This window comes from Lysobacter sp. N42 (genome assembly GCF_004344885.1).
Map to the genome: position 1 here is coordinate 1 of NZ_SKFB01000012.1, position 85,942 is coordinate 85,942.

Below are 85,942 nucleotides of genomic sequence, written 5' to 3' on the forward strand. Positions count from 1 at the left end.
GCTTGTCTGTGCGGAAACGTCAGATGCGGATGCCATCGCTTGCAGAGCCGAGGGAGTTATTGGAGGGCTCTCGCGGGCTACGAGGTCGCCCTGACGGCACCGGTCACGCGGCAGAGCTGGCGCCTGTCCGGCGGTCCGCAGGGTGCGCGCCTGGAGGGGCTCGAAGGCGGCCCCCGCTCCGGCCCCGACGCCGCTGCGCTGCTGCAGCAGGCCACCCGCTGGGACATCCCGGTCGCCTCGCTGGGCGACTGGCTGCGGGGGCTGCCGGCGCCCGGCCAGCCCGCGCAGGCCGGCTTCGCGCCGGATGGCCGCCTGGCGCGCCTGGCGCAGGGCGGCTGGACCATCGACTACGCCTGGCCGGCCGACCCCGCCGCGACACTGCCCAGCCGCATCGACGCGCGGCGCGACGCCGCCCGCGTGCGCCTGGTCGTCGACCGCTGGACCGACGGCGCGGAATGACCGGCGGCTGGTCCCGCTGGCCCGCGCCGGCCAAGCTCAACCTCTTCCTGCGCATCACCGGCCGCCGGCCCGACGGCTATCACGAGCTGCAGACCGTCTTCCGCCTGCTGGAGTGGGGGGATCGCATCCACCTGCGCCTGCGCGATGACGGCGCCATCCGCCGCGAAGGCGCGCGCGTGGCGGGCGTCGACGACGAGTCCGACCTGACCGTCCGTGCGGCCAGGTTGCTGCAAACAGACGCCAACGTCTCGAAAGGTATCGACATCCGCATCGAAAAGCGGATTCCGACCGGCGGCGGCTTCGGCGGTGGTTCGTCCGACGCGGCCACGGTGCTGGTCGCCCTCAATCGCCTCTGGGGCCTGAACCGGCCGCTGGCCGGGCTGGCCCGCCTCGGCCTGCGGCTGGGCGCCGACGTGCCGGTCTTCGTGCTCGGCCGCAACGCCTGGGCGGAGGGGGTGGGCGAGCGGCTGGAGCCGGTCGACCTGCCGCCGGCCTGGTACGTCGTCGCCGAGCCCGGCGTGCACAGCGCCACCGGCCCGCTCTTTGCTTCCCCTGATTTGACGCGCGATTCACCGCCCCTGAAAATGGCGGACTTCGTTTCAGGCGCACGGCTCGGTAACGCATTCGAGCCCGTCCTGCGCGCGCGCGAGCCGGCGGTCGACGCCTGCCTCGCCGCGCTGTCGCAGGTGGGCCAGGCGCGTCTCACCGGGACGGGCAGTGGCTGCTTCGTCGAATTCGCCACGCGCGAGTCCGCCGAAGCCGCGCTGCCGGGGCTGCCGGGCGATCTGCGGGTCCGCCTCGTGCGGGGTGCGCAGGTTTCCCCGCTGCACCGCGCGCTCGCAGAGCTGTAGGGGCGTCGCCAAGTGGTTAAGGCACCGGGTTTTGATCCCGGCATTCGTAGGTTCGAATCCTTCCGCCCCTGCCAATGACATTGGGGATTCGGGATTCGGGATTCGGGATTCGCAAGAGCCCGCCCGGTTCCGGTTCCTCGGTTTTTTCGAATCCCGAATCCCGAATCCCCGATCCCGACATGCACAAAGACCGCAACCTCCTCGTCTTCAGCGGAAACGCCAACCGCCCGCTCGCCGAGGCCGTCTGCAAGGAACTCGGCGTGCGCCCCGGCAAGGCGCTGGTCGGCAAGTTCTCCGACGGCGAAGTGCAGGTCGAGATCGAGGAGAACGTGCGGCGGCAGGAGGTCTTCGTCATCCAGCCGACGAACGCCCCCACCGCCGAGAATTTCATGGAGCTGCTGGTGCTGATCGACGCGCTCAAGCGCGCCTCCGTCAGCAGCGTCACCGCCGTGGTGCCGTACTTCGGCTATGCCCGCCAGGATCGCCGCCCGCGCAGCTCGCGCGTGCCGATCACCGCGAAGGTGGCGGCCAAGATGTTCAGCGCGGTCGGCACCGACCGCGTGCTCACGGTCGACCTGCACGCCGACCAGATCCAGGGCTTCTTCGACATCCCGGTCGACAACGTCTACGCCTCGCCGCTGCTGCTGGCCGACATCTGGCGCGCGCACGGCACCGACAACATGGTGGTGGTCAGCCCCGACGTGGGCGGCGTGGTGCGCGCCCGCGCGATCGCCAAGCGCCTGGACGACGCGGACCTCGCGATCATCGACAAGCGCCGCCCGAAGGCGAATGTCGCGACCGTGATGAACATCATCGGCGACGTCGAGGGCAAGACCTGCGTGCTGGTGGACGACATCGTCGACACCGCCGGCACGCTCGGCGCCGCCGCCGGCGCGCTCAAGCAGCGGGGCGCGACCAAGGTCGTCGCCTACTGCACGCACCCCGTGCTGTCGGGCGCGGCGATCGACAACGTCACCAATTCGGCGCTCGACGAGCTCGTCGTCACCGACACCATCCGGCTTTCCGACGCCGCGCGCGCCTGCACCAAGATCCGCCAGCTTTCCGTCGCGGAGCTGCTGGCCGAGACGATCCGCCGCGTGTCCTTCGGCGAGTCGGTGAGTTCGCTTTACGTCGACTGACGTCGACGGGGATTCGGGATTGGAGGTTCGGTGCGGCTGTCGCCGTCGCGAATCCCGAATTCCGAATCCCGAATCCCGTTCCAAACGGCTCACCTGGTCGCGGGTGAGTCATTCCATCGCCGCGAGGCGGTTTCCTCTGCTGTAAGAAGTGAGCAATCCAATGTCCGAACACACCATCCAGGCCACGGCCCGGACCGACGCGGGGAAGGGTGCGAGCCGCCGCCTGCGTCGCTCGGCGGTCGTCCCGGCCATCGTCTACGGCGGCAACGCCGAGCCGAAGTCCATCCAGCTCGACCACGAGAAGACCTGGCTCGCCAGCCAGAACGAGTGGTTCTACGCCTCGATCCTGAACCTGGACATTGACGGCCAGGTCGAGAGCGTGCTGCTGCGTGACATGCAGCGCCACCCGTACAAGCAGCAGATCATGCACCTGGACTTCCAGCGCGTGGACGCCAACCAGACGCTGCGCGCCCGCGTGCCGCTGCACTTCCTGAACCAGGAGAAGTCGCCGGCCGGCAAGTCCGCCGAGGTCGTGGTCACCCACGAGCTCAACGAGGTGGAAGTGAGCTGCCTGCCGAAGAACCTGCCGGAGTTCCTCGAGATCGACCTCGCCGACCTCAAGCAGGGCGACATCGTGCACCTCTCGGACATCAAGCTGCCGGAGGGCGTCGAGATCCCCGAGCTCAAGCTTGGCAAGGAGCACGACGTGGCCATCGTCATCGCCAAGGCCGCCCGCACGTCCGACGAGGACGAGACGCCGGCCGCGGAAGGCGACAAGAAGTAATCGCATCGACGCGACGGGCCGGCCGCTGTGGCCGGCCCGTTCGCGTTTGCGGACCACGCGATGGCAGGCCTGAAACTCATTGTCGGACTGGGCAACCCCGGGCCCGAGCACGCGCGCCAGCGGCACAATGCCGGCTTCTGGTTCGCGGACGCGCTCGCCCGCAGGTACGGCGGCAGCTTCCGCGTCGAGCCCAAGCTCTTCGGCGAGGCCTGCAAGGTCGACATCGCGGGGCAGGGCGTCTGGCTGCTCAAGCCGGCCACGTTCATGAACCTCTCCGGCAAGTCGGTCACCGCCGCGCTGCGGTTCTGGAAGATCGAGCCCGAGGAGGCGCTGCTGGCGCACGACGAGCTCGACCTGCCGCCCGGCACCGCGCGACTGAAGTTCGACGGCGGCCATGGCGGCCAGAACGGCCTGCGCGACACCATCCGGCTGCTGGGGCACGCGAAGTTCCACCGCCTGCGCGTGGGCATCGGCCATCCGGGGCACAGGGACAAGGTCGTCGGCTGGGTGCTGGGCAAGCCTTCGCCAGCGGACGAAGCACTGATCCTGCGCGCCATCGACGACGCCGTCGACGTCATGCCACTGGCCGTGGCCGGCGACGTCAACGAGGCGATGAAGCGGCTGAATACGGCTCGGGATTCGTGATTGGGGATTCGGGATTCGAAAAAGCGTCAGTCCGGCTTTTTCCGAATCCCGAATCCCGAATCCCTAATCCCGGATTTCACCATGGGCATCAAATGCGGCATCGTCGGCCTGCCCAACGTCGGCAAGTCGACCCTCTTCAACGCGCTGACCAAGGCGGGCATCGCCGCGGCCAACTTCCCCTTCTGCACGATCGAGCCGAACGTGGGCGTCGTGCCGGTGCCCGACCCGCGCCTGGGCCAGCTGGCCGAGATCGTCAAGCCGCAGAAGGTGATCCCGACGGCGGTCGAGTTCGTCGACATCGCCGGCCTGGTCGCCGGCGCGGCCTCGGGCGAGGGCCTGGGCAACAAGTTCCTCGCGCACATCCGCGAAGTGGACGCGATCACCCACGTGGTGCGCTGCTTCGACCACCCGGACGTGATCCACGTCGCCGGCCGGGTCGACCCGATCGCCGACATCGAGACCATCGACACCGAGCTCGCGCTGGCCGACCTCGAATCCGTAGACAAGGCCATCCAGCGCGCCGAGCGCTCGGCCAAGTCGGGCGACAAGGACGCCAAGGCCCGCCTGGAGGTGCTCGGCCGCATCCGCAAGGCCCTGGACGACGGCAAGCCGGCCCGTACGGTCGAGCTGTCGGACGACGACCGTGCCCAGGTCCGCGACCTGTTCCTGCTGACCCTCAAGCCGGTCATGTACGTGGCCAACGTGCTGGAGGACGGCTTCGAGAACAATCCGCACCTGGACGCGGTGCGCGCCCGTGCCGCGGCCGAGGGCGCCGAGGTGGTGCCGGTATCGGCTGCCATCGAGGAGGAGCTCAGCCAGCTCGACGACGCCGACCGCGACGCCTTCCTCGCCGACCTGGGCCTGGACGAGCCGGGCCTGAACCGCGTGATCCGCGCCGCCTACAAGCTGCTGGGCCTGCAGACCTACTTCACTGCTGGCGTGAAGGAAGTCCGGGCCTGGACGGTCAAGGCCGGCTCCACGGCCCCGCAGGCCGCAGGCGTGATCCATACCGATTTCGAGAAGGGGTTCATCCGCGCCGAGACGATTTCCTTCGACGACTTCATCAAGTACCGCGGCGAAGCCGGTGCCCGCGACGCCGGCCGCCTGCGCCTGGAAGGCAAGGAGTACCGGGTGGCCGAGGGCGACGTGCTGCATTTCCGCTTCAACGTCTGACCGGCGGTCCGGTTCCGCTCCGGCCGGGTGAACGATGCGTTGACTTGGCCTGAGCGCTCCGCCAGAATTGCGGGCTCTCCGGAGGGATACCCAAGCGGCCAACGGGGGCAGACTGTAAATCTGCTGGCTCACGCCTTCGGTGGTTCGAATCCACCTCCCTCCACCAGTTTCAGGATGTAGAGCAGTAAACCGGCGGAAGTGTGGCCGGGCACGGATCGGAGGTGGATGAGATCCACCGCTGGTTCGGCGATGAGGCGAAGCCTCATCGTGCGCGCCGACAGGCGCGGCCCGCAGGGCCAAGGCGCGTAGCGCCGCAGCCATCCACCTCCCTCCACCAGTTTCAGGATGTAGAGCAGTACACCGGCGGAAGTGTGGCCGGGCACGGATCGGAGGTGGATGAGATCCACCGCTGGTTCGGCGATGAGGCGAAGCCTCATCGTGCGCGCCGACAGGCGCGGCCCGAAGGGCCAGGGCGCGTAGCGCCGCAGCCATCCACCTCCCTCCACCGCCCGATCCGGCTTGCCGGATCGGCAGCAAGAGTTCCAACCGCAGGCCTTACCAACCGGCGGTGCAGTAACCCAAGCAGGTCGTCCGGCGCGGGAGTAGTTCAATGGTAGAACCTCAGCCTTCCAAGCTGATGGTGCGGGTTCGATTCCCGTCTCCCGCTCCATTGACGCCGCGACAGACACCTGCCCGGAAAGAAGTTCCGCTCACGTAGCTCAGTCGGTAGAGCACCTCCTTGGTAAGGAGGAGGTCGCTGGTTCGATTCCAGTCGTGAGCACCACCCCTGCGGGTTCCTCCGCAAAGCCCGGCCATCCCTGGCCGGACTCTTCAAGAAAAGCAGTACTCCCCACACAACGTCAGCGAGACACACGCCATGGCCAAGGGTAAGTTCGAGCGCACCAAGCCCCACGTGAACGTGGGCACGATCGGTCACGTTGACCATGGCAAGACGACGCTGACGGCGGCGCTGACGAAGATTGGCGCCGAGCGTTTCGGTGGCGAGTTCAAGGCGTACGACCAGATCGATGCGGCGCCGGAAGAGAAGGCGCGCGGCATCACGATCTCGACGGCGCACGTGGAGTACGAGAGCCCGACGCGCCACTACGCGCACGTGGACTGCCCGGGCCACGCCGACTACGTGAAGAACATGATCACGGGTGCGGCGCAGATGGACGGTGCGATCCTGGTGTGCTCGGCCGCCGACGGCCCGATGCCGCAGACGCGCGAGCACATCCTGCTGTCGCGCCAGGTGGGCGTGCCGTACATCGTGGTGTTCCTGAACAAGGCCGACATGGTGGACGACCCGGAGCTGCTCGAGCTGGTCGAGATGGAAGTGCGCGAGCTGCTCTCCAAGTACGACTTCCCGGGCGACGACACCCCGATCATCGCCGGTTCGGCGCGTCTTGCGCTGGAGGGCGACCAGTCGCCGATCGGCGTGCCGGCGGTGCTGAAGCTGGTGGAGGCGCTGGACACCTTCATTCCGGAGCCGCAGCGTGCGATCGACAAGCCGTTCCTGATGCCGGTCGAGGACGTGTTCTCGATCTCCGGCCGCGGCACGGTGGTCACCGGCCGTATCGAGCGCGGCGTGATCAAGGTGGGCGACGAAATCGAGATCGTGGGCATCCGCCCCACGCAGAAGACGGTCGTCACGGGCGTGGAGATGTTCCGCAAGCTGCTGGACCAGGGCCAGGCGGGCGACAACGCGGGCCTGCTGCTGCGCGGCACCAAGCGTGACGAGGTCGAGCGCGGCCAGGTGCTGGCCAAGCCGGGCACGATCACCCCGCACACCGAGTTCGAGGCCGAGGTGTACGTGCTGTCGAAGGAAGAGGGCGGCCGTCACACCCCGTTCTTCAAGGGCTACCGTCCGCAGTTCTACTTCCGCACGACCGACATCACCGGTTCGATCACCCTGCCTGAGGGCGTGGAGATGGTCATGCCGGGCGACAACATCAAGATGACGGTGCAGCTGATCAACCCGGTGGCGATGGACGAGGGCCTGCGCTTCGCGATCCGCGAAGGCGGCCGCACCGTCGGCGCCGGCGTGGTGGCGAAGATCATCAAGTGACGATCTGACAAAGCCGTGCGCGCCAGCGGCGCGCACGGGTCAGATCGTCATCCCCGCGAAAGCGGGGATCCAGGGGCCTTGATCCTGCTGTCGCTTCACCGATCAGGTCCCGCACCAACCCGAAGCCGGCGCCAGCCGGCTTCAGGGCGCTAGGGAAACCGGCAGGGCGGCGCAGGCCGCCGTTGCCTTTTCGGGAAGCGCCCACAGAGACATACGCCAGTAGCTCAATTGGCAGAGCAGCGGTCTCCAAAACCGCAGGTTGGGGGTTCGAGTCCCTCCTGGCGTGCCACTTCGACGGTCAGCGGGAACCGGCCGTCCACCGAAACACATCGAAGTCCGTGCGGGATGCGGGGCTTTTGCGAGGGACTCGCGACACGTGAGCACCAAGGTCGAACAAGCACGCGGCCCGTCCGGCGCCGGGGAAGTCGTCAAGTACGTCGTGGCGCTGCTGCTGGTGGCGGCGGGCGTGTTCGGCTTCTACTGGTTCGAGGACTGGGCGACCGCGCTGCGGGCCCTGCTGGTGGTCGCGGGCGTCGTCGCCGGCGCCGCCGTCTTCGCGACTTCCGCGAAGGGTGCGCAGACCCGGGAGTTCCTGTCCGAGTCGCGCTTCGAGCTGCGCAAGGTGGTCTGGCCGACGCGGCAGGAAGCCTTGCGCACGACATGGGTGGTGATGGTGGCGGTTGTCGTCATCAGCCTGCTGCTGGCCGGATTCGATGCGGTCATCCAGTGGGTGATCAAGCTGCTGCTGGGACGTTGATATGACCGAAGTGAACAAGCGCTGGTTCGTCGTGCACGCCTACTCGGGCTTCGAGAAGTCCGTGGCCCAGGCGCTGCGCGACCGCATCGCGCGCGAGGGCATGGAAGAGAAGTTCGGCGACGTGCTGGTGCCGACCGAGGAAGTCGTGGAGATGCGCTCCGGCCAGAAGCGCCGTTCCGAGCGCAAGTTCTTCCCGGGCTACGTGCTCGTGCAGATCGCCGTCAACGACGACAACGGCATCCCGCGCATCGACAGCGAGTGCTGGCATCTCATCAAGGAGACGCCGAAGGTGATGGGCTTCATCGGCGGCACCGCCGATCGCCCGCTGCCCATCTCCGACCGCGAGGCCGACCAGATCCTGCAGCGCGTCCAGGAAGGCGTCGAGAAGCCGCGTCCGAAGGTGCTGTTCGAGCCGGGCGAGATGGTCCGCGTGGTGGACGGCCCCTTCAACGACTTCAATGGCGTCGTGGAAGAGATCAACTACGAGAAGAGCCGCCTGCGCGTGGCGGTGCTGATTTTCGGTCGTTCCACGCCGGTCGAGCTCGAGTTCGGCCAGGTCGAAAAAGCCAAATAAGCATTACCCGAACCTTCGGTTCGGATAATTGCCGCTGTTCATCCGGCCGTTCGGCCGGATAACACCGGCGGGGCGAAAGCGGCGTAGCCGCCTTCGCGATTTCAACCAAGAGGAGGAGTCACCGGCGCAAGCCGCTGACGTTCGAACTCCAGGAGAAAGATCGTGGCAAAGAAGGTTGTCGGTTACATCAAGCTGCAGGTGAAGGCCGGTCAGGCCAACCCCTCGCCGCCGGTCGGTCCTGCGCTGGGTCAGCGCGGCCTGAACATCATGGAGTTCTGCAAGGCGTTCAACGCCGCGACCTCCAAGCTCGAGCCGGGTCTGCCGACCCCGGTCATCATCACGGCCTACTCGGACCGTACGTTCACCTTCGTCACCAAGTCGACCCCGGCTTCGGTGCTGCTGAAGAAGGCTGCGGGCATCCAGTCGGGCTCCAAGCGTCCGAACACCGAGAAGGTGGGCAAGGTCACCCGCGCCCAGCTCGAGGAGATCGCCAAGCAGAAGGAAGCCGACCTCACGGCGGCGGATCTCGAAGCGGCAGTGAAGACCATCGCGGGCTCGGCCCGTTCGATGGGTCTCGTGGTGGAGGGCTAAGAACATGGCAATGAACAAGCGCCAGAAGGCGATCAAGGCCGCCGTCGTCCCGGGCAAGGCCTATCCGATCGAAGAGGCCATCCAGATCCTCAAGACGTCGACCAAAGCCAAGTTCGTCGAGTCCATCGACGTCGCGGTGCGCCTGGGCGTCGATGCCAAGAAGTCGGACCAGCAGGTGCGCGGCTCGACCGTGCTGCCGGCCGGTACCGGCAAGACGGTCCGCGTCGCCGTGTTCGCGCCGGCCGGTGCGAAGGCCGACGAGGCCCTCGCCGCCGGTGCCGACGCGGTCGGCATGGACGACCTGGCCGAGCGCATGCAGGGCGGCGAGCTGAACTACGACGTCGTCATCGCGACGCCGGACGCGATGCGCGTGGTCGGCAAGCTCGGTACCGTCCTCGGCCCGCGCGGCCTGATGCCGAACCCGAAGGTCGGCACCGTCTCGGCCAACCCGGCTGAAGCGGTCAAGAACGCCAAGGGCGGCCAGGTCCGTTACCGCACGGACAAGGCGGGTATCATCCACTGCACGATCGGCAAGGCCGATTTCGACGCCGACAAGCTCAAGGACAACCTGCAGGCGCTGCTGCTTGACCTGATCAAGGCCAAGCCGGCGACCTCGAAGGGCCAGTACCTGCAGAAGATCGCGATCAGCTCGACCATGGGTCCGGGCGTGATCGTCGACCAGGCCTCGCTGGCGCTGAAGTAAGTGTTGAAAGGCCGGTGGCGCATGCCGCCGGCCGACTCTTTTGAAGGCGCGGCCGCTCATGCGGCCGTGACCGTCAAAGACCGCAGGTGCGGTCTGCGCCGACCGGCGACGGGCAACGGAAGCTCACACGGCAAGGGAATCGCCGTCGGTCGAAGCGGGGCCGCTTAATCCATCCAGCCTGCGTAGATGGTGCCCTTCTGGAAATTCGTTTCTGGACGGCCACCACCGGGAAGCCCCTTGGAGGTTTCCCCGGTGCCATGGACAGGCGCCGCCCCGTCCCGCGACGGCACATGCCGGGCGCGGAGTTCAATTGGAGGAGTGCAATGGCTCTCAATCTGTCCCAGAAGCAGGAAGTCGTCGCGGAGCTGGCGGAAATCGCCGGCAAGGCGCACTCCCTGGTCGCGGCCGAGTACGCGGGCACCACGGTCAGTCAGATGACCGAGATGCGCAAGAAGGCTCGCGAAACGGGTGTGTACCTCAAGGTCGTCAAGAACACGCTCGCCTCGCGCGCCGTCGAAGGCACCGAGTTCGAGTGCGTCAAGGACGCCCTGACCGGTCCGCTGCTGTACGCGTTCTCGCTCGAGGAGCCCGGCGCCGCCGGCCGCCTGATCAAGGACGCCGCCAAGGGCAACGACAAGCTCAAGGCGAAGGTCGTTTCGGTCGAAGGCAAGCTGCTGCCGGCCGCCCACGTGGACGTGCTGGCCTCGCTGCCGACCCGCGAGCAGGCGCTCGCGATGCTGGCCCGCGTGCTGTCCGAGCCGGCCGCGATGTTCGCCCGCGCCGTCAAGGCCGTGGCCGACCAGCAGGGTGGTGGCGAAGCCGCGCCGGCGGAAGCCGCCGCGGAAACCGCCTGATCGTCGACGTTCTTTCCTGAATCCGCTTTAGAAACCAATTTCCAGAGGTAAATCGAAATGTCCCTGTCCAACGAGCAGATCGTCGACGCCATCGCCGCCAAGTCGCTGATGGAAGTGATGGACCTGGTGAAGGCCATCGAGGAGAAGTTCGGCGTCTCCGCCGCCGCTCCGGTCATGGCCGCCGGCCCGGCCGCCGCTGCCGCTCCGGTCGAGGAGCAGACCGAGTTCAACGTCATCCTGAAGTCGGCTGGCGACAAGAAGGTCGAGGTCATCAAGGCCGTCCGCGCCATCACCGGCCTGGGCCTGAAGGAAGCCAAGGACCTCACCGAGGCCGGCGGCACCGTGAAGGAAGGCGTGTCGAAGGAAGACGCCGAGAAGATGAAGAAGGACCTGGAAGCCGCCGGCGCGACCGTCGAGGTCAAGTAACGTATCGGCGCGGCTGCGCTCGCCGCAGCCGCCTTTGCCGATACGTCATCCCCGCGAAAGCGGGGATCCAGTGACCCTTCTTTTGCATCTGCTTCAGAAGGGCCACCGGAACCGGCGTCACCCGGCTCCACCTCCAGGAACCGACGTTGCACCCAACGAAAGTCACTGGATTCCCGCTCCGGCGGGAATGACGATTCACCCAAAGCCGAGGCTCACCCCCTCGGCCTTTGGCGTTTTTGAGCTCCACCCCGTTCAGGCAGCACCGGATCGGCCCCGTCCGATCCTCGCAGCACCGAAACCCAACCCGAGTTGGTAGTTGGAAGCAGCAGCAGAAGGCGTGCGCGTGCCGGCAATACGCGCGGCTTCCAACTGACAGTTCATCGCATTCGGGATGAGGGATTCGGGATTGCGGATTCGCGCAGACATCGTCCGGCCGCTTCGGCCGTAGCGAATCCCCAATCCCGAATCCCGAATCCCGGCTCCACAGAGGCAGCCCATGACGACGTACTCGTTCACCGAGAAAAAGCGCATCCGCAAGGATTTCGGCAAGCGCCGCGCCATCCTCGAAGTGCCCTTCCTGCTCGCCATCCAGGTCGACTCCTACCGGGAGTTCCTGCAGGAGAACATCGACCCCGCCAAGCGCGAGGACAAGGGCCTGCATGCCGCCCTGAAATCCGTGTTCCCCATCGTCAGCTACAGCGGCAATGCCGCGCTCGAGTACGTCGGCTACAAGCTCGGCGAGCCGGCCTTCGACGAGCGCGAGTGCCGCACGCGCGGCATGAGCTACGGCGCGCCGCTCCGCGTCACGGTCCGCCTGGTGATCTACGACCGCGAGTCGTCGACCAAGGCGATCAAGTACGTGAAGGAGCAGGAGGTCTACATGGGCGAGATCCCGCTCATGACCGAGAACGGCACCTTCATCGTCAACGGCACCGAGCGCGTCATCGTCTCCCAGCTGCATCGCTCGCCGGGCGTGTTCTTCGACCACGACCGCGGCAAGACGCACAGCTCGGGCAAGCTGCTGTACTCCGCGCGCATCATTCCCTACCGCGGCTCCTGGCTGGACTTCGAGTTCGACCCGAAGGACGCGGTCTTCTGCCGCATCGACCGTCGCCGCAAGCTGCCGGTGACGATCCTGCTTCGCGCGCTGGGCTACAGCAACGAGGAGATGCTGCGGCACTTCTTCGACATCAACACCTTCCACGTGCTGCCCGAGGGCGTGGAGTGGGAGCTCGTGCCCGAGCGCCTGCGTGGCGAGACGCTGGACTTCGACCTGGCCGACGGTGACAAGGTCATCGTCGAGGCCGGCCGCCGCGTGACCGCGCGCCACGTCCGCCAGCTCGAGCAGGCCGGCATCGCCGCGCTCGCCGTGCCGGACAGCTACGTCGTCGGCCGCATCCTCGCGCACGACGTCGTCGACCCGAAGACCGGCGAGCTGCTGGCCAGTGCCAACGAGGAGCTCAACGAGGGCCACCTCGAGGCCTTCCGCAAGGCCGGCATCGCGCAGGTCGGCACGCTGTGGGTGAACGACCTCGACCGCGGCCCGTACATCTCCAACACCCTGCGCATCGATCCGACCAAGACCCAGCTCGAGGCGCTGGTCGAGATCTACCGCATGATGCGCCCCGGCGAGCCGCCGACGAAGGACGCCGCGCAGAACCTGTTCCACAACCTGTTCTTCACCTTCGAGCGCTACGACCTCTCGGCGGTCGGCCGCATGAAGTTCAACCGTCGCCTGGGCCGCAAGGAAACCGAGGGCGCGGCGGTGCTGTACGACGCGAAGTATTTCGCCGACATGAAGGGCGACGAGCCCGCGCGCCTGCGCAACACCTTCGGTGACTCGTCCGACATCCTCGACGTCATCCGCGTGCTCACCGAGATCCGCAATGGTCGCGGCGTCGTCGACGACATCGACCACCTCGGCAACCGCCGCGTGCGTTCGGTCGGCGAGATGGCCGAGAACACCTTCCGCGTGGGCCTGGTGCGCGTGGAGCGTGCGGTCAAGGAGCGCCTGTCGATGGCGGAGTCCGAAGGCCTCACGCCGCAGGAGCTCATCAACGCCAAGCCGGTGGCCGCCGCGATCAAGGAGTTCTTCGGCTCCTCGCAGCTGTCGCAGTTCATGGACCAGAACAACCCGCTGTCGGAAGTCACGCACAAGCGCCGCGTCTCGGCCCTCGGCCCGGGCGGCCTGACCCGCGAGCGCGCCGGCTTCGAGGTGCGCGACGTGCATCCGACGCACTACGGCCGCGTCTGCACCATCGAGACGCCGGAAGGCCCGAACATCGGTCTGATCAACTCGCTCGCCGTGTTCGCGCGCACCAACCGCTACGGCTTCCTGGAGACGCCGTACCGCCGCGTCGTGGACGGCCGCGTGACGGATGAGATCGAGTTCCTCTCGGCCATCGAGGAGAACGAGTACGTCATCGCGCAGGCGAATGCGCCGCAGGACGAGAACGGCGTGATGACCGCGCAGTTCGTGGCCTGCCGTTACCAGGGCGAGTCGCTGCTCAAGCCGCCGAGCGAGGTCCACTTCATGGACGTCTCGCCGATGCAGACCGTGTCGGTGGCCGCCGCGCTCGTGCCGTTCCTGGAGCACGACGACGCCAACCGCGCGCTCATGGGCGCGAACATGCAGCGCCAGGCGGTGCCGACGCTGCGCGCGCAGAAGCCGCTGGTCGGCACGGGCATCGAGCGCGCCGTGGCGCGCGACTCGGGTGTCACGGTCAACGCGCGCCGCGGTGGCGTGATCGAGGCCATTGATGCCGCGCGCATCGTGGTCAAGGTCAACGAGGACGAGGTCAACGAAGGCCTGGACGCCGGCGTGGACATCTACAACCTCATCAAGTACACGCGCTCCAACCAGAACACCTGCATCAACCAGCGCCCGCTGGTGAAGGTCGGTGACCGCGTCGAGCGCGGCGACGTGCTGGCCGACGGCCCGTCGACCGACATCGGCGAGCTCGCGCTCGGCCAGAACATGCTGGTCGCGTTCATGCCGTGGAACGGCTACAACTTCGAGGACTCGATCCTGCTCTCCGAGCGCGTGGTCGAGGAGGATCGCTACACGACGATCCACATCGAGGAGCTGACCTGCGTCGCGCGCGACACCAAGCTCGGGCCGGAGGAGATCTCGGCCGACATCCCGAACGTGTCGGAGCAGGCGCTCGGCCGCCTCGACGAGTCGGGCGTGGTGTACATCGGCGCCGAGGTCCGCGCCGGCGACATCCTGGTCGGCAAGGTCACGCCCAAGGGCGAGAGCCAGCTGACGCCGGAAGAGAAGCTGCTGCGCGCGATCTTCGGCGAGAAGGCGTCCGACGTGAAGGACAGCTCGCTGCGCGTGCCGCCGGGCATGGACGGCACCGTCATCGACGTGCAGGTCTTCACCCGCGACGGCATCGAGAAGGACAAGCGTGCGCGCCAGATCGAGGAAAACGAGATCCGCCGCGTCAAGAAGGACTTCGACGACCAGTTCCGCATCCTCGAGGCGGCGATCTACGACCGCCTGCGCTCGCAGCTGATCGGCAAGGTCGCCAACGGCGGCGCCGGCCTGAAGAAGGGCGACACCGTCACCTCGCTGGTGCTCGACAGCCTGTCCAAGAAGGACTGGTTCACCCTGCGCATGAAGGACGAGGAGGCCGTGGAGGCCATCGAGCGCGCGCAGAAGCAGATCGAGGAGTACCAGAAGGAGTTCGAGCGCCGCTTCGCCGACAAGCGCGCGAAGATCACCCAGGGCGACGATCTGGCTCCGGGCGTGCTCAAGATGGTCAAGGTGTTCCTGGCCGTTAAGCGCCGCATCCAGCCGGGCGACAAGATGGCCGGCCGCCACGGCAACAAGGGCGTGGTGTCGACGATCGTTCCGGTCGAGGACATGCCGTACACGACCGACGGCCAGACGGTCGACATCGTGCTCAACCCGCTGGGCGTGCCGAGCCGAATGAACATCGGCCAGATCCTCGAGGTGCACCTGGGCTGGGCCGCGAAGGGCCTGGGCAAGAAGATCGACCGCATGCTGCAGGCGCAGGCCGCGGTGACCGAGCTTCGCGCGTTCCTCAACGAGATCTACAACCACGACACCTCGGTCGTGGGCGAGCGTGTGGACCTGTCGCAGTTCACCGACCAGGAGCTGATCACGCTGGCGAAGAACCTCACCGACGGCGTGCCGATGGCGACCCCGGTGTTCGACGGCGCGGCGGAAACCGAGATCAAGCGCATGCTCGAGCTCGCGGACCTGCCGACCAGCGGCCAGACCATCCTGCACGACGGCCGCACGGGCGAAGCGTTCGAGCGCCCGGTGACGATCGGCTACATGCACATGCTGAAGCTGAATCACCTGGTCGACGACAAGATGCACGCGCGTTCGACCGGCCCGTACTCGCTCGTCACCCAGCAGCCGCTGGGCGGCAAGGCGCAGTTCGGCGGCCAGCGCTTCGGCGAGATGGAAGTCTGGGCGCTGGAAGCCTACGGCGCGGCCTACACCCTGCAGGAAATGCTGACGGTGAAGTCCGACGACGTGCAGGGCCGCAACCAGATGTACAAGAACATCGTCGACGGCGACTACGACATGGTCGCGGGCATGCCGGAGTCCTTCAACGTCCTCGTGAGGGAAATCCGCTCGCTGGCGATCAACATGGAGCTGGAGGAAGGCTGACGGGATTCGGGATTCGGGACTCGGGATTCGCAAAGGCGCCACGCCGCGATCCCGACGCCCCGAACCTGCGCTTCAACGAATCCCTAATCCCCAATCCCGAATCCCGGAGATTCAAATGAAAGACCTGCTCAACCTCTTCAACCAGCAGCGCACCACGATCGACTTCGACGCGATCAAGATCGGCCTGGCCTCGCCGGACCTGATCCGCTCCTGGTCGTACGGCGAGGTCAAGAAGCCCGAGACGATCAACTACCGCACGTTCAAGCCCGAGCGTGACGGCCTGTTCTGCTCGGCCATCTTCGGCCCGATCAAGGACTACGAGTGCCTCTGCGGCAAGTACAAGCGCATGAAGCACCGCGGCGTGGTCTGCGAGAAGTGCGGCACGGAAGTGACGCTGGCCAAGGTGCGCCGCGAGCGCATGGGCCACATCGACCTCGCGTCGCCGGTCGCCCACATCTGGTTCCTCAAGTCGCTGCCGTCCCGCATCGGCCTGATGCTGGACATGACCCTGCGCGACATCGAGCGCATCCTGTACTTCGAAGCCTTCGTGGTGACGGAGCCGGGCCTGACGCCGATGGAGCGTGGCCAGCTGCTCACCGAGGAGCAGTACCTGCAGGCGCGCCAGGAGCACGGCGACGACTTCGAGGCCGCGATGGGCGCCGAAGCCATCTACGACCTGCTGCGCACGATCGACCTGCAGTCGGAGATGGTCCAGCTGCGCGAGGAGATCGCGTCGACGGGTTCGGAGACCAAGCTCAAGCGCCTGACCAAGCGCATCAAGCTGATCGAGGCCTTCATCGAGTCCGGCAACCGCCCGGAGTGGATGGTCATGACCGTCCTGCCAGTGCTGCCGCCGGACCTGCGCCCGCTCGTCCCGCTGGACGGCGGCCGCTTCGCGACATCGGACCTCAACGACCTGTACCGCCGCGTCATCAACCGCAACAACCGCCTGCGTCGCCTGCTCGAGCTCAACGCGCCCGACATCATCGTGCGCAACGAGAAGCGCATGCTGCAGGAGTCGGTCGACGCGCTGATGGACAACGGCCGCCGCGGCCGCGCCATCACCGGTACGAACAAGCGCCCGCTCAAGTCGCTCGCCGACATGATCAAGGGCAAGCAGGGCCGCTTCCGCCAGAACCTGCTCGGCAAGCGCGTCGACTACTCGGGCCGTTCGGTCATCGTGGTCGGCCCGACCCTGCGCCTGCACGAGTGCGGCCTGCCGAAGAAGATGGCGCTGGAGCTGTTCAAGCCTTTCATCTTCTCCAAGCTGCAGCGCCGTGGCCTGGCCACCACCATCAAGGCGGCCAAGAAGCTGGTCGAGCGCGAGGAGCCGCAGGTCTGGGACATCCTCGAGGAAGTCATCCGCGAGCACCCGGTGCTGCTGAACCGCGCGCCGACGCTGCACCGCCTCGGCATCCAGGCGTTCGAGCCGGTCCTCATCGAAGGCAAGGCGATCCAGCTGCATCCGCTCGTGTGTACGGCGTTCAACGCCGACTTCGACGGTGACCAGATGGCCGTGCACGTGCCGCTCTCGCTGGAAGCCCAGCTGGAAGCGCGCGCACTGATGATGGCCTCGAACAACATCCTGTCGCCGGCGAACGGCGAGCCGATCATCGTGCCGTCGCAGGACGTCGTGCTCGGCCTGTACTACATGACCCGCGCCCTCGAGAACAAGAAGGGCGAGGGCATGGCGTTCGCGAACGTCGCCGAGGTCAAGCGCGCGTACGACAACCGCGTCGTCGAGCTGCACGCCAAGGTCAAGGTGCGCATCACCGAGACGGTGGTCGGCGAGGACGGCGAGCGCACCCGCGGCAGCAAGATCGTCGACACCACCGTCGGCCGCGCGCTCCTGCAGGAGATCCTGCCGGAGGGCCTGCCGTTCGAGCTCGCGAACACGGAACTGACCAAGAAGAACATCTCGCGCCTGATCAACAGCTGCTACCGCCAGCTGGGCCTGAAGGACACGGTCATCTTCGCCGACCAGCTGATGTACACCGGCTTCGCGTACGCCACGCGCGCCGGCGTCTCGATCGGCATCGACGACATGATCATCCCGGCCGAGAAGAAGGCGATCCTCGACGAGGCCGAGGCCGAGGTGCTGGAGATCCAGGAGCAGTACCAGTCGGGCCTGGTCACCGCCGGCGAGCGCTACAACAAGGTCGTCGACATCTGGTCGCGCACGAACGAGCGCGTGGCCAAGGCGATGATGGACGCCATCGGCACCGAGACCGTCACCAACGCCAAGGGTGAGCAGGTCGCGCAGAAGTCGATGAACTCGATCTACATCATGGCCGACTCGGGCGCGCGTGGTTCGCAGGCCCAGATCCGCCAGCTGGCCGGCATGCGCGGCCTGATGGCCAAGCCGGACGGCTCGATCATCGAGACGCCCATCACCGCGAACTTCCGCGAAGGCCTGAACGTCCTCCAGTACTTCATCTCGACCCACGGCGCCCGCAAGGGCCTCGCGGACACCGCGCTGAAGACGGCGAACTCGGGTTACCTCACCCGTCGACTGGTCGACGTGGCGCAGGACGTGGTCATTACCGAGACCGACTGCGGCACGCTGGAAGGCCTGACCATGACCCCGATCGTCGAAGGCGGCGACGTGGTCGAGCCGCTGCGCGAGCGCGTGCTGGGCCGCATGGTGGTCGAGGACGTGTTCCTGCCGGGCAACGACGAGGATCCGATCGTCACCCGCAACACGCTGCTGGACGAAGCCTGGGTGGCGCGCCTGGAAGAGGCGGGCGTGCAGACCATCAAGGTGCGTTCGACGATCACCTGCGAAACGCCGTTCGGCGTCTGCGCCTACTGCTACGGCCGCGACCTCGGCCGTGGCCACCTCGTCAACCACGGCGAGGCGGTGGGCGTCGTCGCGGCGCAGTCGATCGGCGAGCCCGGCACGCAGCTCACCATGCGTACGTTCCACATCGGTGGCGCGGCATCGCGTGCGGCGGCGATCGACAACATCACGGTCAAGACGACCGGCTCGGTGAAGTTCAACAACCTCAAGCACGTCGAGCACGCCAATGGCCACCTGGTCGCCGTGTCGCGTTCGGGCGAGCTGTCGGTGCTGGACAACCACGGCCGTGAGCGCGAGCGCTACAAGCTGCCGTACGGTGCGACGATCACGGTGCGTGACGGCGCGGAGGTCAAGGCCGGCCAGCAGGTCGCGAACTGGGATCCGCACAATCACCCGATCATGTCGGAAGTGGCGGGCTTCATCCGCTTCGTGGACTTCGTCGATGGCGTCACCGTCACCGAGAAGACCGACGAGCTGACGGGCCTGGCCTCGCGCGAGATCACCGACCCGAAGCGTCGCGGCTCGCAGGCCAAGGACCTGCGTCCGCTGGTGCGCATCGTCGACGCCAACGGCAAGGACCTGCAGATCCCGGGCACCGACCTGCCGGCGCAGTACCTGCTGCCGCCGCGCTCGATCGTCAACCTGCAGGACGGCGCGCCGGTCGGCGTGGGCGACGTCGTCGCCAAGATCCCGCAGGAAGCGTCGAAGACGCGCGACATCACCGGCGGTCTGCCGCGCGTGGCCGACCTGTTCGAGGCGCGCAAGCCGAAGGATCCGGCGATCCTGGCCGAGCGTTCGGGCATCGTCAGCTTCGGCAAGGACACCAAGGGCAAGCAGCGCCTGATCATCAAGGACGCCGACGGTGGCGAGCACGAGGAGCTGATCCCGAAGTACCGCCAGATCATCGTGTTCGAGGGCGAGCACGTGGAGAAGGGTGAGACCGTCGTGGACGGCGAGCCCAATCCGCAGGACATCCTGCGCCTGCTCGGCGTGGAGCCGCTCGCGGCCTACCTCGTCAAGGAGATCCAGGACGTCTACCGCCTGCAGGGCGTGAAGATCAACGACAAGCACATCGAGGTGATCGTTCGCCAGATGCTGCGCAAGGTCGAGATCACCGACGCCGGCGACAGCCGCTTCCTCGCCGGCGAGCAGGTCGAGCGCCAGCGGGTCATCGAGGAGAACCAGAAGCTGGTCGCCCGCAACGAGATCCCGGCCAAGTTCGAGCCGGTGCTGCTGGGCATCACCAAGGCCTCGCTGGCGACCGAGTCGTTCATCTCGGCGGCCTCGTTCCAGGAGACCACCCGCGTGCTGACCGAGGCGGCCGTGCGCGGCACCCGCGACACGCTGCGCGGCCTCAAGGAGAACGTGATCGTCGGCCGCCTGATCCCGGCGGGTACCGGCCTGGCCTACCACAGCCAGCGCCGCCGCAACGCCACCGGCCTGACCGAGCAGGAGCTCGAGACGCTGGCAGGCGGCGCGCCCGTCATGATCGAGGACGCGCCGGCCGCCGCCGAGGCGGCGCCGGGCGCCGAGGAAGAGTGATGGCGCGGGCCGGCTTGCCTCCGGGCAGGCCGGCCCTGCTATACTTCATGGGCTAAGCAATACCCGGGCCGCCTGCGGGCGGCCCCAGATCACCAAATGAGGCCACAGGACGTGCCTCGTGTTGGACCCAGGGCAGGGTGGGATCTATGCGGCGCGGACGCCTTCGGGCGCTTCCGGGCGCCGCGCGAGTCAAGCCCGCGACCGGCCCCAGGCTGGACGCGGGCTGGGCTTTTTCGTCTTGGCTGGTCCCTCGGGGCTGGCCGTCCGTTTTCCACGGGCGATCCGCCCAAACAAAGAGCTCCAGATGGCGACCATCAATCAGCTGGTGCGCAAGCCGCGCAGCCCTGAAACCTACAAGAGCACGTCCCCGGCCCTGCAGAACTGCCCGCAGCGTCGCGGCGTGTGCACCCGCGTGTACACCACGACCCCGAAGAAGCCGAACTCGGCGCTCCGCAAGGTCGCCAAGGTGCGCCTGACCAACGGCTACGAGGTCATCTCGTACATCGGCGGCGAAGGCCACAACCTGCAGGAGCACAGCGTGGTGCTGATCCGCGGTGGCCGCGTCAAGGACCTGCCGGGCGTGCGCTACCACACCGTCCGTGGTTCGCTCGACGCCGCCGGCGTCGCCAAGCGCCGCCAGGGTCGCTCCAAGTACGGCGCCAAGCGTCCGAAGTCCTGATTTCGACAGGCGCCCCGCGCCGTCGCCTGATACGAGAGGTACACGCCAATGTCGCGTAAAGGTTCAACCCCGCAGCGCTCGGTCCTGCCCGATCCCAAGCACGGGAGCGAGACGATCGCCCGCTTCATCAACATGGTCATGCAGAGCGGCAAGAAGTCGGTCGCCGAGAAGATCGTCTACGGCGCCATGGACGTCATCGGGCAGAAGAGCCCGAACGCCCTCGAGCTGGTCGAGAAGGCCCTGACCAACGTCGCTCCGGCGGTCGAGGTCAAGAGCCGCCGCGTCGGCGGCGCGACCTACCAGGTGCCGGTCGAAGTGCGCGCCTCGCGTCGCACCGCGCTGGCCATGCGCTGGCTGATCGACTCGGCCCGCAAGCGCGGCGAGAACTCGATGCCGCGCAAGCTCGCGGCCGAGCTGCTCGACGCCAGCGAGAACCGCGGCGGCGCGATCAAGAAGCGCGAAGAGACGCACCGCATGGCCGAGGCCAACAAGGCCTTCGCCCACTACCGCTGGTGATCTAGCGCGTAGCGCTGCATAGGGCGGCTCGCGCCGCCCTCCAACCGGAGGCCGCCTCTCAGGGCGGCGTCCGGCCATTTGAGAATTCGAAAACTACGAGAGGGTCCCGTGGCTCGCACCACTCCCATCGAGCGTTACCGCAACTTCGGCATCATGGCCCACATCGATGCCGGCAAGACCACCACGTCCGAGCGCATCCTGTTCTACACCGGCGTCAGCCACAAGATCGGCGAAGTGCACGAAGGTGCCGCGACGATGGACTGGATGGAGCAGGAGCAGGAGCGCGGCATCACGATCACGTCGGCCGCGACCACCGCGTTCTGGAAGGGCATGGACAAGTCCCTGCCCGAGCACCGCTTCAACATCATCGACACCCCCGGGCACGTCGACTTCACCATCGAAGTCGAGCGCTCGCTGCGCGTGCTCGACGGCGCGGTGTTCGTGCTCTGCGCCGTGGGCGGCGTGCAGCCGCAGTCCGAGACCGTGTGGCGCCAGGCCAACAAGTACTCGGTGCCGCGCCTTGCGTTCGTCAACAAGATGGACCGCACCGGCGCCAACTTCGACAAGGTCGTCGAGCAGCTGAAGTCGCGCCTGGGCGCCTACCCGGTGCCGATGCAGGTGCCGGTCGGCGCCGAGGACAACTTCGAGGGCGTGATCGACCTGCTCAAGATGAAGGCGATCCACTGGGATACCGCCTCGCAGGGCACGAAGTTCGAGTACGGCGACATCCCGGCGCACCTGCAGGCCAAGGCCGAGGAGGCCCGCGGCTTCATGGTCGAAGCTGCCGCCGAGGCGTCCGAAGAGCTGATGGACAAGTACCTCAACGACGGTGACCTGTCCGAGGCCGAGATCATCGCCGGCCTGCGCGAGCGCACCCTGCGCGTGGAGATCGTTCCGGTCTTCTGCGGCACGGCGTTCAAGAACAAGGGCGTGCAGGCCATGCTCGACGGCGTCATCAACCTGCTGCCGTCGCCGGCCGACCGCCCGCCGGTGCAGGGCATCGACGAGGACGAGAAGGAAGACAGCCGCAAGGCGTCCGACAACGAGCCGTTCTCGGCGCTGGCGTTCAAGATCATGACCGACCCGTACGTCGGCGCGCTGACGTTCTTCCGCGTCTACTCGGGCGTGCTGAACTCGGGCGACCAGGTCTTCAACCCGGTCAAGGGCAAGAAGGAGCGCGTGGGCCGCATCCTGCAGATGCACGCCAACCAGCGCGAGGAGATCAAGGAAGTCCGCGCCGGCGACATCGCCGCGGCCGTGGGCCTCAAGGACGTCACCACCGGTGACACCCTCTGCGCCCAGGACGCGGTGATCACGCTCGAGCGCATGGTCTTCCCGGAGCCCGTCATCTCGATGGCAGTGGAGCCCAAGTCCAAGGCCGACCAGGAGAAGATGGGCATCGCCCTGGGCCGCCTGGCGCAGGAAGATCCCTCGTTCCGCGTGCGCACCGACGAGGAGTCCGGCCAGACGATCATCTCGGGCATGGGCGAGCTGCACCTCGACATCATCGTCGACCGCATGAAGCGCGAGTTCAACGTCGAGGCCAACGTCGGCAAGCCGCAGGTCGCCTACCGCGAGACCATCCGCAAGGCGGTCAAGGCCGAAGGCAAGTTCGTGCGCCAGTCGGGCGGCAAGGGCCAGTTCGGCCACGTGTGGCTGGAGATCTCGCCGAACGAGCAGGGCAAGGGCTACGAGTTCGAGAACGCCATCGTCGGCGGCGTCGTGCCGAAGGAGTACATCCCGGCGGTCGACAAGGGCATCCAGGAAGCGGTCGCCAACGGCATCATGGCCGGCTACCCGATCGTGGACGTCAAGGTGAAGCTGGTCGACGGCTCGTACCACGAGGTCGACTCGTCCGAAATGGCGTTCAAGATCGCCGGCTCGATGGGCTTCAAGGAAGGCTTCATGAAGGCCTCGCCGGTCCTTCTCGAGCCGATCATGAAGGTCGAGATCGTCACACCGGAGGACTATCTGGGCGACGTGATGGGCGACGTGAGCCGTCGTCGCGGCATCCTGCAGGGCCAGGACGACAGCCCGTCGGGCAAGATCATCAACGCGATGATCCCGCTGGGCGAGATGTTCGGCTACGCCACCAGCCTGCGCTCGATGTCGCAGGGCCGCGCCACCTTCACGATGGAATTCGACCACTACGCGGAAGCGCCGGCGAACATCGCCGAGGCCGTGGTCAAGAAGAACTGACGAAAAACCAGCGCCCCGGGCACCTGCCCGGGGCACGGATCAACCGAGACTGAGGTAATAGCAATGGCCAAGGGTAAGTTCGAGCGCACCAAGCCCCACGTGAACGTGGGCACGATCGGTCACGTTGACCATGGCAAGACGACGCTGACGGCGGCGCTGACGAAGATTGGCGCCGAGCGTTTCGGTGGCGAGTTCAAGGCGTACGACCAGATCGACGCGGCGCCGGAAGAGAAGGCGCGCGGCATCACGATCTCGACGGCGCACGTGGAGTACGAGAGCCCGACGCGCCACTACGCGCACGTGGACTGCCCGGGCCACGCCGACTACGTGAAGAACATGATCACGGGTGCGGCGCAGATGGACGGTGCGATCCTGGTGTGCTCGGCCGCCGACGGCCCGATGCCGCAGACGCGCGAGCACATCCTGCTGTCGCGCCAGGTGGGCGTGCCGTACATCGTGGTGTTCCTGAACAAGGCCGACATGGTGGACGACCCGGAGCTGCTCGAGCTGGTCGAGATGGAAGTGCGCGAGCTGCTCTCCAAGTACGACTTCCCGGGCGACGACACCCCGATCATCGCCGGTTCGGCGCGTCTTGCGCTGGAGGGCGACCAGTCGCCGATCGGCGTGCCGGCGGTGCTGAAGCTGGTGGAGGCGCTGGACACCTTCATTCCGGAGCCGCAGCGTGCGATCGACAAGCCGTTCCTGATGCCGGTCGAGGACGTGTTCTCGATCTCCGGCCGCGGCACGGTGGTCACCGGCCGTATCGAGCGCGGCGTGATCAAGGTGGGCGACGAAATCGAGATCGTGGGCATCCGCCCCACGCAGAAGACGGTCGTCACGGGCGTGGAGATGTTCCGCAAGCTGCTGGACCAGGGCCAGGCGGGCGACAACGCGGGCCTGCTGCTGCGCGGCACCAAGCGTGACGAGGTCGAGCGCGGCCAGGTGCTGGCCAAGCCGGGCACGATCACCCCGCACACCGAGTTCGAGGCCGAGGTGTACGTGCTGTCGAAGGAAGAGGGCGGCCGTCACACCCCGTTCTTCAAGGGCTACCGTCCGCAGTTCTACTTCCGCACGACCGACATCACCGGTTCGATCACCCTGCCTGAGGGCGTGGAGATGGTCATGCCGGGCGACAACATCAAGATGACGGTGCAGCTGATCAACCCGGTGGCGATGGACGAGGGCCTGCGCTTCGCGATCCGCGAAGGCGGCCGCACCGTCGGCGCCGGCGTGGTGGCGAAGATCATCAAGTAAGGGCTATCCGCACCCTGGCGGGTGCGGATAACTCCCGCCGTTCATCGGGCCTTGTGGCCCGATAACGCCGGGTAGCAAAAGCGGCGCCTCGCGCCGCTTTTGCGGTGTGTCGGTGCTTCAGCCGTCGTCCCCGTGTGGTTGCCGCGGGACCCAGCGACTTCCGGCCCGGTCTATGGTCAGGGCCCGAGGGATCGAGCGGCTCCAAACGAGCGGGGATCCCGCTCGGACATCCGGTCGAGCGCCTGGCACCCCTTTACACCGCCCTCACGGGCGGGCTAGAATCGCGTTCCCTTGCCGAAAGGCGGGGGAACGACAGCGAAATGAGGGGCAGGAAGCCACTCGTATTCGCCCGACAGGGAAGCGTCGCGTGTCGGACCGGCCGCAGCCATGGCTGCCGCCGCTTCGCGCGCGTCTCGAACTTTTCTGTTGGGCGGGCCGGGAAACCGGCCTGCCTTGTTTTTTGGCGAAACCGGCCGGTGCGGCGGAATCGCAGCCATCGTGGGGCCCGTCGCATGAAGCCGGCGTGCCCGTCGCTCTTTAATCAAGGAATACCGTCATGGCGGACCAGAAGATCCGAATCCGGCTGAAGGCGTACGATCACCGACTGATCGACCGCTCGGCCAGCGAGATCGTCGAGACGGCCAAGCGGACCGGCGCGCAGGTGCGCGGCCCGATCCCGCTGCCGACCAAGACCGAGCGCTACACCATCCTCGTCTCGCCGCACGCCGACAAGGATGCGCGCGACCAGTACGAGACCCGCACGCACAAGCGCGTGCTCGACATCGTCGACCCCAACGACAAGACCGTGGACGCGCTGATGAAGCTCGAGCTCGCGGCCGGCGTCGACGTCCAGATCAAGCTGACCTGAGGCCCCGCACCATGACCGCGAAGAAGTATTCGTTGGGCATCGTCGGCCGCAAGGCCGGCATGAGCCGCGTCTTCCTCGAAGACGGCAAGTCGGTTCCGGTCACCCTCATCGAGGCGACCCCGAACCGCATCACCCAGATCAAGACCCCGGAAACCGACGGCTACAGCGCCGTGCAGGTCACCGTCGGCGTCCGCCGCGCCTCGCTGCTCACCAAGCCGGAAGCCGGTCACCTCGCCAAGGCGAAGGTCGACGCCGGCCGCGGCCTGTGGGAGCTGCGCGTGGGCGACGACGCGATCGGCGGCTTCGAGGTCGGCGGCGAGATCAAGGCCGACATCTTCGAGCCGGGCCAGCTTGTCGACGTCCAGGGCGTCAGCAAGGGCAAGGGCTTCCAGGGCACGATCAAGCGCTGGAACTTCACCATGGGTGACGCCACCCACGGTAACTCGCTCTCGCACCGCTCGCCGGGCTCGATCGGCCAGCGCCAGACGCCGGGCCGCGTGTTCCCGGGCAAGAAGATGGCCGGCCACATGGGCGCCGAGACCAAGACCGTGCAGCGCCTCGAAGTCGTCCGCGTGGACGCCGAGCGCGGCCTGATCGCCGTCAAGGGCGCGATCCCGGGTGCGCCGGGCGGTGACGTCATCGTCCGCCCGACGAGCAAGGGCTAAGGAGAACCACGATGGAACTCGCCATCAATAACAGCGACAAGAAGATCGCGGTCTCCGAGGCCGTCTTCGGTCGCGAATTCAGCGAAGACCTGGTGCACCAGGTCGTCGTCGCCTACCGCAACGCCGGTCGCTCGGGCACCAAGGCCCAGAAGACCCGTTCGGAAGTCAACGGCACCACCAAGAAGTCGAAGAAGCAGAAGGGTGGCGGCGCCCGTCACGGCGCCCTGACCGCTCCGATCTTCGTCGGCGGCGGCGTGACGTTCGCGGCCAAGCCGCGCAGCTTCGCGCAGAAGGTCAACCGCAAGATGTACCGCGCCGCGATGTCGGCGATCCTCTCCGAGCTGAACCGCCAGGGCCGCCTCTCGGTCGTCGACTCCCTCGAGATCGACGCGCCGAAGACCAAGGGCCTGGTCGCCAAGCTCAAGAATCTCGGCACCGGCCGCCGCCCGCTCCTCGTGACCGAGGATGCGACGGAGAACCTGTACCTGTCGGCGCGCAACCTGCCGTACGTCGAAGTCCGCGATGTCCAGGGCCTCGACCCGGTGACGCTCGTCGGCGCCGACTCGGTCGTGTTCACGGCCGACGCGGTCAAGAAGATCGAGGAGTGGCTGGCATGAACGACGCCAAGCTCTACAGCATCATCCGTGCGCCGCGCATCTCCGAGAAGACCGCGCGCCTGCAGGAAGTCTCGAACCAGTACGTCTTCGAGGTCTCGACCGAAGCGAACAAGCTCGAGATCAAGGAAGCCGTCGAGAAGATCTTCGGCGTGAACGTGCGCTCGGTGAACGTCGTGAACGTGAAGGGCAAGAACAAGGCCTTCAAGTTCCGCATGGGTCGCCGCGGCGACTGGCGCAAGGCGTACGTGACGCTGGCCGAGGGCCAGTCGATCGACGTGATGGCCACGGCCTGACGACGTTCTGACACGTCAGAACGTCTACAGAGGATAGATCGATGCCATTGATGACCTTCAAGCCCACCTCCGCCGGCCGCCGCAGCGCGGTCCGCGTGGTGACCCCCGGCCTCCACAAGGGCGACCCGTACGCCCCGCTGGTGGAGAAGCAGGGCAAGACCGGCGGCCGCAACCACCACGGCCGCATCACCACCCGCCACATCGGCGGTGGCCACAAGCAGCACTACCGCATCATCGACTTCAAGCGCGACAAGGAAGGCATTCCTGCGCGCGTGGAGCGGATCGAGTACGACCCGAACCGCACCGCGCACATCGCGCTGCTGTGCTACGTCGACGGCGAGCGTCGCTACATCATCGCGCCCAAGGGCCTGAAGGATGGCGACCAGGTGATCGCGGGCCGCGACGCCCCGATCCGTGTCGGCAACACCCTGCCGCTCACCAACATCCCGGTCGGTTCCACGGTGCATTGCATCGAGATGAAGCCGGGCAAGGGTGCGCAGCTGGCCCGCGCCGCCGGCGCCGGCGTGCAGCTGGTCGCGCGCGAGCAGGGCTACGCCACGCTCCGCCTGCGTTCGGGCGAGATGCGCAAGGTGCCGGCCGAGTGCCGCGCCACCATCGGCGAAGTCGGCAACGACGAGCACAACCTCGAGAAGCTGGGCAAGGCCGGTGCGAAGCGCTGGCGTGGCGTCCGCCCGACCGTTCGCGGCGCCGCCATGAACCCGGTCGACCACCCGCACGGTGGTGGTGAGGCCAAGGCCGGCCAGGGCAACCCGCACCCGGTCACGCCGTGGGGCGTCCCGACCAAGGGTTACAAGACCCGCAAGAACAAGCGGACCGCGCAGTTCATCGTCCGCGACCGCAGGAGCTAATCGGCCATGCCACGTTCACTCAAGAAGGGCCCGTTCGTCGACCACCACCTCATCAAGAAGGTGGAGACGGCCGGCAACAACAAGAAGCCGATCAAGACCTGGTCGCGGCGTTCGACCGTGCTGCCGGAAATGATCGGCTTCACGATCGCCGTCCATAACGGGAAGAACCACATCCCGGTTCTCATCAACGAGAACATGGTCGGCCACAAGCTCGGCGAGTTCGCGATGACCCGTACGTTCAAGGGTCACGTCGCGGACAAGAAGTCGAAGTAAGGAGATGACCATGGAAGCGAAAGCCATCCTGCGCACCGCGCGCATCTCCCCCCAGAAGGCCCGCCTGGTCGCCGACCAGGTGCGTGGCCTCTCCGCCGAGCGCGCCGTGAACCTGCTGAAGTTCTCGGACAAGAAGGCCGCCGCGATGATCCGCAAGGTCGTCGAGTCGGCCATCGCGAACGCCGAGAACAACCAGGGCGCCGACGTGGACGAGCTCCGCGTCAAGACCATCATGGTCGACGAAGGTCCGACGCTGAAGCGCTTCATGGCGCGTGCGAAGGGCCGCGGCACCCGCATCCTCAAGCGCACCAGCCACATCACCGTGGTCGTGGGCGCGGGCAAGTAAGGCGGAGCAGACAATGGGTCATAAAGTTCATCCCACCGGTATCCGCCTGGGCATCGCCAAGGACTGGAACTCGAAGTGGTTCGCCAACAAGAAGCAGTACGCCGGGTTCCTGGCCGCTGACCTCAAGGTCCGCGAGCTGCTGCGCAAGAAGCTGGCGCAGGCCGGCATCTCGAAGATCCTCATCGAGCGTCCCGCGAACAACGCGCGGGTGACGATCCACACCGCCCGCCCGGGCGTGGTGATCGGCAAGCGCGGCGAGGACATCGAGAAGCTGCGCAAGGAAGTCTCCGACGTGATGGGCGTCCCGGCGCACATCAACGTCTCGGAGGTCCGCAAGCCCGAGCTCGACGCGCAGCTGGTCGCCGAGTCGATCGCGCAGCAGCTCGAGCGCCGCATCATGTTCCGTCGCGCGATGAAGCGCGCCGTGGGCAATGCGATGCGCCTCGGTGCGCTGGGCATCAAGGTCAACGTCGCCGGCCGCCTCAACGGTGCGGAAATCGCCCGTTCGGAGTGGTACCGCGAAGGCCGCGTGCCGCTGCACACCCTCCGCGCCGATATCGACTACGGCTTCGCCGAGGCGAAGACCACGTACGGGATCATCGGCATCAAGACCTGGATCTACAAGGGCGAGATCTTCGATTTCTCGCAGGTGGGCCAGGAGAAGCAGGAAGAGTCCTCGCCGCGTGGCGAGCGCTCCGACCGCGGCGACCGTGGCGATCGTGGCGATCGCGGCGACCGTCGCAGCCGCGAACAGAGGTAAGCCGCCATGCTGCAACCCAAGCGAACCAAATTCCGCAAGGTGCACAAGGGCCGCAACGAAGGCCTGAGCTGGTCCGGCAACGCCGTCAGCTTCGGCGAGTTCGGCCTGAAGGCCACGTCGCACGGCCAGCTGACCGCGCGCCAGATCGAGGCGGCCCGCCGCGCGATCAGCCGCTACGTCAAGCGCGGCGGCAAGATGTGGATCCGCGTGTTCCCCGACAAGCCGATCACGCAGAAGCCGATCGAAGTCCGAATGGGCTCCGGTAAGGGCAACGTCGAGTACTGGGTCGCCCAGATCCAGCCCGGCCGCATGATCTACGAGATCGAGGGCGTCAGCGAGGAAGTGGCCCGCGAGGCCTTCCGCCTGGCTTCCGCCAAGCTCTCCGTGACCACCACCTTCGTTACCCGCACGGTGCGCTAATGGACCTCAAGGAACTCCGCACGAAGTCGGCTGACGAGCTGAACAAGCACCTGGTCGAGCTGCACAAGGAGCGCTTCGCCCTCCGCATGCAGCAGGCCACCGGCCAGCTCGCCAAGAGCCACGAAGTCCGCCGCGTCCGCCGCGAGATCGCTCGCACGAAGACGCTGCTGGGCCAGAAGAACTAAGGACCCGCCATGACCGACAACAATACAGAGAAGGCGATTCGCACGGTCGAAGGTCGCGTCGTCAGCAACAAGATGGACAAGACCGTCACCGTGCTCGTCGAGCGCCAGGTCAAGCACGCGCTGTACGGCAAGTACATCCGCCGCTCGACCAAGCTGCATGCGCATGACGCCGACAACGCCTGCAACGAAGGCGACGTCGTACGCGTCGTGGAATGCGCGCCGATGTCGAAGACCAAGAACTGGCGCGTGGTGCAGATCGTCGCCCGCGCGGCCGGCTAAGAGGAGAGCGAAACATGATCCAGATGCAGAGCTACCTCGACGTGGCCGACAACTCCGGCGCCAAGGAAGTGATGTGCATCAAGGTGCTGGGCGGCTCCAAGCGCCGTTACGCCGGCATCGGCGACATCATCAAGGTGTCCGTCAAGGACGCCATCCCGCGCGGCAAGGTCAAGAAGGGCGACGTCTACGACGCCGTGGTGGTGCGCACCCGCAAGGGCGTTCGTCGCCCGGACGGCTCGCTGATCCGCTTCGATGGCAATGCCGCCGTGCTGCTCAACAACAAGCAGGAGCCGATCGGCACCCGCATCTTCGGACCGGTCACGCGCGAGCTGCGTACCGAGAAGTTCATGAAGATCGTGTCGCTCGCCCCTGAAGTGCTCTGAGCGGAGGAATCAACATGAATCGTATCCGCAAGGGTGACCGCGTCGTCGTGATCGCGGGCAAGGACAAGGGCAAGCAGGGCGAGATCGTCCGCGTGCTCGGCGACAAGGTCGTCGTCTCGAACGTCAACGTGGTCAAGCGCCACACCAAGCCGAACCCGCAGGCGGGCCAGCCGGGTGGCGTGATCGAGCGCGAGTCGCCGATCCACGTGTCCAACGTGATGCTGTTCAACCCGGCCACGGGCAAGGGTGAGCGCGTCGCTTTCAAGGTGCTGGAGGATGGACGCAAGCTTCGCGTGTTCCGCTCCAGCGGTGAGGCGGTTGACGCCTGAGGAATGCTGAAATGACCACCCGTCTCGAGAAGTTCTACAAGGACGAAGTCGTCCCGCAGCTCATCCAGAAGTTCGGCTACAAGAACCCGATGGAAGTGCCGCGCCTGGTCAAGATCACGCTCAACATGGGCGTGGGCGAGGCCGCCACGAACAAGAAGATCCTGGAAAACGCGGTCGCGGACATGACCAAGATCGCGGGCCAGAAGCCGATCGTCACGAAGAGCCGCGTGTCCGTGGCGTCCTTCAAGATCCGTGACGGCTGGCCGATCGGCGCGAAGGTGACGCTGCGCCGCGACAAGATGTTCGAGTTCCTCGATCGCCTGATCAACATCTCGCTGCCGCGCGTGCGTGACTTCCGCGGCGTGTCGGGCAAGTCGTTCGACGGCCGCGGCAACTACAACATGGGCGTCAAGGAGCAGATCATCTTCCCGGAGATCGACTTCGACCAGGTCGACGCCCTGCGCGGCATGGACATCGCGATCACCACGACCGCGAAGACCGATGCCGAGGCGAAGGCGCTGCTCGAGGCCTTCCGCTTCCCGTTCCGCAACTGATCCGTAGAGGACCGAACAATGGCCAAGACCTCCATGGTCAACCGCGAGATCAAGCGGGCGAAGCTCGCCAAGCGCCACGGCGCCAAGCGCGAGGAGCTCAAGAAGATCATCGCCAGCACCACCGCCTCGTACGAGGAGAAGATGGAAGCGGTCGTCAAGCTGCAGAAGCTGCCGCGTGACTCCTCCCCCTGCCGCCAGCGCAACCGCTGCGCCCTGTCCGGCCGTCCGCGCGGCGTCTACCGAAAGTTCGGCCTCGGTCGCAACATGCTGCGCAAGGCGACCATGAGCGGCGACGTGCCTGGCCTGCGCAAGGCGAGCTGGTAAGATAGGCGTCTTTGCCGCGGCCGGGCGACCGGCCGCGGTCTACAACTGAAATTCGCAATCCCGCGGATATCGGTGCTTCTCATAAGGAAACTCTCATGAGCATGACTGATCCCATCGCCGACATGCTGGTCCGCATCAAGAATGCGGCCGCTGTCCGCAAGCCGACGGTGACCATGCCGTCGTCGAAGATCAAGGTCGCGATCGCCAAGGTGCTGAAGGACGAGGGCTACATCCTCGACTTCCGTACCGCCGAAGCGGGCCCGGGCAAGACCGAGCTCGAAATCGTCCTCAAGTACTACGAAGGCCGCCCGGTCATCGAGCGCCTGGAGCGTTTCTCGCGCTCGGGTCGCCGCCAGTACCGTGGCAAGGCCGATCTGCCGAAGGTCCTCAACGGCCTCGGCGTGGCCATCATCTCCACCTCGAAGGGCATCATGACCGATTCGCAGGCGCGCCAGCAGGGCGTCGGCGGCGAGGTCCTGTGCTTCGTGGCCTAAGGGAGGAACAACCATGTCCCGAGTTGCCAAGAAGCCGATCGCCCTGCCGAAGGGCGTCGAGCTCAACGTCCAGGCCGAGTCCATCAGCGCGAAGGGCCCCAAGGGCACCCTCAGCGTCCCGAAGCCTGCCGCCATCGACGTCAAGGTCGAGGACGGCACCGCCCTGTTCGTGACCGAAGATGCGGCCCTGATCCCGCTGACCGGCACGCTGCGCGCCATCCTCGCCAACATGGTGAAGGGCGTCTCCGAAGGTTTCGAGCGCAAGCTCGAGCTCGTCGGCGTCGGCTACCGTGCGTCGATGCAGGGCAAGGACCTGAACCTCTCGCTGGGGTTCTCGCACCCGGTCGTGTTCCCGGCGCCGGAAGGCATCACCATCGCCACGCCGTCGCAGACGGAGATCGTGGTGTCGGGTGCCGACAAGCAGCGCGTCGGCGAAGTCGCCGCCAAGATCCGCGGTTTCCGTCCGCCGGAGCCCTACAAGGGCAAGGGCGTGAAGTACGCGGGCGAAGTGATCATCCGTAAGGAAGCCAAGAAGGCGTAAGTGCGGAGGCCGGCCTGCTGGCCGGTCCATCCAAGACGACGTTTTCAGCTTCCGGAGACAAGACCATGCACAAGAAAACCGCCCGCCTGCGCCGCGCCAAGTCGACCCGCTCGCACATCCGTGTGCTGGGCGTGCCGCGCCTGTCGGTGCTGCGCACCGGCCAGCACCTGTACGCCCAGATCTTCACGGCCGACGGCTCGAAGGTCCTCGCCGCGGCTTCGACCGTGCAGGCCGACGTCCGCGAGGGCCTGAAGAACGGCAAGAACGCCGATGCCGCCGTCAAGGTCGGCCAGGCGATCGCCGAGAAGGCCAAGGCCGCTGGCATCGAGAGAGTCGCCTTCGACCGCTCGGGCTACCGCTACCACGGCCGCATCAAGGCGCTGGCCGACGCCGCCCGCGAGGGTGGCCTGCAGTTCTGAGTGAGCGTCATCCGGAGGGCATGCCTCCGGATGACGTCCGCCGCTGATCCGGTCTCCGGCCGGGCGGCGCCGGAAACGCCGCGCGCCAGCGCGGCTTTCGGTTTCTCCGCCGATGGGGATTTCCATCGGACGCCCGAGCGGATTGCCGTTCGCGCGGAACGCCTGCGGTAAACCACAACGATAAGCGGCCAAGCCGCAAATCCTTCAACTACCGAGATATCGAAATGGCAGAAGAGCGTCAGCAGCGCGGCCGCGATCGTGATCGCAACCGCGAAGAGATCGACGACGGCATGATCGAGAAGCTGATCGCGGTCAACCGCGTCAGCAAGACCGTCAAGGGCGGCCGCCAGTTCACCTTCACCGCGCTGACGGTGGTGGGCGACGGCAATGGCAAGGTGGGCTTCGGCTACGGCAAGGCGCGCGAAGTGCCGGTCGCGATCCAGAAGTCGATGGAGCACGCGCGCAAGTCGATGGCCAACGTCGACCTGAACAACGGCACCCTGTGGCACTCGGTCAAGGCCGGCCACGGCGCTGCCCGCGTGTTCATGCAGCCGGCGTCGGAAGGTACGGGCGTGATCGCCGGCGGCGCCATGCGCGCGGTGCTCGAGGCCGTGGGCGTCAAGAACGTCCTCGCCAAGGCCGTCGGTTCGCGCAATCCGATCAACCTCGTGCGCGCCACGATGAAGGGCCTGACCGACATGCGGTCGCCGGCCCAGATCGCGGCCAAGCGCGGCAAGAAGGTGGAGGACCTGGTCAATGGCTAAGAACCAGGCTGTCGAGGGCGGCACCGTCAAGGTCCGTCTGGTCAAGGGTCTTCGCGGCACGCAGTCGATTCATCGCCTGTCGGTGCGCGCGCTGGGTCTCAACAAGCTCAACGATGTGCGTGAACTCAAGGACAGCCCGCAGGTGCGCGGTCTGATCAACAAGGTTCACTACCTCGTCCGCGTCGAGGAGTAATCGACCATGCGTCTCAACACTCTGCAGCCCGGTGAGGGCGCCCGCACCGAACCCAAGCGCGTCGGTCGCGGCATCGGTTCCGGCCTGGGCAAGACCTGCGGTCGCGGCCACAAGGGTTCGTTCGCGCGTTCGGGCAAGGGCAAGATCAAGGCCGGCTTCGAAGGCGGCCAGATGCCCATGCAGCGCCGCCTGCCCAAGATCGGCTTCCGGTCGACGACGGCCAAGGAGTCCGCCGAGGTGCTGCTGTACGCCCTCGACGCCCTTGAAGCCGGCGAGATCACCATCACTTCGCTGAAGGAAGCGGGCCTGGTCCCGACCAATGCGAAGAAGGTGAAGGTCGTGAAGAAGGGCGATGTCACCAAGGCGTTCGTTCTGAAGGGCGTGTCGGCCACGGCCGGTGCGAAGGCGGCGATCGAAGCCGCCGGCGGCTCGATCTCGGAGTAATGGCCTGATGGCGCGTAGCGGCAGCAACACGATGGCCGGCCTCGGCGGGGGCTTGGGGAAGTTCACCGAGCTCCGCCAGCGCCTGCTGTTCGTCCTCGGCGCACTGATCGTCTACCGCATCGGCTGCTACATCCCGGTGCCGGGCGTGAACCCCGAGGCCATGCTGCAGCTGATGGAGAGCCAGCGCGGCACCATCGTGGACATGTTCAACATGTTCTCGGGTGGCGCGCTGGAGCGCTTCAGCCTTCTCGCGCTGAACGTCATGCCGTACATCTCGTCCTCGATCATCGTCCAGCTGCTGACCCAGATGGTCCCCAGCCTGAAGGCGATCCAGAAAGAGGGCGAGTCCGGGCGCCGCAAGATCAACCAGTGGTCGCGCCTGGGCGCGATCCCGCTCGCGGTGTTCCAGGCCTGGGGCATCGCGACGGCGCTGCAGGCGGGCGGAGCCAGCCAGGGCATTCCGGTGGTCTACAACCCGGGTCCGGGCTTCCTGCTCACCGCGATCGTCGCGCTCACGGCCGGCACGATGTTCCTGATGTGGCTGGGCGAGCAGATCACCGAGCGTGGCATCGGCAACGGCGTGTCGCTGATCATCTTCGCCGGCATCGTCGCCAGCCTGCCCGGCGCCGTGATCACGATGTTCGAGCAGATCCGCAACGGCGACATGGGCCTGCCCACGGCGCTGTTCGTGGCCGTGATCGTGGTCGGCTTCACGTTCTTCGTGGTGTTCATGGAGCGCGGGCAGCGTCGCATCACGGTGAACTACGCGCGGCGGCAGGGCGGTCGCAACGCGTACATGAACCAGACCTCGTTCCTGCCGCTCAAGCTCAACATGGCGGGCGTGATCCCGGCCATCTTCGCCTCGAGCATCGTGATGTTCCCGGCGACGGCGGCGACGTGGTTCAGCCAGAGCAGTTCGGAGTCGTGGCTGCTGCGGGTCTCGAACATGCTGAACCCGGGCGAGCCGCTGCACATGATCCTGTACGCGGCGCTGATCGTCGGCTTCGCGTTCTTCTATACGGCGCTGGTCTTCAATTCCCAGGAGACGGCGGACAACCTCAAGAAGTCCGGCGCGCTCATCCCGGGCATCCGGCCCGGCAAGGCGACGGCGGACTACATCGACGGCGTGCTGACGCGGCTCACCGCCGCCGGCGCCGCCTACCTGGTGATCGTCTGCCTGCTGCCGGAAGTGATGCGCACGCAGCTCGGGACCTCGTTCTACTTCGGCGGCACGTCGCTGCTGATCGTGGTGGTGGTCGTCATGGACTTCATCGCGCAGATCCAGGCGCACCTGATGTCGCACCAGTACGAGAGCCTGCTCAAGAAGGCCAACCTCAAGGGCGGCTCGCGCCCGCGCTGATGCTCGGGGCCGCTCCGGCGGCCCGCGTGCATTGCTCACGCCGCCGTGACATAATTGGCGGCTAGCCGGCCCACAGCCGGCGCGTCCCATGGCCACCGGCCGTGCGACGAAGGTTTCAAGGCGGCTGGCCGGAGAACAGGTCCGGCAGACGCAGAAGGGCGACCCGGGCGGCAGTCCCGCGCACGGGTGGCCCCGTGGCCATGCGCGCACCTGAGGAGTGCGCGGGGCCGGGAGGGCGGCGGTATCGCCCGACCGGTACAGCCCGGGGCCGTCGCCGGAGCATGGGCACACTCCCCATGCCGGAGCAGGGCGTGCAAACGGCCTGCTTCCTGGAAGTACGGGGCTAGGTTTTCGAGAGTCGTCTCGAGTTTGTTCCCGCCGGGCCATGCCCGGTGCAAACCAGTTTTGGAGATCGCCACATGGCGCGTATTGCGGGCGTCAACCTGCCTGCCCAGAAGCATGTCTGGGTCGGGCTGCAGAGCATCTACGGCATCGGCCGTACCCGTTCCAAGCAGATCTGCCAGTCGGCCGGCGTCAATCCGTCGACCAAGATCCGCGACCTGTCCGAGCCGGAAGTCGAGCGCCTGCGTGGCGAGGTCGGCAAGTTCACCGTCGAGGGCGACCTGCGCCGTGAGATCGGCATGGCGATCAAGCGCCTGATGGACCTCGGTTCCTACCGCGGCCTCCGTCACCGTCGCGGCCTGCCGCTGCGCGGCCAGCGCACCCGGACCAATGCCCGCACCCGCAAGGGTCCGCGCAAGGCCATCAAGAAGTAAGGATCGACAGACATGGCCAAGCCTGCTGCCAAAGCCCCGAAGAAGAAGATCAAGCGCGTCGTCACCGACGGCATCGCCCACGTCCACGCTTCGTTCAACAACACGATCATCACGATCACCGACCGCCAGGGCAACGCGCTCTCCTGGGCGACGTCCGGTGGCGCCGGCTTCCGCGGTTCGCGCAAGTCGACCCCGTTCGCCGCGCAGGTCGCCGCCGAGAAGGCCGGCCGCGCCGCGCTGGACTACGGCGTGAAGGCGCTGGAAGTCCGCATCAAGGGCCCGGGCCCGGGTCGTGAGTCCGCCGTGCGTTCGCTCAACAACGTCGGCTACAAGATCACCAACATCATCGACGTGACGCCGATCCCGCACAACGGGTGCCGTCCGCCGAAGAAGCGCCGCGTCTGAGGAGGAATTGAGACATGGCACGCTATATCGGTCCTACCTGTAAGCTCGCGCGCCGCGAGGGCACCGACCTCGGCCTGAAGTCGTCCGCCCGCGCTCTCGACTCCAAGTGCAAGCTGGAGCAGAAGCCCGGCCAGCACGGCGCCAACGCCCGCAAGGGCAAGATGTCCGACTACGCCACGCAGCTTCGCGAGAAGCAGAAGGTGAAGCGCATCTACGGCCTGCTCGAGCGCCAGTTCCGCAACTACTACAAGAAGGCCTCGAACCGGAAGGGCAACACCGGCGAGAACCTGCTGCAGCTGCTCGAGACGCGTCTCGACAACGTCGTCTACCGCATGGGCTTCGCGGTCACCCGCGCCGCCGCGCGCCAGCTGGTGAGCCACCGCGGCGTGACGGTGAACGGCAAGGTCGTGAACCTGCCGTCCTACCAGGTGAAGGCGGGCGATGCGATCGCGCTGTCGGAGAAGGCGCAGAAGCAGCTCCGCGTGCAGGAGGCCATCACCGTCTCCCAGCAGATGGACCTGTCCCCGTCGTGGGTCGAGGTCGATGCGAAGAAGTTCGCCGGCGTGTTCAAGGCCGTGCCGGACCGCGCCGACCTGCCGGCGGACATCAACGAAGCGCTGATCGTCGAGCTGTACTCGAAGTAATCACCTTTCCGGGTCGGCGTGACGACGCCGGCCCCCAGGAGAAGCCACAACATGACGGTTACCGCCAACCAGGTATTGCGCCCGCGTGGTCCCCAGATCGAGCGCCTGACCGGCAATCGCGCCAAGGTCGTGATCGAGCCGCTGGAGCGCGGCTACGGCCACACCCTCGGCAATGCGCTGCGCCGCGTCCTGCTCTCGTCGATCCCCGGGTTTGCAATCACCGAGGTGGAGATCGATGGCGTGCTCCACGAGTACACCACGGTCGAAGGCCTCGAGGAGGACGTGCTCGAGGTTCTGCTGAACCTCAAGGACGTCGCCATCCGCATGCACACCGGCGACAGCGCGATGCTGTCGCTGAACAAGTCCGGCCCGGGCGTCGTGACGGCCGGTGACATCCGCACCGACCACAACGTCGAGATCATCAATCCCGAGCACGTCGTCGCCCACCTGACCAAGGACACGGCGCTCAACATGCGGCTGAAGATCGAGCGTGGCTACGGCTACCAGCCGGCCGCCGCGCGTCGTCGCCCGGACGAGGAGACCCGTGCGATCGGTCGCCTGATGCTGGACGCGAGCTTCTCGCCGGTCCGCCGCGTCGCCTACGCCGTGGAAGCCGCGCGCGTCGAGCAGCGCACCGACCTCGACAAGCTGGTGCTCGACATCGAGACCAACGGCACGATCGACGCCGAGGAAGCGGTCCGCACCGCGGCCGACATCCTCACCGACCAGCTGTCGGTGTTCGGCGACTTCACGCACCGCGAGCGCGGCGCGGCGAAGCCGCAGACCGGCGGCGTCGACCCGCTGCTGCTGCGCCCGATCGACGACCTCGAGCTGACGGTGCGCTCGGCCAACTGCCTCAAGGCCGAGAACATCTACTACGTCGGCGACCTGATCCAGAAGACGGAAGTCGAGCTGCTCAAGACCCCGAACCTGGGCAAGAAGTCGCTCACCGAGATCAAGGAAGTGCTCGCGCAGCGCGGCCTGGCGCTCGGCATGCGTCTCGAGAACTGGCCGCCGCCGGGCATCGCCTCGCATGGGATGATGGGGTGAGAGCCAGGGTTTAGGACATGCCGCCAAGGCATGTCCTGCTGGGTCGAACGCCCGGCCGCCAGGCCGGGCCGGGGGTGCAAACGCGGCGAAGCCGCGGCTTCCGCTCTCGCTCTTGCTTCACGGGCGCACGGCTTCATCGCCTGAAGCCGTGCGTCGGACCACGTACCACGTACCACGCACCACCCGCCGACGGGCCAAGCCCGCGGCTGCTCCGGACAGGACGCCGGACCCGGACCATCCGCAGTCCACGGCTCCAACGCCATGACGGCGACAGCGATCTCCAGCAGCTCCAACATTCGACTTCGATAGGGAACCACCGCCATGCGCCACCAGAAAGCCGGCCGCAAGTTCAGCCGCACCAGCGCCCACCGCGATGCCATGTTCACCAACATGGCTGCGTCGCTGATCAAGAACGGCCTCATCCGCACCACGCTGCCGAAGGCCAAGGAGCTGCGCCGCGTCGCCGAGCCGCTCATCACCCTCGGCAAGACCGACGGCGTCGCCAACCGCCGCCTCGCCTTCTCGCGCCTGCGCGACAAGGAGGCCGTGGGCACGCTGTTCACCGTGCTGGGTCCGCGCTACGCGACCCGCCCGGGCGGCTACCTGCGCATCCTCAAGTGCGGCTTCCGCGCCGGCGACAACGCGCCGATGGCGTACGTCGAGCTGGTCGACCGCCCGGAGGCGGCGCAGCAGTAACCGCGCAGCGGCCGCTAACGCGGCCGCTCCCGCCGATCGTCGAGAGCCCCGGCCATGCCGGGGCTTTTGCGTTGAACCCGCCGACTTGCGAGCATGTCCAAACGCGGCATCCAGCCCGCCGGGGATTCCATGTTCAATCCGCTACGCGCCAGCTTCCGCCAGCAGTTCCTGATGGGCTTCCTCGCCTGCACGGGCCTGATGGCCTATGCGCTGTATTCGCAGTACGTGCTGGGCTACGAGCCCTGCCCGCTGTGTACCTTCCAGCGCGTGGCGATGATCGCGCTTGGCCTGGTCTTCCTTGCCGGTGCGCTGCATGGGCCGTCGGGCCGCACCGGCCGATCGGTCTGGGGCCTGCTCGCCGTCCTGGTGGCGCTGGTGGGGGCGGGCATCGCCGGTCGTCACGTCTGGATGCAGAGCCTGCCGCCGGACCAGGTGCCGGCCTGCGGACCGCCCCTGGAGTTCCTGACCGAGACGCTGCCTCTGGTCCAGGTCATCAGGAAAGTACTGACGGGCAGTGGCCAGTGCGCGGAGATCGACTGGACACTGCTGGGGCTGTCGATGCCCGCCTGGGTCCTGATCGCCTTCCTGGGGCTTGCCGCCTGGGCCGCCCTTGCCGCCTTCCGCCGCCGCTGAAACCGCCATGCCGAATTCCGACGCCAGCCTGCACGCCGTCTCCCTCCCGCGCGAGTGGGGGCCGCAGTCGTGGCGCGCGCGGCCCGCGACGCAGATGCCGCAGTATCCCGACGCCGCCGAGCTGGAATCGGCGCTGACCGAACTGCGCCGCCTGCCGCCGCTGGTGACCTCCTGGGAGATCCTGAGCCTCAAGCAGCAGCTGGCCGAGGCGCAGGAGGGCCGCCGCTTCCTGCTGCAGGGCGGGGACTGCGCGGAGAACTTCGACGAATGCTCGTCGGACGTGATCTCCAACCGGCTGAAGGTCCTGCTGCAGATGTCGCTGGTGCTGGTGCACGGCATGCGCAAGCCGGTGGTGCGTGTGGGGCGTTTCGCCGGGCAGTACGCCAAGCCGCGGTCGGCCGATACCGAGACCATCGACGGCACCACGCTGCCGAGCTACCGCGGCGACATGGTCAACGGCCCGGCGTTTACAGCCGAGGCCCGTCGTCCCGATCCGCGCCGCATGATCAAGGCGCACGCGCGCTCGGCGATGACCATGAACTTCGTGCGCGCGCTGATCGATGGCGGCTTCGCCGACCTGCATCACCCCGAATACTGGGACCTGGGCTGGGTCACGCACTCGCCGCTGGCCGACGAGTACCACCGCATGGTCGCGGCGATCGGCGATGCGGTGCGCTTCATGGAGACGCTGTCGGGGTCGGAGGTGCACAACCTCAACCGCGTCGACTTCTACACCTCGCACGAGTCGCTGCTGTTGCCCTACGAGGAATCGATGACGCGGCAGGTGCCGCGGAACTGGGGCTGGTTCGACCTCTCCACCCACTTCCCCTGGATCGGCATGCGCACCGCGCAGATCGACGGTGCGCACGTCGAGTTCCTGCGCGGCATCCGCAACCCCGTCGCGGTGAAGATCGGCCCGTCCGTCACGCCCGACGTGCTGTTGCGGCTGGTCGACGTGCTCAACCCGGGGGACGAGCCCGGGCGGCTGACCTTCATCCACCGGATGGGCGCGTCGCAGATCGCCGCCAAGTTGCCGCCGCTGCTGGAGGCCATGCGCCGGGACGGGCGCCGCGTGCTGTGGGTCTGCGATCCGATGCACGGCAATACCGAGCCCACCGCCAATGGCTACAAGACGCGCCGATTCGCGAACATCGCAGGCGAGGTGGAGCAGGCCTTCGAGCTGCACGCCGCGGCCGGCACGCGCCTGGGCGGCGTGCACCTGGAGCTGACCGGCGAGGACGTGACCGAATGCCTCGGCGGCGCCCGGGAGCTCACCGAGGCCGACCTCGAACGCGCCTACCGCAGCTGCGTCGATCCGCGCCTGAACTACGAGCAGGCGCTGGAAGTGGCCATGCTGATCGTGCGCAAGCAGACGCAGCTGAGCACGCCGCTCTGAAGCTTCAGGGCAGCGTGGCGGGTCCGTCGAGGCTCGGAAGGAAGCGGGGCGCGCGGCGCGCGCGCGTGGCCTGTTCGAAGCCGTAGGCGAACTCGACCAGGCGCGGCTCGCTCCACCGCGTGCCCATGAACACCAGGCCCAGCGGCAGGCCGCGCACGTCGCCCATCGGGACGGTGATGCTGGGATAGCCGGCTACCGCGGCCGCGCCGTAGCCGGCGCCGGTGAAGTGGTCGCCCAGGATCGTGTCGGTGCGCCATGCAGGGCCGGTGGAGGGTGCGACCAGTGCATCGAGCCGATGCCGGCGCAGCGCGGCGTCGATGCCTTCCGGTCCGGCGAGGCGACGCGCCTTCGCCATCGCATCGCGTACCGCGCGCGTCTCCGGTGCCGGTGCCTTCAGCGCCTGCTCGAAGAGTTCCTGTCCGAAGTGCGGCATCTCGCGATCGGCATTCGCGCGGTTGAAGTCGATGAGCGCCTGCAGCGTGCGCACGGGCGCGCCACTCTCGGCGAGGTAGCGCTCGAGCTCGGGCCGGAACTGCGCGAGCAGCACCGCGAACTCGGCATCGCCCCATTGGCCGGCGGTCGGGATCTCCGCATCCACCAGCGTCGCGCCAGCCCGCCGCAGGGCATCGAGCGAGCGCTCGAATGCCGCGTCGACCGCCGGGTGGTAGCCCGTCGCGCGACGCAGGACGCCGATGCGCGCACCCCGCAGCCCGTCCGCGCGCAGGTGCGGCGCGAGGGGCGCGAAGGCGGCCGCCTCGACGGTGGTGGCGGGATCGCGGGCGTCGCGGGCCGACATCGCGTCCAGCAGCAGTACCGCGTCGGCGACGCTGCGTGCCATCGGCCCCGCGGTGTCCTGCGCCGAGGCGATCGGCACCACGCCGTGCCGGCTCACGCGGCCGAGCGTGGGCTTGATGCCGACCACGCCGTTCACCGCCGCGGGGCAGATGACGCTGCCATCGGTTTCCGTGCCGACCGCCGCCGCCGCCAGTGCCGCCGCGGCCGCGACCGCGCTCCCCGAGCTGGATCCGCACGGATTGCGGTCGAGCACATGCGCGTTGCGCGTCTGCCCGCCGAGGCCGCTCCACCCGGAGATCGAGCGCGTGGAGCGGAAGTTGGCCCACTCGCTGAGGTTGGTCTTGCCCAGGATGACCGCGCCCTGCGCCCGCAGGCGCTCGACGAGGAAGGCATCGCGCGCGGGGCGGTGCTCTGCGAGCGCGAGCGAGCCCGCGGTGGTCGCCATCGGCATGGCGTCGATGTTGTCCTTGAGCAGCAGCGGGATGCCGTGCAGCGGCCCGCGCACGCGCCCGGCGCGACGCTCGGCATCCAGCGCCGCCGCGTCGGCCAGCGCCTGCGGATTGGTGGCGATGACCGAGCGAAGCATCGGCCCGCCCCGGTCGATGGACTCGATGCGCGCCAGGTAGGCGCGGGTGAGCGTCACGCTGTCGAGCCTGCCGGCGGCCATGAGGCGCGAGAGCTCCTCGATGCCCGCGTCTTCCAGCGCGGGCACGGAAGGCCCCTGCACGGCCTCGGCCGCAGCTGCGGTCGCGGGGGCGGTGCTGCGGCATCCGGTGGCGAGCAGGATGGCGAGGACGAGCAGGGCGGGTGCGGCGCGCATGGGGGCATCCGGAGATCGATGCCGCAGCATCGGGTCCGCGGCGCGCTCAGGCAAGCCGGTGCCGATGCAGGTCGTGCCAGAGGATGCCCACGATCAGCAGGTTGATGCCGAGGATGGACAGCGTGATCGCACCGGGCATCTGCAGCAGTGCGTGCACGTCGAAGGGCAGGTAGATCGCAGCGCCGATGCAGCCCAGCCACGAGGCCCAGCGGCGGCGGTGCCACAGGCCCCAGGCCTCGATGAAGCGGATCGACGCATAGACCACCGCGATCGCCGCGGCCAGGCTCACGTTGTCGAGGGTGATGCGTTCGGCCAGCCAGGCGCCGGCGCCCCGGTCGGTGGACAGGTGCAGGGCACGCAGCAGCGCATGCCAGCCACGGCTGAGTGCCTCGGGGCCAAGCGCGAGCACGGCGGCCGCCACGGCGAGCGCCAGCATGCCCTTGGCCGCTTCGAAGACCGCGACCGACCGGACCGCATGCGCCGTGCCGGTCGCGCCACGCATCCCGTCAGCCCGCGCGCGAGGCGCGCTTGCGGTCGGTTTCCGTGCGCAGCTTCTTGCGCAGGCGGATCTGCTTGGGCGTGACTTCCACGAGTTCGTCGTCGTCGATGAACTCCAGCGCCTGCTCCAGCGAGAACTTGATCGGCGGGATCAGGCCCTCGTCGTCGTCCTTGCCGGCCGCGCGGAAGTTGGTCAGCTGCTTGCCGCGCAGGGCATTGACGGTGAGGTCGTTGTCCTTGGAGTGGATGCCGATGATCTGGCCCTCGTAGATCTCCTCGCCCGGCTCGATGAACAGGCGCCCGCGGTCCTGCAGGCCGCCCTGCGCGTAGGCCGGCGACGAGCCGGTCGCATTGGAGATCAGCACGCCGTTGATGCGCTGGCCGATGTCGCCCTCGGCCTTCGGGCCGTAGTGGTCGAAGACGTGGAACATGAGGCCCGTGCCCGCGGTGAGCGTGCGGAACTCGGTCTGGAAGCCGATCAGGCCGCGCGCCGGGATGATGAACTCCAGGCGCACGCGGCCCTTGCCGTCGTTCTCCATGTTGCGCAGCTGCGCCTTGCGCTCGCCGAGCTTGCCCATCACGCCGCCCTGGTACTGCTCCTCCATGTCGACCACGAGCTGCTCGTAGGGCTCCTGCATCACGCCGTCGATCTCGCGGATGATGACCTCGGGGCGCGACACCGCCAGCTCGTAGCCTTCGCGGCGCATGTTCTCGATGAGGATGGAGAGGTGCAGCTCGCCGCGGCCGGAGACCTTGAACTTGTCGGCGTCCTGCGTGTCCTCGACCTTGAGCGCGACGTTGTGCTGCGTCTCGCGGGTGAGGCGGTCGCGCAGCTGGCGCGAGGTGAGGAACTTGCCGCCGCTGCGGTCCTTGTTGCCGGCGAAGGGCGAGTCGTTGACCTGGAAGGTCATCGAGATCGTGGGCTCGTCGACGGTCAGAACCGGCAGCTGCTCGACCGCGGAGGGGTCGCAGAGCGTGTCGGAGATGCCGATGCCCTCGATGCCGCTGAAGGCGATGATGTCGCCGGCCTGCGCCTCGGCCACTTCCACGCGCTCCAGGCCCATGAAGCCGAGCACCTGCAGCACCTTGCCCTGGCGCGTCTTGCCCTCGCGATCGATCACGACGACCGGCTGGTTCGTCCGGACCTTGCCGCGCTGGATTCGGCCCACGCCGATGATGCCGACGTAGTTGTTGTAGTCCAGGCTGGTGACGCGCATCTGGAACGGGCCGTCCGGATCGACCGGCGGCGCGGGCACGACGTTGCAGATCGTCTCGAACAGCGGCGTCATGTCGCCCGAACGAACCGACTCGTCCATGCCGGCGTAACCCTGGAGGCCGCTGGCGTAGACGGTGGTGAAGTCCAGCTGCTCGTCGGTGGCGCCGAGGCGGTCGAACAGGTCGAAGGTCTGGTCGAGCACCCAGCTCGGGCGCGCACCCGGGCGGTCGACCTTGTTGACGACGACGATCGGCTTGAAGCCCATCGCGAACGCCTTCTGGGTGACGAAGCGCGTCTGCGGCATCGGGCCGTCCATCGCGTCGACCAGGATCAGCACCGAGTCCACCATCGACAGCACGCGCTCGACCTCGCCGCCGAAGTCGGCGTGGCCGGGGGTGTCGACGATGTTGATGCGCCATTCCTCGCCCGTCTTCGGGTTCGTCCAGCGGATCGCGGTGTTCTTCGAGAGGATCGTGATGCCACGCTCCTTCTCGAGATCGTTGCTGTCCATGACGCGGTCAGGGACGATCGCACGCTCGTTGAGCGTGCCCGACTGCTTGAGCAGCTGGTCGACGAGGGTGGTCTTGCCATGGTCGACGTGGGCGACGATGGCGATGTTGCGCAGGCGTTCGATGGACATGCAAAGGGACGCCGTGAGGCGCAATCAGGCTGGGGAAGCCGACAAGTATAGCCCGCGCGGGCAGGCGGCCGCTCGCGGACGGCCGCTTGTCGCCGGGGCGCGGCGCCGGGCGTTCATTCGCGGCACGGGCCGGTGGCTTCTGGCACCATGCGGCGCCCGCATCCCCCTTGGAGCCCCCGCATGGCCCTGACTGCCCTCTTCGACACCGACCGCGGCGCGATCCGCGTCGAGCTGGCCGCCGACAAGTCGCCCGTCACGGTCGCCAACTTCGTCAACCTGGCCCGCCGCGGCTTCTACGACGGACTGAACTTCCACCGCGTCATCAACGACTTCATGATCCAGGGCGGCTGCCCGAAGGGCACCGGCACCGGCGGCCCCGGCTACAAGTTCGAGGACGAGGCGCGCAACGGGCTTTCGCACGAGCGCGGCGTGCTGTCGATGGCCAATGCCGGCCCGAACACCAACGGCAGCCAGTTCTTCATCACCCACGTGCCGTGCCCGTGGCTGGACGGCAAGCACACCGTCTTCGGCAAGGTCGTCGAAGGGCAGGACGTGGTCGACGCGGTGAAGCAGGGCGACATCATCCGCTCGGTGAGGATCGAGGGCGACGCGGATGCCGCGCTCGCCGCGCAGGCCGACCGCGTCGCCGACTGGAACCGCACGCTGGATGCCAACGCGCGTCCCTGACCGCCGGCGGTGAACGACGCCCGTCGGCGCGAGCCGGCGGGCGTTTTCGCATCCGGCCGGGCGGCCGAAAAGGTTTCACGTGATACCATTCGGCGGCTGTTCCGGCCCCGCGCCGTCGGGCCTCGGCCGGTCTCCCACCGCCGTATTTCTCCGAGGTTCCGCGATGCCCCAGCTCGCCTCGCGCATCGGCCGCGCCAAGCCGAGTGCGATCATGCAGGTCGCCGAGAAGGCCAAGCGCCTGAAGGCCGAAGGCCGCGACATCATCAGCTTCTCGATCGGTGTTCCCAACTTCCTGCCCGGCCCGCACGTGTACGAGGCGGCCGCCAAGGCACTCGAGCACGACAGCGGCCAGTACGGCAGCAACCGCGGGCCCGATGCGCTGCTCGACGCCTTCCTCGCGCACATCGAGGCCATCGGCCTGACGGGCTACACCCGCGCGAACGTCGCGACCGGCATCGGCGCCAAGCACGTCATCTACAACCTCTGCGAAGCACTGCTCGACGAGGGCGACACGATCGCCTTCCCGACGCCGTACTGGACGAGCTACGTCGACATCGCCGAGATCGTCAACGCGAAGATCGACCTGCTCCCATGCCCGCCAGAGCAGGACTACAAGCTCACCCCGCAGCAGCTCGACGCCGCGCTTGCGAAGAAGCCGCGCGTGTTCCTGTTCAACAACCCTTCGAACCCGACCGGCATGGTCTATGCGAAGGACGAGATCACCGCGCTCGCCGACGTGATCGCCAGGTACCCCGACACCTGGGTCATCACCGACGACATCTACAACCGCATGGTGTTCGACGGCATCGGCTACCACAACTTCGTGCACGCCCGTCCCGAGCTGCGCGACCGCGTGATCTTCATCGACTCGCTGAGCAAGACCTACGGCATGCCGGGCTGGCGCGTGGGCTTCATGGCCGGGCCGGAGGTCGTCGCGCAGGCCTGCGTGACGATGAACTCCAACCACATCACCAACGTGCCCGAGATCGCCAATGCCGCCGCGGTCGCGGCGCTCAGCGGACCGCAGGACGTGCCGACCGCCAAGTGCGCGGAGTTCCAGCACAAGCGCGACCATGTCATGGCGGTGATGGAGAGCATTCCCGGGCTCAAGTGCCCGCGGCCGCAGGGCGCGTTCTACGTGTTCCCCGACATCAGCTGCGCATTCGGAAAGACCCACGGCCCCAGCGGCGCGAAGATCGGCAACGACGTCGACTTCTGCAACGCCCTGCTCGAGGCCAAGGGCGTGGCCTGCGTGCCGGGCTCGGCCTTCGGCGAGCCGCGCGCGCTGCGCATCAGCTACACCTGCCCGACCCCGCAGCTGCAGCCGGGCCTCGATCGTTTCCGCGAGTTCTTCGCCGAGTTGCAGTGATCCGGGATCCGGGATCCGGGATTCGCAAAGGCGTATCCGGATCCCCGAGTCCCGGTCGCCTGCTTTCGAATCCCGAATCACCAATCCCGAATCCCGGAGTTTCGTCATGAAGACCCCCGTCCGCGTCGCCGTCACCGGTGCAGCCGGCCAGATCGGCTACTCGCTGCTGTTCCGCATCGCCTCCGGCGAGATGCTCGGCAAGGACCAGCCCGTCATCCTGCAGATGCTCGAGCTGCCAATGGAGAAGGCGCAGGCCGCACTGCGCGGCGTGATGATGGAGCTGGAGGACTGCGCGTTCCCGCTGCTGGCGGGCATGGTCGGCACGGACGATCCGGAAGTGGCCTTCAAGGATGCCGACATCGCGCTGCTGGTCGGCGCGCGTCCGCGCGGCCCGGGCATGGAGCGCAAGGACCTGCTGCTGGAGAACGCGAAGATCTTCACCGCGCAGGGCGCCGCGCTGAACAAGGTCGCCTCGCGCGGCGTGAAGGTGCTGGTCGTCGGCAACCCGGCGAACACCAACGCCTACATCGCGATGAAGTCCGCGCCGGACCTGCCGTCGAAGAACTTCACCGCGATGCTGCGCCTGGACCACAACCGCGCGCTCTCGCAGCTGGCCAACAAGGCCGGCGTGGCGGTCGGCGACATCGAGAATCTCGTCGTCTGGGGTAACCACTCGCCCACGATGTATCCGGACTACCGCTTCGCGACCGTCAAGGGCCAGTCGCTCAAGGACATGATCAACGACGCCGACTGGAACGCGAACGAGTTCATCCCGAAGGTGGGCAAGCGCGGCGCGGCGATCATCGAGGCGCGCGGGCTGTCGTCGGCGGCGTCCGCGGCCAACGCGGCGATCGACCACATCCGCGACTGGGTGCTGGGCTCCAACGGCAAGTGGGTGACCATGGGCATCCCGTCGGACGGTTCCTACGGCATTCCGGAAGGCGTGATGTACGGCTTCCCGGTGATCACCGAGAACGGCGAGTACACGCTGGTGCGCGACCTGCCGGTCGACGAGTTCAGCCGCGCCGCCATGGACAGGACGCTGGCCGAGCTCGAGGAAGAGCGCCAGGGCGTGGCGCACCTGCTGTAAGGGTTCACGACGAAGGCGGCCAAGGTCGCCTTCGCCGCTTTGGCGTTCCGGCGACGCGACGTCGCCATCGCCCGCCACGCGCGGGCCGCAATCGATGAGGTCGCAATGACGCAACAGTCCGCCGGCGCGCGTTTCCGCGCCGCGATCCAGGAAGAGTCCCCGCTGCAGGTCATGGGTGCGATCACCGCCTATGCGGGCCTGATGGCCAGGCGCGTCGGCTACAGGGCGCTGTACCTGTCCGGTGGCGGCGTGGCCGCCAATTCGCTGGGCATGCCGGACCTCGGCATCTCGACGATGGAAGACGTGCTCACCGATGCGCGCCGCATCGTCGATGCCACCCGGATGCCGCTGCTGGTCGACATCGACACCGGCTGGGGCGGGGCGTTCAACATCGCGCGCACCATCCGCTCGTTCGAACGCGTCGGCGTGGCTGCCGTGCACATGGAGGACCAGGTCGGGCAGAAGCGCTGCGGGCACCGCCCGGGCAAGGAAGTGGTGTCGAAGGCGGAGATGGTCGACCGGGTGAAGGCCGCCGTGGACGCGCGTACCGACGAGTCGTTCGTGATCATGGCGCGCACCGACGCGGCCGCGGTCGAAGGCATCGACTCGGCGATCGAGCGTGCGCAGGCCTATGTGGAGGCCGGCGCCGACATGATCTTCCCCGAAGCGATGAAGACGCTCGAGGACTACCGCCGCTTCAAGGCCGCGGTGAAGGTGCCCATCCTGGCCAACCTCACCGAGTTCGGCTCCACGCCCTTCTTCACCACCGACGAGCTGCGCGGGGCGGGCGTGGACATCGCGCTGTACTGCTGCGGCGCGTACCGGGCGATGAACAAGGCGGCGCTGAACTTCTACGAGACCGTGCGCCGCGAGGGTACGCAGAAGAACATCGTCGACACCCTGCAGACGCGCGCCGAGCTCTACGACTTCCTGGGCTACCACGCCTACGAGGACAAGCTGGACCAGCTGTTCGCTTCGTCCAAGGGCGAATGACATGCACCGGCCACCGCGGGGTGGCCGATCCGATTCCCGCTTCCGCCCACGCGGAGGCCGCAACGAGAGATCCCGAATGAGCGAGCAAGTGCTCCCCAAGGCCAAGAAGTCCGTCGCCCTGAGCGGCACCGCCGCCGGCAACACCGCGTTGTGCACGGTCGGCCGCAGCGGCAACGACCTGCATTACCGCGGCTATGACATCCACGACCTGGCCACGAAGTCGACGTTCGAGGAAGTCGCGCACCTGCTGGTGCACGGTGTGCTGCCGACGGCCTCGCAGCTCAGGGCCTACAAGACCAAGCTCAAGCGCCTGCGCGGCCTGCCCGCGATCGTGCAGGAGGCCCTGGAACTCGTGCCCGCCAACGCGCATCCGATGGACGTGCTGCGCACGGGCTGCTCGGTGCTCGGCACGGTGCTGCCCGAGCGCGAGGGCCATCCGGCCTCCGAGGCCCGCGACATCGCCGACCGCCTGGTCGCGAGCTTCGGCTCGATGCTGCTGTACTGGTGGCATTTCACGCGCAATGGCACGCGCATCGAGACGCTGACCGACGACGATTCGGTCGCCGCGCACTTCCTGCACCTGCTGCATGGCCAGGCACCGTCGCAGCTGCATGCCGACTCGCTCGACAAGTCGCTGATCCTCTACGCCGAGCACGAGTTCAACGCCTCCACGTTCACCGCGCGCGTGATCGCGGGCACCGGCTCGGACCTGCACTCGTGCATCACCGGTGCGATCGGCGCGCTGCGCGGGCCGAAGCACGGCGGCGCGAACGAGGTGGCGATGGACATCATCGCGCGCTACTCGACGGCCGACGAGGCGGAGGCCGACATCCGCGCGCGCATGGAGCGCAAGGAGATCATCATCGGCTTCGGCCACCCGGTGTACACGGTCGGTGATCCGCGCAACCCGATCATCAAGGAGATCTCGCGCAGGCTCTGCGCCGACGGCGGCAACCAGACGCTGTTCGACGTGTCCGAGCGCATCGAGAACCTGATGATGGACACGAAGAAGATGTTCCCGAACCTCGACTGGTACAGCGCGTCGGCCTACCACATGATGGGCATCCCGACGCCGATGTTCACGCCGCTGTTCGTGATCGCGCGCACCACCGGCTGGAGCGCGCACGTGATCGAGCAGCGCGAGGACGGCAAGATCATCCGCCCCAGCGCCAACTACATCGGCCCCGAAGACCGCGAGTACGTGCCCATCGACCGGCGCTGAGCCATGGGGACCGTCGGAATGCATCTGCTGGTCATCGCGGCGACGGTGCTCACCGTCGTCGTGGTGGTGCTGGTGCATTTCGAGGGCATCGTGGCGCTGGGCCGCTTCTACGAGAACCACAGGACGCGTACCGCGCGCCCGGCGGTGGGCCGTCGCATGATGCTGGTGCTCATGCTGGGCCTTGTCGTGCTGCACATGGTCGAGATCCTCATCTTCGGCAGTGCCTACTGGCTGCTGCTGCAGCTGCCCGCGACGGGCAGCCTGGCAGGGGTGGAGAGCGCGTCGGTGTTCGACGCGCTGTACCTGTCGGCGATGACGTACTCGACGGTCGGCTTCGGCGACGTGGCGCCCGATGGCCCGATCCGCTGGCTCGCCGCGGGCGAGGCGCTGGTCGGGCTGATGATGGTCGCCTGGTCGGCCACCTTCGCCTTCATCGAGATGTCCCGGCATTGGGACATGGGCCGGCAGCGCTAGCGACGGGCCGGCGTTTCAGTCGAGGCCTTCGCGTGCGAGCGCGTTTCGCACGTCGGCATCCGCTTCCATCCGCGAGCGGAACGCGGCCAGGCCCTCCAGGCCCTCGAGGTCCACGCCCGTGCGCGATGCCCAGCGCAGCGTCACGTACAGATAGGGGTCGGCGTAGCTGCGGAAACCGGCGATCCAGTCGTGCCGCCGCATCGCCTCGTCGGCGCGCTCGAACATCCCGCGCAGGCGCGTACGAGCGGCGGCCTTGACCGCTTCGTACTGTCCCTCGTCGCCGATGAAACGCGCGGGCCCGAACAGCGGATGGAAGGCCGGATGCAGGTCCGCGTTGACGAACGCCAGCCAGCGGTTGGCGTGCGCGCGCTGCCGCGGCGAGCCATCGCCTCCCAGGCCGGATGCGGGTGCCAGATCGGCCACGTAGCCGAGGATGGCGGCGTTCTGCGTGAGCACGAAATCGCCGTCGACCAGCGCCGGCACGGCGCCGGCGGGATTGATCGCGAGGAAGTCCGGTGCCTTGAGTTCGTCGCGCGATAGCACGTGGACGTCGAATTCCAGGCCCGACCAGCGCAGGGCGATATGGCAGGCGGTGGAGCAGGCACCGGGCAGCGTGTAGAGCTTCATGCGGATCTCCTGGCGGAATCGCGCACTGTGCGATGCCCCCCCGGCGCGCCTCAACGGCCGGCGCGGAACGCAGCGGCCCGGCTCAGGCATCGCGCGGATGCAGGGCCTGCACGCGGTAGAAGGTGTGGTCGCCGATCGTCGCCACCTGGTAGGCGGTGCGCCAGCTGGGCGAGGCGATCGCATGTGCGGCGAAGTGGCTGGCTCCTGGAACGATCTCCTCGCGCTCGCCGCGTGGCAGCGACCAGTTGTGCTCGGCCTCGAGCGCGATGGTCACCGCCTGTGCCCAGGCCTCGGTATTGGACAGGCGGGTGCCGGCGGGCACGAGCGTTGGTGCGAACTGCTTGCGCGCCGTCACCACGTCGCAGACGGTGTCGCCCCACAGGCCGCTGTCGCGGCGCCGTAGGGCGACTTCCGCCACCGCCTTCTGGCCGCGCACGGACTGGTCGCGCGCTTCGAGGTAGACGGTGGTGCTGAGGCAGAGCGAATCGGCGGCCTGCGGCGGCAGCACGGTGGACAGCCAGAGGATCCAGGCCAGTTTCATCGTCGGTACTCCTTGCTCCGTTGCGCCGGATCGGGGCGACGCACGCGCAGCGCGCGTCGTCGGCTTTCACCGGCATGGCGTTACCGAGGAGGGCGGCGGCCGCAATCCGTTGCGCGGCAGGTGCGCCGCGAGGCCCGCGTTGCCCGGGCACGAAGCCCGCTGCGCGGGCCGTGCCGATGCCGCCGAATCGTCAGCCGGCGGCAAGGTCGGCGCGCACGGTAGCCACGCGTCGATAAATGTCCTGTGAACGGCCGCTGCGGGGGCCTGCCTCAGAGCGCGGCGGCGACGCGGCAACCTTGGGCGATCGCGCGCTTGGCATCCAGCTCGGCTGCCACGTGCGCGCCGCCGATGACATGTGGATTGAGGCCCGCGGCGCGCAAGGGGGCTTCGAGCGGGTTGCAGGAGATCTGGCCGGCGCAGACCACCACGTGGTCGACCGGGAGCGTACGTGGCTCGCCATCGATGCGGACGTGGAAGCCCGCATCGTCGAAGCGCACGTACTCCACGCCACCGATGGCCTGCACCGCGCGCGCCCGGAGGCTTGCCCGGTGGATCCAGCCCGTGGTCTTGCCCAGCCGCGCGCCCGGGCGGCCCGGCGTGCGTTGCAGCATCCAGATCTCGCGCGCCCGCGGTGGCGGTTGCAGCGGGGCGAGGCCGCCGCGAACGTCGGTGTAGTGCACGTCGACGCCCCACTCGCGTCGCCATGCGGCGACGTCGAGCGAGGGGGATACACCCTCGTGCGCCAGGAACTCGGCGACGTCGAAGCCGATGCCGCCGGCCCCTACGATGGCCACGCGCGCGCCGGGCGTGGCGCGTCCCGAAAGCACGTCGTCATAGCGCAGCACGCGCGGATGCTCACTGCCTTCGAATGCCACCGCTCGTGGTTCGACGCCGGTGGCGAGCACGATGTCGTCGAACTGCCGGAGCCCGTCCGCGTCCACCTGCGTGCGCAGCCGCAGCTCCACGCCGTCGAGCTCGATCCGGCGCCGGAAGTAGCGGATGGTTTCGTCGAACTCCTCCTTGCCCGGAATCCGCCGTGCAAGGTTGAACTGCCCGCCGATGTCGTCGGCCGCCTCGAACAGCGTCACGCGGTGGCCGCGCTGCGCCGCCACCGTGGCGCAGGCCAGACCCGCGACACCCGCGCCGACGACGGCCACGCGGCGCGCGGCTTTCGCAGGGGCATAGACCAGTTCGGTTTCATGGCAGGCGCGCGGGTTGACGAGGCAGGACGCGCGCCGGTTCTCGAAGACGTGGTCGAGGCAGGCCTGGTTGCAGGCGATGCAGGTGTTGATCTCGTCGCGCCGCCCGGTGCGCGCCTTTTCCACCCATGCCGGATCGGCGAGCAGCGGGCGTGCCATCGAAACAAGGTCGGCCGCGCCGCTGGCGAGCACCTGCTCGGCGACTTCGGGCATGTTGATGCGATTGGTCGCCACCAGTGGCAGCCGCACGTGCGGCCGCAGTCGCGCGGTCACGTCGACGAACGCGGCACGCGGCACCGACGTCGCGATCGTCGGCACGCGCGCCTCGTGCCAGCCGATGCCGGTGTTGATGATCGTCGCGCCCGCCGCCTCGATCGCGATGGCCTGGGCCACGACTTCGTCCCACGCCAGCCCGCCCTCCACGAGGTCGAGCATCGAAAGACGGTAGATGAGGATGAAGTCCGGGCCGCAGGCCTCGCGGATGCGCTGCACGATTTCCACCGCGAAACGCATGCGCCGGGCGGCGTCCCCACCCCATGCATCGCTGCGCTGGTTGGTGCGCGGCGCGGTGAACTGGTTGATGAGGTAGCCCTCCGAGCCCATCACCTCGACGCCGTCGTAGCCGGCGTCGCGCGCGAGCAGGGCCGTGCGGACGAAGGCGTTAATCGTGGACCGCACTTCGAAGCCGCGCATGGCACGCGGTCTGAACGGGTTGATCGGCGCCTTGATCGCGCTCGGCGCGACCTGCAGCGGGTGGTAGCCGTAGCGCCCCGAATGCAGGATCTGCAGGCAGATGCGCGCTCCGTGTCCGTGCACCGCGCGCGTGACCTGGCGATGGCGTGCGACCTGCCAGCGATGCGCCAGCGTGCCGGAAAGGGGCTTCAGCCAGCCGCGGATGCCGGGAGCGAAGCCGCCGGTCACCATGAGCCCGACACCGCCCCGCGCGCGCTCGGCGAAGTACGCCGCAAGCTTGCCGAAGTCGCGCGCATGGTCCTCCAGGCCCGTGTGCATCGATCCCATCAGGACGCGATTGGGCAGCGTGCAGAAGCCAAGGTCGAGGGGCGACAGCAGATGCGGGTATGGCGGCAGACCGGCAGACGGCATGGGTGGATACGCGTGCGTATGGAGGCCGCACGATGCATCGAAAGCGGCGGCGGGGCAAGTCGGGAGGGAAACGCATTGCCGGGTGTTGAAACCTGGTGCGTCATGCACCGCCGCGGCGCGTATCCGTCTGCGCTCCGCCTCCACGCCGGTTATGCGTTCTTGAACCCTCGCGCACCGCCGGCATACGGCGCGCGGAACTTATGCGGTTGTTACGCGCCGGTTAACAGCGCCTTCACGGCCGCGCTCCTAGCCTGCGCGCCGATGGCTTTGTTCAGGCAGCTGTCCACGATCCAGGAATCGCGCAAGCGAGTTGGCTCTCCCCCGAACCTTTCAGGAGCAACAATTACATGAACAAGAAACTCCTCTGCGCCGCCTTGCTGGGTGGCCTGTCGCTGGTCCAGATTGCCGGTGCGCAGGAATTCGACGACCGCTGGTACCTGACCGGCGCCGCCGGCTTCAACATCCAGGACAATGACCGTGGCACGCGCAACGCGCCGTTCGGTGCGCTCGGTTTCGGCAAGATGGTCAATCCGAACTGGTCGTTCGACGTCGAGCTCAACTACCAGAATCCGAAGTTCGATGCGAACCAGGATCTGCTATGGAGCCAGTACGGCATCTCCTTCGACGCGCGTCGCCATTTCGCCGCCGAAGGCCGCGCCTGGAACCCGTACGTGCTGATGGGCCTGGGCTACCAGCGCGAGGAGATCGAGTTCGATGCCTTCCCGAACCCCGCCTCGCCGGGGCAGTGGGAAGAGGGCGGTGTGGCCGCGAAGGTCGGCGTCGGCCTGCAGGGTGACGTCGGTCGCGTAAAGCTGCGTACCGAACTCGCCTACCGCGCCTCGACGGCGATCGACAACAGCGATGCCGCGCTGGCCCTCGACGACCCGCCGCCGGAGCGCAACGATGGCCCGGACTGGTTCGGTGACGTGCTCGCTTCGGTGGGCGTGGTCGTCCCGCTGGGTCCGGAGCCGGCTGCTCCGGTGGGTCCGGCCCCGGTCGCGCCGAGCTGCGCGGACAAGGACGACGACGGCGACGGCGTGAACAACTGCGACGACAAGTGCCCGGGTTCGCAGGCCGGTCAGGCGATCGGTCCGGACGGCTGCCCGGTGCCGGTGACGATCGACCTGCGCGGCGTGAACTTCGACTTCGACAAGTCGACGCTGCGTCCGGACGCGATCGCCATCCTCAACGAGGCGGTGCAGATCCTGCAGCGCTACCCGCAGCTGCGCGTGGAAGTGGCCGGTCACACCGACCTGTGCGGTACCGACGCCTACAACCAGTCGCTGTCGGAGCGCCGCGCCCGTGCGGTGTACGACTACCTGACCAGCAACGGCATCGGTGCCGACCGTCTGGCGGGTCCGACCGGCTACGGCGAGAGCCGTCCGCTGGAGAACACCCCGCAGACGCTGCCGGAGTGCAAGAACGAGCGTAACCGCCGCACCGAGCTCAACGTCCAGAACCAGTAACTGCGGACGCAGCGCTCACGCAAACAGGCGAAGCCCGGCCTCGTGCCGGGCTTCGCCTGAACTCCGGACGGGACCGCCGGTCAGCTGAGTGTTAACCCTTGTTAACAAATGTGAGACGCCGTGTAATCATTCAGCCCGGCCTGTTCAGGAGCGCCTAGGCCTGGCCCTGCCGTTTCCGACTCATTAGGAGTTTCATATGAAGATCCGTCTGCTGAGCACCGCGCTTCTGGCCGGTCTGGCGTTCGCCCAGGCCGCCGGTGCGCAGGAATTCGATGACCGCTGGTACCTCACCGGGTCCGCCGGCTTCAACATCCAGGACAACGACCGCGGCACGCGCAACGCGCCGTTCGGCGCCATCGGCTTCGGCAGGATGATGTCGCCGGCCTGGTCGTTCGACGTCGAGCTCAACTACCAGAACCCGAAGTTCGATGCGAACCAGGACCTGTTGTGGAGCCAGTACGGCGTTTCGCTGGACCTGCGCCGCCATTTCACGGCCGAGGGCCGCGCCTGGAATCCGTACGTGCTGATGGGCCTGGGCTACCAGCGCGCCGAGGAGGAATTCGACGCGTTCCCCAGCGTGGCATCGCCGGGTCAGCGCGAGGACGGCAACCTGGCCGCCAAGATTGGCGCCGGTATCCAGGGCGACGTGGGCGCCGTGAAGATCCGCACCGAGCTCGCCTACCGCGCCGATTTCGACGACATGAGCGTCGCCGCGCCGCAGGAAGACTGGTTCGGTGACGTGCTCGCTTCGGTGGGCGTGGTCGTCCCGCTGGGTCCGGAGCCGGCTGCTCCGGTGGGTCCGGCCCCGGTCGCGCCGAGCTGCGCGGACAAGGACGACGACGGCGACGGCGTGAACAACTGCGACGACAAGTGCCCGGGTTCGCAGGCCGGTCAGGCGATCGGTCCGGACGGCTGCCCGGTGCCGGTGACGATCGACCTGCGCGGCGTGAACTTCGACTTCGACAAGTCGACGCTGCGTCCGGACGCGATCGCCATCCTCAACGAGGCGGTGCAGATCCTGCAGCGCTACCCGCAGCTGCGCGTGGAAGTGGCCGGTCACACCGACCTGTGCGGTACCGACGCCTACAACCAGTCGCTGTCGGAGCGCCGCGCCCGTGCGGTGTACGACTACCTGACCAGCAACGGCATCGGTGCCGACCGTCTGGCGGGTCCGACCGGCTACGGCGAGAGCCGTCCGCTGGAGAACACCCCGCAGACGCTGCCGGAGTGCAAGAACGAGCGTAACCGCCGCACCGAGCTCAACGTCCAGAACCAGTAACTGCGGACGTAGCGCTCAAGCAGTACCCCGAAGCCCGGCCTCGTGCCGGGCTTCGTTTTTTCCCTGTGCCTCTCATCGGCGAGATGTAGGCCATGCAGCCGCGCCGCTGCACGCTGAGCTGCCGGGCGCATCGCGTAGCGGCGCGGCGACGTTAGGGATGGCGAGGGATAGCGCCGTGCGCACGAGCGCCGGGCGCAGCCGGGGCGGTCGACTTGCCGCCGCCGCGCCACGGCGCGACCGGATTCACACCGCAGACTCCCCGGCTTCGGCGTATGCTCTGCATCCGCTCGCGATCGTCCGGAGAGCCGTATGCGCCCCGTCCTCATGACCTTCCTGCTGCTGGCCTCCGGCGGCGCTATCGCACAGGACGCGTGCACCGCGCTCGCGCGTACTGCGGCGGCCCCGATCGCCGCGCCGGCGCTGGCGCCGGGCCTGGTCGCGCCCTCGCCGCAGCTCGGCGCGCCCGGTGGCGTGCTGGCCCAGGCCTTCTCGCAGGCGCAGTCGGCCGACGCCGTGCTGCTGCGCCTGCGCATCGAGAAGTGCCGCACGATGGCCATGTCGGGGCAGCCCGGAAGCCCCGGTGGCCTGATCGACCCGGCCACCTACCAGCCGAAGACGCAGTTCGACAACACGCCGTGGCGGTTCGACATGAACCAGAACGGCAAGCGCATGACCGCCGATGAGTTCGACGCCTGGATGAAGGCACGCGGCGTGCGCGTGGCGCGCGGCGGCGCGGTCGCCGCGCCGGTGGCCACGGAAGCCGCACCCGCGGCCGCTGGCGCCGCGCCGGCCCAGCAGGCGCCGACTCCGCAGGTCGATTGACGAGCCGCGGCAGCGGGCGCGCGCCACGCTACGGGCTGGCGCGCATCCTGTCCAAGCGTGGGCTGTGCTCGCGCACGCAGGCGGCGGAATGGATCCGGGCCGGGCGCGTGCGCGTCGATGGTCGGGTCGTGCGCGATCCGGAGCACCCGGTGCGACCGGACCTCGACCGGGTCGAGGTCGATGGCGTCGACGACGCCGCACCCGACCGCCACTACCTGATGCTCAACAAGCCGCGCGGGCTGGTCACCACCGCGCGCGACGAACAGGGGCGCGATACCGTCTACCGCTGCCTGGACGGGTCGGGCCTGCCCTGGCTGGCGCCCGTCGGGCGACTGGACAAGGCCAGCGAGGGCCTGCTTCTTTTCAGCAACGACCCCGTCTGGGCGGCGTCGATCACCGATCCGGTGCACGGCCTGCGGAAGACCTACCACGTCCAGATCGACCGGCTTCCCGAGCCTGCGTTGCTGCAGGCGCTGGAGGCCGGGGTCGACTGCGATGGCGAACATCTGGCGGCCGTGCGGGCAGGCCTGTTGCGGCAGGGCACGCGCAATGCCTGGCTGGAGATCGTGCTGGACGAAGGTCGTAACCGGCAGATCCGCAGGCTGCTGCAGTCGCACGGCATCGGCGTGCTGCGACTGGTGCGCGTGGCGATCGGCCCGCTTGCGCTGGGCGCGCTCGGCAAGGGGCAGTGGCGGGCGCTGACGCCCGGGGAGGTCGCGTCGCTCGCGATGCCGCCGCCGGTGGTCGAGCGACGCGACTAGACGGCAGGGCGCAGGTTCCCCGCGGCGCGCGCCTCCGATGGCACCGGGGAAATGCCCGCCCCGCTGACCCGCGTGGACGCGGTTGCAGTGCGGCCGACATGCCGAGCCGGGCATGGGGCCCGGCCGCGGCAGTGACTGACACAGGTCGGCCCGTACCGCCGGGTCCGTGGACCGACGCCTTCCACCCACGGTCCAGGCGGCGCTGCGCGAGGCAGCTGGCGACGGGCTGCGGGCATGGCCCGGTATCGATCCCGAGTCGCCATGCGCGGACGCCGGGCAGCCGCCACCAGTGTTCACCCGGCTTCGGCGTCGTCCCGCCAGCGTGCAAGCCGCGTGGCCAGCAGCCGGGCGACGACCTCGTGTGCGCGCGCATCCGTCGGGCCGCGTGCGTCGGGTCCCTTGCCCTTGTCCTGGTTGCAGCGTGCACAGGCCAGGGCCAGGTTGCGCGGATCGTCGGGCTCGTCGCCGACCTGCAGCGTGAGCGTGGCGGCCGCACGCCTGCCGAACCAGGCCTGCGGGACCACGTGCTCGAGCGAGGCGTGGCCTTCGGGCGTGCCGTCCGCGCGCGTGGACAGGCGCGTGCGGCAATGCAGGCATCGCGTGGTCCAGCGGCCGTCCGCCAGGCCGGCTTCGGCGTCGGTCCGAAGCGCGGTCAGGAACAGGCGACGCAATGCCGGGCGCATGGGCTGGGGTCGACCGGATGGGGCGTCACGATCACATCGCGCAGCTGCAGGGCAGGTGAGGTGCGCATGTGCCTCGATGAATGCTGCAAGGGCGGCACCGCGCGATGCGGCGCATCGCGCGAAAACCGCGTGCGGCCCCGCGTCAGCCCGTGATCACGCCCAGCTCGCGCCCGATGCGCGTGAACGCGTCGATCGCGCGATCCAGGTGCTCGCGCGTGTGCGCGGCCGACATCTGCGTGCGGATGCGCGCCTGGCCCTTGGGCACGACCGGGAAGAAGAAGCCGATCGCGTAGATGCGTTCCTCGAGCAGGCGCTGCGCGAATTTCTGTGCGAGCGGGGCGTCGTAGAGCATCACGGGCACGATCGGGTGCACGCCGGGCTTGAGGTCGAAGCCCGCGGCGGTCATGCGCTCGCGGAAGTAGCGGGTGTTCTCGGCAAGGCGCTCGCGCAGCTCGCCGGCCTCGGTCAGCATCTCGAAGGCCTTGATGCCCGCGGCCACCACGTGCGGTGGCAGCGAGTTCGAGAACAGGTAGGGGCGCGAGCGCTGGCGCAGCAGCTCGATCACCTCGCGCTTGGCCGTGGTGAAGCCGCCGAGCGCGCCGCCCATCGCCTTGCCCAGCGTGCCGGTGACGATGTCGATGCGGTCGAGCACGCCCTTGACCTCGGCCGAGCCGCGGCCGGTGGCGCCGAGGAAGCCGGTGGCATGGCATTCGTCGATGTGCACCAGCGCGCCGTACTGCTGCGCCAGGCGCGTGATCTCGTCCAGCGGCGCGATGAAGCCGTCCATCGAGAACGCGCCGTCGGTGGTGATCAGGATCGTGCGCGCACCGTCGGCCTTGGCCTGCTGCAGCTGCTTCTCGAGGTCCGCCATGTCGCAGTTGGCGTAGCGGTAGCGGCGGGCCTTGCACAGGCGCACGCCGTCGATGATCGAGGCGTGGTTGAGCGCGTCGGAGATGACCGCGTCGTTCTCGTCCAGCAGCGGCTCGAACAGGCCGCCGTTGGCGTCGAACGCCGCGGCGTAGAGGATCGCGTCCTCCTGTCCGAAAAAGTCGGCGATGGTGCGCTCGAGCTTCTTGTGCAGGTCCTGCGTGCCGCAGATGAAGCGCACGCTCGCCATGCCGAAGCCGTGGCTGTCCAACGCGTCCTTCGCGGCCTGGATGATCGCCGGATGGTCGGCCAGGCCCAGGTAGTTGTTGGCGCAGAAGTTCAGCACCGTGCGGCCGTCTTCCAGCGTGATCTCGGCGGCCTGGGGCGAGGTGATGATGCGCTCGGACTTGAACAGGCCGGCGTCGCGGATCTCGGCGAGCGTCTGCTCGTAGCGTGCGGTCAGGGACATGGGTTGAAAGCCGGGATTGGTGATTCGGGATTGGGGATTCGTCGAGCGGGCTCCGGTGGCGATGGGTCGCTCATGCGAATCCCGAATCCCCAATCCCGAATCCCGGCTCTCGTCAATTCCAGCTCAGGACGATCTTGCCGCTCCTTCCGGCTTCCATCAGCTCGAAGCCCTTCTGGAACTCGTCCACCGGAAGCTGGTGGGTGAGCACCTTGCCGAGCGGGAAGCCGCTGAGCACGAGCTGCGTCATCTTGTACCAGGTCTCGTACATGCGGCGGCCGTAGATGCCGTGCAGGGTGAGGCCCTTGAAGATGATCTTGTCCCAGTCGGCACCGGCGCCCTTGGGCATGATGCCCAGCATGGCGATCTTGCCGCCGTGGTACATGCAGTCGAGCATGTCGTTGAAGGCGCGCGGGTTGCCGCTCATCTCCAGGCCGACGTCGAAGCCTTCCATGTGCAGGTCGGCCATCACGTCCTTGAGCGAGGTGTTGGCGACGTTCACCACGCGCGTGGCGCCCATGTCCGCGGCGAGCTTGAGGCGGTAGTCGTTGACGTCGGTCACCACCACGTTGCGCGCGCCGATGTGCTTGCAGATGCCGGCGGCGATGATGCCGATCGGGCCCGCGCCCGTGATCAGCACGTCCTCGCCGACCACGTCGAACTCCAGCGCGCAGTGCGCGGCGTTGCCGTAGGGGTCGAAGAACGCGGCGAGCTCGCTGGGGATCTGGTCCGGAATCGGCCAGAGGTTGCTGGCCGGCATCACGATGTATTCGGCAAAGGCGCCGTTGCGGTTGACGCCGATGCCCACGGTGTTCGGGCAGAGGTGCTGCTTGCCGGCGCGGCAGTTGCGGCAGTGGCCGCAGACGATGTGGCCCTCGGCGGAGACGCGCTGGCCGATGCGGTAGCCCGTCACGCCCGTGCCGACCTGCGCGATGCGGCCGACGAACTCGTGGCCGATGACCAGGCCCGGCTTGATCGTGCGCTGGCTCCACTCGTCCCACAGGTAGATGTGCAGGTCGGTGCCGCAGATCGCGGTCTTCTCGAGCTTGATCAGCACCTCGTTCGGGCCGGGCACCGGCACCGGCACCTCTTCCATCCAGATGCCCTTCGCGGCTTCGCGCTTGACGAGTGCGCGCATCGTCTGCGCGGTGGGGGCGAGGGTGGCGGTCTCGGACATGAACGGGGCCTTGGGCGCGCTGCGCGATGGAACGACGATTATACGAGCCGCACCCTGAAGGCCCTCGCGGTTTGCGGCACGGGGCGCCGGCTCGTTATCGTCGGCCGGTTGCCTTTCCGGAATCGTCCATGCGCCGCCGTCTGTTGCCCCTCGCGCTTTCCCTCGCCGTCGCTCCCGCCTTCGCCTCCGAAGGCATGTGGATGCCCTCCCAGCTCCCCGACATCGCCGCGCAGCTCAAGGCCGCGGGCTTCGAGGGCGATGCCGCGGACCTTGCCGACCTCACCCGGGCGCCGATGAACGCCGTCGTGAAGGTCGGTGGCGCCACCGGTGCTTTCGTCTCGAAGGACGGGCTCGTGCTGACCAACCACCACGTCGCCTTCGGGGTGATCCAGTACAACAGCCGGCCGGATCGCGACCTCATCGGGCAGGGCTTCGCCGCGGCCACGCGTGACGACGAGCTGCCGGCCAATCCCGATTACCGCGTGCTCGTCACCACCGGATTCGACCGCGTGACGGACCGCATCCTCGCGGGCACGAAGGGCAAGCGCGGCAAGGCCTATTACGACGCGGTGGACACCGCGACCAAGGCCGTCGTCGCCGAATGCGAGCGCGAGGCCGGCTACCGCTGCAGCGTCGCCAACATGTACTACGGCACCGACTTCTACCTCATCCGCCAGCTCGAGCTGCGCGACGTGCGGCTGGTGTACGCGCCGCCGGAATCGATCGGCAACTACGGCGACGAGATCGACAACTTCATGTGGCCGCGCCACAGCGGCGACTTCACCCTGCTGCGCGCCTACGTGGGCCGCGACGGCAAGCCGGCCGACTACAGCCCCGACAACGTGCCCTACGCGCCGCCCGGGCACCTGCAGGTCTCCACCCGCCACGTGGGCGAGGGCGACTTCGCGATGCTCGCCGGTTACCCGGGCGTGACCTTCCGCCACCGCATGGCCAGCGAGTTCGCGCAGCAGGTGGACTGGCAGTTGCCCAGCCGCGTCGCGCTCAACCAGGGCATGATCGCGACCATCGAGAAGGCCGCGGCCACGCCGGAGCAGCGCGTGCTGTACGCCGCGCAGCTGGCCAGCATGAAGAATTCGCTCAAGCGTGCGCAGGGCGAGCTCGATGGCCTGCGGCGCAGCGATGCGACCCGGGTCCGCCGCGACGACGAGGCGGCGATGCTTGCCTGGCTCGCCAGGCAGCCCAGGGCCAAGGCCACGCGGGCCGACATCGCCGCCGCGCAGGCGGTGCTCGATGCCGCTTCCGCGACGCGCGAACGTGACCAGCTGCTCGCCGCCGTCCGCGGCCAGACGCAACTTCTGCGCGCCGCGATCACGCTGCAGCGCCTGGCGCACGAGAAGGGCAAGCCCGATGCCGAGCGCGAGACCGGCTACCAGCAGCGCGACGAAACGCTGATCACCGGCCAGCTCAGGCAGGTCCAGCGCCGCTACGACCCAGCCGTCGAAAAGGCCTTGCTTTCGCACCTGCTGGAGCAGTGCCGGGCACTCCCGGCCGCGCAGCGCGTGGCGGAGTTCGACGCGGTCTTCGGCCGCAGCGCGGAGGAGGCGCAGGCCCGGCTCGACGCGCTCTACGGCGGCACGAGGCTGGGCGACGAGGCCGTGCGCCTGGCGGCGATGGGCCGCGATGCCGCCAGCCTGGCCGCCGACCCCGACCCGCTGCTGCGCGCCGCCGCCGCGCTGCTGCCGGCGGTGTTGCGCCTGGAGGACGAGGCGGAGGCGCGCGAGGGCGAGCTGCTGCGCCTGCGCCCGTCGTACATGCGCGCGCTGATCGACTACCGCAAGTCGCAGGGCCGTGCGGTCTACCCGGACGCCAACTCCACGTTGCGCGTGAGCTACGGCCAGCTCACCGGCATGAGCCCGCGCGACGGCGTCAACTACGTGCCGGTCACCACCGTCGGCGGCATCCTCGAGAAGCACACCGGCGCTGCGCCGTTCGACGCGCCCGAACCGCTCCGCGATGCGATCGCGAAGGCCGATTTCGGCACGACCGCCGACCCGAAGCTGAAGACCCAGACGGTCGACATCCTCACCGACCTCGACACCACCGGCGGCAATTCCGGCTCGCCCGTACTCGATGCCGAGGGCAGGCTCATCGCCATCAACTTCGACAGCAACTGGGAAGCGGTGAGTGCCAGCTGGATGTTCGACCCGCGCTACAAGCGCGCGATCCACGTCGATGCGCGCTACATGCGCTGGCTGATGGCCAAGGTCTACCCGGCCCCGCACCTGCTGGCGGAGATGGGCCTTCCCGCCGAATGAACGCGCGGCAGCACCCCGCGCCTCCATGACTTTCGTCATGGCCGGCCCCCGAGGGCCGGCCGCTAGACTCGCCCTTCCTCGCGCCCGCCGCGACCTTCGCACCACCTTCCGGGGACACCACATGCGTCACAGCGCTCTCGCTATCGCCACCTTCGCCGCACTCGCGGCCTCCACCGGCGCGATCGCCGGCGAAGGCATGTGGGTGCCCCAGCAGCTGCCGGAGATCGCCGGGCCGCTCAAGCAGGCCGGGCTCAAGCTCGATCCCAGGCAGCTCGCCGACCTCACGGGCGACCCCATGGGCGCCGTGGTCTCGCTCGGCGGCTGCACGGCGAGCTTCGTCTCGCCCCAGGGCCTGGTGGTCACCAACCACCACTGCGCCTACGGCGCGATCCAGCTCAATTCGACGCCCGAGAAGAACCTCATCACGCTGGGGTTCAACGCGCCGACGCCGAAGGACGAGCTCTCGGCCGGGCCGAACGCACGCATCTACGTGCTCGACTCGATCCAGGACGTGACCGCGCAGGTCAAGGCCGCGATCGCGGCGGCGCCCACGCCGATCGCGCGCACCAAGGCGGTGGAAGCACTGGAGAAGAAGCTCGTCGCCGACTGCGAGGCCGAGGCCGGCTTCCGCTGCCGCCTCTACAGCTTCGCCGGCGGCAACACCTACCGGCTGTTCCGCAACCTCGAGATCAAGGACGTGCGCCTGACCTACGCGCCGCCCTCGAGCATCGGCAACTACGGCGGCGAGGTGGACAACTGGATGTGGCCCCGCCACACCGGCGACTTCGCCTTCTACCGCGCCTACGTCGGTCGCGACGGCAAGCCCGCCGCGTATTCGCCCGACAACGTGCCCTTCCAGCCCAGGCGCTTCCTGAAGATCGCCGACAGGCCGCTGGGCGAGGGCGACTTCGTGATGGTCGCCGGTTACCCCGGCAGCACCAGCCGCTACGCGCTGGCCAGCGATTTCGACGCGACCTCCGGCTGGACCTACCCCGTGGTCGGCCAGCACTACAAGAACCTGGTCGCGATGGTCGAGGCCGCGGGCAAGCAGAACCCGGACATCGCGGTGAAGTACGCCAGCACCGTCAAGAGCTGGCAGAACGTGATGAAGAACTACGACGGCCAGCTGGAAGGCTTCAAGCGCATCGACGCCGCCGCCACCAAGCGCAGCGAAGAGGAAGCGGTGCTGGCGTGGTTGCGCGGGCAGGGCGCCAGCGGCAAGGCGGGCCTGGCCGCGTTCGAGCGCCTGCAGGCGCTGGGCGAGCAGGCGCGCGCCACGCGCGAGCGCGATCTCGTGTTCGGCCAGCTGCGCGGCACCGGCGTCCTGGGCGCTGCGACCTCGCTGTACCGCCTCGCGATCGAGCGCGCCAAGCCCGATGGCGAGCGCGAGTCCGGCTACCAGCAGCGCGACATGCCCGCCTTCGAAGGCGCCCTGCGCCAGATGGAGCGCCGCTACCACCCGGAGATGGACCGCGAGCTGATCGGCTACTGGCTGCGCGAGTACCTGAAGCTGCCGCAGGGTCAGCGCGTGGCGGCGGTCGACGCCTGGCTCGGCGGCAACGACGAGGCCGCGATCGCGCGTGCGCTGGACACGCTGGCCGCGACCCGTCTCGGCGACACGCAGACGCGGCTGTCGCTGATGCAGGCCGACCGCGCGACGCTCGAGGCCTCCACCGACCCGGCCATCCGTTTCGCGGTCGCGGTCATGCCGACCATCCTCAAGCTCGAGGAAGAGGCCAAGACCCGTGCGGGCGAGGTGCTGGTGAACCGCCCGGTGTTCCTGCAGGCGGTGGCCGACTACAAGAAGAGCCGTGGCCAGTTCGTCTACCCGGACGCGAACTCGTCGCTGCGCATCACCTTCGGCAACGTCATGGGCTACACCAAGGCCGATGGTTCGAAGCAGGACGCCTTCACCACGCTCGAGCAGGTGGCGCAGAAGGCCACGGGCGTGGAGCCCTTCGACGCGCCCAAGGCGCAGCTCGATGCCATCGCCGCGAAGAACTACGGCGGCCTGGCCGACAAGCGGCTGGGCACCGTGCCGGTGAACTTCCTGTCCGACCTGGACATCACCGGCGGCAATTCCGGCTCGCCGGTGCTCGATGCGCACGGCAGGCTGGTGGGCCTGGCCTTCGACGGCAACTGGGAGTCGGTGAGCAGCAACTGGGTGTTCGACCCGAAGATGACGCGCATGATCGCCGTCGACCAGCGCTACATGCGCTGGGTGATGCAGGAGGTCTTCCCGGCCCCGCAGCTGCTGGCGGAGATGGGCGTGCCCGAGGCGAAGTGATCGCCACGCGGGATCGTCCGTGAAAGGCGGAACGGCCGGCGCGATGCGTCGGCCGTTTCGTTTCATGCCCGGCCTGCGACGGCCGCGCGGGTCGGCTGCGGGCTGCGGCGCGGCGTCAGCGGTCGTGCCGCGCCGCCCATCGGCCGGCGCTTGCGGTGATCGCGGTGGAGTCTGCTAGGCTGCGCCGGTCGCGGATTCCCATGCCAGCCGGCCCCGTCTCCCGACCCGCAGGACGCACCGCGTCCACGCACCACGTTCGACCGCATCACCGTCGCAGCGCCCCTCGTGCGCGAGGCCGACGGCCGGCTGGCAGGGCATCCGCGCTTCCCTCACCCAAGGAGCGCGAACGATGCGAGTGCTGGCATGCGATGGAATCCACGAAGACGGGCTCGAGATGTTCCGCCAGGCCGGCTGGGACGTCGTGGTCGCGCCCGAGCCGATCAAGGACGCGGGGCTGCTGGCCGACGCGCTGGCGGACTTCGACGCCGTGCTGGTGCGTTCGGCCACGAAGGTGCCCGCGGAGGCGCTGGCCAGGGCCGCGCGCCTGAAGGTCATCGGCCGCGCGGGCGCGGGCGTCGACACCATCGACGTGGAGGCGGCCACCGCGCGCGGCATCGCGGTCATGAACGCACCCGACGGCAATACGCTGGCCGCCGCCGAGCACGCCATCGCGCTGCTGTTCGCGCTGGCGCGCCGCGTGCCGAAGGCCGATGCCGGCATGAAGGCGGGGCAGTGGCCGAAGGCGGGCCTGACGGGCTTCGAGCTCGAGGGCAAGCGCCTGGGCGTGGTCGGCCTGGGCCGCATCGGCAGCACGGTGGCGCGCAAGGCGCAGGGCATCGGCATGGACGTCGCCGCGCATGATCCGTTCCTGCCCGCGGCGGCGGCGGGAAAGGGCAGCGTGCCGCTCAAGTCGCTCGACGAGCTGCTGGCCTGGGCCGACATCGTGACGCTGCACATCCCGCGCACGAAGGAGACGACCAACCTGCTCTCGGAGGCGCGCATGCGCGCGATGAAGCCCGGCGCGATGCTGGTCAATGCCGCGCGCGGCGGCCTGGTCGACGAGGCCGCGCTGCTGCGCCTGCTCGACGAGGGGCACCTGGCCGGCGCCGCGCTGGATACCTTCGCGACCGAGCCGCTGCCGCCGGATTCGCCGCTGCGCACGCACCCGAACCTCGTGCTGACGCCCCACCTGGGCGCCTCGACCAGCGAGGCGCAGCAGGCCGTGAGCACCATCCTCGCGCGGCAGATCATCGATTTCGTCGCCACCGGGGCCGTGGCCGGCTGCGTCAACCTGCCGCCGCTGACGGCCGAGGCGGCCCGCGAGGTCGGCCCGTGGATGCCGCTCATGACCGCCCTGGGGCGGCTGGCCTCGCGGCTGGTGCCGGCGCCCACGCGCCTGGAGATCCGCTACGCCGGCCGCACCGAAGGCCTGGACACGCGGCCGCTCACGCGCCTGCTCGTCGCCTCGCTGCTGGGGGCCGCGTCGGGGCGCATCACGCCGGTCAACGCGCTGCACGAGGCGGCCGGGCGCGGGCTGGAGGTCAGCGAGACGGTGGGGGGCGACGGCAACGGCTTCGACCGCCTGCTGCGCATCCGCATCGAAGGCGACGACGGCGCCGGGCGCGGAGTGCACCGGGAGATCGACGCCACGCTGCACCGCGCGCCGCGCGTGGTCGCGCTCGACGGGGTGGAGATCGAGTTCGACCCGCTGGCGCACGTGCTGCTGATGCGCAACGAGGACCGGCCCGGCATGGTCGGCATGGTCGGCTCGCAGCTGGGCATGGCCGGCATCAACATCATCAACTTCGCCCTGGGCGCCGCCGGCGACGGCTATGCGCGCGCGGCGATCACGGTGGACCGCCCGCTGGAGCAGGCGCAGCTCGACGTGCTGCGCGCGACGCCGGGCGTGCTCTCGCTGCAGCAGGTCTGAACGTCCGGGATTCGGGATTCGGGATTGGTGGGCGCGGCGACGCCGCGGTCTTCGCTGGTCGAGATGCCGGCCACTCGTCCGCGGATCCGCATTCCACCCCGAGCCCGAATTCCCCGACCCAATCCCGACTCCCGAATCCCCAATCCCGAATCCCGAACCATGCGAATCATCCTTGCACGCCACGGCGAAACCCCCTGGAACGCCGAGGGGCGCTACCAGGGCCAGGAAGACATCCCGCTCTCGCCGGTCGGCGAAGGGCAGGCCGCGGCCCTGGCCCAGCGCCTGCGGCACGTTCCGATCGCGCGCGCGGTCGCCTCGCCGCTGTCCCGCGCGCGCCGCACCGCCGAGATCGCCCTGGGCGACCGCGCCTGGATGCTGGCCACCGACGCCGGCCTGGCCGAGATCGCGCACGGCACCTGGGAGGGCCTGCTCGCCCACGAGATCCGCGAGCGCGATGCCGAGCGCATGCGCGCCTGGCGCGAGGCGCCCCACGAGGTGCTGATGCCGGGGGGCGAATCGCTGCAGCACGTGCTCGACCGCGCATGGCCCGCCCTGGCCCGCGCCACGCAGGGGCTGGGCGAGGCCGACACACTGCTGCTCGTCGCCCACGATGCAGTCAACCGCGTGCTCCTGTGCCGCATCCTCGGCCTGCCGCTGGCGCGCCTCTGGAGCTTCCGCCAGGCACCGACGACCATCAACCTGCTCGAAGGCCCGGATGTCGACGCGCTCGAGGTGGTCAGGCTCAACGACTGCAGCCACCACACCCCGTTCTTCGGCGAGGCGGTCCACCGCGCGCTGTAGCGTGGGCAGGCGCAGCGCACGGGACCCCGCCGCGGCGCCCGCCCGGCCCGCGCCCTGCCATCGTTGCGGCTCATCGACGTCGATCGGCGACAATCCCCGCCGCCGCAGGCTCGCGGCGTATCCAACACCGTAGAGCGACAGCGCCCGCATGAGCTCCACCCTCGCCAGCTGGCTGGCCCGCCTCGAACAGCAGCACCCCCGGGCCATCGACCTGGGCCTGGACCGCGTGCGTGCCGTGCATGCGCGCCTGGGCCTGGGCCGCCCGGCCCGGCACGTCGTGACCGTCGGCGGCACCAACGGCAAGGGTTCGACGGTCGCGTTCGTCGAGGCGATCGCGCGCGCGGCGGGCCATCGCGTCGGCGCCTACACCTCGCCGCACCTGCTGGCCTTCAACGAGCGCATCCGCATCGACGGCGAGGATGCCGGCGACGCGCCCATCATCGAGGCCTTCGAAGCCGTCGAGGCCGCGCGCGACGGCATCTCGCTGACCTACTTCGAGGTCGCCACCCTGGCCGCGCTGTGGCTGTTCGCGCGCGAGGGCCTGGACCTGGCGATCCTGGAAGTCGGCCTGGGCGGGCGGCTCGACGCCACCAACATCGTCGAGCCCGACGTCGCGGTCATCACCACCGTCGATCTCGACCACCAGGACTGGCTCGGCCCCGACGTCGAGGCCATCGGTTTCGAAAAGGCCGGCATCGCGCGCGCATGGAAGCCGCTGGTGCTGGGCGACGACGATCCGCCGTCCAGCGTGCTGCGGCATGCCTATGCCATCGGCGCGAAGACCTTGCGCATCGGCTGCGACTTCTTCATCGACGACGCCGGTGGCGAGGCCGGCTGGCGCTGGCGCGAGGTCGGCCGCGAGGTCGAGCTGCCGTTGCCGGCGCTGGCCGCGCCGGCGCAGCTTCGCAATGCCGCCGTCGCCATCGCCGCGCTGCGCGCGATCGACCTGCGCATCGACGACGAGGCCCTGCGCTGCGGCGTCGCCAGCGCGCGGCTGCCCGGGCGGTTGCAGCGCCTGGAGCGCGGCGGGGTCGAGTACGTGCTCGACGTGGCCCACAACCCCCAGGCCGCGCGCCAGGTGGCCGACTGGCTCGCCGCGCAGCCGGCCGTCCGCACGCAGGCGGTGTTCGCCGCACTGGGCGACAAGGACGCGGCCGGCATCGTCGATGCGCTGGCCGCGCATGTCGACGCCTGGCACCTCGCCGGGCTGCCGGGGCAGGGCGCGCGGGCGATCGACGCCGGGGAGCTCGCCGCGCGCCTGCCGGCGCCGCTGGCCGATGCGGCCAGCCGCTCGCCGGACGTGGCCGCCGCGATCGAACGCGCCGCGGCGCAGGCCCGCCCCGGCGAGCGCGTGCTCGTGCTGGGCTCCTTCCACACCGTGGCCGCCGGGCTGCGGCAGCTGGGCGCGTCGCCGGCCGCCTGAACCTTGCGGAACAGGGCGGCCGCGGCGCGGGCCCGGCCGACCCCGCTCGCTATAATCCGCGGCGACAAGGCGGGCCACTCCCGCCGCACGCGGACGCGATGGAACCTGCCCTGAAACAGCGGCTGCTCGGCGCGGCGGTGCTCGTCGCGCTGGCGGTGACCTTCCTGCCGATGCTGGTGATGGACCCGGCGCCCGAGAGCGGCGCGTCGGACGTGCCGCTCAAGCTGCCGCCCGCCCCGGCGCCCGGCATCGAGACGCGCGAGCTTCCGCTGGTGGAGCCGGCCGCGCCGGCCGGCCCCGCGCTCGCCCCCGCGCAACCGCCGGCCGATGCACCGGCCGAGGTGGCGGCGGAGCCCGCCGAGGCCAGCCCGGCCGTGTTTCCCGCGCCCAGGGCCGGCGGCGACTTCGCCGTGAGCTTCGGCAGCTACGCCACCGCCGCCGATGCCGCGCGCGTGGTGGGCGCGCTGCGTGCGTCCCAGCTTCCGGGCTACGCCGAGGTGGTGACCACGGGCACCCGCGCGCTGCACCGCGTGCGCATCGGGCCCTATGCCACCCGCGCCGATGCCGAGGCCGCCCGGCTGCGGGCCGCGCACGTGCGCGACGACGTCGGAGCCCGGGTGGTGGTGCTCGACGCGGCGACGTCGGCCACCGCCCCCGCGTCCAGTGCCGGCAAGCCGGCCACTACGCCGCCCGCGAAGCCTGCCGTTGACGGGGCGGACGCCGCTGCGGGCAGCCGTACGGTCGCCACGGCGCCCCGGCCGGCCACCGAGCCTTCGACACCGCCCGCGCCTGCAACGCCGTCGGCGCCGCAGCCCGCTGCGGCGGCCGTGGGCTTCGCCGTGCAGCTGGGCGCGTTCTCCAATGCCGCCGATGCCCAGCGGCTGCAGGACCGCGCCCGCGCCGCCGGTTTTTCCGCCTTCGTCGAGCCGGTACGCACCGAGGCCGGCACGCTGCATCGCGTGCGTCTGGGCCCCGTGGCCGACCGCGCCGCCGCCGACGCGCTGCGTTCGCAGGCCGCCGGCCGGCTGGGCGTGAGCGGCATCGTGCGTCCGCATCCGTGAGCGAATGAGCGGCCTGGACGTGCTGCTGCTGGTCGTCGTGGGCGCGTCCGCGCTTTTCGGGCTGATGCGCGGCTTCATCGGCGGCATCGCGTCCATCGCCGCCTGGCTCTTGGGCGGCTGGGCCGCGCTCCACGTCGGTGGCGACGTCGCGCGCTGGCTGGCCGGGGTGCCCGAGCCCGACGCCATCCACCTGCTGATGGGCTATGGCGCCTGCTTCCTCGCGGTCTCGCTGACGGTGGCCGCGGTGGCCTGGATGTCCCGGCGCGTGCTCTCGGGCATGGGGCTGGGCGGGGTCGACCGCGGCCTGGGCCTTGCACTGGGGCTGGCGCGGGGTGCGTTCGTCGGCTGCGTGCTCGTGCTGCTGCTGGGCTTCACCCACCTGCCGCGCGATGCCGGCTGGCAAGGCTCCGCCCTCGTCCCCATCTTCAAGCCGGGCGCGCGCTGGCTCGCCGGCTGGCTGCCCGACTGGGCGGCCGCGCGGCTCGACCTCGACGGTCGGGCGGAATCGTCGATCAAGTCACCGATGGCGCAGCCCGCGCCCGTCTGAAACCTTCGCAGGACATCCCACCATGTGCGGCATCATCGGAATCGTCGGCCAGAGCGACGTCGCGGCCCAGCTCTACGACGGGCTCACCGTCCTCCAGCACCGCGGGCAGGACGCCGCGGGCATCGCCACCGCCAGCGGCTCGAAGATCCGCGTGCACAAGGGCAACGGCCTGGTCAGCGACGTCTTCGACGAGGCGTCCATGCAGCTGCTGCACGGCAACTACGGCATCGGCCACTGCCGCTATCCCACCGCGGGCAGCGCCGGCTGCGACGAGGCCCAGCCGTTCTACGTGAACTCGCCCTACGGCATCGCGCTCGCCCACAACGGAAACCTGATCAACACCGATGCGCTGCGCCGCGAGGTGTTCGAGCAGGACAAGCGCAACGTCAACACCGAGTCCGACTCGGAAGTGCTGCTCAACGTCTTCGCGCACGAGCTGGACGTGCAGGGCGAGCTTTCGCCCGAGGCCGCCTTCCGCGCGGTCGAGGGCGTGCATCGCCGCTGCGTGGGCGGCTACGCGGTGATCGCCGCGGTGCTGGGGCTCGGCCTCGTCGCCTTCCGCGACCAGCACGGCGTGCGCCCGCTGGTGATGGGCAAGCGGGTGCGCGACGGGCGCGACGAATACGCCTTCGCCTCCGAGTCCGTGGCCCTCGACCTTCTCGGCTACGAGCGCCTGCGCGACGTGCGCCCGGGCGAGGGCGTCGTGGTCACCGCCGACGGCACGATGCATTCGCGCCAGTGCGCCGAGGAACGCAGCGCCACGCCCTGCATCTTCGAGTACGTCTACTTCGCGCGGCCGGACTCGATGATGGACGACGTCTCCGTGCACAAGGCGCGCATGCGCATGGGCCAGAAGCTGGGCGAGAAGATCCTGCGCCTGCGGCCCGACCACGACATCGACGTGGTGATCCCGATCCCCGACACCTCGCGCGACGCGGCCCTGGAGATCGCCAACGTACTCGGCGTGAAGTATCGGGAGGGTTTCATCAAGAACCGCTACGTCGGCCGCACCTTCATCATGCCGGGGCAGGGCGAGCGCGCCAAATCCGTGCGCCGCAAGTTGAACCCGATCCCGCTGGAGTTCCGCAACCGCGTGGTGCTGCTGGTGGACGACTCCATCGTGCGCGGCACCACGTCCAAGCAGATCGTGCAGATGGCGCGCGAGGCCGGCGCGCGCAAGGTCTACCTGGCCTCCGCGGCGCCCGCCGTGCGCCATCCGAACATCTACGGCATCGACATGCCGTCGGCCGAGGAGCTGGTCGCGCACGGCCGCACCGACGAGGAGGTGCAGGAACTGCTCGGCTGCGACTGGCTGATCTACCAGGACCTCAAGGACCTCGAGGAGGCCGTGGCCGGCCCGAAGAAGCGCATCGAGAAGTTCGACTCGTCCTGCTTCTCGGGCGAATACGTCACCGGCGTGGAGCCGGGCTATTTCGAGCGCATCAAGCAGCTGCGTTCGGATGCGGCCAAGCAGGCGCGGAAGGCGGGCTGAGATGAAGTCCCTGCAGCTGGCGATGATCCCCGACGACGAGAACGGCGCGGTGCTGCGCGCGATGGTCGAGGACGGGGATGACCTGACGATCCCGCGCGAGGTGGACTTCCACCTGGTCTTCGGCGACGAGGCGGCCGCCGCGGCCTTCGCCGAGGCCGCGAAGCAGTCCACCGACCTGCTCGTCTCCGTGCCCGCGGTGGACGATGAAGGCATCTGGCAGGTGACCGCCAGCCGCCACATGGCGCCCAGGCATGCGGACATCACGCGGGTCGAGCGGGAACTGACGGTGCTGGCCGAGTCCTTCGGCGGCTACCCCGACGGCTGGGAGTGCTCGCGCGCAGCCGGTCCCGAGGACGACGCGGAGGCCTGATGGCCGGCTGCCTGCATGCCGCGGCGCAGGACTGCCTGCGCGCGGCCGCGCCGGAAGCGAAGGTCGAGCGCACGTTCGAGGCCTTCGAGCGCTTCTCGCGCGGTGATCTTGCGCCGGATCCCGACGCGCCGCCCCCGCAGCCCATCGGCATGCCCGGCCGGCCCGAGCGCCCGCGGCTGGTGCATCCGCGCGACTTGCCGCGGCGCGGCTTCGGCACGCGCGAAGGGCTGGCCGCCTTCGTGCACGCGGTGGCGCACATCGAATTCAATGCGATCGACCTGGCCTGGGATGCGGTCTACCGCTGGCGCGGCATGCCGGCGCGCTTCTATGCCGACTGGGCGGCGGTGGCGAACGACGAAGCCCGGCATTTCACGATGCTGCGCGGCCGCCTGCGCGAGCTGGGCTTCGACTACGGGGACTTCGACGCACACCACGGGCTGTGGGAGATGGCCGAGAAGACCGCGCACGACGGCCTGGCGCGGATGGCGCTGGTGCCGCGCGTGCTGGAGGCGCGCGGGCTCGACGTCACGCCGGGGATGATCGCCAAGCTGCGCCAGCTCGGCGACGAAACGACCGCCGGCATCCTCGAGGTGATCCTGCGCGAGGAAGTGGGGCACGTGGCGGCGGGCAGCCGCTGGTTCCGCTGGCACTGCGAGCAACGCGGGCTGGAGCCGCGTACGACCTTCAAGGCGCTGCTGGCCGAGTACGCGCGCGCCGTGCTGTACGGGCCGTTCAACCGCGCCGCGCGGCTGGAAGCGGGCTTCGACGCCGACGAGCTGGCCTCGCTGGAGGCGCTGGCGAACTGAAGGGGGGCGGCTGCGCTCAGCGCAGGCTCTGCAGCTCGACGCGGGCGCCGTCCACGCGCAGCACCGAGCCCTGCTCGTACCAGTCGCCCAGCACGATGCGCTGGCGCATCCGGCCGCCTGCGTCGTGCGCATGGATCGCCGGGCGGTGGGTATGGCCGTGGATCATGCGGTCCACGCCGTAGCGCGCGAAGTACTGCGCGACCGTGTCCGGCGACACGTCGGTGATGGTTTCCATCGTGCCGGCGTCCCGGAGCGCCGCCTGCGCCGCCTGGCTCTGCGCGCGCGCCCGGCTGGCGAAGGCCTGCCGCGCCGCGAGCGGCTGCGCGAGGAACTGCGCCTGCCACGCCGGATCGCGCGTCTGCGCGCGGAAGGCCATGTAGCCGGTGTCGGCGGTGCACAGCAGGTCGCCGTGCAGCAGCAGGGTGGGCGCGCTGTCGAGCAGGATCACCGCAGGGTCGGCCAGCAGCGTCATGCCCGCGCGCCGCGCATAGGCCGGACCGAGCAGGAAGTCGCGGTTGCCGCGCATGAAGGCCACCGGCGTGCCGGCGTCGGCGACCGCGCGCAGCCCGGCCGCCACCGCCGCGCCCAGCGGGTCGGGATCGTCGTCGCCCACCCAGGCCTCGAACAGGTCGCCGAGGATGTAGAGCGCCTTCGCGCCGGCGGCCTCCTCGCGCAGGAAGCGCAGGAAGAGGTCGGTGACCTGCGGTCGGGCGGCGTCGAGGTGGAGGTCGGAGATGAAGAGGGTCGGCATGCGCGCATTGTAGGCGGCCGGCCCGGGCGGCCCGGCGCGGTAAAATCGCCGCTTTCCGCCGCCACGAGCCTGCAATGACCAGCCGCACCCGCTTCGCGCCCAGCCCCACCGGCTACCTCCACATCGGAGGCGCGCGCACGGCGCTCTACTGCTGGCTGGAGGCGCGCCGCCACGGCGGGCAGTTCATCCTGCGCATCGAGGACACCGACCAGGAGCGCAGCACGCAGGCCGCGATCGATGCCATACTCGATGCGATGGACTGGCTCGGCCTGGACTACGACGAGGGCCCGGTCTACCAGACGCAGCGCCTGGAGCGCTACTGCGAGGTCGCCGAGCAGCTCATCAAAGCGGGCAAGGCCTACTACGCCTACGAGACCAAGGAAGAACTCGAGGCCATGCGCGAGCGCGCCATGGCCGCCGGCGAGAAGCCCCGCTACAACGGCGCCTACCGCGACCGCAACGAAGGCCTGCGCGACGACCCCAACCGCGTGATCCGCTTCAAGAACCCGCAGGGCGGCGTGGTCGCCTGGGAAGACAAGGTCAAGGGCCGCATCGAGATCGCCAACAGCGAGCTCGACGACCTGGTGATCCTGCGCTCCGACGGCTACCCCACCTACAACTTCGCGGTGGTGGTGGACGACATCGACATGCGCATCACCGACGTGGTGCGCGGCGACGACCACGTCAACAACACCCCGCGCCAGATCAACATCTACGAGGCGCTCGGCGCGCCGGTGCCGCACTTCGCGCACCTGCCGATGATCCTCGACGAGCACGGCGCGAAGCTCTCCAAGCGCACCGGCGCGGCCGACGTCATGCAGTACCGCGAGATGGGCTACCTGCCGCACGCGCTGCTGAACTACCTGGTGCGGCTGGGCTGGTCGCACGGCGATCAGGAGATCTTCTCCATCGCCGAGATGACGCAGCTGTTCGACCTCAAGGACGTCAACGCGAAGGCCTCGCGCCTGGATCCGGCCAAGCTCGGCTGGCTCAACCAGCAGTACCTGAAGTCCGACGAACCGGAAGCCGTGGCCCGGCACCTGGTCTGGCACCTGGAGCGCCACGGCTACGACCTCGCGCAGGGGCCGAAGCCCGCCGACGTCGTCGTCGCGCTGCGCGATCGCGTGCAGACGCTGGCCGACATGGCCGAGCGCGCGGCGGTGTGGTACCGGCCGCTGCACCAGTACGACGATGCGGCCGTCGCCAAGCACCTCACCGCCGCCGCGCGCGCACCGCTCACCGAAGCGCGCGCGCGCCTGGGCGAGCTGATGACGTGGTCGCCGGAGTCCGTCTCGATGGTGCTGCACGACGTCGCTGCCGCCTGCGGCGTGGGCATGGGCAAGGTCGCGCAGCCGCTGCGCGTGGCGATCACCGGCACGCAGGTTTCGCCGGACATCGCGCATACGGTCTACCTGGCCGGCCGCGACGAGGCGCTTTTGCGCATCGAGGCGGCGATCGCGAAGCTGCCGGCCGAGGCTTGACGCCGTGTCACGGCGCGACGACCCCTGCATCGATCCGCACCACCACGTGCACAGTGGCGATGCCTTCGTGGCGGAGGTCGAACGCGCCTGCGAGGCGCGCGGGCTGCGGCTCACGCCCATCCGCGCGCATGCGCTGCGCCTGATCGCGGATGCCGGCCGCCCGCTGAAGGCCTACGAGCTGCTCGACCGCATGAAGGCCACGCACGAAGGCGCGGCGCCGCCGACGGTGTACCGCGCGCTCGACTTCCTGCTCGAGAACGGCTTCATCCACAAGCTGGCGTCGATCAACGCCTTCGTGGGCTGCCACCACCCGGGCGCCGCGCAGCACGCGGTGCCGTTCCTGATCTGCGACCGCTGCCATTCGGCCACCGAGCTGGAGGACGCGCACATCGTCGATGCGCTGGATACGCGCGCCCGCACGCTGGGCTTCGTGCCGCGCGCGCAGACGCTGGAAGTGCACGGCCTCTGCGCGGCCTGTGCGCCGGCGGGAGCGCAGGACTGACGCGACGTGCAGGGCCCGGATGCCCGCGTCGCCGCAGGCGCCGGGGCGCGGGCGAGGCGTCCCGTGCAAGGCGTGCCCGGGCGCGCTGGATCCCGGCACCACCCGCGCGGGGTGGGCGCATGATCCGCCTGTCTCGCCGCCTGCAGGGCCTGCTGGCACGCATCCTTCCGCTGTGGCGGCCGGTCACGGTCCAGGGGCGCGTCGCCTGGCCCGGTGCCTGCGCCGACCGCGCGAGCGGCGAGGCGCACTGGACGGTGCGAGTGACGCTGCTGGACGCATGCATCGGCCGCGCGCGGCTGGGCGAGCCACTGGAACTGCACTGGCGATGCGCGCCGGAGCAACTGCATGCGCTGCTGGTCGCGCTGTCGCCGGATGCGACCCTGACGGCTCGCATCCGGCTTGACCGCGGCGCGCGCATGCGGGCGCGGCTGTGCGGGATCGACCGCGTCCAGCCGCCCCCGCGCGCGGTGGATCAGAAGAACGCGCGCACGCCGAAGGAGATGCCGCGGCCCGGCAGCGGCGCGTAGTCCTTCAGGAACGAGGTGTGCACGCGGGCCTCCTCGTCGAGCAGGTTGCTGGCGTCGGCGAACAGCTCCCACGCGTTGCCGCCGGCGGTGTCGAGGTGCCAGGTCACGTGCGCGTCGACCAGCGTGTAGGCGGGCGTGGCCTGCTCGAACTCCGCCACGCGGTCCTGCCGGGCGTAGCGGATCGCACCCAGCGACGCGCGCCACGGCCCGCGTTCCCAGCGCAGTTCGCCGCCCACGCGGGCGGGCGCGATGCGGGGCAGGTTGCCGGTGAGGGCGATCTCGGTGGCGTAGTCATGCGCGTGGTCGCCGTGCGGCACCGACACCTCGATGCTGCGGCGGCCTTCGCCGTCGAGCCGGGCACGGACCACGTCGCCGAACAGGCGCAGGCCGAAGCGGTTCGCGCCGGTGTCGAGGAACGTCCAGTCCACTTCCGCCTCGGCGCCGGTGAAGCGCGCGTCGGCCTGCGTCCACACGCGCACCGGGGCCTCCTCCTCGATGTCGGTGCCGGCGAGGTAGATGAAGTCGTCGAACTGCACGGCATAGACCGAGGCGCCGATCTTCAGCGGCCCGGCATGCCAGTGCAGGCCGATCTCGGCGCGGTTGGCCGTCTCGACGTCGAGCGTCGGGCTGCCGATCTCGAAGCTCCGCGTGGCCACGTGCAGGCCGCTGGAATAGAGCTCCTCGGCGGTCGGCGAGCGCTGCGCGCGGTCGAGGCCGAAGGAGACGTGCAGATCGGGCGTGAGGTCCCAGCGCAGCGCGGCCGAGAGGCTGGTGGTGTCGAAGTCGCGGGCCGGGCCGATGGCCGTGGCGTCGTCGGCCTCGACCTCGTTGCGGTCGTGGCGCAGGCCGAGCTCGGCGGCCACCGGGCCGAAGTCGCGGCGGCCGATCCAGAACAGGCCGGCGTCGCGCGAGACGGAAGAGGGCACGAAGGCCTCGTCGCCCACGGCCGCGAAGTCGCGGCGCGACCACTGCGCGCCGAACGCGCCGGCCCAGCCGGCCAGCGCGCGGTGGGCGAGTTCCAGGCGCGCCTCGGTGGTGTCGTTGTCGAAGACGGTGCCGACCTCGTCGCCCTCGAACTCGGTATGCGTGTAGTCGGTGCGGGCGAGCTTGATGCGCGCGGTGTCGAAGATGCCGACGCGGTCCAGGCCGCCGCGCACCTCGGTGCGGCGCTGGTCGAGGACGATGCGCACGGACTCCCCGTCGTGGCCGGCCTCCCCGTCCTCGCCTTCGTCCTCGTCGTGCGCATGTGCGGCGCCGGGGATGCCGTAGCGCGTGTTGTAGAGGCTCTGCGCGGCACCGAGGAAGCCGCGGCTGCCGATCCAGGACATGCCCAGCGCGGCCGAATCGGTGCGCAGCGCGCTGCCCGGGAGCACGCCGAAGACGCGGTCCTCCTCCAGGCCTTCCTCCTCCTCGTGCTCCTCGTGCAGCGCCTCGCTTTCGGCGTAGCCGGGAATCTCGTAGTCGCCGGTCTCGCGGTGCAGGGCGTCGACGTGGAAGACGAGGTTGCCGGACGCCGACGTGCCGTCCAGCCGCAGCATGCCGGTGCGCTCGTCGTTGACGGTGCCGGCGCGCAGCTCCGCGCGGCCCTGGAACGGGGCGTCGGTGGCACGGGTGGGCACGCGGCCGTCGACCACGTTCACCGCGCCGCCGATCGCGCCGCTGCCGTAGAGCAGTGTGGCCGGGCCCTTGAGCACCTCGATCTGGTCGGCGAGGAAGGGCTCGATGCTCACGGCATGGTCCACGCTCACGGTGGAGACGTCGCCTGCGGTCAGGCCGTCGCTGAGCACCTGCACGCGCGCACCCTCGAAGCCGCGCACGATCGGCCGGCCCACGCCGGGGCCGAAGTAGGAGGACTGCACGCCGGGCAGGCGCGAGACGGTCTCGCCCAGCGTGGCGGCCTTGGCCTCGTCCAGCGCCTCGCCCGAAAGCACCTCGACCGGCCGGGTCAGGTCCTCGGCGGTGGTCGGCAGCGGGCTGGCGCGCACGACCACGCGGTCGAGCTCGTGCTCGTGCTGGTGGGCGGCGTCCTGGGCGAAGGCGGGCGTGGCGGCCAGGAGGGCGAGGTAGAGGGCGGTGCGGGGGAGTGTCGACATGGTCGTCAGGGGAGCCGGGTAAACTGGATGGGCCGGAATGTTATAGTGTTTCAAATCGTCGACAAGCCTGACGTTCGTCATGTCCGAACCCGACACCGCCCTGCGCACCGCCGACCGCGTCGGATTCGCCGCGTCGTTCCTGTGCGCGGTCCACTGCGCGACCATCCCGCTGCTGCTGGCGCTGGTGCCCGCGCTGGGGCTGCGCGTGGCGGGCTGGACGGACATCGACCAGGCCTTCGTGATCTTCGCCAGCCTGCTGGGCCTGACCACCATGAGCCTGGGCTACCGCCGCCACCGCGCCTTCCGGGCCTGGGCCCTGCTGCTGCCGGGGCTGGCGCTGATCTGGGCGGGCTCGTTCACCGCCCTGCACGACCACGGCTGGGCGCATGCGGTCGTGATGACCCTGGGGGGGCTCGCGCTGGCCGCCGCGCACGGGGTCAACCTCCGCCTGAGCCACCGCCCCGCGGCCTGAGCCCGGCCCGCGCCGGGCGCCTGTGCTAGGCTTTCGCGCCTCGCGAGCCGCGTGGGTCCACCGCGTCCGCCTCGTATTCGCAGCGCCGCCGCGCGCATTCCACCGAACAACTGTCAGGAGCCACACGATCATGGGTAAGGGCGACCGCAAGACCGCCAAGGGCAAGCGCTACAACTCCAGCTACGGCAATGCCCGCAAGAAGACCGTCGCCGTCGCCACCGGCACCTCCGCGGCCCCGGTCGCGAAGAAGGCCACCAAGACCGTCGCCAAGGCACCGGCCGCGAAGAAGGTGGCGGTGAAGAAGGCCGCGAAGGAGTAATCCTCCGCGCCGAGCGAAAAGCCCCGCGATGCGGGGCTTTTTTGTGGGCGATCGCCGGGCCCTGCCCGCCGCCGGTGACGGGCCGGCCGTGCTGGGCTCAGCCCCCGCGCGGCGGGAGCGACTGGAAGAAGGTCCACATCGCGTCGTTCGCCGACAGCGCCGTCGCCGGCGACTTGCCGCGCACGGCGCCACCGCCCGGCCAGGAATGGCCGCCGCTGTCGGTGATGCAGACCTGCACCCGCGCGCCGCCGCGGCAGGGCGCGTGCAGGTCGCAGGTGGCGTCGGGGCGGTCGACCACGCGCACGGGCGTGGCGGCGCAGCCGTTGCGCTGCACCCAGCGCTGCACGGTTTGCGCCACCGACGTGAAGTCGGTGACCTTCGCGGGGTCGCGGAAGGCGTCCGGGCCGGCGCCGCCGTCGAACAGCACGTGCGTGTCGTCACGCGCGTGGATGTGGAGCACGGCGACCTCGCGCGAGGGCGCGCAGCCGCGGGTGGCGTCGGTGCCGGCCACGGCGGCGATGGCACGGAACAGGTCGGGGGCCTCGCAGGCCAGCCGGTAGGCCAGCATCGCGCCGTTGGACATGCCGGTGGCGTACACGCGCGTGGCGTCGACGGCGAGCCGGCGCGAGACGTCGGCATGGACGCGGCGCACGAAGCCGACGTCGTCGACCGCGCGGTCGCGCGCGTCGCCGCAGCACGCACCGGCGTTCCAGGTGGCCAGGCGGCCGCCGGGAAAGCGGCTGAAGCCGTTGGGGAAGACGGCGATGAAGCCGGCGCGGTCGGCTTTGGAGACGAGCCCGTACTTGGTGTCGTCGGCCTGCCATTCCATGTGGCCGCCGCCGCCGTGGAAGGCGAAGAGCAGCGGCATGGGCTGCCCGGGGCGGTACGAAGGCGGCACGTACACCAGGTAGCCGCGCTCGAGCCCGTCGTGGCGCAGCGTGTAGCGGTACAGGCCGGGCGCGCGGATCGCGCCATCGGGGCCGGGCAGCGCGGCGCTCGCCGCCGGCCTGGCGCGCTCGTGCAGGCGCTCGCGGATGCGCTCGCGCAGTCGGCCCTCGCGGGCGTCCGCCACCAGGGCCGCGAGGGCGAGCATCGCCGCCGCGGCCGTAATCCATGCATGTGCAGGTCGCATGTATCGCTCCCCGCGCCGTGACCGGGCGCGCACGGGAGCCAACGCGCCGCCACGGGCCGGGTTGACGCCGCCGGTCAGCGCGCGCCCGCGGCGCCCGGCCTCCGCCGGGGCGCGCAGCAGGCCGGCGCCCCGCACCGTGCGGATGACCCCGTCGCCCATGCCGGGCGCGCAGCGCCGCGACGGGGGCCGGATGGCCCTCGACCGCCCCCAGCCCCGCCGGCAACGCGCCGTCGAAGTCCGAGCCGATGCCGGCGTGGTCCTTGCCCGGCAGCCTTGCCGCGTATTCGACCTGGCCGTCGGTGGTCGCGGGCTTCGGACGGGCCGCGTGCCAAGCCTCGCCGAACGGCTGGACCATCGTCGCCGGTGCGTCGCCGCGTGCCGCAGCACCGGCCACCGATTTCCACGCGCGCGAGTTCGCGAAAGTGGGCGGTGCGGTCGGCCGCCGCGGGTCGATGAAGCCGCCGAACACGATCCGCCGCGCGCCGCCGCGGCCTGCGATGCCGCGCGGCGGCCCGTGGCCCGGGTTGTGCTCGAAGCGCCGAGTGGAACGGCGCAGGCCCGAATGGCTGGCGATCACTCGCGCCTTCGACACGCGCGCAGCATGTCGCGCACGGCCTGGTCGGGCAGCTGCGAGGCGTCGATCAGGCGTCGACCCGCCGGCCCCCCGCGTACACGCCGCGGGCCAGGCGCCCGCCCAGCCAGTAGCAGAGCTCGGCCGGATGCGAGACGTCCCAGCAGGCGAAGTCCGCGCGCAGGCCCTTGCGCAGCAGGCCGCGATCGGCCAGCCCGAGTGCGCGCGCGCCGTGCACGGTGGCGCCGCGCAGCGCTTCCTCCGGCGTGAGGCGGAAATGCGTGCAGGCCAGCTGCATGGCCTGGCGCAGCGAGAGCAGGGGCGAGGTGCCGGGGTTGCAGTCGGTGGCGATGGCCATGGGGACGCCATGCGCGCGGAACGCGTCGAGTGGCGGCTGCTTCGTCTCGCGCAGCACGTGGAAGGCGCCGGGCAGCAGCACGGCCACGGTGCCCGCCTGCGCCATCGCGCGCACGCCGTCCTCGGTGGTGTGCTCGACGTGGTCGGCCGACAGCCCGCGGAATTCGGCCGCGAGCGCCGCGCCGCCGAGGTCGCTGAGCTGGTCGGCATGCAGCTTCACCGGCAGCCCGAGCGCGCGCGCGGCCTCGAACAGGCGGCGGGTCTGCGCGGGCGAGAAGCCGATGCCCTCGCAGAAGGCGTCCACCGCGTCCACCAGGCCCTCGGCATGCAGCCGCGGCAGCCAGTCGATGGCGGCGTCGATGTAGTCGTCGGCGCGCCCGGCGAACTCGGGCGGCAGCGCATGCGCGGCCAGGTAGGTGGTCGACATGCCCACGCCGCATTCGCCGCCCAGCCGGCGCGCCACGCGCAGCATGCGGCGCTCGGTGTCGAAATCCAGACCGTAGCCGGACTTGATCTCGACGGTGGTGGCGCCGTCGGCAACGAGCGCACGCAGGCGGCGCGCCGACGCGGCGGCGAGGGCGTCGTCGTCGGCGGCACGGGTGGCGCGCACCGTCGAGAGGATGCCGCCACCGGCGCGCGCGATGTCCTCGTAGGACGCGCCGGAGAGCCGCATCTCGAACTCCGCCGCGCGGTCGCCGCCGAAGACCAGGTGCGTGTGGCAGTCGACCAGCCCGGGCGTGATCCAGCCCCGGTGCTCGACCACCTCGCGCGCCAGTGCGTCGGGCGCGGCGGGCAGGGCCGCGCGCGGGCCGACATAGGCCAGCCTGCCATCCTTCCAGCCCAGCGCGCCGTCTTCGATCGCGCCGTAGCCCTCGCCGTCGAGCGTGGCCAGCGAGGCGCCGAGCACGAGGCCGTCCCAGCGCTCAGCCATGGGGCGCGGGGCGGACGTGCGGCGGAGGAATCCGGATTCCGGAAGGGGCCAGTGGCATGCGCGCATCCCGTGACGGTGGGCGGTAGCCTAGCGCACCGCATCCTTCGCCCGCCCGCCATGACCGAGCCTTCGTCCATCGTCCGCCGCGTGCCCGAAGGCTGGGCGGTTCCGGGCATCGCCAACCTGCATTCGCATGCCTTCCAGCGCGCGATGGCGGGGCTGGCCGAGCGCCGCACCGACCCGGCCGACAGCTTCTGGACCTGGCGCGAGACCATGTACCGCTTCGCCGCGCGCTTCGATCCCGACAGCCTGCGCGCGGTGGCCGCGCAGCTGTACGCGGAGATGCTGGAAGCCGGCTACACCCGCGTCTGCGAGTTCCACTACCTGCATCACGCGCCCGATGGCCGGCCCTACGACGATCCCGCCGCGATGTCGCGTGCGCTGGTCGAGGCCGCGCGCGAGGCCGGCATCCGCCTCACGCTGCTGCCCGTGCTCTACATGACCGGCGGCTTCGACGGCCGCCCGCTGTCGGAACGCCAGCGCCGCTTCGGCCACGACGTGGACGGCTACCTGCGCCTGCTCGACGCGCTCGCTGCCGAGGCGGGCGAGGACGTGGCGATCGGCTGCGCGCTGCACAGCCTGCGCGCGGTGCCGCCGGACGCGATGCGCGCCGTGCTGGCCGCGCTGCCGCCGGACATGCGCGTGCACATCCACATCGCCGAACAGGTGCCCGAGGTGGAGGAATGCGTCGCCCTGCGCGGCGCGCGGCCCGTTCGCTGGCTGCTCGACCATGCGCCCGTGGATGCGCGCTGGACGCTGGTGCACGCCACGCACCTGGACGCGGGCGAGGTCGAAGGCATCGCCGCCACCGGCGCGACCGTCGCGATCTGCCCCACCACCGAGGCCAACCTCGGCGACGGCCTGTTCCCTCTGTCGGCGTATCTCGACGCCGGCGGGCGCTGGGGCATCGGCTCGGATTCGCACGTCTCGGTCTCGCCGGTGGAGGAGCTGCGCTGGCTCGAGTACGGGCAACGCCTGGCCACGCGGCGGCGCTGCATCGCGGTGGACGCGGGGATGGACAGCGTGGGCGCGACGCTGCTGCAGGGCGCGCTCGAAAGCGCGGCCGACGCGACCGGCTTCGACCCCCGCGGCGAGCGCGTCGTGCTCGATGCCGACGCCCCGGCCCTGGCCGGTGCGACGGCAGAGGATGTGATCGACCGCTGGATCTTCGCCGGCAACCGCCCGCTGGTGCGCGAGGTCGCCGTGGGCGGGGCTGTGCGCGTGCGCGAGGGCCGCCACGTCGACGGCGCACGCATCGCCGCGCGCTACGCCGGCGCGATGCGCCGGCTGCTGGCGGACTGATCCGCGCCGCGCC

Annotated in this window: 87 protein-coding genes, 5 tRNA genes and 2 other RNA genes; 81 read left to right on the forward strand and 13 right to left on the reverse strand. The window is 69.2% G+C overall.

Annotated features, from left to right (window positions below):
• The 55 genes from lolB to EYQ95_RS16150 all read left to right on the forward strand — a co-directional run.
• Positions 1–459 (forward strand): lipoprotein insertase outer membrane protein LolB (gene lolB, locus EYQ95_RS15880; RefSeq protein WP_132328199.1); only part of this gene is annotated, 459 nt, incomplete at its 5' end.
• Positions 456–1,310 carry a 4-(cytidine 5'-diphospho)-2-C-methyl-D-erythritol kinase gene (gene ispE / locus EYQ95_RS15885; protein ID WP_132328200.1) on the forward strand — a complete coding sequence of 285 codons (855 nt, stop codon included), beginning with the start codon at positions 456–458 and terminating at the stop codon, positions 1,308–1,310. The genes lolB and ispE, both read left to right, overlap by 4 nt.
• Positions 1,309–1,384 (forward strand) — tRNA-Gln (locus EYQ95_RS15890). Before ispE ends, EYQ95_RS15890 begins: the two co-directional genes overlap by 2 nt.
• Before the next feature lie 105 nt (positions 1,385–1,489).
• A complete protein-coding gene (locus tag EYQ95_RS15895; RefSeq protein ID WP_132328201.1) occupies positions 1,490–2,449 on the forward strand; it encodes a ribose-phosphate diphosphokinase in 960 nt (319 codons plus the stop codon).
• Between the two features lie 160 nt (positions 2,450–2,609).
• A complete protein-coding gene (locus tag EYQ95_RS15900) occupies positions 2,610–3,233 on the forward strand; it encodes a 50S ribosomal protein L25/general stress protein Ctc (protein WP_132328202.1) in 624 nt (207 codons plus the stop codon).
• 60 nt (positions 3,234–3,293) lie between these two features.
• Positions 3,294–3,878 carry an aminoacyl-tRNA hydrolase gene (gene pth / locus EYQ95_RS15905; protein ID WP_132328203.1) on the forward strand — a complete coding sequence of 195 codons (585 nt, stop codon included), beginning with the start codon at positions 3,294–3,296 and terminating at the stop codon, positions 3,876–3,878.
• 81 nt (positions 3,879–3,959) lie between these two features.
• The gene (ychF, locus tag EYQ95_RS15910; RefSeq protein ID WP_132328204.1) at positions 3,960–5,051 is read left to right on the forward strand and encodes a redox-regulated ATPase YchF; all 1,092 of its coding nucleotides are present in this window, start codon (positions 3,960–3,962) and stop codon (positions 5,049–5,051) included.
• 80 nt (positions 5,052–5,131) lie between these two features.
• Positions 5,132–5,217 (forward strand) — tRNA-Tyr (locus tag EYQ95_RS15915).
• A gap of 38 nt (positions 5,218–5,255) precedes the next feature.
• Positions 5,256–5,388, forward strand: a non-coding RNA gene (locus tag EYQ95_RS15920) — RtT sRNA.
• Positions 5,389–5,426: 38 nt separating this feature from the next.
• Positions 5,427–5,559, forward strand: a non-coding RNA gene (locus EYQ95_RS15925) — RtT sRNA.
• A gap of 88 nt (positions 5,560–5,647) precedes the next feature.
• Positions 5,648–5,721: transfer RNA gene (locus EYQ95_RS15930), tRNA-Gly, on the forward strand.
• 38 nt (positions 5,722–5,759) lie between these two features.
• Positions 5,760–5,835 (forward strand) — tRNA-Thr (locus tag EYQ95_RS15935).
• A 93-nt stretch (positions 5,836–5,928) separates the two neighbouring features.
• The gene (tuf, locus tag EYQ95_RS15940) at positions 5,929–7,119 is read left to right on the forward strand and encodes an elongation factor Tu (RefSeq protein ID WP_132328205.1); all 1,191 of its coding nucleotides are present in this window, start codon (positions 5,929–5,931) and stop codon (positions 7,117–7,119) included.
• A gap of 213 nt (positions 7,120–7,332) precedes the next feature.
• Positions 7,333–7,408, forward strand: a tRNA-Trp gene (locus EYQ95_RS15945).
• 87 nt (positions 7,409–7,495) lie between these two features.
• Positions 7,496–7,876, forward strand: a complete 381-nt coding sequence (gene secE / locus EYQ95_RS15950) for a preprotein translocase subunit SecE (protein WP_132328206.1) — start codon at positions 7,496–7,498, stop codon at positions 7,874–7,876.
• Position 7,877: 1 nt separating this feature from the next.
• Positions 7,878–8,450 (forward strand): transcription termination/antitermination protein NusG, encoded by a 573-nt coding sequence (nusG, locus tag EYQ95_RS15955; RefSeq protein ID WP_132328207.1) that lies wholly within the window; start codon positions 7,878–7,880, stop codon positions 8,448–8,450.
• 162 nt (positions 8,451–8,612) lie between these two features.
• Positions 8,613–9,041: a 50S ribosomal protein L11 gene (gene rplK / locus EYQ95_RS15960; protein WP_132328208.1), complete on the forward strand. Its 429-nt coding sequence runs from the start codon at positions 8,613–8,615 to the stop codon at positions 9,039–9,041.
• 4 nt (positions 9,042–9,045) lie between these two features.
• Positions 9,046–9,744 carry a 50S ribosomal protein L1 gene (gene rplA, locus EYQ95_RS15965; protein WP_132328209.1) on the forward strand — a complete coding sequence of 233 codons (699 nt, stop codon included), beginning with the start codon at positions 9,046–9,048 and terminating at the stop codon, positions 9,742–9,744.
• Positions 9,745–10,067: 323 nt separating this feature from the next.
• Positions 10,068–10,598 (forward strand): 50S ribosomal protein L10, encoded by a 531-nt coding sequence (gene rplJ / locus EYQ95_RS15970; protein WP_132328210.1) that lies wholly within the window; start codon positions 10,068–10,070, stop codon positions 10,596–10,598.
• 57 nt (positions 10,599–10,655) lie between these two features.
• Positions 10,656–11,024 (forward strand): 50S ribosomal protein L7/L12, encoded by a 369-nt coding sequence (gene rplL / locus EYQ95_RS15975; RefSeq protein ID WP_132328211.1) that lies wholly within the window; start codon positions 10,656–10,658, stop codon positions 11,022–11,024.
• Positions 11,025–11,520: 496 nt separating this feature from the next.
• Complete coding sequence (rpoB, locus tag EYQ95_RS15980; protein ID WP_132328212.1) at positions 11,521–15,672, forward strand: DNA-directed RNA polymerase subunit beta; 4,152 nt, start codon at positions 11,521–11,523, stop codon at positions 15,670–15,672.
• A 115-nt stretch (positions 15,673–15,787) separates the two neighbouring features.
• Positions 15,788–20,014 carry a DNA-directed RNA polymerase subunit beta' gene (gene rpoC, locus EYQ95_RS15985; RefSeq protein WP_132328213.1) on the forward strand — a complete coding sequence of 1,409 codons (4,227 nt, stop codon included), beginning with the start codon at positions 15,788–15,790 and terminating at the stop codon, positions 20,012–20,014.
• Positions 20,015–20,318: 304 nt separating this feature from the next.
• Complete coding sequence (gene rpsL, locus EYQ95_RS15990) at positions 20,319–20,693, forward strand: 30S ribosomal protein S12 (RefSeq protein ID WP_132328214.1); 375 nt, start codon at positions 20,319–20,321, stop codon at positions 20,691–20,693.
• A gap of 48 nt (positions 20,694–20,741) precedes the next feature.
• Positions 20,742–21,209, forward strand: coding sequence for a 30S ribosomal protein S7 (rpsG, locus tag EYQ95_RS15995; protein ID WP_132328215.1), 468 nt, complete (start codon positions 20,742–20,744; stop codon positions 21,207–21,209).
• Between the two features lie 108 nt (positions 21,210–21,317).
• Positions 21,318–23,408, forward strand: a complete 2,091-nt coding sequence (gene fusA, locus EYQ95_RS16000) for an elongation factor G (RefSeq protein ID WP_132328216.1) — start codon at positions 21,318–21,320, stop codon at positions 23,406–23,408.
• 63 nt (positions 23,409–23,471) lie between these two features.
• Positions 23,472–24,662, forward strand: coding sequence for an elongation factor Tu (tuf, locus tag EYQ95_RS16005; protein WP_132328205.1), 1,191 nt, complete (start codon positions 23,472–23,474; stop codon positions 24,660–24,662).
• Between the two features lie 556 nt (positions 24,663–25,218).
• Positions 25,219–25,530: a 30S ribosomal protein S10 gene (gene rpsJ / locus EYQ95_RS16010; protein WP_115647024.1), complete on the forward strand. Its 312-nt coding sequence runs from the start codon at positions 25,219–25,221 to the stop codon at positions 25,528–25,530.
• A gap of 11 nt (positions 25,531–25,541) precedes the next feature.
• Positions 25,542–26,195, forward strand: a complete 654-nt coding sequence (gene rplC, locus EYQ95_RS16015) for a 50S ribosomal protein L3 (RefSeq protein ID WP_132328217.1) — start codon at positions 25,542–25,544, stop codon at positions 26,193–26,195.
• An 11-nt stretch (positions 26,196–26,206) separates the two neighbouring features.
• Positions 26,207–26,812, forward strand: a complete 606-nt coding sequence (gene rplD, locus EYQ95_RS16020) for a 50S ribosomal protein L4 (protein ID WP_132328218.1) — start codon at positions 26,207–26,209, stop codon at positions 26,810–26,812.
• Positions 26,809–27,105 carry a 50S ribosomal protein L23 gene (gene rplW / locus EYQ95_RS16025; RefSeq protein WP_132328219.1) on the forward strand — a complete coding sequence of 99 codons (297 nt, stop codon included), beginning with the start codon at positions 26,809–26,811 and terminating at the stop codon, positions 27,103–27,105. Before rplD ends, rplW begins: the two co-directional genes overlap by 4 nt.
• 41 nt (positions 27,106–27,146) lie before the next feature.
• Positions 27,147–27,974, forward strand: coding sequence for a 50S ribosomal protein L2 (gene rplB / locus EYQ95_RS16030; RefSeq protein WP_132328220.1), 828 nt, complete (start codon positions 27,147–27,149; stop codon positions 27,972–27,974).
• 6 nt (positions 27,975–27,980) lie between these two features.
• The gene (rpsS, locus tag EYQ95_RS16035) at positions 27,981–28,247 is read left to right on the forward strand and encodes a 30S ribosomal protein S19 (RefSeq protein WP_132328221.1); all 267 of its coding nucleotides are present in this window, start codon (positions 27,981–27,983) and stop codon (positions 28,245–28,247) included.
• Positions 28,248–28,257: 10 nt separating this feature from the next.
• On the forward strand, positions 28,258–28,593 hold the full coding sequence (gene rplV / locus EYQ95_RS16040; RefSeq protein WP_132328222.1) for a 50S ribosomal protein L22: 336 nt from the start codon (positions 28,258–28,260) through the stop codon (positions 28,591–28,593).
• A gap of 13 nt (positions 28,594–28,606) precedes the next feature.
• A complete protein-coding gene (gene rpsC / locus EYQ95_RS16045) occupies positions 28,607–29,353 on the forward strand; it encodes a 30S ribosomal protein S3 (RefSeq protein ID WP_132328223.1) in 747 nt (248 codons plus the stop codon).
• A 6-nt stretch (positions 29,354–29,359) separates the two neighbouring features.
• The gene (gene rplP, locus EYQ95_RS16050) at positions 29,360–29,773 is read left to right on the forward strand and encodes a 50S ribosomal protein L16 (protein WP_132328224.1); all 414 of its coding nucleotides are present in this window, start codon (positions 29,360–29,362) and stop codon (positions 29,771–29,773) included.
• The gene (gene rpmC / locus EYQ95_RS16055) at positions 29,773–29,958 is read left to right on the forward strand and encodes a 50S ribosomal protein L29 (protein ID WP_132328225.1); all 186 of its coding nucleotides are present in this window, start codon (positions 29,773–29,775) and stop codon (positions 29,956–29,958) included. Before rplP ends, rpmC begins: the two co-directional genes overlap by 1 nt.
• 9 nt (positions 29,959–29,967) lie before the next feature.
• Positions 29,968–30,237 carry a 30S ribosomal protein S17 gene (rpsQ, locus tag EYQ95_RS16060; RefSeq protein WP_132328226.1) on the forward strand — a complete coding sequence of 90 codons (270 nt, stop codon included), beginning with the start codon at positions 29,968–29,970 and terminating at the stop codon, positions 30,235–30,237.
• A 14-nt stretch (positions 30,238–30,251) separates the two neighbouring features.
• Positions 30,252–30,620 carry a 50S ribosomal protein L14 gene (gene rplN / locus EYQ95_RS16065; RefSeq protein ID WP_027082417.1) on the forward strand — a complete coding sequence of 123 codons (369 nt, stop codon included), beginning with the start codon at positions 30,252–30,254 and terminating at the stop codon, positions 30,618–30,620.
• Positions 30,621–30,634: 14 nt separating this feature from the next.
• Positions 30,635–30,949: a 50S ribosomal protein L24 gene (gene rplX, locus EYQ95_RS16070; protein ID WP_132328227.1), complete on the forward strand. Its 315-nt coding sequence runs from the start codon at positions 30,635–30,637 to the stop codon at positions 30,947–30,949.
• Positions 30,950–30,960: 11 nt separating this feature from the next.
• The gene (gene rplE, locus EYQ95_RS16075) at positions 30,961–31,503 is read left to right on the forward strand and encodes a 50S ribosomal protein L5 (protein ID WP_132328228.1); all 543 of its coding nucleotides are present in this window, start codon (positions 30,961–30,963) and stop codon (positions 31,501–31,503) included.
• 18 nt (positions 31,504–31,521) lie between these two features.
• Positions 31,522–31,827, forward strand: coding sequence for a 30S ribosomal protein S14 (gene rpsN / locus EYQ95_RS16080; RefSeq protein ID WP_132328229.1), 306 nt, complete (start codon positions 31,522–31,524; stop codon positions 31,825–31,827).
• Positions 31,828–31,922: 95 nt separating this feature from the next.
• Positions 31,923–32,321 (forward strand): 30S ribosomal protein S8, encoded by a 399-nt coding sequence (rpsH, locus tag EYQ95_RS16085; protein ID WP_132328230.1) that lies wholly within the window; start codon positions 31,923–31,925, stop codon positions 32,319–32,321.
• A gap of 13 nt (positions 32,322–32,334) precedes the next feature.
• On the forward strand, positions 32,335–32,862 hold the full coding sequence (rplF, locus tag EYQ95_RS16090; RefSeq protein ID WP_132328231.1) for a 50S ribosomal protein L6: 528 nt from the start codon (positions 32,335–32,337) through the stop codon (positions 32,860–32,862).
• A 65-nt stretch (positions 32,863–32,927) separates the two neighbouring features.
• A complete protein-coding gene (rplR, locus tag EYQ95_RS16095) occupies positions 32,928–33,281 on the forward strand; it encodes a 50S ribosomal protein L18 (RefSeq protein ID WP_132328232.1) in 354 nt (117 codons plus the stop codon).
• Positions 33,282–33,505: 224 nt separating this feature from the next.
• The gene (rpsE, locus tag EYQ95_RS16100; protein WP_132328233.1) at positions 33,506–34,045 is read left to right on the forward strand and encodes a 30S ribosomal protein S5; all 540 of its coding nucleotides are present in this window, start codon (positions 33,506–33,508) and stop codon (positions 34,043–34,045) included.
• Positions 34,038–34,238 carry a 50S ribosomal protein L30 gene (gene rpmD, locus EYQ95_RS16105; protein WP_132328234.1) on the forward strand — a complete coding sequence of 67 codons (201 nt, stop codon included), beginning with the start codon at positions 34,038–34,040 and terminating at the stop codon, positions 34,236–34,238. Before rpsE ends, rpmD begins: the two co-directional genes overlap by 8 nt.
• A gap of 6 nt (positions 34,239–34,244) precedes the next feature.
• A complete protein-coding gene (gene rplO / locus EYQ95_RS16110) occupies positions 34,245–34,682 on the forward strand; it encodes a 50S ribosomal protein L15 (protein ID WP_132328235.1) in 438 nt (145 codons plus the stop codon).
• 31 nt (positions 34,683–34,713) lie between these two features.
• Positions 34,714–36,042, forward strand: a complete 1,329-nt coding sequence (gene secY / locus EYQ95_RS16115; protein ID WP_370451272.1) for a preprotein translocase subunit SecY — start codon at positions 34,714–34,716, stop codon at positions 36,040–36,042.
• 419 nt (positions 36,043–36,461) lie between these two features.
• Positions 36,462–36,818: a 30S ribosomal protein S13 gene (gene rpsM, locus EYQ95_RS16120; protein WP_132328237.1), complete on the forward strand. Its 357-nt coding sequence runs from the start codon at positions 36,462–36,464 to the stop codon at positions 36,816–36,818.
• 12 nt (positions 36,819–36,830) lie between these two features.
• Entirely contained in the window at positions 36,831–37,223 is a 393-nt protein-coding gene (gene rpsK, locus EYQ95_RS16125) for a 30S ribosomal protein S11 (RefSeq protein ID WP_132328238.1), read from the forward strand.
• A 14-nt stretch (positions 37,224–37,237) separates the two neighbouring features.
• Positions 37,238–37,867, forward strand: a complete 630-nt coding sequence (gene rpsD / locus EYQ95_RS16130; RefSeq protein ID WP_132328239.1) for a 30S ribosomal protein S4 — start codon at positions 37,238–37,240, stop codon at positions 37,865–37,867.
• Between the two features lie 51 nt (positions 37,868–37,918).
• The gene (gene rpoA, locus EYQ95_RS16135) at positions 37,919–38,917 is read left to right on the forward strand and encodes a DNA-directed RNA polymerase subunit alpha (protein ID WP_132328240.1); all 999 of its coding nucleotides are present in this window, start codon (positions 37,919–37,921) and stop codon (positions 38,915–38,917) included.
• Between the two features lie 321 nt (positions 38,918–39,238).
• Positions 39,239–39,613, forward strand: coding sequence for a 50S ribosomal protein L17 (gene rplQ / locus EYQ95_RS16140; RefSeq protein ID WP_132328241.1), 375 nt, complete (start codon positions 39,239–39,241; stop codon positions 39,611–39,613).
• 129 nt (positions 39,614–39,742) lie between these two features.
• Positions 39,743–40,246, forward strand: a complete 504-nt coding sequence (locus EYQ95_RS16145; protein ID WP_132328279.1) for a disulfide bond formation protein B — start codon at positions 39,743–39,745, stop codon at positions 40,244–40,246.
• Between the two features lie 7 nt (positions 40,247–40,253).
• The gene (locus EYQ95_RS16150; protein WP_132328242.1) at positions 40,254–41,642 is read left to right on the forward strand and encodes a class II 3-deoxy-7-phosphoheptulonate synthase; all 1,389 of its coding nucleotides are present in this window, start codon (positions 40,254–40,256) and stop codon (positions 41,640–41,642) included.
• A gap of 4 nt (positions 41,643–41,646) precedes the next feature.
• Here EYQ95_RS16150 and EYQ95_RS16155 read toward each other — a convergent pair whose 3' ends face one another.
• Genes EYQ95_RS16155 through typA form a run of 3 tightly spaced genes read right to left on the reverse strand, consistent with a single transcriptional unit; the run spans position 41,647 to position 45,611 of the window.
• Complete coding sequence (locus EYQ95_RS16155; RefSeq protein ID WP_132328243.1) at positions 41,647–43,257, reverse strand: amidase; 1,611 nt, start codon at positions 43,255–43,257, stop codon at positions 41,647–41,649.
• Between the two features lie 46 nt (positions 43,258–43,303).
• Positions 43,304–43,759: a DUF2127 domain-containing protein gene (locus EYQ95_RS16160; RefSeq protein WP_132328244.1), complete on the reverse strand. Its 456-nt coding sequence runs from the start codon at positions 43,757–43,759 to the stop codon at positions 43,304–43,306.
• A 4-nt stretch (positions 43,760–43,763) separates the two neighbouring features.
• Complete coding sequence (gene typA / locus EYQ95_RS16165) at positions 43,764–45,611, reverse strand: translational GTPase TypA (RefSeq protein WP_132328245.1); 1,848 nt, start codon at positions 45,609–45,611, stop codon at positions 43,764–43,766.
• 180 nt (positions 45,612–45,791) lie between these two features.
• On the opposite strand from typA, the gene EYQ95_RS16170 reads away from it, so the two are divergent.
• From EYQ95_RS16170 to EYQ95_RS16195, 6 genes are all read left to right on the forward strand, one after another.
• Positions 45,792–46,298 carry a peptidylprolyl isomerase gene (locus EYQ95_RS16170; protein ID WP_132328246.1) on the forward strand — a complete coding sequence of 169 codons (507 nt, stop codon included), beginning with the start codon at positions 45,792–45,794 and terminating at the stop codon, positions 46,296–46,298.
• A 163-nt stretch (positions 46,299–46,461) separates the two neighbouring features.
• A complete protein-coding gene (locus EYQ95_RS16175) occupies positions 46,462–47,667 on the forward strand; it encodes an aminotransferase class I/II-fold pyridoxal phosphate-dependent enzyme (protein WP_132328247.1) in 1,206 nt (401 codons plus the stop codon).
• 106 nt (positions 47,668–47,773) lie between these two features.
• Positions 47,774–48,757 (forward strand): malate dehydrogenase, encoded by a 984-nt coding sequence (locus EYQ95_RS16180; RefSeq protein ID WP_132328248.1) that lies wholly within the window; start codon positions 47,774–47,776, stop codon positions 48,755–48,757.
• A gap of 105 nt (positions 48,758–48,862) precedes the next feature.
• Complete coding sequence (gene prpB / locus EYQ95_RS16185; protein ID WP_132328249.1) at positions 48,863–49,750, forward strand: methylisocitrate lyase; 888 nt, start codon at positions 48,863–48,865, stop codon at positions 49,748–49,750.
• Between the two features lie 76 nt (positions 49,751–49,826).
• Positions 49,827–50,972, forward strand: a complete 1,146-nt coding sequence (gene prpC, locus EYQ95_RS16190; protein WP_132328250.1) for a 2-methylcitrate synthase — start codon at positions 49,827–49,829, stop codon at positions 50,970–50,972.
• 18 nt (positions 50,973–50,990) lie between these two features.
• Positions 50,991–51,446, forward strand: coding sequence for a potassium channel family protein (locus EYQ95_RS16195; RefSeq protein ID WP_165924759.1), 456 nt, complete (start codon positions 50,991–50,993; stop codon positions 51,444–51,446).
• Between the two features lie 15 nt (positions 51,447–51,461).
• Here the strand turns inward: EYQ95_RS16195 and EYQ95_RS16200 are convergent, their stop codons facing one another.
• The 3 genes from EYQ95_RS16200 to EYQ95_RS16210 form a co-directional block, all read right to left on the reverse strand.
• Entirely contained in the window at positions 51,462–52,073 is a 612-nt protein-coding gene (locus EYQ95_RS16200; protein ID WP_132328252.1) for a glutathione S-transferase N-terminal domain-containing protein, read from the reverse strand.
• A gap of 82 nt (positions 52,074–52,155) precedes the next feature.
• A complete protein-coding gene (locus EYQ95_RS16205; protein ID WP_132328253.1) occupies positions 52,156–52,614 on the reverse strand; it encodes a cell wall hydrolase in 459 nt (152 codons plus the stop codon).
• A 269-nt stretch (positions 52,615–52,883) separates the two neighbouring features.
• The gene (locus tag EYQ95_RS16210) at positions 52,884–54,917 is read right to left on the reverse strand and encodes an NADPH-dependent 2,4-dienoyl-CoA reductase (RefSeq protein ID WP_132328254.1); all 2,034 of its coding nucleotides are present in this window, start codon (positions 54,915–54,917) and stop codon (positions 52,884–52,886) included.
• 347 nt (positions 54,918–55,264) lie between these two features.
• Between EYQ95_RS16210 and EYQ95_RS16215 the strand changes: the two genes are divergently transcribed.
• From EYQ95_RS16215 to EYQ95_RS16230, 4 genes are all read left to right on the forward strand, one after another.
• Positions 55,265–56,383 (forward strand): OmpA family protein, encoded by a 1,119-nt coding sequence (locus tag EYQ95_RS16215; RefSeq protein ID WP_132328255.1) that lies wholly within the window; start codon positions 55,265–55,267, stop codon positions 56,381–56,383.
• 196 nt (positions 56,384–56,579) lie between these two features.
• Complete coding sequence (locus EYQ95_RS16220) at positions 56,580–57,662, forward strand: OmpA family protein (protein ID WP_132328256.1); 1,083 nt, start codon at positions 56,580–56,582, stop codon at positions 57,660–57,662.
• A 309-nt stretch (positions 57,663–57,971) separates the two neighbouring features.
• Entirely contained in the window at positions 57,972–58,484 is a 513-nt protein-coding gene (locus EYQ95_RS16225; RefSeq protein WP_165924760.1) for a hypothetical protein, read from the forward strand.
• Positions 58,481–59,245, forward strand: coding sequence for a pseudouridine synthase (locus EYQ95_RS16230; RefSeq protein ID WP_132328258.1), 765 nt, complete (start codon positions 58,481–58,483; stop codon positions 59,243–59,245). The genes EYQ95_RS16225 and EYQ95_RS16230 overlap by 4 nt, the downstream gene beginning before the upstream one ends.
• 293 nt (positions 59,246–59,538) lie before the next feature.
• On the opposite strand, the gene EYQ95_RS16235 is transcribed toward EYQ95_RS16230, so the two are convergent.
• The 3 genes from EYQ95_RS16235 to tdh form a co-directional block, all read right to left on the reverse strand.
• Positions 59,539–59,928 (reverse strand): HNH endonuclease, encoded by a 390-nt coding sequence (locus EYQ95_RS16235; protein WP_132328259.1) that lies wholly within the window; start codon positions 59,926–59,928, stop codon positions 59,539–59,541.
• Between the two features lie 142 nt (positions 59,929–60,070).
• The gene (kbl, locus tag EYQ95_RS16240; protein ID WP_132328260.1) at positions 60,071–61,264 is read right to left on the reverse strand and encodes a glycine C-acetyltransferase; all 1,194 of its coding nucleotides are present in this window, start codon (positions 61,262–61,264) and stop codon (positions 60,071–60,073) included.
• A gap of 112 nt (positions 61,265–61,376) precedes the next feature.
• Positions 61,377–62,399 carry an L-threonine 3-dehydrogenase gene (tdh, locus tag EYQ95_RS16245; RefSeq protein ID WP_132328280.1) on the reverse strand — a complete coding sequence of 341 codons (1,023 nt, stop codon included), beginning with the start codon at positions 62,397–62,399 and terminating at the stop codon, positions 61,377–61,379.
• 167 nt (positions 62,400–62,566) lie between these two features.
• Between tdh and EYQ95_RS16250 the strand changes: the two genes are divergently transcribed.
• The 10 genes from EYQ95_RS16250 (at position 62,567) to EYQ95_RS16295 (ending at position 75,431) form a co-directional block, all read left to right on the forward strand.
• Complete coding sequence (locus EYQ95_RS16250; RefSeq protein WP_132328261.1) at positions 62,567–64,714, forward strand: S46 family peptidase; 2,148 nt, start codon at positions 62,567–62,569, stop codon at positions 64,712–64,714.
• Between the two features lie 121 nt (positions 64,715–64,835).
• Positions 64,836–67,001, forward strand: coding sequence for a S46 family peptidase (locus EYQ95_RS16255; RefSeq protein WP_132328262.1), 2,166 nt, complete (start codon positions 64,836–64,838; stop codon positions 66,999–67,001).
• A 349-nt stretch (positions 67,002–67,350) separates the two neighbouring features.
• Positions 67,351–68,931 (forward strand): phosphoglycerate dehydrogenase, encoded by a 1,581-nt coding sequence (serA, locus tag EYQ95_RS16260; RefSeq protein WP_132328263.1) that lies wholly within the window; start codon positions 67,351–67,353, stop codon positions 68,929–68,931.
• Between the two features lie 159 nt (positions 68,932–69,090).
• Positions 69,091–69,732: a histidine phosphatase family protein gene (locus EYQ95_RS16265; protein WP_132328264.1), complete on the forward strand. Its 642-nt coding sequence runs from the start codon at positions 69,091–69,093 to the stop codon at positions 69,730–69,732.
• 148 nt (positions 69,733–69,880) lie between these two features.
• The gene (gene folC, locus EYQ95_RS16270) at positions 69,881–71,155 is read left to right on the forward strand and encodes a bifunctional tetrahydrofolate synthase/dihydrofolate synthase (protein WP_132328265.1); all 1,275 of its coding nucleotides are present in this window, start codon (positions 69,881–69,883) and stop codon (positions 71,153–71,155) included.
• A gap of 98 nt (positions 71,156–71,253) precedes the next feature.
• Complete coding sequence (locus EYQ95_RS16275) at positions 71,254–72,216, forward strand: SPOR domain-containing protein (protein WP_132328266.1); 963 nt, start codon at positions 71,254–71,256, stop codon at positions 72,214–72,216.
• Positions 72,217–72,220: 4 nt separating this feature from the next.
• The gene (locus EYQ95_RS16280; protein ID WP_132328267.1) at positions 72,221–72,763 is read left to right on the forward strand and encodes a CvpA family protein; all 543 of its coding nucleotides are present in this window, start codon (positions 72,221–72,223) and stop codon (positions 72,761–72,763) included.
• 22 nt (positions 72,764–72,785) lie between these two features.
• On the forward strand, positions 72,786–74,255 hold the full coding sequence (purF, locus tag EYQ95_RS16285) for an amidophosphoribosyltransferase (RefSeq protein WP_132328268.1): 1,470 nt from the start codon (positions 72,786–72,788) through the stop codon (positions 74,253–74,255).
• Position 74,256: 1 nt separating this feature from the next.
• Positions 74,257–74,625, forward strand: coding sequence for a ribonuclease E inhibitor RraB (locus tag EYQ95_RS16290; RefSeq protein WP_165924761.1), 369 nt, complete (start codon positions 74,257–74,259; stop codon positions 74,623–74,625).
• Positions 74,625–75,431, forward strand: a complete 807-nt coding sequence (locus EYQ95_RS16295) for a ferritin-like domain-containing protein (protein ID WP_132328270.1) — start codon at positions 74,625–74,627, stop codon at positions 75,429–75,431. The genes EYQ95_RS16290 and EYQ95_RS16295 overlap by 1 nt, the downstream gene beginning before the upstream one ends.
• 16 nt (positions 75,432–75,447) lie before the next feature.
• Here EYQ95_RS16295 and lpxH read toward each other — a convergent pair whose 3' ends face one another.
• Complete coding sequence (gene lpxH / locus EYQ95_RS16300; RefSeq protein ID WP_132328271.1) at positions 75,448–76,182, reverse strand: UDP-2,3-diacylglucosamine diphosphatase; 735 nt, start codon at positions 76,180–76,182, stop codon at positions 75,448–75,450.
• 74 nt (positions 76,183–76,256) lie between these two features.
• Between lpxH and gltX the strand changes: the two genes are divergently transcribed.
• The 3 genes from gltX to EYQ95_RS16315 all read left to right on the forward strand — a co-directional run bounded on the left by gltX (position 76,257) and on the right by EYQ95_RS16315 (position 78,692).
• Positions 76,257–77,663 carry a glutamate--tRNA ligase gene (gene gltX, locus EYQ95_RS16305; RefSeq protein WP_132328272.1) on the forward strand — a complete coding sequence of 469 codons (1,407 nt, stop codon included), beginning with the start codon at positions 76,257–76,259 and terminating at the stop codon, positions 77,661–77,663.
• Positions 77,664–77,667: 4 nt separating this feature from the next.
• Entirely contained in the window at positions 77,668–78,165 is a 498-nt protein-coding gene (locus tag EYQ95_RS16310) for a transcriptional repressor (protein ID WP_132328273.1), read from the forward strand.
• Between the two features lie 119 nt (positions 78,166–78,284).
• The gene (locus EYQ95_RS16315) at positions 78,285–78,692 is read left to right on the forward strand and encodes a hypothetical protein (protein ID WP_132328274.1); all 408 of its coding nucleotides are present in this window, start codon (positions 78,285–78,287) and stop codon (positions 78,690–78,692) included.
• Here the strand turns inward: EYQ95_RS16315 and EYQ95_RS16320 are convergent.
• Positions 78,638–80,785, reverse strand: coding sequence for a TonB-dependent receptor (locus tag EYQ95_RS16320; RefSeq protein WP_132328281.1), 2,148 nt, complete (start codon positions 80,783–80,785; stop codon positions 78,638–78,640). The genes EYQ95_RS16315 and EYQ95_RS16320 overlap by 55 nt on opposite strands.
• 79 nt (positions 80,786–80,864) lie before the next feature.
• Between EYQ95_RS16320 and EYQ95_RS16325 the strand changes: the two genes are divergently transcribed.
• Positions 80,865–81,257, forward strand: coding sequence for a MerC domain-containing protein (locus EYQ95_RS16325; RefSeq protein WP_132328275.1), 393 nt, complete (start codon positions 80,865–80,867; stop codon positions 81,255–81,257).
• Positions 81,258–81,387: 130 nt separating this feature from the next.
• Positions 81,388–81,576, forward strand: coding sequence for a 30S ribosomal protein THX (locus tag EYQ95_RS16330; protein ID WP_132328276.1), 189 nt, complete (start codon positions 81,388–81,390; stop codon positions 81,574–81,576).
• A gap of 97 nt (positions 81,577–81,673) precedes the next feature.
• Here the strand turns inward: EYQ95_RS16330 and EYQ95_RS16335 are convergent, their stop codons facing one another.
• Both EYQ95_RS16335 and hutI read right to left on the reverse strand, forming a co-directional pair.
• A complete protein-coding gene (locus EYQ95_RS16335) occupies positions 81,674–82,867 on the reverse strand; it encodes a PHB depolymerase family esterase (protein WP_207916483.1) in 1,194 nt (397 codons plus the stop codon).
• Between the two features lie 482 nt (positions 82,868–83,349).
• Positions 83,350–84,567, reverse strand: a complete 1,218-nt coding sequence (gene hutI / locus EYQ95_RS16345) for an imidazolonepropionase (RefSeq protein WP_132328277.1) — start codon at positions 84,565–84,567, stop codon at positions 83,350–83,352.
• 117 nt (positions 84,568–84,684) lie between these two features.
• On the opposite strand from hutI, the gene EYQ95_RS16350 reads away from it, so the two are divergent.
• Positions 84,685–85,929: a formimidoylglutamate deiminase gene (locus EYQ95_RS16350; RefSeq protein WP_132328278.1), complete on the forward strand. Its 1,245-nt coding sequence runs from the start codon at positions 84,685–84,687 to the stop codon at positions 85,927–85,929.
• The last annotated feature ends 13 nt before the right edge of the window (positions 85,930–85,942 follow it).

What these genes read in the sequence shown, in the direction of transcription:
- ispE (WP_132328200.1), top strand. Translation starts at nt 456, where the DNA reads ATGACCGGCGGCTGGTCCCGCTGGCCCGCGCCGGCCAAGCTCAACCTC.
- EYQ95_RS15895 (WP_132328201.1), top strand. Translation starts at nt 1,490, where the DNA reads ATGCACAAAGACCGCAACCTCCTCGTCTTCAGCGGAAACGCCAACCGC.
- EYQ95_RS15900 (WP_132328202.1), top strand. Translation starts at nt 2,610, where the DNA reads ATGTCCGAACACACCATCCAGGCCACGGCCCGGACCGACGCGGGGAAG.
- pth (WP_132328203.1), top strand. Translation starts at nt 3,294, where the DNA reads ATGGCAGGCCTGAAACTCATTGTCGGACTGGGCAACCCCGGGCCCGAG.
- ychF (WP_132328204.1), top strand. Translation starts at nt 3,960, where the DNA reads ATGGGCATCAAATGCGGCATCGTCGGCCTGCCCAACGTCGGCAAGTCG.
- tuf (WP_132328205.1), top strand. Translation starts at nt 5,929, where the DNA reads ATGGCCAAGGGTAAGTTCGAGCGCACCAAGCCCCACGTGAACGTGGGC.
- nusG (WP_132328207.1), top strand. Translation starts at nt 7,878, where the DNA reads ATGACCGAAGTGAACAAGCGCTGGTTCGTCGTGCACGCCTACTCGGGC.
- rplA (WP_132328209.1), top strand. Translation starts at nt 9,046, where the DNA reads ATGGCAATGAACAAGCGCCAGAAGGCGATCAAGGCCGCCGTCGTCCCG.
- rplJ (WP_132328210.1), top strand. Translation starts at nt 10,068, where the DNA reads ATGGCTCTCAATCTGTCCCAGAAGCAGGAAGTCGTCGCGGAGCTGGCG.
- rplL (WP_132328211.1), top strand. Translation starts at nt 10,656, where the DNA reads ATGTCCCTGTCCAACGAGCAGATCGTCGACGCCATCGCCGCCAAGTCG.
- rpoB (WP_132328212.1), top strand. Translation starts at nt 11,521, where the DNA reads ATGACGACGTACTCGTTCACCGAGAAAAAGCGCATCCGCAAGGATTTC.
- rpoC (WP_132328213.1), top strand. Translation starts at nt 15,788, where the DNA reads ATGAAAGACCTGCTCAACCTCTTCAACCAGCAGCGCACCACGATCGAC.
- rpsL (WP_132328214.1), top strand. Translation starts at nt 20,319, where the DNA reads ATGGCGACCATCAATCAGCTGGTGCGCAAGCCGCGCAGCCCTGAAACC.
- rpsG (WP_132328215.1), top strand. Translation starts at nt 20,742, where the DNA reads ATGTCGCGTAAAGGTTCAACCCCGCAGCGCTCGGTCCTGCCCGATCCC.
- tuf (WP_132328205.1), top strand. Translation starts at nt 23,472, where the DNA reads ATGGCCAAGGGTAAGTTCGAGCGCACCAAGCCCCACGTGAACGTGGGC.
- rpsJ (WP_115647024.1), top strand. Translation starts at nt 25,219, where the DNA reads ATGGCGGACCAGAAGATCCGAATCCGGCTGAAGGCGTACGATCACCGA.
- rplC (WP_132328217.1), top strand. Translation starts at nt 25,542, where the DNA reads ATGACCGCGAAGAAGTATTCGTTGGGCATCGTCGGCCGCAAGGCCGGC.
- rplD (WP_132328218.1), top strand. Translation starts at nt 26,207, where the DNA reads ATGGAACTCGCCATCAATAACAGCGACAAGAAGATCGCGGTCTCCGAG.
- rplW (WP_132328219.1), top strand. Translation starts at nt 26,809, where the DNA reads ATGAACGACGCCAAGCTCTACAGCATCATCCGTGCGCCGCGCATCTCC.
- rplB (WP_132328220.1), top strand. Translation starts at nt 27,147, where the DNA reads ATGCCATTGATGACCTTCAAGCCCACCTCCGCCGGCCGCCGCAGCGCG.
- rpsS (WP_132328221.1), top strand. Translation starts at nt 27,981, where the DNA reads ATGCCACGTTCACTCAAGAAGGGCCCGTTCGTCGACCACCACCTCATC.
- rplV (WP_132328222.1), top strand. Translation starts at nt 28,258, where the DNA reads ATGGAAGCGAAAGCCATCCTGCGCACCGCGCGCATCTCCCCCCAGAAG.
- rpsC (WP_132328223.1), top strand. Translation starts at nt 28,607, where the DNA reads ATGGGTCATAAAGTTCATCCCACCGGTATCCGCCTGGGCATCGCCAAG.
- rplP (WP_132328224.1), top strand. Translation starts at nt 29,360, where the DNA reads ATGCTGCAACCCAAGCGAACCAAATTCCGCAAGGTGCACAAGGGCCGC.
- rpmC (WP_132328225.1), top strand. Translation starts at nt 29,773, where the DNA reads ATGGACCTCAAGGAACTCCGCACGAAGTCGGCTGACGAGCTGAACAAG.
- rpsQ (WP_132328226.1), top strand. Translation starts at nt 29,968, where the DNA reads ATGACCGACAACAATACAGAGAAGGCGATTCGCACGGTCGAAGGTCGC.
- rplN (WP_027082417.1), top strand. Translation starts at nt 30,252, where the DNA reads ATGATCCAGATGCAGAGCTACCTCGACGTGGCCGACAACTCCGGCGCC.
- rplX (WP_132328227.1), top strand. Translation starts at nt 30,635, where the DNA reads ATGAATCGTATCCGCAAGGGTGACCGCGTCGTCGTGATCGCGGGCAAG.
- rplE (WP_132328228.1), top strand. Translation starts at nt 30,961, where the DNA reads ATGACCACCCGTCTCGAGAAGTTCTACAAGGACGAAGTCGTCCCGCAG.
- rpsN (WP_132328229.1), top strand. Translation starts at nt 31,522, where the DNA reads ATGGCCAAGACCTCCATGGTCAACCGCGAGATCAAGCGGGCGAAGCTC.
- rpsH (WP_132328230.1), top strand. Translation starts at nt 31,923, where the DNA reads ATGAGCATGACTGATCCCATCGCCGACATGCTGGTCCGCATCAAGAAT.
- rplF (WP_132328231.1), top strand. Translation starts at nt 32,335, where the DNA reads ATGTCCCGAGTTGCCAAGAAGCCGATCGCCCTGCCGAAGGGCGTCGAG.
- rplR (WP_132328232.1), top strand. Translation starts at nt 32,928, where the DNA reads ATGCACAAGAAAACCGCCCGCCTGCGCCGCGCCAAGTCGACCCGCTCG.
- rpsE (WP_132328233.1), top strand. Translation starts at nt 33,506, where the DNA reads ATGGCAGAAGAGCGTCAGCAGCGCGGCCGCGATCGTGATCGCAACCGC.
- rpmD (WP_132328234.1), top strand. Translation starts at nt 34,038, where the DNA reads ATGGCTAAGAACCAGGCTGTCGAGGGCGGCACCGTCAAGGTCCGTCTG.
- rplO (WP_132328235.1), top strand. Translation starts at nt 34,245, where the DNA reads ATGCGTCTCAACACTCTGCAGCCCGGTGAGGGCGCCCGCACCGAACCC.
- secY (WP_370451272.1), top strand. Translation starts at nt 34,714, where the DNA reads ATGGCCGGCCTCGGCGGGGGCTTGGGGAAGTTCACCGAGCTCCGCCAG.
- rpsM (WP_132328237.1), top strand. Translation starts at nt 36,462, where the DNA reads ATGGCGCGTATTGCGGGCGTCAACCTGCCTGCCCAGAAGCATGTCTGG.
- rpsK (WP_132328238.1), top strand. Translation starts at nt 36,831, where the DNA reads ATGGCCAAGCCTGCTGCCAAAGCCCCGAAGAAGAAGATCAAGCGCGTC.
- rpsD (WP_132328239.1), top strand. Translation starts at nt 37,238, where the DNA reads ATGGCACGCTATATCGGTCCTACCTGTAAGCTCGCGCGCCGCGAGGGC.
- rpoA (WP_132328240.1), top strand. Translation starts at nt 37,919, where the DNA reads ATGACGGTTACCGCCAACCAGGTATTGCGCCCGCGTGGTCCCCAGATC.
- rplQ (WP_132328241.1), top strand. Translation starts at nt 39,239, where the DNA reads ATGCGCCACCAGAAAGCCGGCCGCAAGTTCAGCCGCACCAGCGCCCAC.
- EYQ95_RS16145 (WP_132328279.1), top strand. Translation starts at nt 39,743, where the DNA reads ATGTTCAATCCGCTACGCGCCAGCTTCCGCCAGCAGTTCCTGATGGGC.
- EYQ95_RS16150 (WP_132328242.1), top strand. Translation starts at nt 40,254, where the DNA reads ATGCCGAATTCCGACGCCAGCCTGCACGCCGTCTCCCTCCCGCGCGAG.
- EYQ95_RS16155 (WP_132328243.1), bottom strand. Translation starts at nt 43,257, where the DNA reads ATGCGCGCCGCACCCGCCCTGCTCGTCCTCGCCATCCTGCTCGCCACC.
- EYQ95_RS16160 (WP_132328244.1), bottom strand. Translation starts at nt 43,759, where the DNA reads ATGCGTGGCGCGACCGGCACGGCGCATGCGGTCCGGTCGGTCGCGGTC.
- typA (WP_132328245.1), bottom strand. Translation starts at nt 45,611, where the DNA reads ATGTCCATCGAACGCCTGCGCAACATCGCCATCGTCGCCCACGTCGAC.
- EYQ95_RS16170 (WP_132328246.1), top strand. Translation starts at nt 45,792, where the DNA reads ATGGCCCTGACTGCCCTCTTCGACACCGACCGCGGCGCGATCCGCGTC.
- EYQ95_RS16175 (WP_132328247.1), top strand. Translation starts at nt 46,462, where the DNA reads ATGCCCCAGCTCGCCTCGCGCATCGGCCGCGCCAAGCCGAGTGCGATC.
- EYQ95_RS16180 (WP_132328248.1), top strand. Translation starts at nt 47,774, where the DNA reads ATGAAGACCCCCGTCCGCGTCGCCGTCACCGGTGCAGCCGGCCAGATC.
- prpB (WP_132328249.1), top strand. Translation starts at nt 48,863, where the DNA reads ATGACGCAACAGTCCGCCGGCGCGCGTTTCCGCGCCGCGATCCAGGAA.
- prpC (WP_132328250.1), top strand. Translation starts at nt 49,827, where the DNA reads ATGAGCGAGCAAGTGCTCCCCAAGGCCAAGAAGTCCGTCGCCCTGAGC.
- EYQ95_RS16195 (WP_165924759.1), top strand. Translation starts at nt 50,991, where the DNA reads ATGCATCTGCTGGTCATCGCGGCGACGGTGCTCACCGTCGTCGTGGTG.
- EYQ95_RS16200 (WP_132328252.1), bottom strand. Translation starts at nt 52,073, where the DNA reads ATGAAGCTCTACACGCTGCCCGGTGCCTGCTCCACCGCCTGCCATATC.
- EYQ95_RS16205 (WP_132328253.1), bottom strand. Translation starts at nt 52,614, where the DNA reads ATGAAACTGGCCTGGATCCTCTGGCTGTCCACCGTGCTGCCGCCGCAG.
- EYQ95_RS16210 (WP_132328254.1), bottom strand. Translation starts at nt 54,917, where the DNA reads ATGCCGTCTGCCGGTCTGCCGCCATACCCGCATCTGCTGTCGCCCCTC.
- EYQ95_RS16215 (WP_132328255.1), top strand. Translation starts at nt 55,265, where the DNA reads ATGAACAAGAAACTCCTCTGCGCCGCCTTGCTGGGTGGCCTGTCGCTG.
- EYQ95_RS16220 (WP_132328256.1), top strand. Translation starts at nt 56,580, where the DNA reads ATGAAGATCCGTCTGCTGAGCACCGCGCTTCTGGCCGGTCTGGCGTTC.
- EYQ95_RS16225 (WP_165924760.1), top strand. Translation starts at nt 57,972, where the DNA reads ATGCGCCCCGTCCTCATGACCTTCCTGCTGCTGGCCTCCGGCGGCGCT.
- EYQ95_RS16235 (WP_132328259.1), bottom strand. Translation starts at nt 59,928, where the DNA reads ATGCGCCCGGCATTGCGTCGCCTGTTCCTGACCGCGCTTCGGACCGAC.
- kbl (WP_132328260.1), bottom strand. Translation starts at nt 61,264, where the DNA reads ATGTCCCTGACCGCACGCTACGAGCAGACGCTCGCCGAGATCCGCGAC.
- tdh (WP_132328280.1), bottom strand. Translation starts at nt 62,399, where the DNA reads ATGCGCGCACTCGTCAAGCGCGAAGCCGCGAAGGGCATCTGGATGGAA.
- EYQ95_RS16250 (WP_132328261.1), top strand. Translation starts at nt 62,567, where the DNA reads ATGCGCCGCCGTCTGTTGCCCCTCGCGCTTTCCCTCGCCGTCGCTCCC.
- EYQ95_RS16255 (WP_132328262.1), top strand. Translation starts at nt 64,836, where the DNA reads ATGCGTCACAGCGCTCTCGCTATCGCCACCTTCGCCGCACTCGCGGCC.
- serA (WP_132328263.1), top strand. Translation starts at nt 67,351, where the DNA reads ATGCGAGTGCTGGCATGCGATGGAATCCACGAAGACGGGCTCGAGATG.
- EYQ95_RS16265 (WP_132328264.1), top strand. Translation starts at nt 69,091, where the DNA reads ATGCGAATCATCCTTGCACGCCACGGCGAAACCCCCTGGAACGCCGAG.
- folC (WP_132328265.1), top strand. Translation starts at nt 69,881, where the DNA reads ATGAGCTCCACCCTCGCCAGCTGGCTGGCCCGCCTCGAACAGCAGCAC.
- EYQ95_RS16275 (WP_132328266.1), top strand. Translation starts at nt 71,254, where the DNA reads ATGGAACCTGCCCTGAAACAGCGGCTGCTCGGCGCGGCGGTGCTCGTC.
- EYQ95_RS16280 (WP_132328267.1), top strand. Translation starts at nt 72,221, where the DNA reads ATGAGCGGCCTGGACGTGCTGCTGCTGGTCGTCGTGGGCGCGTCCGCG.
- purF (WP_132328268.1), top strand. Translation starts at nt 72,786, where the DNA reads ATGTGCGGCATCATCGGAATCGTCGGCCAGAGCGACGTCGCGGCCCAG.
- EYQ95_RS16290 (WP_165924761.1), top strand. Translation starts at nt 74,257, where the DNA reads ATGAAGTCCCTGCAGCTGGCGATGATCCCCGACGACGAGAACGGCGCG.
- EYQ95_RS16295 (WP_132328270.1), top strand. Translation starts at nt 74,625, where the DNA reads ATGGCCGGCTGCCTGCATGCCGCGGCGCAGGACTGCCTGCGCGCGGCC.
- lpxH (WP_132328271.1), bottom strand. Translation starts at nt 76,182, where the DNA reads ATGCCGACCCTCTTCATCTCCGACCTCCACCTCGACGCCGCCCGACCG.
- gltX (WP_132328272.1), top strand. Translation starts at nt 76,257, where the DNA reads ATGACCAGCCGCACCCGCTTCGCGCCCAGCCCCACCGGCTACCTCCAC.
- EYQ95_RS16315 (WP_132328274.1), top strand. Translation starts at nt 78,285, where the DNA reads ATGATCCGCCTGTCTCGCCGCCTGCAGGGCCTGCTGGCACGCATCCTT.
- EYQ95_RS16320 (WP_132328281.1), bottom strand. Translation starts at nt 80,785, where the DNA reads ATGTCGACACTCCCCCGCACCGCCCTCTACCTCGCCCTCCTGGCCGCC.
- EYQ95_RS16325 (WP_132328275.1), top strand. Translation starts at nt 80,865, where the DNA reads ATGTCCGAACCCGACACCGCCCTGCGCACCGCCGACCGCGTCGGATTC.
- EYQ95_RS16330 (WP_132328276.1), top strand. Translation starts at nt 81,388, where the DNA reads ATGGGTAAGGGCGACCGCAAGACCGCCAAGGGCAAGCGCTACAACTCC.
- EYQ95_RS16335 (WP_207916483.1), bottom strand. Translation starts at nt 82,867, where the DNA reads ATGGGCGACGGGGTCATCCGCACGGTGCGGGGCGCCGGCCTGCTGCGC.
- hutI (WP_132328277.1), bottom strand. Translation starts at nt 84,567, where the DNA reads ATGGCTGAGCGCTGGGACGGCCTCGTGCTCGGCGCCTCGCTGGCCACG.
- EYQ95_RS16350 (WP_132328278.1), top strand. Translation starts at nt 84,685, where the DNA reads ATGACCGAGCCTTCGTCCATCGTCCGCCGCGTGCCCGAAGGCTGGGCG.